102 protein-coding genes and 2 tRNA genes (2 of these 104 running past the window's edge) are annotated in these 115,343 nt (G+C 52.8%); 62 read left to right on the top strand and 42 right to left on the bottom strand.

What is annotated here, in order from left to right; all coding sequences use genetic code 11:
- The 6 genes from mreC to tldD all read left to right on the top strand — a co-directional run.
- A protein-coding gene (gene mreC / locus JWF83_RS02475; RefSeq protein ID WP_413648389.1) for a rod shape-determining protein MreC crosses the window boundary here: on the top strand, positions 1-186 show its final stretch. 897 nt of this gene lie to the left of the window's left edge; the window shows 186 of its 1,083 coding nt (coding positions 898-1,083); its start codon lies beyond the left edge, outside the window; it ends in the stop codon at positions 184-186.
- The gene (mreD, locus tag JWF83_RS02470) at positions 183-671 is read left to right on the top strand and encodes a rod shape-determining protein MreD (RefSeq protein ID WP_413648388.1); all 489 of its coding nucleotides are present in this window, start codon (positions 183-185) and stop codon (positions 669-671) included. Before mreC ends, mreD begins: the two co-directional genes overlap by 4 nt.
- A gap of 8 nt (positions 672-679) precedes the next feature.
- Complete coding sequence (locus JWF83_RS02465) at positions 680-1,261, top strand: Maf family protein (protein WP_413648386.1); 582 nt, start codon at positions 680-682, stop codon at positions 1,259-1,261.
- Between the two features lies 1 nt (position 1,262).
- Positions 1,263-2,732, top strand: a complete 1,470-nt coding sequence (rng, locus tag JWF83_RS02460; RefSeq protein ID WP_413648384.1) for a ribonuclease G — start codon at positions 1,263-1,265, stop codon at positions 2,730-2,732.
- Between the two features lie 97 nt (positions 2,733-2,829).
- On the top strand, positions 2,830-6,627 hold the full coding sequence (gene yhdP / locus JWF83_RS02455) for an AsmA2 domain-containing protein YhdP (RefSeq protein ID WP_413648382.1): 3,798 nt from the start codon (positions 2,830-2,832) through the stop codon (positions 6,625-6,627).
- Between the two features lie 97 nt (positions 6,628-6,724).
- Positions 6,725-8,170 carry a metalloprotease TldD gene (gene tldD, locus JWF83_RS02450; RefSeq protein ID WP_413648380.1) on the top strand — a complete coding sequence of 482 codons (1,446 nt, stop codon included), beginning with the start codon at positions 6,725-6,727 and terminating at the stop codon, positions 8,168-8,170.
- Positions 8,171-8,251: 81 nt separating this feature from the next.
- On the opposite strand, the gene aaeR is transcribed toward tldD, so the two are convergent.
- Positions 8,252-9,169, bottom strand: a complete 918-nt coding sequence (gene aaeR, locus JWF83_RS02445; RefSeq protein ID WP_413648379.1) for an HTH-type transcriptional activator AaeR — start codon at positions 9,167-9,169, stop codon at positions 8,252-8,254.
- A 277-nt stretch (positions 9,170-9,446) separates the two neighbouring features.
- Here aaeR and aaeX point away from each other — a divergent pair, with 277 nt between their 5' ends.
- The 5 genes from aaeX (at position 9,447) to JWF83_RS02420 (ending at position 14,479) form a co-directional block, all read left to right on the top strand.
- Positions 9,447-9,650 carry a p-hydroxybenzoic acid efflux pump operon protein AaeX gene (gene aaeX / locus JWF83_RS02440; RefSeq protein ID WP_413648377.1) on the top strand — a complete coding sequence of 68 codons (204 nt, stop codon included), beginning with the start codon at positions 9,447-9,449 and terminating at the stop codon, positions 9,648-9,650.
- A 7-nt stretch (positions 9,651-9,657) separates the two neighbouring features.
- Positions 9,658-10,590, top strand: coding sequence for a p-hydroxybenzoic acid efflux pump subunit AaeA (gene aaeA / locus JWF83_RS02435; RefSeq protein ID WP_413648376.1), 933 nt, complete (start codon positions 9,658-9,660; stop codon positions 10,588-10,590).
- A gap of 11 nt (positions 10,591-10,601) precedes the next feature.
- Positions 10,602-12,569: a p-hydroxybenzoic acid efflux pump subunit AaeB gene (aaeB, locus tag JWF83_RS02430; protein ID WP_413648374.1), complete on the top strand. Its 1,968-nt coding sequence runs from the start codon at positions 10,602-10,604 to the stop codon at positions 12,567-12,569.
- 136 nt (positions 12,570-12,705) lie between these two features.
- The gene (locus tag JWF83_RS02425; protein ID WP_413648372.1) at positions 12,706-14,160 is read left to right on the top strand and encodes an NAD-dependent succinate-semialdehyde dehydrogenase; all 1,455 of its coding nucleotides are present in this window, start codon (positions 12,706-12,708) and stop codon (positions 14,158-14,160) included.
- Between the two features lie 49 nt (positions 14,161-14,209).
- Positions 14,210-14,479: a hypothetical protein gene (locus JWF83_RS02420; RefSeq protein WP_413648370.1), complete on the top strand. Its 270-nt coding sequence runs from the start codon at positions 14,210-14,212 to the stop codon at positions 14,477-14,479.
- Between the two features lie 80 nt (positions 14,480-14,559).
- On the opposite strand, the gene yhcN (JWF83_RS02415) is transcribed toward JWF83_RS02420, so the two are convergent.
- From yhcN (JWF83_RS02415) to argR, 4 genes are all read right to left on the bottom strand, one after another.
- Entirely contained in the window at positions 14,560-14,823 is a 264-nt protein-coding gene (yhcN, locus tag JWF83_RS02415) for a peroxide/acid stress response protein YhcN (RefSeq protein ID WP_413648368.1), read from the bottom strand.
- Positions 14,824-14,926: 103 nt separating this feature from the next.
- Positions 14,927-15,196, bottom strand: coding sequence for a peroxide/acid stress response protein YhcN (gene yhcN / locus JWF83_RS02410; protein ID WP_413648367.1), 270 nt, complete (start codon positions 15,194-15,196; stop codon positions 14,927-14,929).
- A gap of 103 nt (positions 15,197-15,299) precedes the next feature.
- Entirely contained in the window at positions 15,300-15,563 is a 264-nt protein-coding gene (gene yhcN, locus JWF83_RS02405; RefSeq protein WP_413648366.1) for a peroxide/acid stress response protein YhcN, read from the bottom strand.
- A gap of 436 nt (positions 15,564-15,999) precedes the next feature.
- A complete protein-coding gene (gene argR, locus JWF83_RS02400) occupies positions 16,000-16,470 on the bottom strand; it encodes a transcriptional regulator ArgR (RefSeq protein WP_313855305.1) in 471 nt (156 codons plus the stop codon).
- Between the two features lie 448 nt (positions 16,471-16,918).
- Here argR and mdh point away from each other — a divergent pair, with 448 nt between their 5' ends.
- Positions 16,919-17,854 (top strand): malate dehydrogenase, encoded by a 936-nt coding sequence (gene mdh, locus JWF83_RS02395; protein WP_413648364.1) that lies wholly within the window; start codon positions 16,919-16,921, stop codon positions 17,852-17,854.
- 43 nt (positions 17,855-17,897) lie between these two features.
- Here mdh and degS read toward each other — a convergent pair whose 3' ends face one another.
- From degS to zapG, 3 genes are all read right to left on the bottom strand, one after another.
- Entirely contained in the window at positions 17,898-18,959 is a 1,062-nt protein-coding gene (gene degS / locus JWF83_RS02390) for an outer membrane-stress sensor serine endopeptidase DegS (protein ID WP_413648363.1), read from the bottom strand.
- Positions 18,960-19,053: 94 nt separating this feature from the next.
- Positions 19,054-20,421 carry a serine endoprotease DegQ gene (gene degQ, locus JWF83_RS02385; RefSeq protein ID WP_413648361.1) on the bottom strand — a complete coding sequence of 456 codons (1,368 nt, stop codon included), beginning with the start codon at positions 20,419-20,421 and terminating at the stop codon, positions 19,054-19,056.
- A gap of 130 nt (positions 20,422-20,551) precedes the next feature.
- Positions 20,552-20,953, bottom strand: a complete 402-nt coding sequence (zapG, locus tag JWF83_RS02380) for a Z-ring associated protein ZapG (protein ID WP_413648359.1) — start codon at positions 20,951-20,953, stop codon at positions 20,552-20,554.
- Positions 20,954-21,129: 176 nt separating this feature from the next.
- Between zapG and zapE the strand changes: the two genes are divergently transcribed.
- From zapE to sspB, 5 genes are all read left to right on the top strand, one after another.
- Entirely contained in the window at positions 21,130-22,260 is a 1,131-nt protein-coding gene (zapE, locus tag JWF83_RS02375) for a cell division protein ZapE (RefSeq protein WP_413648358.1), read from the top strand.
- A gap of 245 nt (positions 22,261-22,505) precedes the next feature.
- Complete coding sequence (gene rplM, locus JWF83_RS02370; RefSeq protein ID WP_413648356.1) at positions 22,506-22,934, top strand: 50S ribosomal protein L13; 429 nt, start codon at positions 22,506-22,508, stop codon at positions 22,932-22,934.
- A gap of 15 nt (positions 22,935-22,949) precedes the next feature.
- A complete protein-coding gene (gene rpsI / locus JWF83_RS02365; RefSeq protein ID WP_017801478.1) occupies positions 22,950-23,342 on the top strand; it encodes a 30S ribosomal protein S9 in 393 nt (130 codons plus the stop codon).
- Positions 23,343-23,661: 319 nt separating this feature from the next.
- A complete protein-coding gene (gene sspA / locus JWF83_RS02360; protein ID WP_413648355.1) occupies positions 23,662-24,303 on the top strand; it encodes a stringent starvation protein SspA in 642 nt (213 codons plus the stop codon).
- Between the two features lie 4 nt (positions 24,304-24,307).
- On the top strand, positions 24,308-24,799 hold the full coding sequence (sspB, locus tag JWF83_RS02355) for a ClpXP protease specificity-enhancing factor (RefSeq protein WP_413648353.1): 492 nt from the start codon (positions 24,308-24,310) through the stop codon (positions 24,797-24,799).
- Positions 24,800-24,964: 165 nt separating this feature from the next.
- On the opposite strand, the gene JWF83_RS02350 is transcribed toward sspB, so the two are convergent.
- From JWF83_RS02350 to JWF83_RS02340, 3 genes are all read right to left on the bottom strand, one after another.
- Positions 24,965-34,864 (bottom strand): hypothetical protein, encoded by a 9,900-nt coding sequence (locus tag JWF83_RS02350; RefSeq protein WP_413648352.1) that lies wholly within the window; start codon positions 34,862-34,864, stop codon positions 24,965-24,967.
- 358 nt (positions 34,865-35,222) lie between these two features.
- Positions 35,223-36,980 carry a sulfite reductase subunit alpha gene (locus JWF83_RS02345; protein WP_413648350.1) on the bottom strand — a complete coding sequence of 586 codons (1,758 nt, stop codon included), beginning with the start codon at positions 36,978-36,980 and terminating at the stop codon, positions 35,223-35,225.
- A 187-nt stretch (positions 36,981-37,167) separates the two neighbouring features.
- The gene (locus tag JWF83_RS02340; protein ID WP_413648348.1) at positions 37,168-42,699 is read right to left on the bottom strand and encodes a glutamate synthase-related protein; all 5,532 of its coding nucleotides are present in this window, start codon (positions 42,697-42,699) and stop codon (positions 37,168-37,170) included.
- Between the two features lie 906 nt (positions 42,700-43,605).
- On the opposite strand from JWF83_RS02340, the gene arcB reads away from it, so the two are divergent.
- The 3 genes from arcB to mtgA all read left to right on the top strand — a co-directional run bounded on the left by arcB (position 43,606) and on the right by mtgA (position 47,464).
- Positions 43,606-45,954 carry an aerobic respiration two-component sensor histidine kinase ArcB gene (arcB, locus tag JWF83_RS02335; RefSeq protein ID WP_413648347.1) on the top strand — a complete coding sequence of 783 codons (2,349 nt, stop codon included), beginning with the start codon at positions 43,606-43,608 and terminating at the stop codon, positions 45,952-45,954.
- A 401-nt stretch (positions 45,955-46,355) separates the two neighbouring features.
- Positions 46,356-46,742, top strand: coding sequence for a hypothetical protein (locus JWF83_RS02330; protein ID WP_413648345.1), 387 nt, complete (start codon positions 46,356-46,358; stop codon positions 46,740-46,742).
- Positions 46,739-47,464 carry a monofunctional biosynthetic peptidoglycan transglycosylase gene (gene mtgA, locus JWF83_RS02325; RefSeq protein WP_413648344.1) on the top strand — a complete coding sequence of 242 codons (726 nt, stop codon included), beginning with the start codon at positions 46,739-46,741 and terminating at the stop codon, positions 47,462-47,464. The genes JWF83_RS02330 and mtgA overlap by 4 nt, the downstream gene beginning before the upstream one ends.
- Before the next feature lie 280 nt (positions 47,465-47,744).
- On the opposite strand, the gene npr is transcribed toward mtgA, so the two are convergent.
- The 11 genes from npr to JWF83_RS02270 form a co-directional block, all read right to left on the bottom strand.
- On the bottom strand, positions 47,745-48,017 hold the full coding sequence (gene npr, locus JWF83_RS02320) for a PTS phosphocarrier protein NPr (RefSeq protein ID WP_413648342.1): 273 nt from the start codon (positions 48,015-48,017) through the stop codon (positions 47,745-47,747).
- Positions 48,014-48,868, bottom strand: coding sequence for an RNase adapter RapZ (rapZ, locus tag JWF83_RS02315; protein ID WP_413648341.1), 855 nt, complete (start codon positions 48,866-48,868; stop codon positions 48,014-48,016). Before rapZ ends, npr begins: the two co-directional genes overlap by 4 nt.
- 150 nt (positions 48,869-49,018) lie before the next feature.
- On the bottom strand, positions 49,019-49,510 hold the full coding sequence (gene ptsN, locus JWF83_RS02310) for a PTS IIA-like nitrogen regulatory protein PtsN (RefSeq protein ID WP_413648444.1): 492 nt from the start codon (positions 49,508-49,510) through the stop codon (positions 49,019-49,021).
- A gap of 208 nt (positions 49,511-49,718) precedes the next feature.
- Entirely contained in the window at positions 49,719-50,006 is a 288-nt protein-coding gene (gene hpf / locus JWF83_RS02305) for a ribosome hibernation promoting factor (RefSeq protein ID WP_413648339.1), read from the bottom strand.
- Between the two features lie 23 nt (positions 50,007-50,029).
- On the bottom strand, positions 50,030-51,463 hold the full coding sequence (gene rpoN, locus JWF83_RS02300; protein WP_413648337.1) for an RNA polymerase factor sigma-54: 1,434 nt from the start codon (positions 51,461-51,463) through the stop codon (positions 50,030-50,032).
- 48 nt (positions 51,464-51,511) lie between these two features.
- The gene (lptB, locus tag JWF83_RS02295; protein WP_413648335.1) at positions 51,512-52,237 is read right to left on the bottom strand and encodes an LPS export ABC transporter ATP-binding protein; all 726 of its coding nucleotides are present in this window, start codon (positions 52,235-52,237) and stop codon (positions 51,512-51,514) included.
- 6 nt (positions 52,238-52,243) lie between these two features.
- Positions 52,244-52,798, bottom strand: coding sequence for a lipopolysaccharide ABC transporter substrate-binding protein LptA (lptA, locus tag JWF83_RS02290; RefSeq protein WP_413648333.1), 555 nt, complete (start codon positions 52,796-52,798; stop codon positions 52,244-52,246).
- Complete coding sequence (gene lptC / locus JWF83_RS02285; RefSeq protein ID WP_413648332.1) at positions 52,764-53,342, bottom strand: LPS export ABC transporter periplasmic protein LptC; 579 nt, start codon at positions 53,340-53,342, stop codon at positions 52,764-52,766. Before lptC ends, lptA begins: the two co-directional genes overlap by 35 nt.
- Positions 53,339-53,905 (bottom strand): 3-deoxy-manno-octulosonate-8-phosphatase KdsC, encoded by a 567-nt coding sequence (gene kdsC / locus JWF83_RS02280; protein WP_413648331.1) that lies wholly within the window; start codon positions 53,903-53,905, stop codon positions 53,339-53,341. Before kdsC ends, lptC begins: the two co-directional genes overlap by 4 nt.
- A gap of 17 nt (positions 53,906-53,922) precedes the next feature.
- Complete coding sequence (kdsD, locus tag JWF83_RS02275) at positions 53,923-54,909, bottom strand: arabinose-5-phosphate isomerase KdsD (RefSeq protein WP_413648330.1); 987 nt, start codon at positions 54,907-54,909, stop codon at positions 53,923-53,925.
- An 18-nt stretch (positions 54,910-54,927) separates the two neighbouring features.
- Positions 54,928-55,905: a calcium/sodium antiporter gene (locus tag JWF83_RS02270; RefSeq protein ID WP_413648329.1), complete on the bottom strand. Its 978-nt coding sequence runs from the start codon at positions 55,903-55,905 to the stop codon at positions 54,928-54,930.
- Positions 55,906-56,176: 271 nt separating this feature from the next.
- On the opposite strand from JWF83_RS02270, the gene mlaF reads away from it, so the two are divergent.
- The 7 genes from mlaF to murA all read left to right on the top strand — a co-directional run bounded on the left by mlaF (position 56,177) and on the right by murA (position 60,997).
- The gene (mlaF, locus tag JWF83_RS02265) at positions 56,177-56,989 is read left to right on the top strand and encodes a phospholipid ABC transporter ATP-binding protein MlaF (RefSeq protein WP_413648328.1); all 813 of its coding nucleotides are present in this window, start codon (positions 56,177-56,179) and stop codon (positions 56,987-56,989) included.
- A gap of 7 nt (positions 56,990-56,996) precedes the next feature.
- Positions 56,997-57,779 (top strand): lipid asymmetry maintenance ABC transporter permease subunit MlaE, encoded by a 783-nt coding sequence (gene mlaE, locus JWF83_RS02260; protein WP_413648326.1) that lies wholly within the window; start codon positions 56,997-56,999, stop codon positions 57,777-57,779.
- 4 nt (positions 57,780-57,783) lie between these two features.
- The gene (mlaD, locus tag JWF83_RS02255) at positions 57,784-58,332 is read left to right on the top strand and encodes an outer membrane lipid asymmetry maintenance protein MlaD (protein WP_413648325.1); all 549 of its coding nucleotides are present in this window, start codon (positions 57,784-57,786) and stop codon (positions 58,330-58,332) included.
- A 13-nt stretch (positions 58,333-58,345) separates the two neighbouring features.
- A complete protein-coding gene (mlaC, locus tag JWF83_RS02250) occupies positions 58,346-58,981 on the top strand; it encodes a phospholipid-binding protein MlaC (RefSeq protein WP_413648324.1) in 636 nt (211 codons plus the stop codon).
- A complete protein-coding gene (mlaB, locus tag JWF83_RS02245) occupies positions 58,978-59,280 on the top strand; it encodes a lipid asymmetry maintenance protein MlaB (protein ID WP_413648323.1) in 303 nt (100 codons plus the stop codon). The genes mlaC and mlaB overlap by 4 nt, the downstream gene beginning before the upstream one ends.
- 128 nt (positions 59,281-59,408) lie before the next feature.
- Complete coding sequence (gene ibaG / locus JWF83_RS02240; RefSeq protein WP_017801452.1) at positions 59,409-59,663, top strand: BolA family iron metabolism protein IbaG; 255 nt, start codon at positions 59,409-59,411, stop codon at positions 59,661-59,663.
- Between the two features lie 74 nt (positions 59,664-59,737).
- Entirely contained in the window at positions 59,738-60,997 is a 1,260-nt protein-coding gene (gene murA, locus JWF83_RS02235) for a UDP-N-acetylglucosamine 1-carboxyvinyltransferase (protein ID WP_413648321.1), read from the top strand.
- Between the two features lie 56 nt (positions 60,998-61,053).
- Here murA and JWF83_RS02230 read toward each other — a convergent pair whose 3' ends face one another.
- The 3 genes from JWF83_RS02230 to ispB form a co-directional block, all read right to left on the bottom strand.
- On the bottom strand, positions 61,054-61,983 hold the full coding sequence (locus JWF83_RS02230) for an Rpn family recombination-promoting nuclease/putative transposase (protein WP_413648442.1): 930 nt from the start codon (positions 61,981-61,983) through the stop codon (positions 61,054-61,056).
- Between the two features lie 160 nt (positions 61,984-62,143).
- The gene (locus JWF83_RS02225; protein WP_413648319.1) at positions 62,144-62,413 is read right to left on the bottom strand and encodes a helix-turn-helix domain-containing protein; all 270 of its coding nucleotides are present in this window, start codon (positions 62,411-62,413) and stop codon (positions 62,144-62,146) included.
- 226 nt (positions 62,414-62,639) lie between these two features.
- The gene (gene ispB, locus JWF83_RS02220; protein ID WP_413648318.1) at positions 62,640-63,611 is read right to left on the bottom strand and encodes an octaprenyl diphosphate synthase; all 972 of its coding nucleotides are present in this window, start codon (positions 63,609-63,611) and stop codon (positions 62,640-62,642) included.
- A 385-nt stretch (positions 63,612-63,996) separates the two neighbouring features.
- On the opposite strand from ispB, the gene rplU reads away from it, so the two are divergent.
- From rplU to JWF83_RS02195, 5 genes are all read left to right on the top strand, one after another.
- A complete protein-coding gene (gene rplU / locus JWF83_RS02215) occupies positions 63,997-64,308 on the top strand; it encodes a 50S ribosomal protein L21 (RefSeq protein ID WP_413648316.1) in 312 nt (103 codons plus the stop codon).
- Between the two features lie 15 nt (positions 64,309-64,323).
- The gene (gene rpmA, locus JWF83_RS02210; protein ID WP_009092448.1) at positions 64,324-64,581 is read left to right on the top strand and encodes a 50S ribosomal protein L27; all 258 of its coding nucleotides are present in this window, start codon (positions 64,324-64,326) and stop codon (positions 64,579-64,581) included.
- Between the two features lie 115 nt (positions 64,582-64,696).
- A complete protein-coding gene (locus JWF83_RS02205; RefSeq protein ID WP_413648315.1) occupies positions 64,697-65,662 on the top strand; it encodes a DMT family transporter in 966 nt (321 codons plus the stop codon).
- A 16-nt stretch (positions 65,663-65,678) separates the two neighbouring features.
- Positions 65,679-66,857: an Obg family GTPase CgtA gene (cgtA, locus tag JWF83_RS02200; protein WP_413648314.1), complete on the top strand. Its 1,179-nt coding sequence runs from the start codon at positions 65,679-65,681 to the stop codon at positions 66,855-66,857.
- A 406-nt stretch (positions 66,858-67,263) separates the two neighbouring features.
- A complete protein-coding gene (locus tag JWF83_RS02195) occupies positions 67,264-69,525 on the top strand; it encodes a TonB-dependent siderophore receptor (RefSeq protein WP_413648313.1) in 2,262 nt (753 codons plus the stop codon).
- Between the two features lie 29 nt (positions 69,526-69,554).
- Here JWF83_RS02195 and pmrB read toward each other — a convergent pair whose 3' ends face one another.
- From pmrB to dacB, 3 genes are read right to left on the bottom strand one after another with little or no spacing between them, the layout of a single operon-like run.
- A complete protein-coding gene (gene pmrB / locus JWF83_RS02190) occupies positions 69,555-70,613 on the bottom strand; it encodes a two-component system sensor histidine kinase PmrB (RefSeq protein ID WP_413648311.1) in 1,059 nt (352 codons plus the stop codon).
- Complete coding sequence (gene pmrA, locus JWF83_RS02185; protein WP_413648310.1) at positions 70,610-71,272, bottom strand: two-component system response regulator PmrA; 663 nt, start codon at positions 71,270-71,272, stop codon at positions 70,610-70,612. The genes pmrB and pmrA overlap by 4 nt, the downstream gene beginning before the upstream one ends.
- Before the next feature lie 6 nt (positions 71,273-71,278).
- Complete coding sequence (gene dacB, locus JWF83_RS02180; protein ID WP_413648308.1) at positions 71,279-72,712, bottom strand: serine-type D-Ala-D-Ala carboxypeptidase; 1,434 nt, start codon at positions 72,710-72,712, stop codon at positions 71,279-71,281.
- A gap of 252 nt (positions 72,713-72,964) precedes the next feature.
- Between dacB and greA the strand changes: the two genes are divergently transcribed.
- Positions 72,965-73,441, top strand: coding sequence for a transcription elongation factor GreA (gene greA, locus JWF83_RS02175; RefSeq protein ID WP_413648307.1), 477 nt, complete (start codon positions 72,965-72,967; stop codon positions 73,439-73,441).
- 236 nt (positions 73,442-73,677) lie between these two features.
- Here the strand turns inward: greA and yhbY are convergent, their stop codons facing one another.
- Positions 73,678-73,971 carry a ribosome assembly RNA-binding protein YhbY gene (yhbY, locus tag JWF83_RS02170; RefSeq protein ID WP_413648306.1) on the bottom strand — a complete coding sequence of 98 codons (294 nt, stop codon included), beginning with the start codon at positions 73,969-73,971 and terminating at the stop codon, positions 73,678-73,680.
- Positions 73,972-74,098: 127 nt separating this feature from the next.
- Between yhbY and rlmE the strand changes: the two genes are divergently transcribed.
- The 17 genes from rlmE to JWF83_RS02085 all read left to right on the top strand — a co-directional run bounded on the left by rlmE (position 74,099) and on the right by JWF83_RS02085 (position 92,301).
- Complete coding sequence (gene rlmE, locus JWF83_RS02165) at positions 74,099-74,728, top strand: 23S rRNA (uridine(2552)-2'-O)-methyltransferase RlmE (protein ID WP_413648305.1); 630 nt, start codon at positions 74,099-74,101, stop codon at positions 74,726-74,728.
- 112 nt (positions 74,729-74,840) lie between these two features.
- On the top strand, positions 74,841-76,775 hold the full coding sequence (gene ftsH, locus JWF83_RS02160; RefSeq protein ID WP_413648303.1) for an ATP-dependent zinc metalloprotease FtsH: 1,935 nt from the start codon (positions 74,841-74,843) through the stop codon (positions 76,773-76,775).
- A gap of 153 nt (positions 76,776-76,928) precedes the next feature.
- Positions 76,929-77,762 carry a dihydropteroate synthase gene (gene folP / locus JWF83_RS02155; RefSeq protein WP_413648440.1) on the top strand — a complete coding sequence of 278 codons (834 nt, stop codon included), beginning with the start codon at positions 76,929-76,931 and terminating at the stop codon, positions 77,760-77,762.
- Between the two features lie 7 nt (positions 77,763-77,769).
- Entirely contained in the window at positions 77,770-79,104 is a 1,335-nt protein-coding gene (gene glmM / locus JWF83_RS02150) for a phosphoglucosamine mutase (RefSeq protein ID WP_413648302.1), read from the top strand.
- Between the two features lie 264 nt (positions 79,105-79,368).
- Positions 79,369-79,701, top strand: a complete 333-nt coding sequence (gene secG / locus JWF83_RS02145; protein ID WP_413648301.1) for a preprotein translocase subunit SecG — start codon at positions 79,369-79,371, stop codon at positions 79,699-79,701.
- 72 nt (positions 79,702-79,773) lie between these two features.
- A tRNA-Leu gene (locus JWF83_RS02140) sits at positions 79,774-79,860 on the top strand.
- 59 nt (positions 79,861-79,919) lie between these two features.
- A tRNA-Met gene (locus JWF83_RS02135) sits at positions 79,920-79,996 on the top strand.
- A gap of 212 nt (positions 79,997-80,208) precedes the next feature.
- A complete protein-coding gene (gene rimP, locus JWF83_RS02130; RefSeq protein WP_413648299.1) occupies positions 80,209-80,661 on the top strand; it encodes a ribosome maturation factor RimP in 453 nt (150 codons plus the stop codon).
- A gap of 24 nt (positions 80,662-80,685) precedes the next feature.
- Positions 80,686-82,173, top strand: coding sequence for a transcription termination factor NusA (nusA, locus tag JWF83_RS02125; RefSeq protein ID WP_413648298.1), 1,488 nt, complete (start codon positions 80,686-80,688; stop codon positions 82,171-82,173).
- Between the two features lie 17 nt (positions 82,174-82,190).
- Positions 82,191-84,866, top strand: coding sequence for a translation initiation factor IF-2 (gene infB / locus JWF83_RS02120; protein WP_413648297.1), 2,676 nt, complete (start codon positions 82,191-82,193; stop codon positions 84,864-84,866).
- Positions 84,867-84,934: 68 nt separating this feature from the next.
- Positions 84,935-85,336 (top strand): 30S ribosome-binding factor RbfA, encoded by a 402-nt coding sequence (rbfA, locus tag JWF83_RS02115; RefSeq protein WP_413648296.1) that lies wholly within the window; start codon positions 84,935-84,937, stop codon positions 85,334-85,336.
- Between the two features lie 4 nt (positions 85,337-85,340).
- Positions 85,341-86,285, top strand: coding sequence for a tRNA pseudouridine(55) synthase TruB (truB, locus tag JWF83_RS02110; protein WP_413648295.1), 945 nt, complete (start codon positions 85,341-85,343; stop codon positions 86,283-86,285).
- Positions 86,286-86,423: 138 nt separating this feature from the next.
- Complete coding sequence (gene rpsO / locus JWF83_RS02105) at positions 86,424-86,693, top strand: 30S ribosomal protein S15 (protein ID WP_413648294.1); 270 nt, start codon at positions 86,424-86,426, stop codon at positions 86,691-86,693.
- A gap of 316 nt (positions 86,694-87,009) precedes the next feature.
- Positions 87,010-89,139, top strand: a complete 2,130-nt coding sequence (pnp, locus tag JWF83_RS02100) for a polyribonucleotide nucleotidyltransferase (RefSeq protein ID WP_413648292.1) — start codon at positions 87,010-87,012, stop codon at positions 89,137-89,139.
- 123 nt (positions 89,140-89,262) lie between these two features.
- Positions 89,263-90,147 (top strand): lipoprotein NlpI, encoded by an 885-nt coding sequence (gene nlpI, locus JWF83_RS02095; RefSeq protein WP_413648290.1) that lies wholly within the window; start codon positions 89,263-89,265, stop codon positions 90,145-90,147.
- Between the two features lie 104 nt (positions 90,148-90,251).
- Positions 90,252-90,308 (top strand): protein YrbN, encoded by a 57-nt coding sequence (gene yrbN / locus JWF83_RS02090; protein ID WP_100229640.1) that lies wholly within the window; start codon positions 90,252-90,254, stop codon positions 90,306-90,308.
- Positions 90,309-90,324: 16 nt separating this feature from the next.
- Positions 90,325-92,301 (top strand): DEAD/DEAH family ATP-dependent RNA helicase, encoded by a 1,977-nt coding sequence (locus JWF83_RS02085; protein WP_413648288.1) that lies wholly within the window; start codon positions 90,325-90,327, stop codon positions 92,299-92,301.
- 80 nt (positions 92,302-92,381) lie between these two features.
- Here JWF83_RS02085 and JWF83_RS02080 read toward each other — a convergent pair whose 3' ends face one another.
- From JWF83_RS02080 to ubiU, 3 genes are all read right to left on the bottom strand, one after another.
- On the bottom strand, positions 92,382-93,392 hold the full coding sequence (locus JWF83_RS02080) for a luciferase-like monooxygenase (RefSeq protein ID WP_413648286.1): 1,011 nt from the start codon (positions 93,390-93,392) through the stop codon (positions 92,382-92,384).
- Positions 93,393-93,526: 134 nt separating this feature from the next.
- A complete protein-coding gene (locus JWF83_RS02075) occupies positions 93,527-94,405 on the bottom strand; it encodes a U32 family peptidase (RefSeq protein WP_413648284.1) in 879 nt (292 codons plus the stop codon).
- Between the two features lie 8 nt (positions 94,406-94,413).
- Complete coding sequence (gene ubiU / locus JWF83_RS02070; protein ID WP_413648283.1) at positions 94,414-95,409, bottom strand: ubiquinone anaerobic biosynthesis protein UbiU; 996 nt, start codon at positions 95,407-95,409, stop codon at positions 94,414-94,416.
- 205 nt (positions 95,410-95,614) lie between these two features.
- Here ubiU and ubiT point away from each other — a divergent pair, with 205 nt between their 5' ends.
- On the top strand, positions 95,615-96,139 hold the full coding sequence (gene ubiT / locus JWF83_RS02065) for a ubiquinone anaerobic biosynthesis accessory factor UbiT (RefSeq protein ID WP_413648282.1): 525 nt from the start codon (positions 95,615-95,617) through the stop codon (positions 96,137-96,139).
- The gene (locus JWF83_RS02060) at positions 96,133-96,639 is read left to right on the top strand and encodes a GNAT family N-acetyltransferase (protein ID WP_413648281.1); all 507 of its coding nucleotides are present in this window, start codon (positions 96,133-96,135) and stop codon (positions 96,637-96,639) included. The genes ubiT and JWF83_RS02060 overlap by 7 nt, the downstream gene beginning before the upstream one ends.
- Here the strand turns inward: JWF83_RS02060 and JWF83_RS02055 are convergent.
- On the bottom strand, positions 96,623-96,928 hold the full coding sequence (locus tag JWF83_RS02055) for a GIY-YIG nuclease family protein (protein ID WP_413648279.1): 306 nt from the start codon (positions 96,926-96,928) through the stop codon (positions 96,623-96,625). The two genes, JWF83_RS02060 and JWF83_RS02055, sit on opposite strands and share 17 nt — an antisense overlap.
- Before the next feature lie 77 nt (positions 96,929-97,005).
- Between JWF83_RS02055 and JWF83_RS02050 the strand changes: the two genes are divergently transcribed.
- The gene (locus JWF83_RS02050) at positions 97,006-97,440 is read left to right on the top strand and encodes a YhbP family protein (RefSeq protein WP_413648278.1); all 435 of its coding nucleotides are present in this window, start codon (positions 97,006-97,008) and stop codon (positions 97,438-97,440) included.
- Between the two features lie 33 nt (positions 97,441-97,473).
- Here the strand turns inward: JWF83_RS02050 and JWF83_RS02045 are convergent, their stop codons facing one another.
- Complete coding sequence (locus JWF83_RS02045; protein ID WP_413648276.1) at positions 97,474-97,992, bottom strand: type 1 glutamine amidotransferase domain-containing protein; 519 nt, start codon at positions 97,990-97,992, stop codon at positions 97,474-97,476.
- Positions 97,993-98,161: 169 nt separating this feature from the next.
- Here JWF83_RS02045 and JWF83_RS02040 point away from each other — a divergent pair, with 169 nt between their 5' ends.
- Complete coding sequence (locus tag JWF83_RS02040; RefSeq protein ID WP_413648274.1) at positions 98,162-98,791, top strand: NAD(P)H-binding protein; 630 nt, start codon at positions 98,162-98,164, stop codon at positions 98,789-98,791.
- Between the two features lie 16 nt (positions 98,792-98,807).
- Here the strand turns inward: JWF83_RS02040 and nrdG are convergent, their stop codons facing one another.
- The 3 genes from nrdG to JWF83_RS02025 form a co-directional block, all read right to left on the bottom strand.
- Positions 98,808-99,275 (bottom strand): anaerobic ribonucleoside-triphosphate reductase-activating protein, encoded by a 468-nt coding sequence (nrdG, locus tag JWF83_RS02035; protein WP_413648273.1) that lies wholly within the window; start codon positions 99,273-99,275, stop codon positions 98,808-98,810.
- Positions 99,276-99,291: 16 nt separating this feature from the next.
- Complete coding sequence (gene nrdD, locus JWF83_RS02030) at positions 99,292-101,433, bottom strand: anaerobic ribonucleoside-triphosphate reductase (protein ID WP_413648271.1); 2,142 nt, start codon at positions 101,431-101,433, stop codon at positions 99,292-99,294.
- Between the two features lie 252 nt (positions 101,434-101,685).
- A complete protein-coding gene (locus JWF83_RS02025; RefSeq protein ID WP_413648270.1) occupies positions 101,686-102,426 on the bottom strand; it encodes an SDR family oxidoreductase in 741 nt (246 codons plus the stop codon).
- A 112-nt stretch (positions 102,427-102,538) separates the two neighbouring features.
- Between JWF83_RS02025 and JWF83_RS02020 the strand changes: the two genes are divergently transcribed.
- The gene (locus JWF83_RS02020; protein WP_413648269.1) at positions 102,539-103,144 is read left to right on the top strand and encodes a TetR/AcrR family transcriptional regulator; all 606 of its coding nucleotides are present in this window, start codon (positions 102,539-102,541) and stop codon (positions 103,142-103,144) included.
- 21 nt (positions 103,145-103,165) lie between these two features.
- Here JWF83_RS02020 and treC read toward each other — a convergent pair whose 3' ends face one another.
- The gene (gene treC, locus JWF83_RS02015) at positions 103,166-104,839 is read right to left on the bottom strand and encodes an alpha,alpha-phosphotrehalase (protein ID WP_413648267.1); all 1,674 of its coding nucleotides are present in this window, start codon (positions 104,837-104,839) and stop codon (positions 103,166-103,168) included.
- A 453-nt stretch (positions 104,840-105,292) separates the two neighbouring features.
- On the opposite strand from treC, the gene JWF83_RS02010 reads away from it, so the two are divergent.
- Both JWF83_RS02010 and JWF83_RS02005 read left to right on the top strand, forming a co-directional pair.
- Positions 105,293-107,686, top strand: a complete 2,394-nt coding sequence (locus tag JWF83_RS02010; RefSeq protein WP_413648266.1) for a hypothetical protein — start codon at positions 105,293-105,295, stop codon at positions 107,684-107,686.
- Positions 107,687-107,914: 228 nt separating this feature from the next.
- Entirely contained in the window at positions 107,915-110,182 is a 2,268-nt protein-coding gene (locus JWF83_RS02005; protein WP_413648265.1) for a hypothetical protein, read from the top strand.
- Positions 110,183-110,238: 56 nt separating this feature from the next.
- Here JWF83_RS02005 and ridA read toward each other — a convergent pair whose 3' ends face one another.
- From ridA to pyrB, 3 genes are all read right to left on the bottom strand, one after another.
- The gene (gene ridA, locus JWF83_RS02000; protein ID WP_413648264.1) at positions 110,239-110,625 is read right to left on the bottom strand and encodes a 2-iminobutanoate/2-iminopropanoate deaminase; all 387 of its coding nucleotides are present in this window, start codon (positions 110,623-110,625) and stop codon (positions 110,239-110,241) included.
- Between the two features lie 79 nt (positions 110,626-110,704).
- Positions 110,705-111,169 (bottom strand): aspartate carbamoyltransferase regulatory subunit, encoded by a 465-nt coding sequence (pyrI, locus tag JWF83_RS01995; RefSeq protein ID WP_413648437.1) that lies wholly within the window; start codon positions 111,167-111,169, stop codon positions 110,705-110,707.
- A gap of 12 nt (positions 111,170-111,181) precedes the next feature.
- Positions 111,182-112,117: an aspartate carbamoyltransferase gene (gene pyrB, locus JWF83_RS01990; RefSeq protein WP_413648262.1), complete on the bottom strand. Its 936-nt coding sequence runs from the start codon at positions 112,115-112,117 to the stop codon at positions 111,182-111,184.
- Here pyrB and JWF83_RS01985 point away from each other — a divergent pair.
- Positions 112,116-112,346 carry a hypothetical protein gene (locus JWF83_RS01985; protein WP_413648261.1) on the top strand — a complete coding sequence of 77 codons (231 nt, stop codon included), beginning with the start codon at positions 112,116-112,118 and terminating at the stop codon, positions 112,344-112,346. The two genes, pyrB and JWF83_RS01985, sit on opposite strands and share 2 nt — an antisense overlap.
- 18 nt (positions 112,347-112,364) lie before the next feature.
- Here JWF83_RS01985 and argF read toward each other — a convergent pair whose 3' ends face one another.
- Positions 112,365-113,375, bottom strand: a complete 1,011-nt coding sequence (argF, locus tag JWF83_RS01980) for an ornithine carbamoyltransferase (protein ID WP_413648260.1) — start codon at positions 113,373-113,375, stop codon at positions 112,365-112,367.
- 164 nt (positions 113,376-113,539) lie between these two features.
- Between argF and rraB the strand changes: the two genes are divergently transcribed.
- From rraB to miaE, 4 genes are all read left to right on the top strand, one after another.
- Positions 113,540-113,962, top strand: coding sequence for a ribonuclease E inhibitor RraB (gene rraB, locus JWF83_RS01975; RefSeq protein ID WP_413648259.1), 423 nt, complete (start codon positions 113,540-113,542; stop codon positions 113,960-113,962).
- Between the two features lie 244 nt (positions 113,963-114,206).
- Positions 114,207-114,608 (top strand): DUF5675 family protein, encoded by a 402-nt coding sequence (locus tag JWF83_RS01970; RefSeq protein WP_413648258.1) that lies wholly within the window; start codon positions 114,207-114,209, stop codon positions 114,606-114,608.
- A gap of 204 nt (positions 114,609-114,812) precedes the next feature.
- Positions 114,813-115,208, top strand: coding sequence for a hypothetical protein (locus tag JWF83_RS01965; RefSeq protein ID WP_413648257.1), 396 nt, complete (start codon positions 114,813-114,815; stop codon positions 115,206-115,208).
- 46 nt (positions 115,209-115,254) lie between these two features.
- Positions 115,255-115,343, top strand: the start of a protein-coding gene (gene miaE / locus JWF83_RS01960) for a tRNA isopentenyl-2-thiomethyl-A-37 hydroxylase MiaE (protein WP_413648255.1). Its footprint extends 691 nt past the window's final position; only the first 89 of its 780 coding nucleotides appear in the window; it begins with the start codon at positions 115,255-115,257; its stop codon lies beyond the right edge, outside the window.

Below are 115,343 nucleotides of genomic sequence, written 5' to 3'. Positions count from 1 at the left end.
GTTCTGCCGCCTGCCGACGCAATGGGGCCGCCGGCTCCGGCAGCACAACCGGCTCCGGCAACGCCGCCGGCGGCCGCTAGCGGTAGTGCGACGCCGCCAGCCGCCAGACACACGCCTGCGAGCAGCCATCCGCCTGCCAGTAACCGTCGCCCGGCAAACGCCACAGGCCGTGGAGGCCAGCCTTGAGTAGCTATCGCAGCCATGGTCGCTGGGTTATCTGGCTCTCGTTTCTGGTGGCGCTGGTGCTGCAAATTATGCCATGGCCGGATCAATTCTATATGTTCCGGCCTTCATGGCTGCTGTTGATTCTGATTTACTGGGTACTGGCGTTGCCACATCGGGTAAATGTTGGCAGCGGTTTCCTGATGGGGGGGATTATGGACCTCATCTCCGGTTCTACCCTTGGGGTGCGTGCGCTGGCGCTCAGTATTGTCGCCTACCTGGTGGCCTTTAAATTCCAGCTTTTCCGTAACTTAGCATTGTGGCAGCAAGCATTAATGGTTATGGTGCTGTCACTGGCGATGGATGTGATTGTTTTCTGGGCCGAATTCCTGGTTATCAATGTGTCATTCCGACCGGAAATTTTCTGGAGCAGTGTAGTCGACGGGGTTTTATGGCCCTGGCTATTCTTATTGATGAGAAAGATCCGCCGTCAATTCGCTGTTCAATAAGGAAAACTATGCTATCCCTGTATCTTGCTTCCGGTTCACCACGCCGCCGTGAACTGCTGACGCAGCTTGGTCTGCGCTTTGAACCACTGTCGACGGAAGTCGAAGAACTGCGTCGCGCTGGCGAAAGCGCTGAACAGTATGTGTTGCGGCTGGCGCGTGATAAAGCGCTGGCAGGCGTCGCGGTTGCCGCGCGGAATTTACCGGTATTGGGCGCTGATACTATCGTAGTACTGAACGGCGAAGTTCTGGAAAAGCCAAAAGATCAACAGCATGCCAGCGAAATGCTGACTAAACTTTCCGGAGCCACCCATCAGGTGATGACCGCCGTCGCGCTGGCCGATCGGCAACAATTAGTTGATTGCCTGGTGACTACCGACGTCACGTTCCGCACTTTATCAGCCGATGATATTGCCGGCTATGTGGCCAGTGGCGAACCGATGGATAAAGCCGGGGCATATGGTATTCAGGGGTTTGGCGGCAACTTTGTCAGAAAAATTAACGGCAGTTATCACGCAGTTGTCGGACTCCCTCTGGTTGAGACAGCAGAACTGTTCAGCCACTTCCAGTCACTGCGTGAACTGAGAGGATAACATGACGGCTGAATTGCTGGTTAACGTCACACCATCAGAAACACGGGTTGCGTACATCGATGGTGGGATTCTGCAAGAGATTCATATTGAGCGCGAAGCGCGTCGCGGTATTGTAGGCAATATCTATAAAGGACGTGTCAGCCGGGTGTTGCCGGGTATGCAGGCGGCGTTTGTCGATATTGGTCTCGATAAAGCCGCCTTTTTGCATGCTTCAGACATTATGCCGCATACCGAATGCGTTGCCGGTGAAGAGCAGAAAAATTTCAGCGTGCGTGATATCTCCGAGCTGGTGCGTCAGGGGCAGGATCTGATGGTACAGGTGGTGAAAGATCCGCTGGGCACCAAGGGCGCGCGTTTAACCACCGATATCACGTTGCCGTCGCGTTACCTGGTGTTTATGCCCGGGGCCTCGCATGTTGGCGTATCGCAGCGTATTGAAAGCGAAGCAGAGCGCGATCGTCTGAAAGCGGTGGTTTCTGCCTACTGTGACGAGCTGGGCGGCTATATTATTCGCACCGCAGCGGAAGGTGTCGGTGAAGTGGAGCTGGCTTCCGATGCCGCCTTCCTTAAGCGTCTGTGGACCAAAGTCATTGAACGTAAAAAGCGTAATCAAACGCGCTGCCGCCTGTATGGCGAAGTGGCGTTGTCGCAACGCGTGCTGCGTGACTTTGCCGGTGAGGCGCTCGATCGGGTCCGTATCGACTCGCGTCTCACCTACGAGCATCTGGTCGAGTTCACCAGTGAATACATTCCGGAAATGACCGAGAAGCTGGAACTGTATACCGGCAAACAGCCGATCTTCGATCTCTATGATGTGGAAAACGAAATTCAGCGCTCGCTGGATCGTAAGGTGGAACTGAAGTCCGGTGGTTACCTGATTATCGATCAGACCGAGGCGATGACCACTGTTGATATTAATACCGGCGCGTTTGTCGGCCACCGCAATCTTGATGAAACCATCTTCAACACCAATATTGAAGCCACTCAGGCGATTGCCCGTCAGCTGCGGCTGCGTAATCTCGGCGGCATTATTATTATCGACTTTATCGATATGAGTAATGAAGAGCATCGCCGGCGTGTATTGCATTCGCTGGAAACCGCCCTGAGCAAAGATCGGGTGAAAACCGGTATTAACGGCTTCTCGCAACTGGGGCTGGTGGAGATGACGCGCAAACGTACCCGGGAAAGCATTGAGCATGTGCTCTGCCATGACTGTCCGGTATGTAAAGGGCGCGGGACGTTAAAAACCATCGAAACCGTCTGCTATGAGATTATGCGTGAGATTGTGCGCGTGCATCATGCCTATGATTCCGACCGCTTCCTCGTCTATGTGTCGCCGGCAGTAGGGGAGGCGTTGAAGAGTGAAGAGTCACATGCGCTGGCGGAAGTGGAGATTTTCGTCGGGAAGCAGGTTAAAGTTCAGGTTGAGCCGCTCTACACTCAGGAGCAGTTCGATGTGGTGATGATGTAAGATTTGCAGAGCGGGAGTCAGTAATGGCCCCTGGGATAGAGATCCAGGGGGGTAATTTATGCCGCCCGCATGGCAGGGTATACGCAAGGAGATATGAGTGAGGCAGTTGCCCAGGATCCTGTTATTAACAGGCGCAGCATTAATTGTCATCGTTGCGCTACTGGTCAGTGGCTTACGCTTAGCCATGCCTCACATGGACAGCTATCGCGCCGCTATCCTCGGCAAAATCTCCTCTGCCAGTGATTTATCGATTGCCGCCAGCAGTTTGCAGGGAAACTGGCAAAATTTTGGCCCGACACTGGAGATCAGAGATCTTAATGTCGGGTTAAAGGATGGCGGCAGACTGAAAATCGACCGTGTGACGCTGGCGCTGGATATCTGGCAGTCATTGCTGCACGCCCGCTGGCAGTTCCGCGATCTTACCTTCTGGCAGATGCATCTCACCACCAACTCCCCGCTGGTGGAGAGCGCGAACAACAGCACCAGCCTGAAAGCCGATCAGATCAGCGACCTGTTTTTACGTCAGTTTGACCACTTCGACCTGCGTGACAGCAGCATCAGCTTTCTTACCCCCTCCGGCCAGCGCGCCGAACTGGCGATCCCGAAACTGACCTGGCTGAATGAAAAAACGCGCCATCGTGCGGAAGGTGAGGTGAGCCTTTCCAGCTTTACCGGTCAGCACGGCGTGGTGCAGGTGCGTCTCGATCTGAATGACAACAACGGTTTGCTGAATAATGGTCGCGTCTGGATGCAGGCAGACGATGTGGATGTGAAGCCGTGGCTTGGACAGTGGATGCGCGATAATACCAGTCTGGATAGCGCCCGCTTTAGTCTCGCGGCCTGGCTAAGCCTGAAGCAGGGCGAAGTATATGCCGGCGATATCTGGCTGAAAAAGGGCGGCGCTGGCTGGCAGGGCGACCGGCGTGCGCATCGGCTGGATGTGGATAACGTCACGGCGCATGTGACGCGAGTGAACAGCGGCTGGTCGGTTAAAGTACCGCAAACCAATTTGAAAACCGATGATGAAGCCTGGCCGCAGGGGCAGTTCTCACTATTATGGCAGCCGGAAAATGGCATCCTGCCGGGGCCGGATCACAATGAAGAGTTGCGGGTCCGGGCGACAAAGCTCGACTTACAGCGTCTTGAACCACTGGTGTCGCTGTTTTCCCGCTTATCGCCGCAGCTGCAGGAAAACTGGCGCGCGATCCAACCACGTGGGCAAATTGATGCGCTGGCGATTGATGTGCCAATGAAACAACCGGAACAGGCGCGTTTCCTCGCTAAATGGCGCGATCTGAGCTGGCAGCAGTGGGAGTTACTGCCGGGGATGGAGCATTTTAGCGGTTCACTTTCCGGTAGTGTGGCGCATGGTCGTCTCGATTTGCGGCTGACGGATGCCAGCTTACCCTACGGCGCTATGTTCCGTGCTCCGCTGGAGATCAGGCGCGCAACCGGGGCGATTGACTGGCGCTACAGCGATCGGGGCTTTAGCTTAAGTGGTAAAGATCTCGATGTGCAGGCGCGCTCACTGTGGACCCACGGCGATTTTAACTACAGCCAGCCGGCTAACCAGCCGCCACGTCTTGATATTCTCGCCGGTATTAACCTGACTGACGCCGCTGACGCCTGGCGTTACTTTCCTGAGCCATTCATGGGTAAGTCTCTGACCGATTATCTGAGTGGCGCGATTAAAGGTGGTCAGGTGCAAAATGCAACGCTGACCTTTGCCGGTGACCCCAACAAATTTCCGTTTAAACATAACGATGGCATGTTTGAAGTGTGGGTACCGCTGCGCAATGCGCTGTACGAGTTTGAACCCGGCTGGCCGGCGCTGGAAAATCTGGCGATTGATCTCGACTTTCTTAATGATGGTTTGTGGATGAATGCGCCGCAGACCATGCTGGGTAAAGTACAGGGGAAAAACATCACGGCGGTGATCCCGGACTATCTGAAAGAGAAACTGATTATCGACGGCGATATTAGCGGCGCCGGACCAGAAATACGCAACTATTTTAAGCAGTCGCCGCTGAAGTCATCGCTGGGAGCCGCCCTTGATGAACTGCAGGTGGGCGGGGATGTAAGTGGTCGCTTACATCTTGATATTCCGCTGGATGGTCAGCAGGTGCGCGCCAGTGGCGAAGTGGCGCTGCATAACAATACGCTGCTGATAAAACCGCTGCAGAGTACTCTGACACAGCTCACCGGCCGTTTTCGCTATGATAATGGCAATCTGAAAAGCGAAAATATGAGCGCCAGCTGGTTTGGTCAGCCGCTTGGCGTCAACTTTAATACCGTTGAAGGTGAAAAAGATTATCAGATTGGCGTCAATCTGAAGGGTGACTGGCAGCCAGCACAGATCAAAGCGGTACCGAAACAGATTGCCAGTCAGCTGAAAGGCAGCGCGGCGTGGAACGGAAAGGTTGCGGTGACGCTGCCGCATCAGGGCGGGGCAAAGTATCAGGTTGATGTTGACGGCGATCTGAAAAGTGTGAGTAGTCACTTACCTTCTCCGCTGGATAAAACGGCGGGTAGTGCATTGCCGGTGAAAGTCAGTGCCAACGGCAACCTGCAGAGTTTTGAGCTCAGCGGCATACTGGGTGACCGGCACCGTTTTAACAGCCGCTGGCTATTGGGAGAGCGTCCGCGCGTTGATCGTGGCATCCTGGTAAACGACAGTAAGACCACGCCAAAGCTGCCGGATGTCTCCGGTATGGTGTTAAATTTGCCAGCGCTGGACGGCGAAGCCTGGCTGGGGTTGATGGCCGGCAGCAGTGAAGAGCAAGCCGGGCGCAGCTCCCTGCCGGGCAATATTATTCTGCGCACGCCATCTCTGACGCTGGCGGGCCAGCAGTGGCGCGATCTGGAAGCCACCATCAGTCAGACAACCGGCGGCGGCACGACAATTCAGGCGCAGGGGCGGGAAGTGAAAGGGAGTCTGACCATCCCGACCAATGCCAGCTGGCGGGCGCACTTCGATTATCTCTATTACAATCCACAATTTGCCAGCAGCGCCGGCAGTGGCAACACGTTATTACCGGATAATGGCACCACCCTTGATTTCAGTCGCTGGCCGGCACTGGATATCACCTGCGATGAGTGCTGGCTACGCGGGCAGAAATTTGGTCGCATGCAGGCCAATCTGACACCGGACCGCGATACTCTGACGCTGAAGAATGGTTTGATTGATAGCGGCAGCGCGCGTTTAACCATCGCTGGCGAATGGGTTAACCGTGCGGGCGAGCAGCGCACCTCGCTCAAGGGCCAGTTAAGCGGTAAGAAAATTGATGATGCGTCGAACTGGTTTGGTATTAACACGCCATTACGCGACGCACCTTTCAATATCGACTACGACCTGCACTGGCGCTCCGTACCGTGGCAGCCATCGGAAGAGACCCTGAGTGGCGTGCTGAAAAGCCATTTTGGTAAAGGGGAGATCGCTGATGTTAATACCGGTCGTACCGGTCAGCTGTTACGGTTGGTCAGCTTCGATGCGCTGTTGCGTAAACTGCGTCTCGACTTCAGCGATACCTTTGGCCAGGGCTTCTACTTTGATTCGATTAATGGCACTGCATGGATCGAAGATGGTGTAATGCACACCGATAATCTGCTGGTAGACGGGCTGGAAGCCGATATTGCGATGCAGGGCAAAATGGACCTGGTGAAGCGTAATATCGATATGGAAGCGGTAGTGGCGCCGGAAATCTCGGCGACCGTCGGGGTTGCTGCGGCCTTTGTCGTCAATCCGGTAATTGGCGCCGCGGTATTTGCTGCCAGCAAGGTGCTGGCGCCGCTGTGGAATAAAATTTCAGTGCTGCGCTATCACATTAGCGGGCCGATTGATAAGCCGGAAATTAACGAAGTACTGCGCAAACCGCGTGAAAACAGCGCAAAGTGAATTTGACGGGGCCGCGGATTTATCGCAGGCTTACTGTAGGGGCGGCTTTATGCCGCCCGCGTCGGAGATTTGCACCATATCAAATAAGTGAGAAACGATGAGTCTGAATCTGGTAAGTGAGCAGTTACTAACTGCTAACAATATTAATCATCAGGATCTATTTTCCCTTCTGGGGCAGCTTTCAGAACGTCGACTGGATTACGCCGATCTCTATTTCCAGGCCAGTTATCACGAATCATGGGTGCTGGAAGACCGCATCATCAAAGATGGTTCATACAATATCGATCAGGGTGTTGGTGTGCGCGCGGTGAGCGGGGAAAAAACCGGCTTTGCCTATGCTGACCAGATTACCCTGAATGCACTGACGCAAAGTGCCCATGCCGCGCGTAGCATCGTGCGTGAACAGGGTGACGGCAAAAGCAAAATCCCTGGGGCGGTGGATCACCGCCTGCTTTATCCGGCGTTGGATCCGTTACAGAGCCTGTCACGTGAAGAGAAGATCGCCCTGTTACACCGTGTGGATAGCGCGGCGCGCGCTGCTGATAAACGCGTGCAGGAAGTGACTGCCAGCCTGACGGGAGTGTATGAACTGGTATTGGTGGCAGCGACCGACGGTACGCTGGCGGCGGATGTGCGTCCTCTGGTGCGCCTGTCAGTCAGCGTGCAGGTGGAAGATGATGGCAAGCGCGAGCGCGGTTCCAGCGGCGGCGGCGGCCGTAGCGGCTACGAATTCTTCCTTGCCGACGAAAACGGCGAAGTACGTGCGGAAGCCTGGGCACGTGAAGCGGTGCGTATGGCGTTAATTAATCTTTCTGCGGTTGCGGCGCCTGCGGGTTCGATTCCGGTAGTGCTGGGCGCTGGCTGGCCGGGAGTGCTGCTGCATGAGGCCGTGGGCCATGGTCTGGAAGGCGACTTTAACCGTCGCGGGACTTCGGTATTCAGTGGCCATATGGGCCAACTGGTGGCTTCCGAACTTTGTACCGTGGTTGATGATGGCACCCTCGCCGGTCTGCGCGGTTCGCTGGCTATTGATGATGAAGGGGTGCCCGGCCAGTACAACGTGCTGATTGAAAACGGTATTCTGAAAGGCTATATGCAGGACAAGCTCAATGCCCGTCTGATGGGGGTTAAGCCAACCGGCAATGGTCGTCGTGAGTCCTATGCGCATCTGCCGATGCCACGCATGACCAACACCTATATGCTGGCGGGTAAATCCACACCGCAGGATATTATCGAAAGTGTGGAATATGGCCTGTATGCGCCAAACTTTGGTGGCGGTCAGGTGGATATCACTTCCGGTAAGTTTGTTTTCTCCACCTCAGAAGCCTATCTGATTGAAAACGGCAAAGTGACCAAACCGGTGAAAGGCGCCACGCTGATCGGTTCCGGTATTGAGGCGATGCAACAAATCTCGATGGTAGGCAATGACCTGGCGCTGGATAAAGGCGTCGGCGTCTGTGGCAAAGAGGGGCAAAGCTTGCCGGTGGGTGTCGGTCAGCCTACGCTGAAACTGGATAAGCTGACGGTTGGCGGTACCGCCTGATTTCATCCTGACGGTAATTTGCATTTTCCGGGCGGAGTAAACCCCGCCCTGACCATGCTTTCTATCCGCGTTAAGGGCTAATCAGCGTTTACGGTGCTCCTGATAGATATTGGCCACCTGTTTAAAATATTCCGTCAGATAATTAATGCACACCTGTACCTTCAGCGGCAGCTTGTCTTTCTGGGTATAAACCGCATACACCGGCCGGGGATCGGACTGATAGCGGCTGAACAGAATCTCCACCTGTCCGGCATTAATTTCATCAATCACCCACATCAGCGGTACATAAGCGATGCCGGTACTGGCTTTCAGCCAGCGTATCAGGGTCTGCGAATCATTAGTAACAAAACGTCCCTGCGGCGAAATGCGAATCGACGCCCCCTCCGGCGAGATCAGTTCAAAGTCATTATCAGGACGCACGCTATATTCCAGCCAGGAAAAATTGCCGATATCTCCCGGTTTCTCCGGCGCGCCATGTTGCGCCAGATAGCTTTTCGCCGCGCATACTACCATCGGCATTGAGCCGAGGCGTCGGGAGAACAGGCTGGAGTCCTGCAACGCGCCGACGCGGATCACCACGTCGAGACCATCGGCGATCAAATCAGGCGCCGGAATGCCGGTAACCAGATTAACCGTCAGGCCGGGATACTCGCGCAGCATCTCGGCGCTCATGGTGGCGAGAACATTTTGCGCCATGGTCGACGAACTGCCAATGCGCAGGGTGCCGATCGGAGTATTGTTAAAAGCATACAACTGTTCATGCACCTCCTGTGCTTCCGACAGCATGCGCCGACAGCCCTGGAAATAAATTTTCCCGGCTTCCGTCAGGCCGATACTCCGGGTACTGCGATTCAGCAGCTTTACCTGCAGCTCATCTTCCAGTTTGGCCACGATTTGACTGATAGCGGAAACACTCATCTGCAACTGACGCGCAGCCGCAGTAAACGAACCTAATTCAACCACTTTGGCAAAAACCGACATGCCTTTTAGTCTTTCCATTATTCACTCTGGCTTAAAAGTGATTTAGATCACAATTTGTAGAAAACATATAGTCATCAGCGTTACTATATGGCTGCCGGGTCACCGTCTGGTGCCTCACCCTTTGTCGAGATTACTTAATGGTAATCTATCATTAAGTAACGGTTCTGATTTTCGTCTGACACTTTACCTGTTGCCCGACCATCATCAATCGGTAACGCGCACGCCCCCAGAATCACGGGAGTCGCACCATTTTGGCTTTACGGGACTCCCGGCACTGTATGCAAAAGGATAAGAGATGAGTGTGCTTCCGGTTATTGTGGTGTTTGGACTGTCGTTTCCACCGATATTTTTTGAACTTCTCGTGGCGCTGATGTTGTTCTGGCTGGTGCGACGTGTGCTGATGCCCAGCGGCATTTATGATTTAGTCTGGCATCCGGCACTGTTTAATACGGCACTGTTTTGCTGTCTGTTCTACCTGGTATCACGTCTGTTCGTCTGAGGTTATAGTGAAAGCTCTAATAAGAAAAACCGCTCGTTATGCGATCACCATCGCTCTGGTTATCATCGCCATCGTTGTTATTTTCCGTGCATGGGTGTTCTATACCGAATCCCCATGGACACGTGACGCCAAATTTACGGCTGATGTGGTGGCTATCGCTCCCGATGTCAGCGGCCTGATCACCGAAGTGCGGGTGCAGGATAACCAGCTGGTGAAGCAGGGTGACGTGTTGTTCACCATTGATATGCCGCGTTTCCAGAAAGCATTAGATGAAGCGCAGGCCGATGTCGCTTACTACCAGTCGCTGGTGAGTGAGAAGCGCCGCGAAGCCGGTCGCCGTAATCAGCTTGGCGTGCAGGCCATGTCACGCGAATCGATCGATCAATCCAATAATGATCTGCAAACCAGCGAGCATCAATTAGCGAAAGCTCAGGCGACGCGCGATCTGGCACAGCTGGATCTCGATCGTACCGTGATCCGCGCGCCGGCTAACGGCTGGATCACCAACCTGAATGTGCACGGCGGTGAATTTATTACCCGCGGATCCACGGCAGTGGCGCTGGTGAAACAGGATAGTTTCTATCTGCTGGCTTATATGGAAGAGACCAAGTTGCCAGGCGTACGTCCGGGATATCGGGTGGAAATCACTCCGCTGGGTAGCAATATTGTGCTGCGTGGTACGGTCGATAGCGTTGCGGCGGGGGTTAACAACAGCAGCAGTACCGTCGACAGTAAAGGGATGGCAACCATCGATTCAAACCTTGAATGGGTACGGCTGGCGCAGCGTGTGCCGGTGAAAATTCGCCTTGATCAGCAGCCAGGCAATCTGTACCCCTCCGGGACCACGGCGACGATCGTCATCACCGGGACGGTTGACCGTACCCGCGATCAGCTGCCGCCGATGACCCGGTTTTTACAACGCTTACGTGAGTTCGGTTAAGCGGGGGCGCTATGCAAGGCTTAACCTTTGAACGGCTGCGCTTCCCGTTAAAACTCACCTGTGCGGTGGTGATGGCGCTGTTTATCGGCTTTCATTTTAATCTGGAAACGCCGCGCTGGGCGGTAATGACCGCCGGCATTGTTGCCGGGGGGACCGCCTTTGCCGCCGGTGGCGACCCTTTCTCCGGCGCGCTGCGTTATCGTGGCATGCTGCGTATTATCGGTACCTTTCTGGGCTGTCTTGCCGCGCTGGTGATTATGATCTGCACCATCCGCGCGCCGGTTGTGATGCTGCTGCTGTGCTGTTTATGGGCCGGAGCCTGTGTCTGGCTGTCGTCGCTGATTAAAGTGGAGAACTCCTACGCGCTGGGGCTTGCGGGTTATACCGCGCTGATTATTGTGGTGAGCGTTGATGCTAATGGTTCACTGCTGCTGGCCCCGCAGTTTGCGGTGGAGCGTTGCAGCGAAATTGTGATTGGTATTGTTTGCGCGGTGCTTGCCGATCTGCTGTTTTCACCGCGATCGGTGAAAAACGATATCGACCGCGAAATTGAAGCGCTGCTGGTGGATCATTACAAGCTGCTGCAATTGTGTATCGCCCATGGCGATAAAGAAGAGGTTGATAAATCCTGGAGCAATCTGGTGCGACGCACCAATGCCCTGAACGGTATGCGCAGCAACCTGATGATGGAGTCCTCCCGCTGGCAGAAGGTTAGCCGGCGTTTAAAAGCGTTGCAAACGCTGTCGTTGATGCTGATTACCCAGGCGGCGGAGACTTTCCTGATACAGAACAGCCGTCCGAATTACCTGCCGCCACAATATAAATTATTATTTGAAAAAGACGTGCATAGCGTCAACGACGTGCATAAACGAATGAAGCTGATGCGCCGGGTGATTGCTGCCAGCAGCAGTAAACAGACGCCGCTTACTGTCGCCAGCTGGGTCGGGGCCGCCACCCGTTACCTGTTGCTGCTGAAGGGAATTCATACTAACAGCCGTATTAGCAAAACCGAGGAGGAGATCCTCGGCGATGACGTGGTGATCAAAGCGAAATCTGCTGAAACCCACCATGCGTTGATTAACGGGATTCGTACTTTTGTGGCGACGGCGTTAGGCTCATTATTCTGGCTGTATACCGGCTGGACCTCGGGCAGCGGCTGTATGGTCATGCTGGCGGTGATCACCGCCCTGGCGATGCGTATGCCGAATCCGTTAATGATGGCGAAAGACTTTCTCTACGGTATGAGCGTGGCGGTACCGCTGGGCGCGCTGTACTTTTTGGTGATTATGCCCGCCACCCAGCAGAGTATGGTGCTGCTGTCGATTGCTATTGGTGGTCTGGCGTTTGTCGCCGGTATCTTTATCCAGCGCCGCCAAATCGGTACACTCGGCGCCTTTGTCGGTACCCTGAACATTCTGGTGCTGGATAATCCGATGACTTTTCAGTTCAAAGTGTTTCTCGACAGTGCGTTAGGTCAGGTGATTGGCTGTTTTATCGGGCTGATGGTGATCCTGCTGATTCGTGATACCTCAAAGGCGCGTATCGCCCGTACACTGCTGAATCGCTTTATGTATGCGGCGGTGTCGGCGATGACCACCAACCAGGCGCGGCGCAATGAGAACCATCTGCCGGCGCTGTATCAGCAGCTGTTTATGTTGCTGAATTTGTTCCCCGCCGATATTGATAAGTATCGTCTGGCGCTGACGCTGATTATTGGTCATCAGCGCTTACGTACCGCGGATATTCCGATTAATGCCGATCTCTCCGTGTTCCATAAGCAGTTACGCTATACCGCCGATCGGGTGATTGCCGCCCGCAGCGACGACAAACGGCGCTACTACTTTGAGCGTCTGCTGAGCGAGCTCGATCAATATCAGGAGAAGCTGCTGGTCTATAAGGCGCCGGTTAGCGTTACCGAGCCGGTAAAACGGCTGGCGGATGTCCTGAAAAAGTACCAGAACACCCTGATTTTAGTCTGAAACCATGTCGGTGCCAGCGGCACCGGCATTCCCTGTCCGGCATTTCTTCTCTCCTGTAACCACTCCGTCATCAAACCCCTGAGTTTTGCCAACTATACTGAGCTAAACAGGATGGCCAATTAATCAGGAGAAAATTATGTCTTATACAATCCTGCAAGATAATGACCTTTTCCAGACCGGCTGGCTGGCCGAAGGGAAATGGCACACGCTTAGCGACACTTTCGCGGTACTCAATCCCGCCACCGGTGAAACCATTGCGAACGTCGCCAGGGCGGGAAAAGCCGAAACGGAGCAGGCGATCGCCGCCGCCTGGCGAGCCTTCCCGGGCTGGCGGGCAAAGACCGCGAAACAGCGCGCCGAAATCCTTTATCGCTGGTATCAGCTAATCATTGACAATAAAAGCTGGCTCGGCCAGCTCATGACTGCCGAGCAGGGCAAACCGATTAAAGAGGCCGAAGGTGAAGTGGAATATGCGGCCAGCTTTATTCAGTGGTTTGCCGAGCAGGCGAAGCGCGTTAACGGCGAGATTATTCCGCCGGCGAAACCGGGTTCGCGTATTTATGCCACGCGCGAACCGATTGGGGTGGTGGCGGCGATCACGCCGTGGAACTTCCCGATGGCGATGCTGACGCGCAAACTGGGTCCGGCGCTGGCCGTCGGCTGTACCGGTATTATTAAACCGGCCAATAATACGCCACTCTCCGCTTTTGCTTTGCTGGCGCTGGCGAAAAAGGCCGGAGTGCCGGATGGCGTACTGAATGCCGTCGCGGGTGATACCCACGCTATTAGCGATGCGATTATGGCCAGTAAAGCGGTACGTAAAATCTCTTTCACCGGCTCGACGCAGGTCGGCAAACTATTGATGCGCAATGCCGCGGAGACCATGAAAAAGGTGTCGATGGAACTGGGAGGCAATGCGCCCTATATCGTATTTGACGATGCTGATATAGATGCCGCCGTAAAAGGGGCGATTGCCAATAAATTCCGCAACGCCGGACAGGTTTGCGTTAGCGTTAATCGCTTCTATATCCACAATAGCGTTTACGACCGTTTTGTTAACCAGCTGGCGGATGAAGTGAATCAGCTGAAAGTGGGCAACGGCGCGGATGAAGGGGTGGTTGTCGGACCGCTGATTGAGCCGGCGGCGCTGGAAAAAGTGGAAGAGCACGTCAGGGATGCGGTGGCGCAGGGGGGACGCATTGTCGCCGGTGGTGGGCGTCATCAACTGGGCGGCAATTTCTGGCAGCCAACGGTGATTGCTGAGGCGCACGAAGGGATGAAGCTGGCGAGAGAAGAGACCTTTGGTCCGGTGGCCGCCTGTTTCCGTTTTGATGATGAAGCGGAGGTAATCCGCCGCGCCAACGATACCGAGTTTGGGCTGGCTGCCTATTTCTATACGCAGAATTTACAGCGAGTGTTCCGCGTATCGGCTGCGCTGGAGAGCGGCATGGTGGGTATCAATGAGTGTGCGGTATCGACAGAGCTGGCGCCTTTTGGCGGTGTAAAAGAGTCAGGCCTGGGACGAGAAGGCTCGGTGCTGGGATTAGAAGAGTTCCTGGAGGTCAAAGCCCTGCACCTTGGTGGGCTGTAATCATCCGGGCGGTGACAACCGCCCGGTACTGTTTTGCGGAGCTGCCGACATGAAAAAAGAGAGCTTTGATTTTAACGAGATCGTCGATCAGGCCCATTTTTATCGTCAATTCAGTGAGCGTTTTGCGCTGGCCGATCGCCTGATCACCGATCTGGATACGCTGTGGGAGGTAGTCACGCTGTCTTTATTGCCGTTACCGGTTGAAATCGAATTTATTAATCTGGGATCGGGGCAGAAGCGGCGCTATGGTGCGCTGATCCTGTTATTTGACGAGGCTGAAGAGGAGCTTGAGGGGCAGCTCCGCTTCAACATTCGGTAGGGTTATTCGGCAAGCAGTGGCAAAAAGGGCCCCGGCGAGCGGGGCCAAAGGGTTCGTCAGATCAGCAGATCGACGAGGAATTACTTATAGAGCTCGGCGGTGGCGTGCCAGCTATCGCCGGTGCGTGCTTCAATCACGCGATATGCGCTGGCGCCTTGTGCATCCGCTTTTTGTGACAGTGCCTGACGGATATCCGTCGGCGCACCGGCTACACCACTCACGGTAATTGTCCCCGCAGACTGCAGATTGCCTGCCTGTTCAGCGCTGATCAGATCGGCAGCAGCAGCGCCGAAGGTCATCAGGGAAAGCAGGCTCAATGTTGCGATGGTTGTTTTAATTTTCATAGGTTCCTCTCCTCATTGTGCTCAACAACCTGCGGGTTCAACATCATGACCAGGTCGTCGATGTCACGGACGGGCGTGACTGTTTTACGCCCGTAACGGTGAATTATTTATAGATTTCAGCGGTCGCGTGATAGTTGCCGTTGCTGTAAGCCTCGATCACACGGTATGAGCTGGCGCCCTGTTCGTTAGCTTTCTGGGACAGCGCTTCACGAATGGTCATTGGCGAGCTATCCAGACCGCTGACGGAGATGGTACCGATAGAATGCAGATTTTCACTGGCAACCTGTTGATCGGTAACCAGGTTTGCAGCGCTGGCGCCGAAAGAAAGCACAGAAGCCAGACCTAAAGCAGCGATAGCGATAGTCGTTTTCATAATATTTACTCCAGAAATTTGTTGTTCAGGGCAACCGAAAGGGATGAAAAGCCATTTTTATGCTTGGGGTTGCCGTCGTCGTTAATAGCAAATCTTCGATAACTTATTTGTACAATTCAGCAGTGGCGTGCCAGTTGCCGTTTTCGTAAGCCTCAACCACGCGATAGGCTTTTGCACCCTGTTGATCAGCTTTCTGCACCAGCGCTTCATTCATATCTGTCGGTGCACCCGCGATGCCGCTCACGCTGATCATGCCGGCAGGCTGCATATTCTGTGCCTGTTCTGCGGTGATGGATTCAGCTGCAAAAGCGCCAAATGACAGAGCAGAGAGAATGCTAAGGGTTGCGATAGTAGTTTTAACGTTCATGTTTATTTCCTCGTCGTCTATTTTTATCTTTTTGTTTAGTGTGATTCACATCACGAAAAGAAGTATAGATCTAATCACTGTGGAAATTAATACTCTGCTAATAATATTTTGTTGGGATACTTTGCGGGGAAAGCGGTTTTTAATAACTCCTGGTTATAACAAAAGCTTATAGATTGAATCCGTCATGTTAATATCATGTAAAAACAGCAACATAAGTCACTTTAGCTATTCGTGCGTAACTTTGCAGTCGATCACGCTATGTCAGCAGTGGCGGCAGGGGAAAAGAGGGGGAATGGCTTGCTAACCCAGTGATTTATGCGGCTTTGCGCCATTTGCGGGTCACTAATAACAAAAAAGCCGACAGAGTCGGCTCTAAGTAAAGGTAATGCTACAACCAGGTAAGAGGCAGGTTACGCGGCGGTTTCACGCCCGCTATTTATAGTTCTTGTTCGAATAACATCAGAATCGCGTCATACAACTGTTTTACCGTAAAGGCACGGGCTGGCGTAATAAAGATGGTGTCGTCGCCAGCGATGGTGCCGAGAATGCCTTCGGCTTTACCCAGCGAGTCCAGCAGGCGGGCGATTAACTGTGCGGCGCCCGGGCTGGTATGGATCACTACCAGCGCATCGTTGTAGTCGATATCCAGCACCAGATTTTTCAGCGGGCTGGTGGTGGTCGGCACGCCCAGCTCGGCCGGCAGGCAGTAAACCATCTCCATTTTGGCATTGCGCGTACGTACGGCGCCAAACTTAGTCAGCATGCGTGAGACTTTGGACTGATTAATATTGTCGAAACCTTCATCCTGAAGCGCCAGAACAATTTCACCCTGAGAGCTGAATTTTTCTTCTTTCAGTAAGGCTTTAAACGCCTTAATCAGATCTTCTTGTTTTGATGGGTTACGCATAGGCTACCGATATAAAAGAGGGAATAACAGGATACCCGACTGCGGGTGGTACATTATTATGCATTTAAATGAATGGTTATGCAAATAGACTTTGCAGGGCCGGGCGGCTATTTCATGGCGGGAGCGCATTCTAACAAACTTTCCGGGTGATGAAAAATCAGCTGAAAACACTCGCCATACAGGTAAAGTAAACGGATTGTTATCAGATTGTTCTTGTTTTGATCGCGAGCATCGGTGTATTGTAATCGCAGAATAATGTGTCGGTATTTTGCTATGAGCTGGCGTCAAACCTGTACGTAATCCGATCGGATTAACTATTTTTTACCCGGTTGAGTGCGACAGTACGCAAAGTAATGACAACATTCTCGTCATTACCTCTCAGGTTGGCTATCCTTGTAGACAAATGGATTCCCGGCACTTTTCTGATCACTATAATAAGGAGTTTAGGATGAAAGTTGCAGTCCTCGGCGCAGCCGGCGGTATTGGTCAGGCTCTCGCGCTTCTGCTCAAAACCCAGCTTCCGGCAGGTTCAGAACTCTCTCTGTACGACATCGCTCCTGTAACACCAGGTGTTGCAGTTGATTTAAGTCATATCCCTACAGCAGTTAAAATAAAAGGTTTCTGCGGTGAAGATGCCACGCCAGCCCTGCAGGGTGCGGATGTGGTGCTTATTTCGGCAGGCGTGGCACGTAAACCGGGTATGGATCGCTCCGACCTGTTTAATGTTAACGCCGGCATCGTACGTAACCTGATTCAACAAGTGGCCAGCACCAGCCCGCAAGCACTGATTGGGGTAATTACCAATCCGGTGAACACCACCGTGGCGATTGCCGCCGAAGTGCTGAAAAAAGCCGGTGTTTACGACAAGAATAAACTTTTCGGTGTCACAACGCTGGATATCATGCGTGCTAACACCTTCGTGGCTGAGCTGAAAGGCAAACAGCCGGAAGATCTGGATGTACCGGTAGTGGGCGGACACTCGGGTGTGACCATTCTGCCATTGCTGTCTCAGATCCCCGGTGTGAGCTTTAGCGAGCAGGAAGCGGCGGAGATGACCAAACGTATCCAAAACGCGGGTACGGAAGTGGTGGAAGCGAAAGCGGGTGGCGGCTCGGCGACCCTGTCAATGGGTCAGGCGGCAGCACGCTTTGGTCTCTCTCTGGTACGCGCACTGAAGGGTGAAAGTAACGTAGTAGAGTGTGCATATGTTGAAGGGGATGGCGAACATACCCGTTTCTTCGCGCAACGACTGTTGCTGGGCAAAAACGGTATTCAGGAACGTTTGCCTGTCGGCACGCTAAGCGCATTCGAACAGCAGTCGCTGGAAAGTATGCTGGATACGCTGAAGAAAGATATTACACTGGGCGAAGAGTTCGTTAAGTAATTCGCGGCTGTCGTAAGGGCGGCATAAATGCCGCCCTTATGGTTTAATTCTGTTGCGGGTACTCGAGTATGGTCACCGGCATCGTCAGTTTCTGATCGTTCCGCATCACCTGCACCTGAATCACTGAACCTGGACGGATCTCGGCGACCTGATCCATGGTTTCCTGCGCGGAGACCGCGGGTTTGCCATTCACGCTGGTAATCACATCGTTAATCTCAATACCGGCCTTCGCTGCCGGGCCGCCAGGCGCCACTTCGCTAACCACAATCCCCTGAATACGATCAATACCCGCCCCCTGACCATGCAGCGGCGGCACTTCACGCCCGGTGATACCGATATAGCCACGGATCACCCGCCCGTCACGAATCAGCTTATCCATGATTTTGGTCGCCAGTGCGGTAGGAATGGCAAAGCCGATACCTTCCGGCGTTTCGCCATCATTGCTTTTATCGAAGGAAAGGGTATTGATGCCCATCAGCTCACCCAGCGAGTTGATTAGCGCGCCGCCAGAGTTGCCGTGGTTGATTGACGCATCGGTTTGCAGGAAGTTCTGGCGCCCGGAAGGACTCAGGCCAACACGTCCGGTGGCGCTGATAATCCCCTGCGTCACGGTTTGCCCAAGGTTATAGGGATTACCAATCGCCATTACAATATCGCCGACATGCGCCATGCGTTTCGGGTTGATGGTGATCACCGGCAGGTTGGAGGCGGTAATTTTCAGTACCGCCAGATCGGTCAGGCTGTCAGAGCCCACCAGCATCGCTTCAAAAAAACGGCCATCCTGCAAGGCGACGATAATCTGGTCGGCGTTATTGATGACATGCCGGTTGGTCAGAATATAACCTTTTGCGTTCATGATAACGCCGGAACCGAGGGTGGTCACGCCGCCATTTTGTGTGCCGCCCCCGGCGCCACGGTTGTAGACGTTCACCACGGCGGGCACAGCACGGCGTACGCCGCGGTTATAACTCACCGGCGTTTCATCGGCACTATCATCGTGCGCGTAAATCAGGCTACTGCTAATCCTCAGCGCTGGCATCGCCGCTAATAATATGCCCGCAACGATCAGGCCAAGGATCACCGAACGCAAAAGTTTAGGAAACATGGTGTTAAGTCAGGCCAGGAAAGAACGGAAGGCAGAATAACATGAGTTACGCGGACACACACGGGGTTGTGTCCGCGTCGTGATAACAATAACGTTAACGCAGCAGCAGATAGATGCTTTCACCGGCACGCACGACATTCAGAGCGATTAGCGGCGGTTTTGCTTCCAGTTGCTTACGCAGTTCGGCAAGGTTTGCTATCGGGGTGCGGTTGATACCGATAATCACATCATCTTTATGCAAACCAACCTGCTCGGCCGGTGTCGACTTGGCGACGGCATCGACCTTCACCCCTTTGGTGCCATCTTTCAGCTGACTGTCGCTGAGGGTCGCGCCTTGCAGTGCCGGTGACAGTAGCGCAGCGCTGGCGGTGCTTTGCGCGCTGTTTTCAAGCTTAACGGTAACCGCGAGCGGCTTACCATCACGCAACAGGCCAATTTTCACCTCTTTGCCCGGCGCCGTGGTGCCAATCTTGACACGCAGCTCGGCAAAACTACCGATCGGCTTATCATCAACGGAAACGATAATATCGCCGGCTTTAATCCCGGCGCTGGCAGCGGCGGATTTTGGCAGCACTTCGCTGACAAAGGCACCGCGCTGGGCATCAACATTAAAGGCTTTGGCCATCTCGGCGGTCATTTCGGTACCTTTGATACCCAACTGGCCACGCTTCACTTCACCAAATTCAATCAGCTGCTGCGCCAGGTTCATCGCCATATTGGACGGAATAGCAAAGCCGATACCAATATTGCCGCCGCTTGACGCCAGTATGGCGGTGTTAATCCCAATCAGCTCGCCATTCAGATTAACCAGCGCACCGCCTGAGTTACCCCGGTTGATGGCGGCATCGGTCTGAATAAAGTTTTCCAGCCCTTCGAGATTCAGACCGCTGCGACCGAGCGCTGAGATAATCCCGGAGGTGGCGGTTTGTCCGAGACCGAAAGGGTTGCCGATAGCCACGGCAAAATCACCTACTTTCAGCCGATCGGAGTCGGCGATTTTCACCTGGGTGAGATTTTTTGCGCCGCTAATCTGGATCAGGGCGATATCGGTCTGCTCATCATGACCAATCAGTTTGGCGTCATATTCATTGCCGTCACTCAGCTGCACGCTGATTTTATCGGCTCCGTTCACCACGTGATTGTTGGTGAGCACATAGCCTTTTTCCGCGTTGATAATCACCCCGGAGCCAAGACCTTCAAATGGCTGCGGCTGGCCCTCACCTGAGCCTTCCTGACCAAAGAAGCGTTTCAGTGGCTCGGGAATATCCTGAGTTTGCGTCTGAGTGCCTTCGACATGCACGCTGACCACCGCCGGCAACACTTTCTCCAGCATCGGCGCCAGGCTCGGCAGCGATTGTCCTGCGATTTGTGCCGGTAACGCCGCCATAGCCTGCGGTGCGACGGTGACATTCAGGCCAATACTCAAGGCTAATGCGCTAAACAGTAATGATTTTTTCTTCATCGTTACGACGCTCTCGCTGCAAAAATGGAAGGGGGAAACAGTATGGAGACTGAAAACTGTGACAGATGATTCAGAAAAGGGTTCGGTGTTTTCATGCTAAGAGGGGCGCAATCGCGCCCCGGGAAATTGATTAGTCGCGTCTGGCGCGTTCGCCACGCAACAAGCCGGAAGCGCCGTCGGAGTAATCACGCGGCATCTGAACCGGTACCTGATCGTTATCCGCTTCTGCTTCGGTTAACTGCCAGGCAAACGGGTTCTTATCACCCGGAAGATTTGGCAACAGGTCGTTAGAACCTTTCGCCATATGCTGATAAAGCTGACGATAATCGCGCGCCATATTGTCCAGCAACTCAGCGCTCTGGGCGAAATGATTCGTCAGTTCATCACGATAATCAGCCAGCTCGGCTTTCGTTTTTTCCAGTTCATACTGCATGCTACGCTGTTCACGCAATTTCTTATTACCAAAACGCATTGCCACCGCGCCGATAATGATACCAACCACCAAACCAATAAGCGCGTATTCCCAGGTCATATCATGACTCCCATGTTGTCTTCGTTGTTCCGTAGGGCCTTTCAACTAATAATAGCCACTATACCCGCTAATCTATTCGAAGTGGAATCCTGCGGCGGCATCGCTTAGTGTAGAACGGCCTTTTTTTCGTCAACCGACGATGAGACAGACTACTTTTCAGGGAATGTGATTGAACAATGCAAACAACTTCTCCTCTGGCGCTTTATCAGCAGGCGCTGCATAACGGCGAATACCAGGCCGATGATGTCCAGCGTGCCGCCATTACCCGTTTAGACGCTCTGCAGCAGGCTTTAATCGCCGCTCCGACAGTGGTGATGGAGCCGGGCAAAGGGCTGTTTGGCAAGCTGAGCAGACTCATGGGCAAGGATAAATCAGCCCGACTGGAACCGCTGCGCGGCTTGTATATGTGGGGAGGCGTCGGGCGCGGTAAGACCTGGTTGATGGATATGTTTTTTCGGGCAATTCCTGGCGATCGCAAGTTGCGGCTGCACTTTCACCGCTTTATGTTGCGCGTACATGAAGAGCTGACTCAGCTGCAGGGACAGGCAGATCCGCTGGAGATCATTGCCGATGGTTTTAAGGCGCAAACCGATATTCTCTGCTTTGATGAGTTTTTTGTCTCCGATATCACCGATGCGATGCTGCTCGGGACCCTAATGGAAGCGCTGTTCGCCAGGGGGATTTCGCTGGTGGCGACGTCGAATATTCCGCCAGACGATCTCTATCGTAATGGTTTGCAGCGCGCGCGCTTTTTACCGGCAATTGAATTGATTAAGCGCCATTGTGATATCATGAACGTGGATGCCGGTATTGATTACCGTCTGCGCACCCTGACATCCGCTCATTTGTGGATGCAACCGCTGAATGAACAGACCGATCGCGAGATGGATCGGATGTTTGTCGCGCTGGCAGGGCGGGCGCGCGACGCGGATAAACCGGTACTGGAGGTCAATCACCGCGCTCTGCCAACCTTAGGTATGGCCGAAGGCGTGGTGGCAATGGATTTTCACACCTTATGTGGCGAAGCCCGTAGCCAGCATGACTACATCGAACTGTCGCGTCGTTTCCACAGCGTGCTGCTGTTTAATGTGCCGGTGATGATTAACCGCACCGAAGATCAGGCACGTCGTTTTCTGGCGCTGGTGGACGAATTTTACGAGCGCCACGTCAAGTTGGTGGTGGCGGCAGAAACGTCGTTGTTTGAGATTTATCAGGGTGAACGGCTGAAGTTTGAGTATCAGCGCTGTTTGTCGCGTTTGCAGGAGATGCAGAGCGAAGAATACCTGCGGCTTGACCATTTGCCCTGATTGCCAGAAAAAACCTTATGGGGTCGACGATTTAATCGTAAAAAAGGGTCGCGCTTTGTGTGCGACTTCTCTATAATCTTGCGACCCCACGTTACAGCAAAGGTTTTTTTCCCAAAACTTTTGTGTTCCAGTAACTCTATCCGAAGGGGTGGGCTTGCTGGTCAAGATGGTCGTGTGAGCCTCAACCGTTTATTCAAGCGTTTGGGATTTCACCAACGTGTAACTTAATTTGGGTAAGCTTTCAGATGAAAACTTTTACAGCTAAACCAGAAACCGTAAAACGTGACTGGTACGTTGTTGACGCAACGGGCAAAACTTTAGGTCGCCTGGCGACTGAACTGGCTTCGCGTCTGCGCGGTAAGCACAAAGCGGAATATACTCCGCACGTTGATACTGGTGATTACATTATCGTTCTGAACGCTGAGAAAGTTGCTGTAACTGGCAACAAGCGTAGCGATAAGATTTATTACCATCACACTGGCCACATCGGTGGTATCAAGCAAGCGACCTTTGAAGAGATGATTGCTCGCCGTCCTGAGCGTGTGATTGAAATCGCGGTTAAAGGCATGTTGCCAAAGGGCCCGCTGGGTCGTGCTATGTACCGTAAACTGAAAGTTTACGCGGGCAACGAGCACAACCATGCGGCACAGCAACCGCAAGTTCTGGACATTTAATCGGGATTATAGGCAATGGCTGAGAATCAAAACTACGGCACTGGTCGCCGCAAAAGCTCTTCCGCTCGCGTCTTTATCAAGCCGGGTAGCGGTAACATCGTTATCAACCAGCGTTCTCTGGAACAGTACTTCGGTCGTGAAACTGCCCGCATGGTAGTTCGTCAGCCGCTGGAACTGGTCGACATGGTTGGTAAATTTGATCTGTACATCACCGTTAAAGGTGGTGGTATCTCTGGTCAGGCTGGTGCGATCCGTCACGGTATCACACGCGCTCTGATGGAGTACGACGAGTCACTGCGTGGCGAACTGCGTAAAGCAGGCTTCGTTACTCGCGATGCGCGTCAGGTTGAACGTAAGAAAGTCGGTCTGCGTAAAGCACGTCGTCGTCCACAGTTCTCCAAACGTTAATTCGCTCTGTTTACAGCGCAAATTATCGAAAACCCGGTGCCAGCACCGGGTTTTTTCTTGGCTGATGCCGGATAAACTGTCGAATCTCAACGCTCACTAGCATTTTCCCGCCAAATCTTCAACACTGCCCCCACAACCAGCCTAAAATCTGGTAAACTGTCTGTCACTTTGCGCCCGTAAGCCGGGTGGGTTACACGTGCTTATCCTGTCAGGATGCCGGGTCAGCGTAACTTATGGCTGCGAGCCGTTATATCAAGCAGGTTAGTCGCCTCGTGGTTGGCTATTCGCAGTAATTTTCTCGATAAACTTGGAGGTTTTCATGGCTGTCGCTGCCAACAAACGTTCGGTAATGACGCTGTTTTCTGGTCCGACTGACATCTTTAGCCATCAGGTACGTATCGTGCTGGCTGAGAAGGGTGTCAGTGTAGAGATCGAGCAGATTGAAACGGATAATCTGCCTCAGGATCTGATTGACCTCAACCCGTATCGCACCGTGCCAACGCTGGTGGACCGCGAGCTGACGCTGTATGAATCTCGTATCATCATGGAATACCTTGATGAGCGTTTTCCGCATCCGCCATTGATGCCGGTTTATCCGGTGGCGCGCGGCGAGAGCCGTCTGATGATGCATCGTGTGGAGCAGGACTGGTACAGCCTGATGCGTAAGGTCGAAAACGGCAATGCGCAGGAAGCTGAAGCCGCGCGTAAACAACTGCGCGAAGAGCTGCTGGCGATTGCGCCACTGTTCGCCCGCACGCCATTTTTTATGAGCGAAGAATTTAGCCTGGTTGACTGCTATCTGGCACCACTGCTATGGCGTTTGCCGCAGATGGGCATTGAACTGGCAGGCACGGGTTCGAAAGAGCTGAAAGGCTATATGACGCGCGTGTTTGAGCGTGATTCCTTCCTTGCTTCCCTGACGGAAGCGGAACGTGAAATGCGCCTGCAAACGCGGGGCTAATAGTATGGAAATGTCTCAACTAACCGCACGTCGCCCTTATCTGTTGCGAGCGTTTTACGAGTGGCTGCTGGATAACCAGCTGACGCCGCATTTAGTCGTAGACATCAATCTGCCTGGCGTAATGGTTCCGCTGGAATATGCCCGTGATGGACAGATCGTTCTGAATATCGCGCCGCGTGCCGTCGGTAACCTTGAGTTAGGCAATGATGAAGTGCGTTTTAATGCACGTTTTGGCGGCGTACCTCGTCAGGTGACGGTGCCGCTGAATGCGGTGCTGGCCATCTATGCCCGTGAGAATGGCGCAGGCACTATGTTTGAGCCTGAGCCAGCCTATGAGGGCGGTGAGCACAGCTTTATGGCTGAGCAGGATGAACCGGATACCGTGATGTCGGTGATTGATGGCGACCGTCCTGATGACGCTAGCGGTGATGGTAATAATCCTGATGATGATCCGCCGCCGCGCGGTGGTCGTCCGGCACTGCGCGTGGTTAAATAATATATTTACGGTCGCGTCATATGACGTATATAGCTGTAGCTGTAGGGGAGCCATTAATGGCTCCCTTTTTAATGGCTCCCTTTTTAATGGCTCCCTTTTTAATGGCTCCCTTTTTCCTTTTTAATGGCTCCCTTTTATTAATGGCGGCCGTTTTTTGGCAACGGGTTACACGCCAAGAAGCCAGATCGACGGTTGCTCGTCCCCCTCAGACTGTTGCTGCTCAGCGGTTTGCTGAAACAGAAACCAGGCCTTAGACAGGTCCTCGCTGGCGCGATCGGGATGTTGCACGACAAAATGGTCACACAGCAAACCAAACAGCATTTCCACATCGGTCATAATCAGCCGGGTAAACAGCACATTGCTGTTAAATAACTGGCGGAGAAACAGACCGTAGCGGCGCGGTTCAAGTGGCAGCGTAAGACTTTCCTGCAGAAAGTCAGCGGTATCCGGCAGGGCGAAGAACTCACGCTCTTCCTCGCCCCAGTCAGTGGTTGCGTCAGTGATGGCCAGCTGGATACGATCCTGTAAACGTGACCAGAAGGCGCTACCGGAAAACTCGCCCAGCGCCCACGGACTGGAGAGGCGTAGTCGGGTCCAGGCGACAAAATGGCGTGCATTGCCCGGCTGCGCATTGATGCCCGCCAGACGCGGTTCCGCATTATCAGCAGCAGCGGGGCCCGGCTTTATCAGTAATAAATCTTCGTGTTGCTCCATACTTATCCGCCACGCTGGCGCCACGCCTTCGGTTTGATTACCTGTCGGATCGCCTTTCCCGGCGGTCAGAATCAGGCGAATCGGCCAGTGATATTTCTGCGGCATAAACACCATATCCTGTGCCGAGGCTTTCGGCCGCAATACTATTATTTGCTCAGCGCGCTGCGGCGTGCGCCAGTAGTTTACCAGGCGCTGGCAGGTGTTTAGCCACTGTTGTGCAGCCTGCTGCATCTCTGGCGCCTGCCACAGAACATCAGGCAACGTCAGCAGGCGATCTAACGTCTTCTCCTGTAGCGGCAACTCTGTTGCCAGGGTGTGGAGTTGGTCCAGCGCCTGCTGCCAGCTCTGGTTTGCGCCAGGCGCCAGGCGGCTATCGCGCACCGATAGCCACGGTTGCTGAAACAGATCGGCGCTGGCATGCAGCTGCTGATTGTAATAACTGAAAAAATAATTTTGTGCGAAGTGCTGGCGTTGCAAATTCTGCACCGCATCGGTCGCGGAGGATGCATGCTGCGTTATACCCTTAATAAAGCCAATCGCCGTGGTGGCGCGCGTCATCAGTTCGATACTTTGCTTAATCCACACCTGCAGTTTTTCGGAGTGGTAATGCAGATAATTGTCGGCGGCGATCCCGGCCTGCATGGTGGTTAGCAGCTGTTTCTCCAGCGCAATTTTCCTCAGCGCCGCGTCGCATTCAGCAGGGTTGTACAGGTCGATATCGCGCCAGTCGAAGATCTCCCATAGCAGACCACCGATACTGAGATCGGTATTTTCCTGTTTTGCATTCTGTTTTACCTCGCGATAAAAATCCCGGCCAAATGAGCGTAAGCGGATAATGATATTAAATAGCTCGCTTACTGCTTCGCGGTTGTTGCCAAAGCGAAACGGAATATCGTCAATGGCGCTGCTGGCGGCTATTATCGCTGTCCACCGCGCATCCTGGGAGCTGGCCAGATCCGATTCAGCACGTTGCTGCTCCCCGGGCTGGAGTAATAACCAGTAATCAGCGCTGCGCTGTTCAGCGATAATACGGTCAATAGCGAGATTAAACTGCTGCGCGTTGGCTGCCATAATCGCATGGGGAAACTCGCTGGTGAAGGTGGGGGATGGCTGTAGTTTGCCGCCGTCATCGAGGATGCGGTAACTGATATGCCGGTAGTTATCTTCACTAAACATAAACACCAGGCTTCCGTCACTGCGTTGCAGGAGACGGGAAGCCGGCAGCATGGCGGGCTGGCCATCGCTGCCATTTCCCCACTGCAAATAGGCGGTGGGGGAAAAAATACCCTGCTGAATAAGCTGACTGGCGTTGCGCTCTGCAAGTAGCTGCCAGCCTTCATGCGGCGTAACTGTCCATTTACCTTCCTGTGCGACTTCAGGCGGATTGGTTTCCAGGGTAAAGGAGAGATCGGGTGAGGCTTTACCCTGCCGCGGGGAAAAATCGATACGAAACCCCGCGCCGGGTAACTCCGTCACCGTTACCGGGATCACGGCATCACTGATGCCCGGAGAAAAATAGCTTTGCTGTTGTTTGCCGCGCCCGTGGGTATATACCGCTGCTAATAAGGGATGACGGATGGCGCCGGCGGGCAACGGAAATGCCTCAGCCATAGCGCATTGCAGCTGCCATGCCAGCGGTATGGAATTATCAAAAAAGCGCTGTACCGTGATGGCGCCACGGCGCAATGCCTGAATATCCTGTTGCAGCCAGTCAAACAGCGTTAAGGATGGCCAGATCGGCGAAATGGTCTCGTCATCTGTCAGCAGGTATAAAGCTTCGCGATTTTCGATCAGACTGGCGTACAGCAGACGTTTGCCTTCTGCCTGCCAGCCGAGGTAGCAGAGGCGGCTCAGCGGATCCCACCAGAAACCGGCGAAACCCTTTTCCGGCAGACTGGCCAGCGGTGTTGTGCCGTATGTCGGCGTGGTTGATCTTAACAGGTTTACCAGCGCAGGCCAGTCGGTGCTGGCACCCATTACCTCGCTGATCGCCTGACTGAAGCGACTGGCTGGGGATGAGCCCGTGATATCGCTATTATTCTGCTGCAGCCACTGCGCTATATCCGCATGGGCGGCAATGGCGCTGAGATGTTCATTCTGTTCCGGGATAAAATGGTAATGGCTGGCATCGTCCTGGCCAAAGAAAAACAGATGCTGCGTTAGCCAGCTGTTTAATGTCTCTTTTAACTGGATAAATGCGCTTTCATCACCGCTGTGCGCCAGCGCGTTTACGCGGGTCTGTAACTCGCTATGCATCCAGTCAGACAGCACCGTTGCAGGTTCTGCTACCGGCTGGCTGTCGGTCTGCGAAACCGCCGGCAAGGTGATTTTCACCGGTTCCAGCAAGGTGCGATTGGTCGTCGTAAAACTAAAGCAGAGTTGCGCTAACGCCTCTTTTGTCGCCTGCAGCGGCTGTTGACGAAAGATCAGCGGTACAGATTGTGGGTTGCCAAGCGGCAGTAAAATGCCCTGCTGGTTAATGACGTTAAAGGCAAACCCGGCAACCTGTGCATAGGCGAGGGGGCTTTGCGCTGCCAGATGCCAGGTGGCTTGCAGCTTGCCGCTTTTCAGCGCCTGGTTAAGGCGGTGGATTTCATTGGCAGCCAGTTGATGCAGGGTGAGTTGCAGCAGTTTACGCTGGTTCTGCAGCGCAGCGGTTATCAGCGCACGCAATTGTAGCCACACATCTTCAGGCAGCGAAGAGAGTGTCAACCGATGGAGAAACAGCGCCAGACGCTGACTGGCTTCGAGGCAGCTAAAAATATGTTGTTGTGTTTCCGCCGCTTTTTTCACATTTGCGGCCATCGCCTTCAGGGCATCGTTCACCTGATGCCCCTCCGTCCCGGGCCTGGCGCCGCTGACCAGCGCCAGTTGGTGGATGGCGGTTTCCCGCAGTGACAACAGACCCGCGTCATGCTGAGCGGCCCAGGCGAGGCGCAGCAGCTCCTCTGGCGGGCTGTTTTCTGCCCGGAGCTGCCGGGAAATAATCGCTCCGAGGCTAAGTAGTTGTGATGAGTGGCTGGTTAACGGCGCAGTTGCCAGTAAGGCTTCCACATCAGCCAGATCGTTGGAGAAAGAGAGCAGATGGCGCAAAGTGGCGGTGATATAACGGCGTAGCGCATGTTGGGTTTCTTCAGCGTTACTCTTCAGCTGTGGCAGGTAACGACGGTAGATATCACTAATCAGTTTTTCGCTAAAACTGAGTTCTGACAACCTGGAGAGGCTGAGTTGCGGATCCGCGAGCTGGATTTGCAGATGATCGGCGATAAATTCGTATAAATTCGCGGTCGCCGCGGAAGTCATGTGCAGGAGATCGCTTAATAGCCGCAGTAGCGGGTAGCGATCCGCAACATCCAGCGGCGGCAGATAGCGACATAATACACAGAGCTGGTAATCGACAATATTACCCTGCGCATCAATCACGCTGTTAATCAGCTCGATGGCATCGCGCTGAGTGGCACTCTCTGGCAAAGGTCGTTTGTCTAACTCGTGCCCGCGTAAACGCTGATGAAAAGGGCGCGATGCGAAGCGGATAAAAGTATTGAGCACGTTAATCAGTTGTTTTTGGTACAGCGGCTGGTTATTAAAATGAATGTCGGGTTTCAGTGAGGTCTGTAGCTGTTTGGTCGCTAACACCACCGTTTCATTAAACCCCGCGGTGTCGAACGCAGAAAGCGGCCATGAGGGCCACAATGAGTGTAGCTGGCGCCGCGGGCGGTGATGGGGTTCTGACATAAAATCGTTGGTCAGAAAGGTAAACCAGTAGCCATTATCGGTGAGATACACCTGGCAGAAGAACAGCCGCGGATACAGGGCGCAGCTTGTTGTCAGCGCCTTGCTTACGTCATCAATAAACAGCGGATTGACCACACCATTACTGATGATTGCCAGCTTGCGGTCGGCGTGAATCTGCCGCTGCTGCCAGCTCTGGCTTAAAAATTCCGTCGCATGGTTAAGTACTGGCGTCAGCATTTCATAGTGCATTTCCGGAAACAGATAGGTCTGCAATGCCATCTGCCAGGCCTCCTGCGCACTCTTTTCACGCCATTTGTCCACCGGGAAGCCGGCCAGTGCTTTGGCGCTGTATTCAACCCGGGCGAATGCGTGATAAATCGCTGAAATATCCTGCTCCAGCTGGAGCCAGTTGCTGGTGAAGCTGGCGAGCGTGGGGGCGATGGCGTCCGGGTGCTGGTCAAGGTATTGCTCAAGCCGCTGCAGGAATGTCTCAATGTTAGGGCTGAACAGCGTGATATTAGCGTCGTTACTGGCGATACTCTGTTTGCAGTAGTGAAAAAAGTGCTTAATTACCGCCGCATGAAATTTCTTCTGCGTCGGGTTATGACTGGCGCCATAAATAGTGAATTTTTCCAGGTTATAAGACAAATCCTGCAGCATCAGATCCCACTTACGTTGCTGATCGCTTACCTTGCCGTTCATTGTTTGCCACAGCGCCGCCATATCTTCACTCATCAACAGATACTGAATCATAAACAGATAACTCAGTTCAACGCCCTGAACGTTGCTGGTCAGCAGCGCTTTAATGGTTTTTATCGTCTGGTCGATAAGCATTTTCTGGTCGCTGGTTATCTCCACCGGCGGATTGATATAAGGCCTGCTGAGAAAATCAGCATAATAACGATAGAGAGCCTCTTCGGTAATCTTGATATGTTTTCTTTTGTCGGTCTTATAATAATCCTCTTTCGCTAAAATCATATTGGTATAACTGCGTGCTGGTATAGTCAGAGAGATAAAACAAAACATGGCCATCTGGTTATAACGTTCGGGAATTATCCATCCGCCATTTTCTGCTGCGCCAATGATCGCGGCTGGATTTGGATCGCTGAGAGCAACGAAGAACAATTTCTGATAGAGCGTGGGATTTATACCACGCAGATCGAAAATATCGAGGAGGGTATTATCCGGCCGTGCAGACGATACCTCACAGGTCACATTTATCTCCCTGGGATGCGGGAGGATATATTTTTCATTCTCCACTGACTCCGCAGCCTGAGGGTTACTCCAGGGGACCTGTAATTCACTGACTTTATTTCTTGAATAAATATCTTTAGCAAACATTTTCGCAACATTAACCCCCCACGGGATATTGGCGGATAAAAATCCCTTGCGGGTACTTAATGACAGATAGGGAAAGGCAATATAAACGGGGATGGATAACAGACTTCCCATAATTCGCCGAATCTCGTGGTGTGATTCGATAATTTGATTATCAAGAAAATTCATGTTATCGGCTGACTGTCGGATTTTTTCACGAATCGGTTTTACATGACTGACAGGAGAGGATTGAATAATGGCTTCTTCAAGCTGTAAATTCAGTACGCTTAATTCATTTTTCCGCATCCAGCGCTGGATATAGATTGTTCGCAGGGATTGCAGCAATGAGGCGAGGTTTTTCTTGATGCCATAGGCCATATAAAAATCGGCAGCGCAGATGGTGGTCTGGAACGCCGGAATCAGCATTGAAGGTGGGGTGACATCCTGCTTGATAAAGAAAATATCGCGAAACAGTTCAAAACAATTGTAAAACGGGAACAGCTCTGCCAGCTGCATTAATATCCCCTTTTCTTTATCCTGTTCGACTTTAGTTGGGTTATGCGCCTTTGCTTTTAAATGAGTCAGCAGTTTTTTACGGTTGTCGGTTATCTCATTGATTAACGCATTCAGCGGAGTGGTATTCTGATCGCCAACACGCCTTTCATTGTAAGATATAATTATTTCCCGCGGGTTTCTGACCGCTTCGCATATCAGGCCACGGTAATAATCGAAGCGTTGAGAGATAAACTTACCGGTCTGATCCCAGCTGCTCAGTAGCGTGGTGTTAGGTTTTTCCGCCTGGATGCAGGGATCAAAAAAAGACTGCTCATCCAAAAACAGAAAAATTTCATTGAGCAGGCGATCTTGTGGGTTAAATATATCCGCCGTGTTATTCAGCGCCAGCCTTTTTATAGGTAGCTGGCGTTGCACGCGACTGGCTTCAATATGCAGAGCATAATAACGTTTCTCTTTTTTCTGACTGTTATAGCCAAAAAATATTTTACCCACCAGGTTATAGGGGCGTTCATTGTAAGAAACGCGCTCTGTAAATTGCGGGAGGAAATTTAAACAGGCAGGCTGTAGCAGATAACGTAATAATTTAAATCTTTTTACCGTAACGTCTATTGAGTATAGCCTGGTTTGGGTATTATTGAGGAAGACAGCCTCTTCTTCCGGCAGGATTTTAAACGCTGATTCCACAATCGAACGATAGGTTTCACAATGTTGCTCAATCATTTGCTGGTAGGATTGATCGAATTTTTGATACAACTCGGATAACGACAAATGTTCTTTCAGAGTGAATAATTTTCCGTCGCCAGGCACATAATCACGTAACGATTCAGGGATTTTTTCCGGCAGGTAATGATATAATACGCCAAAACCATCCTCAAAGTTACGTATAATATCGCGAAAACTTTTACATTTCTGTAAGGTGCGAATTTCCGCCTCAATACGACCCTGAGTTTGAATTCTTAATTTTATGGTGTGAAAATCTTGCACGACGTGGATGTCAATACCCGGGAATACCACTTTAATAATGTCATCAAACGAGATAACCGGCATAAATTCAAGTTTGGTGTCATTTTTCTGATATTCATACATTTTATTATTAATGTCTTTATAAGCATTCTCAAGGTATTCCCGGTCGGTAGTGGTATTATAACTGGGGTAACTTCTGATGCGGGCGATAACAAACGCATCAATTCTGCCGTCAATAACTGCGGTGGCATATTCATCATTCCTGACATAAAGGTTATCGGTGAACTGTTTACCAAGATAATTCCAGATATAATAAATTTCTTTGGAAATAAATTGTACCTCTCCCCGGCCATTGCGCTCAAGAAACAGCAAGTCAGGCGCTACCATGGAGATCAGGAAATCGGTGATTTTACTCATGTCTGAACGGCTAAAGACGCCCAGCGCCAGATACTCTTTGGCACAATGTACGCGTAATTCCTGCAGAATAAATTTGATGGCGCTGTTTTTTTTGGTGTTAATAAAGTGGATCCAGATGAAATTTATTTTTCGCCCCATGGAAAATACAATGCTATTGATATCAACTGGTTGATTTCTGCTGGCCGGGGTGAATATCACTGATAGCAGATATAATAAATACGCATTCATCTCGTTGCGTTCTGTACTTTTGAAAGTGGTGACATTTAACTTATTCAATAGCTGTTCCGCATGGGAAAGGTTGATATCACCATCTTTCTCAAGCAGATAATCAAATAATTCTGCCGCCAGCGTCACACCGGTTTTATCGGAATGCAGCAACTGTCTGATGTTATTGGTGACGCTGAGACAAATATTGCTGTCTGCATTGAGCGCATTGTTTTCGGTTTCAGTCGTGACGGCGGGGGGCGTTAAGCTGTTACGAATATAGCGCGCCCCGGCCAGCAAGGTGACGCCGCCGGCGACGGTGATGGGCAGGAATAAGCTGGTGCGGCCATGCCACCAGTTGTGCTGCGTGGCGGTTGCGGCCACCACCGCCGTGGCGCTGGAAACCAGTAGCGGGACGGTAGCCGCTTTCTCTGCCGCTGATGACGCCTCACCGATCGCTATCCCCCCTTCGTTAATACGGTTCAGCGGGGAAATCGTGACTTCATCCATGGTGGTCTGCTGGCGGGATAATATTTTCTGCCGGGTATCCTGATATCGCTGGTAATAATTCTCCGAAGCAGCACTCTCCGCCTGCTGCCTCTCTCTTTGCCACAGCAGTTCTCTTGGCATGGCACGAATCACGGCGCGGTCCAGCGCCTTATTTACTCTGAATTCGTCATCGGGTCTGCCGGGATGGGTGCGCTGGTACCAGGCTTTTGCCTGCTTCTGCTGCATTTCTGCGTCATATATCCGCTGAAACGCCTGACTCTGTTGCGATAATTGACAGATGCCCTGAATGATCCTGATGCCATGGCTAAAGATGTTGGCCGTCGGCATTTTCCCCTCCAGGCAGCCGCTGAAGCGCAACATGGTATACAGCGCGAGGATCAGTGTTATACCGGTGGTGACGACTTCAGTGACGCCGCTATCGCGGCACAACTGCACAGCTGGCTCAATTACCTCATGGTGAAGTGTTACCAGCCAGCCGGGCTGCGCGATATCTTCATACGCGCAGAGGGTCAGGCCGGTGTTCAGGAGTACCATAAGGGTGTCGGTAATCCCCTCGCTCAGGGAGACCTGATGCCGTTGCAACCAGATGATCAATAGCGCCGGCAGGCTGGTGAGTATCGCTGCGCCTGAGGTGGCGCCAGCGACCAGATTAATCAGGCGGTTAAGCAGTTCCCCCCCTCCGCTAATACCCGCCTGCCAGAGAATATCGCTTCCCTGGCGGCTGCATATCAGTACGGCGGCCAGCAGCTTGCTGAGATCGGGATGAATAACATTGAGTAAGTTAGAGGCGAGGGTGGCCCGGCTGAGCAGGCTAAGTTGATAATGGATGGCGTTTTTCACCTGTGTGGCGAGGGTATTGAGTGGCCATGATGCCTCCTGCACAGAAGCTGGCAACAGCCATGGCTGCTGGTCGCGGGCATCAAAGAAGCTATCCTCATCACTGGCGGTAGCCAATGCTTCCTGCGGCTGATGCTGTCGTTCCAGCTTTGCCATTAACGCTTCGGCCCACACGATTTGCGGCGATGCCGCCTCGTGGCATATCGTCTGTTTAATATTGTCACGCAGCCCCTGGCCGCCCTGTTGAATGCGCTGTTTGCTTATCCCGCCTGTGGTTTCCCAGCGGTCAAATCCGGCCTGTAAGGCGGTGGCGGCCGCATCGGTCAGACAGAAACCCTCTGCCGGGATAGCGACAAAGCGGTTATGCGCATCGGCACTGACAACTATCAGCTCCGGGTTTGCCGGGTCAGCACTAAAGCTGACGTTGCCTTCGCTGGCGTACCAGGCGTGATAGTGATGTTGCCCGACGCTGACTACCGCCAGCCGGCGGCCTGACCGCAGCAACTGCGGATAGTTTTCCCGATCCAGCGCCTTGCCGGTTGCGGAGTCAATAAGATACATCGCACGGTTTTGCTGGTTAGTGATAACCAGCACGGCGTCCGCCTGACGAAATAATCCGGAGAGGGCGATCAGATAGGGCATGATCTCAAAGCGGTCATCCGTCCAGGCATTTGCCCGATCGATATTATCGATTACCCACAACAAATGGGGAGGGGCGGCGGGGCACTGATGTAATGACCGTGAGACGTTAGTAATGGCTGTCACCGACAGCGGGCGGTAATCAGCCGGCTGCGGCTGGATCGGGGCAAGGCGGATGTCGGCAGTAGCGACAGTAGCGATGTTAGTTTCCATAAGTGCACTCACTCCGTGAGAAAAAATATCCCGGGAAAAAGTGTAGTGACGCCATCAATTCCTGCCAGCTGACGACGGCAGAGCAGGTGCTGGCCGCAGAGAGATTTGGCGAGATTTATATCGTCGGATTTAGCTTCAGTGCGGGGCGGGAGTGGCTAATACCGGGCAGGGATGATTGTCAGATAATTGAGTCGTTTTTACCGGCAGCGATAAAAAATGGCAGCTAAATAAAAGGCAGCCATTAATAAAAGGGAGCCATTAATAAAAGGGAGCCATTAATAAAAGGGAGCCATTAATAGAAGGGAGCCATTAATGGCTCCCCTACATGTGATGATGATGATGATAAATCAGGACAAGATCAGTAGACGTCGCGCAAATAGCGCTTCTCTTTCTTCAACTGGTCGACATACTCCGCCGCGCCTTCTTCTGACAGGCCGCCAAAGCGGGTAATTACCTGATACAACGCCCGGTCGACATCTTTGGCCATCCGGGATGCATCGCCGCATACATAGAAGTAAGCACCTTCCTGCAGCCAGGCATAAAGTTCAGCGCCCTGCTCCAGCATGCGGGTCTGCACATAGATCTTCTCTTCCTGATCGCGTGAAAACGCCAGGTCGAGGCGGGTGAGCAGACCAGTTTGTTGCCATGCCGTCAGCTCATCCTGATAGATGTAATCATGCTGCTGGTGCTGATCGCCAAAGAACAGCCAGTTCTTGCCTTTGGCATCGCATGCCTGACGCTCCTGCAAGAATGCGCGGAACGGAGCGATGCCGGTGCCCGGACCGACCATGATCAGCGGCGCATCGCTATTTGCCGGAACGCGGAACGCCTTATTGGGCGAAATAAAGATCGCCGGCTTTTCACCACGTCCAACACGTTCCGCAAGGTACGTTGAGCAGACGCCATTACGTGCGCGTCCGGCGCTGTGATAGCGTACGGAGGCAATGGTCAGATGCACCTGATTCGGATGTGCTTTCTGGCTGGAGGAGATTGAGTAGGCGCGGTGCTGTAATGGACGTAACAACGCAACAAACTCAGTTACGCTCAGTGAGCGGGTCAGCTCCAGCTGCAGCAGGTCAAGGGTGTCTTTGCCCCACAGCCAGATACCCATGGTATCTTTGTCGTCGTGCTGCAGGATATGACGCAATTCCTGGTTGGTGGTGTTCTGTCCGACCCATTCAATCAATTTACGTGATGGCTCTGAAATTTCAAACTGATAGGTCAGCAGGTCGCCTAAGCTTCTGTCGAAGCCAGGAACCGGCGTCTCATAGTCTGACTTCAGCTGCGTCAGCAGTAATTTGACCAGGGTTGGATCATTCACCGGGATCACGCCGAGTGCGTCACCCGCTTCGTATTTGAGCCCGCTATCGGTCAAATCAAATTCAAAATGACGAATATCCTTCGCCGAATCCTCAGCGGAAAGGCGCTTATTGGTGATTAACGCTGCCGCATACGGGTTCTGTTTGTTGCTGCCTGGGATCACCGGCGCTTCCGGCAGGTTATCCAGAGCGGCGCCGCTGCTACCGGCGCTGGCGGCAAACATCGGCATTGAACTCGCGATCCACTGATTGGATGGCTCTTCAAAGTCGATATCACAGTCAATACGATCGGTTACCCGGCTGGCGCCGAGCTGCTCAAGACGCATATCAAAGAATTTACCCGCCTGGCAGAACCCGTCATAGCCGGTGTCGCCAATCGCCAGTACGGCAAAGTGCATCTGCTCCAGACGCGGCGCGGTGCTGGCGGAAAGCGCCTGCCAGAATAGCTGGGCGTTATCCGGCATTTCGCCTTCACCATAGGTGGAGGTGACGATCAGGACATGACGCATGGTGGCGAACACTTCAATATCCACTTCGCCCAGACCCTGAACCACAGGCACCAGGCCTTTGGCACGTGCCGCTTTGGCGGCACTTTGTGCTAAGGCTTCAGCATTACCGGTTTGTGAACCAAACAGGATATGCAGCTGAGTGGTGGCAGCTGCCGCCGAACCGGCGGCAATCTGCTGCTTGTCTTCCAGTACCAGCAGGCGCGAATGTAGCCCGGCGAGGAAACCCGCCAGCCAATATTTCTGCTCACCATTAAATGGTGCATCTTCAGGAATATAAGGAATTTTCATGGGTTTTCTGTACTCAATCCCGTTTAAGCATGTTCAGTAAATATTCAATTATACCCGTCATACTTCAGGCGGCGGATGCGCTGGCGGCAAGCGCTTACCCCGGTCAGATAGCTATCTGTGCTGCCGGGGATCCGCAGTTTACCACCTTGCTGCCAGCCGAATTACTCCGGGTATTACAGGCTGGCAATCAGGAGAGTTTGCCGACCGCTGCCGCCAGTTCTGGCAGTGCGGCACGGGCAAACAGTTCCTCAAAGTCAGGCAGTCGTCCCAGAACCTGTCTGTTGCGTGCATCCTGATAAATTATCCAGCCATAAGTGGCCAGACTGTCCATTGAACGAATGTTACGTTGCGTCAGTGCTGCCTTGTAATCTGACATGCGTTTAGCGGCAATCAGGCAAGAAAGCTCTTCATCACTATAGTTTTCAATCGCAGCACGGGCATGACGCTGCAACTTACTGATTAACGAGAAATCTTCCGTCATCAACAGATTACGGACGGCTTTCTCCATCGCGGCATCTTCCACTGCCGTGCCTTTCGGCAGCCGTGAAAGCGCCAGCTGTTGCGCTGAACTGAGTACGGTATAGTTATTCAGCAACACGAACATTTCTGGTGTATCGGTTGCCCCATAAGCAGGTACCGCGCCATTGGCAATGGTATGCCCGTCACGCCAGGCATTTTTGAATTTCGTCACCTGATGGCTGGCCAGCGCAGTGGACAGCTCTTCCAGCAGATCCTTACGGGTTTTTGCTTTCAGGATTTCCGCGCTATCCTGGTAGAGCAGTAAGGAGCGCGGCATCACGTAGACAAAATTCTGGCACTCGGTTTCCCAGTGCTCCAGCAGCCAGGCTGCACGCACTGACCGGGTGGCTTCCAGATGCCAGTTAAGCATCGTCAGTACCGCCGCCTTGTGCACTCTTGCCATCTCATCATCTTCGGCAATTGAGCCAAACAGTACCGAGTCACCGGCGGCATGGCCCGCTAAGGCACCATACGGGTCGTACTGGTAGGCGAAACCGCCGCTCATACCATTACCAAATCCTTTACCGAAGGTACCCAGGTTAAGGATGGCGCCGTTAGTCATATATTCGCAGCAGAAATCACCGACCCCTTCGACCACCGCAGTGGCGCCGGAGTTACGTACCGCAAAGCGATCTCCCGCCTGGCCCTGCACAAACAGACGTCCGCCGGTGGCGCCAAACAGAGCAAAGTTACCAATCAGTACGTTACCGTCAGTATCCTGTGAACCACCGCCAGGCGATCTGACGACAATTTCGCCGCCGCATTGCCCTTTACCGACACCGTCATTACAGGTACCGCTGTGCTCCAGCCGCATCCCGTCATTGCAGAATACCCCGAACGACTGGCCAGCAGAGCCAGAGGTGGTAATATTGACTGTACCCGGAGCCAGATAACGGCGTCCACGATCATCACGCAGGGCCGCCGGAATCTTCTTCAGCTGCGCATCATCCAGCTGGTGATTGAGCATGCGCTCAATATCGATAGATAACTGGCCAGCGACGCTTTTGTTGCGGTTATTCAGCGTAATACCGTTGCCCAGATTGATTTCTGTGGCGCCTTCGGCAACCAGTTCCGCATTCAGCTGTTCTAACCAGCGGTCATCCAGCCCGAAATCTTTTTCCAGATAGACCGGATGGGCGATTTTCTGCTCCGGAACCACTGTCAGCATGGCGCGCAGATCGAGTCTGCCAACTTCACGCGGGTGCTCCATCAGGTGCAGTAAGTCAGAACGGCCACGCGCTTCACGCAGAGAACGCAGACCAAGTCTGGCCAGCATTTCGCGTACTTCATGTGCCACGTTGATAAAGTACTGCGCCAGCTGACGCGGGTCGCCATCAAATGCTTCTGCATTGGTGGTCAGACCGGCAGGGCATTTAACGTTACAGTTTTTCGCCATTACACACTTCAGCATCATCAATGCGGTGGTTCCGAACTCAAAACTGTCGCCGCCAAGCAGCGCCGATTTCATTACGTCGCTACCGGTTTGCTGTGCGCCGGAGCAACGTAAGATCACTTTCTCACGCAGGCCATTGGCACATAACGCCTGATGAACTTCGGCGATACCGATTTCCGCCACACGTCCGGTGTATTTCAGACTGGTTACCGAAGCCGCACCGGTACCACCGGTGTTACCGGCTACGTTAATCACATCTGCGCCGGCTTTCGCCACGCCGACGGCGATAGTGCCGATACCTTCTGATGACACCAGTTTTACAATAACGCGCACACGTGCCGCTTTGCAGTCATGGATCAGCTGCGCCAAATCTTCGATTGAATAGGTATCGTGGTGCGGAGGAGGGGAAACCAGCTCCACCCCAGGCGTACCGCCACGGGCCGCCGCGATTTCTACCGTTACTTTTGCCGACGGCAACTGACCGCCTTCACCTGGTTTTGCACCCTGGCCAATCTTGATCTCAAGCTCTTCCAGCATCGGGTCGGCGAGATAAGCCGCCCAGACGCCGAAGCGGCCGGAAGCCAGCTGCTTGATGCGCGATGCGCGGATAGTCCCGTGACGGGAGTAGTGTTCGCCACCTTCACCACAGTTACTCATACCGCCAACCATATTGGTGCCATGCGCCACCGCTTCGTGAGCCGGGGCTACCAGGGCGCCGTGACTCATGGCGCCCGAAGCAAAGGTGCGGGTGATTTCACTGGCTGGTTGCACTTCGCTTAACGGCAACGAAGGTGAGGTGGTGAAAATCAGTGACAGATAGTTAGCCGCTTTGCCGTGCGCGGTGAGCTGCAATGCGCCCGCCACGATTTCACAGCGCTCAATTTCACTGCTGAAGCGGTTTTTCAGGGCGGTAGCCAGTGCGGCCAGACGTTCGCTTTCCGGTTTCAGTCCGTCAATCGCGTCAGTCAGGCGCAGGGTGAATTGGCCGGCGCGCTCTTCGCTGGTTTCGCAAACCAGTCCGCGAATCGCAAAACCATTGTTAATTAACGCATAGCGTCCCAGTTTACGTGAGAACTCCGCGATGCTATCGACGTGGGTCAGGTCCGCCGGGAAGGCGAGAATATCACGCAGCGCCGCCGGACGACGTTTACGCTCTTCATGCATTAAGCTGGAGAACTGACGGTAATCCGGCGTAATGGTAAAGGCATCAATAACCTCGTTCGGAATACGTTCGAAGCTGCTGTCTTTAAATGATTTTGCTTTGATATTAAAGGCATTATCCAGCTTCGCCAGCGTTAGCAGACGAATAAACTGATCTTCTTCGCGCGGTTTATCGGCAAAGCGGATCGGTTGCTCGGTCATATCGATAAAGGTCCGCACCGCAATCGTACCGTACGAGTGACCGGCGCCTTCAGCACGTTCTTTAAACAGACCGAGCAGCGGAACTTCGGATTCGCCCTGAATCTTTAATGCGCTCTGATGCCAGTCCACCGCCATCTGGGCGATATTGGCAAAGCCTGCTCCGCCGACCGGTGTTCTGATATTCGGGAAATATTTGTGCAGCACCGGATCGGTGGTATCGAGGAAGTTCGGCTCAAAAAATTCGCCGCAACTGTAGCTCTCGACAGTACACAGGCCTACTTTGCCCATGGTTTTCATCAGTGCTTTTTCCGCCGCTTTGGCATAGCGTTTAAACGCCTTGTTGCCTTCCTCGCCTTCGCCATATTTCTCTTCGGCACGCATCTGCACACCCAGCGGGTAGATTGCGGAGGCGCCAAAGCCGAGAGCAGCGGCAATGTGGTGCGATGAAATACTCTGGCCGCTCTCAACCACCAGCGAGACGTCAAGACGCAGACCTTCCTGCACCAGGCGCTGGTTAATGGCGGAAACGACCAGCAGCATTGGCATTGCGGCACGGGTAGAGGAGACATGGCGATCGGTAATAACCGCGATTCCCCCTTGCTGACGGGCAAAGTCGACCACCTGCTGTGCCAGATCATCGATAGCGTTTTCCAGCGCTTGCGCATTGTTAGCACGGCTTTGCGCATCGCTGCCGATCACTGGCTGATAAAGCATTTCAAAACGTGCATAGGGGGCAACGTTCTGCTCGCGTAGCTGCAGCATATCCAGATGGGTCAGGATTGGGGTTGGCACAATAATCTGCCGTCCCTTACTCCGTCCCAGATGCGGTTTGGCCCCGAGGGCAACGCGCAGCGTCATGCCGTCAACTTCACGAATGGAGTCTAATGGCGGGTTAGTGACCTGGGCAAAGCGTTGTGAGAAGTAGTGCGCCATTCCCCCTTCATGATCGGATAATCCATTGATCGCGTTGCCATAGCCCATGGCTGAAATTTTTTCAGCACCGGTGTTTAGCATCGGATCCATCATGAATTTGAAGCTTTCCTGATTGAAGTAGTAAGCCACAAAACGCTGATAGGTCTTCAGATCGCCGCTATAACGCAGTGGCGAACCCTGTTCTTCCGCAGGAATGACCGGCAGATCTTTTAATGTAACGCGCGATTGCGCCAGCAGCGTCGGGTAATCCTGTTCAGCCGCCAGTTTCTCCAGCGCCTCGACGGTGGTGTAGCTGCGTTTGGCGCCGTGATCGTAATAGAGCATGCCGCCCGCTTCGATACGTCCGCGTCTTAATACACTCTCCGGCGGGAAGGCGATCTGACCGGCTTCTGACATGGCGCCGATATACTCCGCCGTTTCCACTGAGCGCAACGGGCGCAGGCCGAGACGGTCGAGACGTGCGCCGATAATTTCGCCATTCCCGAAGATCAGTGCCGCCGGGCCATCATTCTTCTCTTCATATAAGGAGAAGTATTCGAGCATCGCGCGAACATTCGGCGATAAGGAGTCATCATTTTCCCAGGCGGGTGGCATCATCGACACTACCGCGGTGATCAGATCCAGATCGTCTTCCATCAGACGGCTATGGATGCTCTGATCGAGGCGCGAACTGTCGGACTGGCCTTTGGGACGCACAATTTTCTTGCCACGCGCCAACGCCAGGGCCGCTTCAGCAATACGGTTTTTGCGGTCGGTATTCAGCTCGCCGTTATGCGCCATCAGACGGAACGGTTGCGCCATCGTGGTGTGCGGATCGGTGTTGGTAGAAAAACGGGTATGGAAAAACAGACCGCGCACCTGGTGATCCGGATCGGTCAGATCCTGGAAATAAGGGATCACTTCATTGGAGTTCAGGCGTGCTTTAAATACCTGCGTCCGCGAGGAGAGAGAAAGCGGATACAGCCCGCCAAATTCACTCTCGGTAAAGGCACGAGACTCGATATCAAGCAGTGCGCGGTAGATACGTTTTTCAAACTCGCTCTGATCGGCGATATCCTGCGGGGCAGTGAACACCCACTGGACAATCGGTAACTGGAATTGGACGGCTGCCGGACGCAGAATGCTGGCATCCAGTGGCATTTCACGTTTTAACAGGGTGGTAAGGCCGTAAGAAGCCAGGATGTCTTCTACCAGACGCTCTGCATTGGCGCGCAGTTCGATATCTTTCGGCACAAAGAAGTTGCCGACACCAAAGCGACCCGACTCCAGCGGCTGACCGGTAATTTTGCGGAAGAAGTGCAACGAGAGATCAACGTTGACCCCGGCTCCGTCGCCCACGCCTTCGGCTGACATGCCCCCGCGATGAGGTACGGTGCAAAGGGCGCTGTGCGCCATCTGCAGTATCTCATGGGTCTGCTCGCCGTCCTTACGGGTGAGGAAACCCACGCCACAGCTATCACTTTCATCTGCTGGATCATACAAGCCATAGGGATATGGGTTTGAATTGGACATCGAGGGCCTCCTTAATTACTGCTGTGACATTACCACGTTGTTTCAGGCACAGAGCGCAGCTGAGTAGACTCCCGGGCTCTGTATCATTTGTTTAACCGCTAACCAGCGGACGCCGTTACTCCGAGCATTTCACCTAAAGACATTATAAAAGTCAGTCAATGGGGCTGCTCTCTATTTCCGGGTCTCATAAGTAGAGATAACTTGCATCATGCGGGAGTCTTCTTGCTGCATAGATATGCCGAGACACTGGCCCGTTAGGAAAGCTTCCAGCGGATTTCCAACTTATCGGGAAAGCGTACAGAGGTCAAATACGGTTCTTACTTATGCTTTTTCAGGCTTTATTGCAGTTATCTACATGTAATATATCAATTTGTTGCCAAATTTTATCCGGATCGGGGGGCATATGGCTGCCAGTGAAATGTGAACTGACTCACTATAGTGCAGTGAGCAAATACCTGCACCATGCTGGTGCTGACTTCAATTATAGCATTATCTGCTGATAAACCCCGCAAAATCGCAGGATGAGACTGTTTTTAAACTGAACGGATATTTGAATCAAATAGCGGCTCATCATTAGTAAAATTAATCATGCTAAACATGATTAAAACATCGCTAAAGATGAATGGTTATTCGTTTTGATACGGGGAGGCCAGATGACAGAACAAGGTCATCACATTGAAAAGCAGTAGTTACGGACAATTGCCCATTTACCGAGGCGGCCCAACAGATTATGCGGTTGCAAAAATTAGTCAATACCTTTTCTGTGGTAAATGCGTTAAACCACGCCGGCTGCGGCTTTCGCACTATTCTGGTGCAAGTTTGCCATGGTATTCGCCGGTGCGGCGTCGCCGCGTTCAGGGTGAAAGTACGATATGATGATGCGTATCGACCAGGAAGGAAGCTGTTATGAAGCAAATTCGGTTATTAGCGCAGTATTACGTTGATTTGATGGTCAAACTGGGACTGGTACGCTTTTCGCTATTGCTGGCCTCAGCGCTGGTGGTACTGGCGATGGTGGTGCAGATGGCGGTGACCATGTTGCTGCGTGGCCACGTGGAAAGTATCGATATGGTGCGCTCAGTATTCTTTGGTCTGTTGATCACCCCCTGGGCGGTCTATTTCCTCTCGGTGGTGGTCGAGCAGCTGGAAGAGTCGCGACAGCGTCTGGCCCGGCTGGTGGATAAGCTGGAGGAGATGCGTCATCGCGATCTCGAACTCAATCAGCAGATGCAGGGCAATATCACCCAACTTAACCAGGAGATCGCCGACCGTATCAAAGCGGAGGAGGCGCGCCTGCAGGTGATGGCCAAGCTGAAGGAAGAGATGGCGCGGCGTGAACAGGCGCAAATCGAGCTGGAGCAACAGTCTTCATTTCTGCGCTCTTTCCTTGATGCTTCCCCGGATCTGGTGTTCTACCGCAATATCGATCAACAGTTTTCCGGCTGTAACCGCGCGATGGAGCTGCTTACCGGCAAAAGTGAAAAGCAGCTGATTGGCCTGACGCCGAAGGATGTTTATGACGACGAGGCGGCGACCAAGGTGCTGGAGACGGACGAGAAAGTGTTCCGCCATAACGTGTCGCTGACCTATGAACAGTGGCTGGAATATCCGGATGGTCGCAAAGCCTGTTTTGAAATTCGTAAAGTGCCCTATTACGACCGCGTGGGTAAACGTAGCGGACTGATGGGGTTCGGGCGCGATATTACCGAGCGTAAACGCTATCAGGACGCGTTAGAGAACGCCAGCAGGGAAAAGACTACATTTATCTCTACCATCAGCCACGAGCTGCGTACGCCGCTTAACGGCATTGTTGGTCTGAGCCGTATCCTGCTTGATACCGATCTGAATCCGGAACAGCTGAAGTATCTGAAAACCATTCATGTGTCGGCGATCACGCTCGGCAATATTTTTAATGATGTGATTGAGATGGATAAAATTGAGCGTCGCAAAGTGCAGCTTGATAATCAGCCGCTCGATTTTACCAGTTTTATCGCCGATCTTGAGAACCTCTCCGGGCTGCTGGTACAGCCGAAGGGGCTGAAGTTTATCCTGCGGCCGGAACAGCCGCTGCCGCATAAAATTATTGCGGACGGCACGCGTCTGCGGCAGATCCTGTGGAATTTAATTGGCAATGCGGTGAAGTTCACGCAGCAGGGCGAGATTGTGGTACGCGTCAAATACCAGCCGCAGGGCGAGCGGCTGCGCTTTGAAGTGCAGGACTCCGGTATGGGGATCCCGCAGGACGAGCAGGACAAAATCTTCGCCATGTATTACCAGGTAAAAGATCAGCACGGCGGTAAACCGGCGACCGGTACCGGTATCGGCCTGGCGGTGTCGCGCCGGCTGGCGCAGAACATGGGCGGCGATATTACCGTGCAGAGCGCGCCGGGGCAGGGGTCCTGTTTTACCGTTGAGATTAATGCGCCACAGATCGCCGAAGCGCCAGAGGACGATCGCTCTGAAGACGAAATGCCGCTTCCCGCGCTGCATGTGTTGCTGGTGGAAGATATTGAACTGAATGTGGTGGTCGCGCGTTCAGTGCTGGAGAAGCTGGGCAATAGTGTGGAAGTGGCAATGACCGGCGGCGCGGCGCTGGAGATGTTCGATCCCGACGAGTTTGATCTGGTCCTGCTGGATATCCAGCTGCCGGATATGACCGGGCTGGATGTCGCGCGTGCTATTCATCAGCGCTTTGCCAACCGGCGCCTGCCACCGCTGGTCGCGTTGACCGCCAATGTGCTGAAAGATAAACGTGAGTATCTTGATGCCGGAATGGATGATGTTCTCAGCAAGCCGCTGGCAGTACCAGCGCTTACTGCCATGATTAAGAAATACTGGGACTGGCAGGAAAGTGACGACAGCGACGAAAGTGAGGAGAACATAGCGGTGGATGAGAAAAAACTGGCATTACTCGATGTGCCAATGCTTGAGCAATATATCGAACTGGTAGGACCGTCATTAATTCATCAAAGCCTGGCGATGTTTGAACAGATGATGCCGGGTTACCTGGCGGTGCTCGACTCCAATATGATGGCGCGCGATCAGAAAGGCATAGCGGAAGAGGGGCATAAAATTAAGGGGGCAGCCGGATCGGTAGGGTTACAGCACCTGCAACTGCTGGCGAAACAGATTCAGAGCCCGGAATTACCGGCATGGTGGGACAACGTGCAGGAATGGATTGATGAGCTGAAACAGGAGTGGCGGCATGATGTGGCGGTGCTGCGCGAATGGGTTCAGGATGCCGAAAAAAAATGACCCCGACCGAGGCCGGGGTGCGCGAATACTGCGCCAACACCAGGGAAAATGGGACCTGCGCTATTCTCATTCGAATTTAGGCGTGCACAGGCTCGGTATTGGTTAAAACGCTCAGAGACACCTTAGCAAATCCAGCAAAAGTTGTTACAAGATTCATTAAAATGTGTGATGTGGAGCAGCGTTTCCACACAGAAAACATTAATTTGCCAACACAGTCAAGAAAGGAATCAATTTGCACGCTATGTTGGCGTAATTTTGATCGATTGTGGTGTTTTTTCCGGCCGTAAAATTGACGAGTCGATCCTGAGCCAGGTGGTGGCCGGGCGCGCCGGGATGGGGCAATTTACTTTGTTGAGTTAAGGTTATAACCTACTGTAATAAATCATATTATCGGTAAAAATATGGCGAAGTTGCGCAGCGTTTTAGAGGATTCATTGCCAATTATCACAGCAAACATTTTAGCAGCCGATCAAGCTGACTCCGTTCAGCTAAACAGACTCATCGTACCAGGGTGCTTTGAGGCGGACAAAAAGCTCAGTCGCTTCGCTGTAGCGGATAAAAAGTGCGATAATGTTGCAACTTTGCAAAAACTTACCGATGAAATTTATAAGCAGGGCAAACCAATTGGCTTTGTCTGGGGTATGGCGGCACTGATTTTTCGGCGCTGCGCGGTTCAGCCTGAGGTTATTCCTGGAACCGATTCTATGGGTGCTGAACCGATTGAAGCGGTGGGCGGTATACCGCATTTCTGCACGGTTAACGAGATGGCAGTGGATATGATTGCATGAGAATAAACAAAGGGAAGCTATTACAGCAGCTGAAATTCTGGTCTCTGCGTGTGGTATCCGGCGTGCTGGGCTTGTGGGTCGCCGGTATTGTACTGTTTGCCTTTCTGCCAGTACCTTTTTCGGCGGTGATGGTTGAACGTCAGCTCGGTGCGTGGCTGCAGGGTGATTTCGCTTATGTTGCTCACTCTGACTGGGTGGCGATGGATGATATTTCTCCGGCGATGCCGCTGGCGGTAATGGCCGCTGAGGATCAGAAGTTTCCGACCCACTGGGGGTTTGATATGGACGCGATTGCCTCGGCGCTGGATCATAACGAGCGTTCCGGGCGCATCCGTGGTGCTTCTACCCTGTCGCAGCAGACGGCGAAAAATATGTTTCTCTGGGATGGCCGCAGCTGGTTGCGCAAAGGTCTGGAAGCCGGGTTAACGCTGGGTATTGAGGTCGTATGGACCAAGCGGCGTGTGCTGACGGTTTATCTGAACATTGCGGAATTTGGTGAGGGGGTGTTTGGGGTGGAAGCCGCCGCGCAGCGCTATTTTCATAAACCTGCCAGCAAGCTGACGCAGTCAGAAGCGGCATTGCTGGCGGCAGTGCTGCCGAACCCGCTGCGTTTTAACGCCGCTGCGCCGTCAGGCTATGTGCGGCAGCGGCAGCAATGGATTATGCGCCAGATGCACCAGCTGGGCGGCGAAGAATTTTTACGCGAGCATAAACTGAATTGATATGGTCGGCGGCCCCGTAGGGGAGGCATTTATGCCTCCCGTCTCAATGATTTGCACCGGCCATCATGAAGGCATTTATGCCTCCCGTCTCAATGATTTGCACCGGCCATCATGAAGGCATTTATGCCTCCCGTCTCAATGATTTGCACCGGCCATCATGAAGGCATTTATGCCTCCCGTCTTAATGATTTGCACCGGCCATGATGGAGGCATTTATGCCTCCCGTCTCAATGATTTGCACCGGCCATCATGGAGGCATTTATGCCGCGCGGACGCAGGTTTAATCCTCGTCAAAACCAGCATTAAACAACTCGATAACCGCCATCAGGGCCTTCTCTTCATCGGGTCCGCTGGCTTCAATTTCAATATGCCCGCCTTTTGCTGAATCCAGCATCAGCAACGCTATCACGCTGCTGGCTTCCGCTTCGGTACCGGCTTCGTTACGCAGCAAAACCTCGGCGTCGAAACTTTGTACCAATTCAAACAACTTCATCGCCGGGCGCGCGTGCATGCCCAGCCGGTTTTGAATTTCCACAGTTTGCTTTACGGTCATGATTTACGTTTTTCCAGCGTGCGATGGCGAGACTGAACATTTTTACCACGTGAACGGAAATAATCTGCCAGCTGCTCCGCAATGTAGACTGAACGGTGTTTGCCACCGGTACAGCCAATTGCCACCGTCAGGTAGCTGCGGTTATTGGTTTCCAGCATCGGCAGCCAGAGCTCAAGGTAACTGCGGGTTTGATAGATAAAGTTATGCACTTCGGTATGGCGATCGAGAAACGCCGCTACCGGGCGATCTAGACCGGTCATTGGACGCAGTTTCGGATCCCAGTGCGGGTTCGGCAAAAAGCGTACGTCGAACACATAGTCGGCATCAATCGGAATACCGTGTTTAAAGCCGAAGGATTCGAACACCATGGTCAGCTCACGTTCGCGTTTACCCAGCAGTCGCGTGCGCAGCATCTCAGCCAGTTCGTGCACTGACATCTCTGAGGTGTCGATAATCAGATCGGCACGCGAGCGTAACGGCTCCAGCAGATCGCTCTCTTCATCAATGGCGCTCTCCAGCGACAAATTTTTACTGGAGAGCGGGTGAAGACGTCGCGTATCGCTGTAACGCCGGATCAGGGTGTTACGATCGGCATCAAGAAACAGTAGCTGCGGCGAAAAGCTGTCAGGGAGACTGTTCAGCGCCTTCTCAAAAACCTCAGGCGATTCCGGCATGTTACGTACATCGATGCTGACCGCCGCAGATATGTTGCGATCGGCCAGTGAGTTCGCTAATTCAGGCAGTAACACTACCGGCAGGTTATCGACACAGTAAAAACCCATGTCCTCCAGTGCGCGCAGTGCAACCGATTTGCCTGAACCAGAACGACCGCTGACGATCATCAGCACCATTAAATATTCTCCCGATTAGAACGACCGAACAGCCGTGCAAAAATCTTATACCTTTCATCTTTCAAGTCGCAGGTGTCTTGCACTCCAGTGACCTATTGCTCTCAGTCGCTGGGAGATTCACTCGCTTACCGCCTTCCTGCAACCCGAAATCTATTGGCCAGAGTGGTTCTCTTCCTGACTCTCAGTAATGATCTGGTACAGCTCTTCATCGCTTTGCGCACTGCGCAAGCGGCGACAAACGGTTTTATCCGCCAGACGTTTCGCCACCAGTGATAGCGTATGCAAATGCGTTTTACACTGATCGGCCGGCACAAGCAGGGCGAACAGCAGATCCACAGGCTGATTATCAATGGCATCAAAAGCAATAGGCTGATCAAGGCGGATAAACACGCCCACCGCGCGCAGGGTATCCTCTTCCAGTTTACCGTGCGGTATAGCGATACCGTTACCGATGCCGGTACTCCCCATACGTTCGCGAGTCAGAATCGCTTCAAAGATGGTCTGGTGCGGAAGGTTCAGCTGTTTGGCTGCCAACTCGCTGATAATTTCCAGCGCCCGCTTTTTGCTCTGGCAGTGTACGCCGCTGCGGGTGCAGTCAACGCTCAGAACAGAGCTTAATTCCAGTGTTATATCATTGTTCATCATAGTTTCACTTACGTGTTCACTTATGCTGGCTCATCATCTTACTTTACTCGTCATCCGTCGGGAAAAGCAGCTATTTATTGCCGGCAATCTGTGCTGTTGGCCTGGCGCCGGGAGTAAGGCAGCGGGACGTTTCCCCTGCCATATCAAATGGGGCGAATCAATTCGCCCCGGGCCTTTGTCCAGTTACCGATCGAGCAAAGGTGAATTAGTGTTGTTTTAACTTGTCTTTATGTTTGGTCAGCTGCCGGGAGAGTTTATCAATTAACCCGTCAATTGCCGCGTACATATCCACCGCTTCCGAGGTTGCGTGCAACTCTCCTCCATTCACATGCAGCGTTGCATCAGCCACCTGGGTGACCTTTTCAACTTTCAGAACAATATAGACCTGATTTATTCGATCAAAATATTGTTCCAGTTTGGCAAATTTGCTATTCACGAAATCGCGTAACGGTTCAGTGATCTCAACATGTTGCCCTGTGATATTTAGCTGCATAGTGTCTTCCTTCTCAGTTCAGATCAAACCAATTGCTTGCGCTGGTTTGAAGGCGGGATGGATAAAGACTCTCGGTACTTTGCCACAGTGCGTCGCGCCACCATGATGCCCTGTTCAGATAGCATGGTAGTTAACTTGCTGTCGCTTAGCGGTTTAGCGGGATTCTCCGCCGAGATAAGTTTCTTCACCAGGGCGCGGATCGCGGTGGAAGAGGCTTCGCCTCCGCCCTCGGTATTCACATGGCTGGAGAAGAAATACTTCAGTTCAAAAATGCCACGCGGACTGTGAAGGTACTTCTGGGTGGTCACGCGCGAGATTGTTGATTCATGCATATCGACGGCGGAGGCAATATCTGCCAGCACCATCGGACGCATAAATTCTTCGCCCTGTTCGAAAAAGGCCTGTTGTTGTTCCACAATGCAGCGCGTCACCTTCAGTAAGGTGTCATTGCGGCTTTCCAGGCTCTTAATCAGCCATTTGGCTTCTTGCAGGTTGCTGCGGATAAATTGGGTATCGCTGTCGTTGCGGGTGCCGCCACCGAGTGAGGCGTAATGCTGGTTGATTTTCAGGCGTGGCACGCTGTCCGCATTCAGTTCGACTACCCAGCGAACGCCGATTTTACGCACCAGCACGTCCGGGATAACATATTCCGGCTCGCTGGTATTGATCGACTGGCCTGGACGCGGATCGAGTGACTGGATCAGCATCATCGCGCCTTTCAGTACCTCTTCCTTCAGCCGGGTGACGCGCATCAGGCTGCGGAAATCATGATTGGCCAGCAGATCGAGATGCTCACTAACGATTAAACGCGCTTCTTTCAGCAACGGCGCATCAGCAGGGTATTGGGACAGCTGAACCAGCAGACAATCGCGCAGATCGCGGGCGCCAACGCCGATCGGATCAAAGCGCTGGATACGTTTCAGCACCGCTTCCACTTCATCCATCGCCAGATCTTCATCACCAATGCTGTCGCGGATCTCTTCGAGGCTGGCGGTAAGGTAGCCGGTGTCGTCAATCGCATCGACGATTGAGGTGGCGATAGCCCGATCGGTATCGGTAAAGGGGGTCAGTTCAACCTGCCACATCAGATAGTCCTGCAGTGTCTGAGTGGTCTCGCCCTGATAAACCGGCAGTTCTTCGTCATGATAATCGGTACCGGTACCTGAGGGGGTACCTGCGGTATAAATCTCATCCCAGGTTGCATCAAGCGGTAGCTCTTCCGGCATATCCTTCTGTTCAAGCGCTTCGCGGGTATCAAGAGCTTCACTCTCCTGATATTCGCGCGCGTCAATCTCTTCATGGATGTCGGTTTGCTCAAGCAATGGGTTGCTTTCCAGCGCCAGCTGTATTTCCTGCTGGAGTTCAAGCGTAGAAAGTTGCAGCAAACGAATGGCCTGCTGCAATTGCGGCGTCATCGCTAGCTGTTGGCTAAGCCTGAGTTGCAAACCTTGCTTCATATTCAGGATACAAATTCCTAAGAAAACATGCGTGAAACAAACACCATATCAGAGTCTGAACTCTTCACCCAAATAGACGCGCTTAACTTGTTCATCAGCCAGTACTTCTTCAGGGGTCCCATGGGCAATCAGATGCCCCTGACTGACAATATACGCCCGCTCACACACCGCCAGCGTTTCGCGGACGTTGTGGTCGGTAATCAAAACACCCAGCCCGCTGTCACGCAGATGCTCGATAATTTTTTTTATATCAATTACCGAGATCGGGTCGACGCCGGCGAAGGGCTCATCCAGCAGGATAAATTTCGGATTGGCGGCCAGCGCACGTGCGATTTCCACACGGCGACGTTCACCACCGGAGAGCGACTGACCCATGTTGTCGCGCAGATGTTCGATATGAAACTCTTCCATCAGCTCTTTCGCACGGTCTTCGCGTTGCTCGCTGGTTAAGTCTTCACGAATCTGTAGTACTGCCATCAGGTTATCGTAGACGCTGAGACGCCGGAAAATGGAGGCTTCCTGCGGCAAATAGCCGATGCCACGGCGCGCACGGGCGTGCAGCGGCAGAATGCTGATATCTTCATCGTCGATGACAATGCGGCCTGCATCGCGCGGCACAATGCCCACCACCATGTAAAAGGTGGTGGTTTTACCGGCGCCGTTTGGCCCCAGCAAACCCACGATTTCGCCAGACTTAACTTGCAGACTGACATCTTCCACCACACGACGGCCTTTATAGGCCTTCGCCAGGTTTTCAGCGATTAATGTTGCCATAACGAATTAGTTACTCTTTTTTTGACCGTTAGACGGCGTGCCTTTGTCCTGCAGCTGCGAAGGTACCAGTACGGTAGTCACGCGTTTGCCACTGTTGCCATAGGCCTGCATCTTCTGCTCTTTCACCAAATAAGTGATGCGATCGCCCTTCACATTGCTATCAAGTTGTTCAAGGTAAGCATTACCGGTGAGCTCAACCAGATCTTTCGCCAGTTCATAGTGCATTTTCTGCGCATGGCCCTGTACCGGTTTACCGTTGTCTTGCATCTGGTAAAAAGTCGCCGGTTCGCCCCAGGCGTCAACGATAGTCTTGCTGCTATCGCCGCCCGGGCGTGTGACCACCACTTTATCCGCAGTAATTTTAATGGTGCCCTGGGTGACGATAACTTTGCCGGTAAAGGTTGCCACGTTGCCCTGCATATCAAGAGCCTGATTTTCCGAATCAATATTGACCGGCTTATCTGAATCGCCAGTCAGAGCAAAGGCGGGAAGGCTGGCGGCGAACAGTGCGCCGATAAGCAGTAACTTAAGACTGTGGTTGTGATGCATTTTGAATTTCATAAGAGGTTTTGACCTTTTCAAGCAACTCGGCAGTTTTCGTCCGCAAATTTCCACGCATCTTCATACCGGTAGAGTTAAAGCTGCGGCCATAAAGGGTGACCTGGTCTTCCGATGTGACATCCTGAGTGACCAGGTTTACCTGAGCATTATCGGTTTTAATTCGCTCAAGTTGAGAGTCCTGGGTAAGACTATTCACTTCGACATGACCATACAGATAGAGTTTACGGTCCTTCGTCAGTTTGGCTTTATCTGAGCGCACTGACCATGTTGGCACTTTGTTTTCGTCGTAGGTGGTCATAATGGGATTATCAAACCAGCTGACTTCATCCGCGGCAAAGTAGGTCACCTTATCCGATACCAGCTTATAATTCAGGCCGCCCAGCGGGTTGTAGACCACGGTACTGGAATTGGCACTGGTATAGGTCGGTTCCTGATTGTTACTGGCAACCTGCTCCTGATCGTCATTGCCCGTCAGATTCCAGCCGACCAGCACAATGGCAATCAGAGCCAGTAACAGCGTGATCCAACGCCTGGTTTTACTCATACAGATTGCCCTTTGGCGTCATCAAACTTATCCTGGGCGATCAAAATCAGATCGCAAATTTCGCGCACCGCTCCACGACCGCCAGCGATGCGGGTAACATAATCAGCGCGCGGCAACAGTATCGGATGTGCATCCGCGACGGCCACGCTTAATCCCACCCTCGCCATCACTGGCCAGTCGATCAAATCATCACCGATATAGGCAACCTGCTCCGGGTTTAGCGACAGTTTATCCAGAAGTTCGCTGAAGGCCAAAAGCTTATCCGACTGTCCCTGGTAAAGATGCGTAATGCCTAAAGTCTTACAGCGATCTTCCATCAGTTTGGCTTTGCGGCCGGTTATAATAGCGACTTCTACCGACGAGGTCAGCAAACAGCGAATACCATAGCCATCGCGTACGTTAAAAGCTTTCAGCTCTTCACCATTATTGCCCATATAGATCACGCCATCGGACATTACGCCATCCACATCACATATCAACAGGCGGATCTGTTTGGCTCGCGCCATCACCTCATGGCTGACTGCACCGTAGCAGGTATCGACGACTGCCTCTGTCTGGCTCATTGTTACTGGTTTCCTTTTCAGACTACGCCGGCGCGCAGCATGTCATGCATATGTACCACACCCAGCAATTGGTCGCCATCGGCAACCATCACTGCGGTAATGTGTTTGGTTTGCATCAAATTTAACGCATCGACCGCCAGCATATTAGGTCGCACGCGAATGCCGCCATGGGTCATGACGCTGGCAATCGAGGCATGCTGGAAGTCGATACCCATATCAAACACCCGACGCAAGTCGCCATCGGTGAAGATCCCTTCGATCTTCATCAGGTCGTTGACTATCACCGTCATACCGAGATTCTTGCGGGTGATCTCCAGCAACGCATCGCGCAGCGATGCCTCTTTACTGACATGAGGGATTTCATCGCCACCGTGCATAATATCCGCGACGCGCAGCAATAGTTTACGGCCCAGCGCGCCGCCAGGGTGGGAGAGCGCGAAATCCTCCGCCGTAAAGCCACGCGCTTTCAGCAGCGCGACCGCCAGGGCATCGCCCATGACTAACGCCGCAGTGGTGCTGGAGGTCGGCGCCAGTCCCAGCGGACAGGCTTCCTGCGGCACTTTGACGCATAAATGGATATCCGCCGCACGCCCCATGGCACTCTCCGGGCGGCTGGTAAGGCAAATTAGCGGCACATGCTGACGTTTCAGCACCGGGATCAGCGCGAGGATTTCAGCCGACTCACCGGAATTGGACAGGGCAATAACGATATCATTCGGGGTTACCATGCCGAGATCGCCGTGGCTGGCTTCGGCCGGATGGACGAAAAATGCCGGAGTACCGGTGCTGGCAAAGGTGGCTGCCATTTTTCTACCAATATGGCCTGATTTCCCCATGCCCATGACGATTACTTTGCCATGGCAATAGAACATCATTTCACAGGCACGGCTAAAATCGGCGTTGATATACTGGTCGAGCTCTTCAAGACCCTGACGTTCTATCTGCAGAACCTCTTTTCCTGCCTGCTGGAAGTCGAATCCGGGTTCAAGGTTGATATGCGACATTATGTTCAGTCCTTTCAATCAGATTGAGCTGTTCGGTAGCAGATAAAGTGTCGCTACCCAGCCAATGAAACCACACAGTAACAGCATGCCGGCAGCCCGCCCGATACGGCGACTACGCTGCAGACAAATAAGTGTAAACAGTGCGCTGACGCCAAGCATCACCCAGTAGTCACGCGCAAAGGCGTTGACATCAATGGTGCCCGGATGCGCCAGCGCCGGGATCCCCAGCACGATGGCTAAATTATAAATGTTCGAGCCAATCAGATTGCCGATGGCGATATCATCTTCGCCTTTTAGCGCGCCAGCGATCACCGTTGCCAGTTCCGGCAGGCTGGTGCCGACCGAAATAATGGTTAAACCAATCACCAACTCGCTGACGCCGAGATAGTCAGCAATCACCGTGGCATTGTCGATAACCATACGCGTCGACATCGGCAAAATAATCAGCGCGACTGCCAGCCAGAGAAAAGCCACGGTGTTGCCGGCATCATCGCGCGGCAGTTCCGCCAGTTGCTCGCGGGTAAGGGTATCGTTATTGTCACGTTCGGCGCGACGCGCAATTTTAATAATAAATGCCAGATAAACCGCCGCGATGGCGATCAGCGCCACGCCATCAATGCGGCTCAGGTGGTCATCAAACAGCATAAAACCACAGAGTAAGGTCACCAGTAGCATCAGCGGCAGTTCGCGCCGCACCAGGTTCGAGTGTACCGTTAACGGGTGGAGCAGCGCCGCGCCACCGAGGATCAACAGGATATTAGTGATATTGGAACCCATTGCGGTTCCCACGGCGATATCCATCTGGCCATGGCTGGCGGCAGAGAAGGAGACAATCATTTCCGGCAGCGAGGTGCCGATGCCAACCACGGTCATACCAATGATTAACGGCGGAACGCCTAACGAACGACATAAAATAGCGGCACTAAACACCAGACGATCTGCACCATAGACCAGTAAAACTAAACCGATAACTAATAGTGCCGTAGCTAAAAGCATGAAGAGTCCTTTGATCGGGTATAATCGTCGGCTTGCCTGATTCGACGTTAAGGCGTGAAACACAGAGAATGGCAGTGATTTTGACGGCCTGGGAGCAAAAAGTAAAATAAGGCTGTGCCCGATAATGCTGGCAGCAGCGATTGCGTATACCGCCGATGGCAGTTATTGCGACACTTTAGCGGTAAGTTTCTGTAAAAATGGCCGCCGCCGCCTGCAATACGCTACCATCGGCGGTAAATTAATATGCCTGAAAACTTGGGAAGGGTTAACGATGAGCCAGACGGCAACGAATTTGGTGGATGTGCGCGGAGTCAGTTTTTCGCGCGGTAACCGACCGATATTCGACAACATCTCGCTGACGGTGCCAAAAGGAAAAGTGACCGCGATTATGGGTCCTTCAGGCATTGGTAAAACCACACTGCTGCGTCTGATTGGCGGTCAGCTACAACCGGATGCCGGTGAAATCTGGTTTAATGGCGTGAATATTCCAACACTTTCACGTTCCCATCTGTATGAAACGCGTAAAAAAATGAGCATGTTGTTCCAGTCCGGCGCACTGTTTACCGATCTAACGGTCTATGAAAATGTCGCCTGGCCGTTGCGTGAACATACTCACCTGCCGAAAGCGCTGCTGCACAGTACGGTGATGATGAAACTGGAAGCGGTAGGCCTGCGCGGCGCCGCCTGGTTGAAACCCTCAGAGCTCTCTGGCGGTATGGCGCGTCGCGCCGCACTGGCGCGCGCCATTGCGCTCGAACCTGAACTGATTATGTTTGATGAGCCGTTTGTCGGTCAGGACCCGATCACTATGGGAGTGCTGGTGAAATTGATTGATGAACTCAACCATTCACTGGGGGTGACCTGCATCGTGGTTTCACATGATGTGCCAGAGGTATTGAGCATTGCGGATTACGCCTATATTGTTGCGGGACAAAAAGTTATCGCCCAGGGGACGCCGGGCGATCTGAACGAAAATGAGGATGCGCGAGTGCGCCAGTTTATTGATGGCATTGCTGACGGACCGGTGCCATTTCGTTTTCCCGCAGGGGATTACCTTACCGATTTAATCGGTTCAGGGAGCTAACTAACTGATGTTACTACGTGCGCTGGCATCATTCGGGCGACAGGGCATTAATACTTTTGCTTCTTTTGGTCGTGCCGGACTGATGCTGTTCCATGCCCTCGCAGGCAAACCTGAGTTTCGTAAACATGCGCCGCTGCTGATTAAACAGCTATACAGCGTTGGCGTGCTTTCATTGTTGATTATTATGGTATCCGGCCTGTTTATCGGCATGGTACTGGGGTTACAGGGCTATCTGGTTTTGACGACCTATAGCGCGGAAAACAGCCTTGGCATGCTGGTGGCGTTATCGCTGCTGCGTGAACTGGGGCCGGTGGTTACCGCGTTGCTGTTTGCCGGTCGTGCCGGCTCGGCACTTACTGCAGAAATCGGCCTGATGAAAGCCACTGAGCAACTTTCCAGTATGGAGATGATGGCGGTCGATCCCCTGCGGCGGGTGATTTCACCGCGCTTCTGGGCTGGCTTTATCAGCATGCCATTGCTGGCGCTGATTTTTACCGCCATCGGCATTTGGGGCGGTTCACTGGTGGGCGTTAACTGGAAGGGGATCGACAGTGGCTTCTTCTGGTCGGCGATGCAGAGCGCGGTCGATTTCCGCACAGATATCATCAACTGTGTGATTAAAAGCGCCGTATTTGCCCTTGCGGTGATGTGGATCGCGCTGTTTAACGGTTATGACGCTATTCCTACCTCGGAAGGGATCAGTCGGGCGACAACGCGCACAGTCGTGCATTCATCACTGGCGGTGCTCGGTATAGATTTTGTGCTGACGGCACTGATGTTTGGGAAATGATTCAATGCAAAGCAAGAAAAGTGAAATTTGGGTAGGCGTGTTTATGCTGCTGGCGTTGGCCGCCATTGTGTTTCTCTGTCTGCGCGTTGCAGATGTGCAATCACTGGGAGCGCAGCCAACCTGGCGACTGTATGCCACCTTTGACAATATCGGTGGCCTGAAAAAAAATTCGCCGGTAAAAATTGGCGGTGTGGTGGTTGGCCGTGTCAGTGATATCAGTCTCGACCCCAAAACCTATTTGCCGCGCGTAAGTCTTGATATTGAAGATCAATACAATGATATTCCTGATACCAGTTCACTGGCGATTCGCACCTCAGGGCTGCTCGGCGAGCAGTTTTTAGCCCTGAATATCGGTTTTGACGATGCGGAAATGGGTACCGCGACGCTGAAAGATGGCGATACGCTGCAGGATACCAAATCCGCCATGGTGCTTGAGGATCTGATCGGACAGTTCCTGTATAAGAGCAGCGACAGCGCTGATAAAAATAAGCAACAGCAGAAAGCCCCGGCTGCGGGTTCCGCACCAGCTGCTGCAGTACCTGAACAACCATAAGAGGTCATAGTGCATGTTTAAACGTTTATTAATGGTGGCAATGCTGGCAATTGTGCCGCTGGCGGCTACCGCAGCCGATCAAACCAACCCTTACAAACTGATGGATGAAGCGGCGACAAAAACCTTCACCCGTCTGAAAAATGAACAACAAAAAATTAAGCAGGACCCTGATTACCTGCGCCAAATTGTGCGCGAAGAGTTGCTGCCCTATGTGCAGATTAAATATGCCGGCGCGCTGGTTTTAGGTCGTTACTATAAAGATGCGACGCCCGCTCAGCGCGACGCCTATTTTAATGCCTTTGGCGCCTACCTTGAACAGGCTTATGGTCAGGCACTGGCAATGTATAACGGCCAGACCTACCAGATTGCGCCTGAACAGCCACTGGGCGACGCCAGTATTCTGGCCATTCGCGTCACTATTGTTGACCCTAACGGTCGCCCGCCGGTACGTCTTGATTTCCAGTGGCGTAAAAATACCCGCACCGGTGACTGGCAGGCGTATGACATGATCGCTGAAGGTGTCAGCATGATCACCACCAAACAGAATGAGTGGAGTGATACGCTGCGCCAGAAAGGGATTGATGGTCTGACTGAGCAGCTGAAATCCTATGCGGTGCAGCGAATTACGCTGGATCAGCAGAAAAAATGACCGAACTACTGAGCTGGCAGGTTGAAGCCTCAACCTTGCGCTTACAAGGCGAGCTGGATCGGGAGACGCTGCTGGCGTTATGGCAGCAGCGTGAAACCCTGAGCAGCGCCATCGATACCATTGATGTGTCGGCGCTGGATCGGGTCGATTCTGCCGGGCTGGCATTGCTGGTCCATCTGCGACAGATCCTGCAACAACAGGGGAAAACGCCGCTTTTTACTGGGGTTACCGATAAATTGCTGTCGTTAATTACCCTGTATAATTTGCAGCAAATCATTGTTTCCCCTGCTGAGTCTTAGGGATAAGCACTTTTACTGACCAGGCCTCTGAGACATCAGGGGCTTTTTGCTTGTTTAAGATAAATGCCGTTTCCTCTACTATGTCACACTGTTTACTGTCCACTTATTATCAAGCGAATTAGAGCCTCATGGAAAATAGTGAAATTCAGTCTGTGCTAATGAGCGCGTTACCGTTAGAAGAAGTTCATGTCACGGGTGATGGCAGCCATTTTCAGGTGGTTGCTGTTGGTGAGATGTTTGCGGAACTAAGCCGTGTAAAAAAGCAGCAGGCAGTGTATGCGCCACTGATGGAATATATTGCCGATAATCGCATTCATGCGGTGTCGATAAAAACCTACACGCCTGCAGAGTGGGCGCGCGACCGTAAGTTAAACGGTTTTTAAGCTGTACCGGCGTGGCTTGCACGTGAAAGCCGGCGGACAGCCGTTTAAGTTTCTGACAACAGAGAGCAGTTGCAATGGATAAATTTCGTGTACAGGGTCCAACCCGGCTGAGTGGTGAAGTGACAATCTCCGGAGCTAAAAACGCCGCGTTGCCGATCCTGTTCGCCGCTCTGCTGGCGGAGGAGCCGGTAGAGATTCAGAATGTCCCGAAACTGAAGGACATTGATACCACTATGAAGCTGCTCAGCCAGCTTGGTGTAAAAACCGAACGTAATGGCTCGGTACATATCGATGCCAGCGACGTTAATATCTTCTGTGCACCTTACGACCTGGTGAAAACCATGCGTGCATCCATTTGGGCGCTGGGCCCGCTGGTGGCGCGTTTTGGTCAGGGGCAGGTTTCCCTGCCGGGTGGCTGTGCCATCGGTGCTCGTCCGGTCGATCTGCATATCTCTGGCCTGGAGCAGTTGGGCGCGGAAATTAAACTGGAAGAGGGCTATGTTAAAGCTTCCGTTGATGGCCGCCTGAAAGGCGCACATATCGTGATGGATAAAGTCAGCGTTGGCGCGACGGTCACCATTATGAGTGCTGCCACCCTGGCTACCGGTACCACTATTATTGAGAATGCTGCGCGTGAGCCGGAAATTGTCGATACGGCTAATTTCCTCAATACCCTTGGGGCGAAAATCAGCGGCGCGGGTAGCGATCGTATTACTATCGAAGGCGTCGAGCGTTTAGGTGGCGGTGTATATCGGGTGCTGCCCGATCGCATCGAAACCGGCACCTTCCTGGTGGCCGCGGCTATTTCGCGCGGTAAAGTGCTGTGTCGCAATACCCGACCGGAAACGCTGGACGCGGTGCTGGCCAAACTGCGTGAAGCGGGGGCGGAAATTGAGACCGGCGCCGACTGGATCAGCCTGGATATGCATGGCAAGCGTCCGAAAGCGGTAACGCTGCGCACTGCGCCACATCCTGGTTTCCCGACCGATATGCAGGCACAGTTCACCCTGCTGAACCTGGTTGCTGAGGGTACCGGCGTAATTACCGAGACCATCTTCGAAAACCGCTTTATGCATGTGCCGGAGCTGATTCGTATGGGCGCGCATGCCGAAATCGAGAGCAATACCGTGATTTGCTACGGTACCGAGACACTGTCCGGCGCACAGGTAATGGCAACTGACTTACGCGCTTCGGCAAGCCTGGTGCTGGCGGGTTGTATTGCGGAAGGCACCACGATTGTGGATCGTATTTACCATATCGATCGTGGCTATGAGCATATCGAAGATAAGCTGATGGCGCTGGGTGCCAATATTCAACGCATTAGCGGCGAATAAATCTCAGCTGGATTGCCCATATACTATGGGCAATCCGGTTTTAGTTTGCCATTGAGTTAGTGACGGAGTTGTTGTAGCTCATCGGGTGTCAGGCCCGTGGTTTTCATCACCAACGATGCTTCCAGCCCGTTTGCGAGCAGCGCCAGGGCAATTCTCAGTTTCTCCTGCTGTTTACCCAGCTCCATTCCTTCCTGATGTCCTTCCTGCCGTCCTTCATAGCGCAGTGCTTCTGCAATCGTCATCAGTTCCTCCTTATGTTGCGGTGAATGTTGTGCCAGCTTCCGTATAAAGGCTACCGCCTCTTCTGCCTCTGCCACCTGTAGCAGGTAGGTAATGGATAGCATTATTTGCTCTTTGGTATTGTAACCACTCTGTAGCAGCGTGGCCAGTTGCTCAAAAAAGCCGGCGATATCATGCTGGCGACGGCAGTGTTTCTGCATAAACTCAAGTAACGCTACCCGCCTGTGAGCCATAATTTCGTTATCAGGGATCACCGTAACGTCAACCAGGGGAAAGTTTTCGTTAAAAAGCTCCCTGGCCTGTTGCGGATTATCAAATAACTGTAGCCAGTTCATCGGATATGGATATGGGCTGTGCTGGCCGTGATAGAACAGGATTGGGATAACCAGCGGTATCCTGTTGTGGCCTTGATCAAGATGCCGCTGCATCGCTGCCAGGCTATAGCGCATCAGCCGCAAGGCCATATGCTTATCCGGAGAACTCTGGTGTTCAATCAGACAGTAGATATAGCCATCGCCACTATCCGTCCTCAGTGAGTAGAGTACATCTGAGTAAAGCGCCCGCAGATCCTTTTCAATAAAACTGCCTGATGCCAGCTGTAGGGTATCCAGCTGGCAATACTGCAGCAGTTTTGCGGGTAGATGGATCTGCAGAAAGTCCCTGGCGGTGTCTGCCTGGGTGAGAAATTGTTTAAATAGCGCATCATGTGGGGTAGGTGTCATTTCCATTTTTTCGCGACCTGTCATCCAGTCTGACATCCCCGCACTTTCACCTGAAACCAGCCCACGCCCGGCGGGTTAAAATCACGGCAGGCGCAAAAAGCGACTGCCGTGAACCGGGGTATGGATCAACTGTGGTGCGGGTTACGAATAAAATCATCAGCCTGGCTGGCTGATTCAGAGTGATTTATTGATCGTTATTGCGCATCAGCTTTTTACGATCGATCAGCTCTTGCGTATCCTGATCATAATAGCGACTGGGCCAGATAACCGCCGGGTGGATGGTAATGGCCTCGGCAATCAGCCATTCTCCTTTTGGCCAGGGGCGGGTTAGCGCGTTGGCTAATGTTGAAGAACTTAGCCCAGCCTGACGAGAAACTGCGGCAAGCGAAGTTCCACGTTTGCGTAATGCGGCAATAATATCCGCCGGGTGCCAGTCTTTATTCCTTGTTGGCATAAACAATCCTCCATTTATAAAGTCCATTTATTAAACTCAGTACCACGCTGAATGAGGTAACTGGCTATTTTATAGCAATTTATTTCCATAAATTTCCAGTAAGTTTTCAGTCAAAGCGGAGAATTGTGGTTTAGTACGCAGAGGGAATGAAATTGAATGCAATAACTGGGGGGGGGGGGCGCCGGTGGGGGGAGCACGGGGATCGCGTTTGCTCTCCCCGGGCAGCTCAGAACTCGCGTTGTACCGACATATGAGCCAGCGCTTCCAGCGCACTGCGCCATGGCGACTCGGGCAACGCTTTCAGGGCGGAGATCGCTTTATCCGCTTCCTGTTCCGCACGGTCGCGTGTCCATTTCAGCGAACCGCACTGACGCATTGTTTCCAGAACAGGTTCCAGTAAATGACGACCATTCCCCTCTTCAATCGCCTGGCGAATCATCGCGGCCTGCGCAGCATTACCGTGTTGCATCGCATGCAGTAGCGGCAGGGTCGGTTTGCCTTCACTCAGATCGTCACCGACATTTTTACCCAGCGTTTGACCATCTGCACTGTAATCGAGTAGATCGTCAATCAGCTGAAAAGCGGTGCCGATATAGCGGCCATAGTCCTGCAGGGCTTTCTCCTGTTCGCTGCTGGCATCTGCGAGGATCGCCGACGATTGCGCCGCTGCCTCGAATAAGCGCGCCGTTTTGCTGTAGATCACCCGCATATAGCTCTCTTCGGTGATATCGGGATCATTACAGTTCATTAGCTGCAGGACTTCACCTTCCGCAATGACGTTAACGGCTTCTGACATCAGTGCCAGCACGCGCAGCGAGCCGAGGCTGGTCATCATCTGGAAAGCGCGCGTATAGATAAAATCGCCCACCAGAACGCTGGCAGCATTGCCAAAGGCCGCATTGGCGGTAGCTTTACCACGGCGCATATCGGATTCATCCACCACATCGTCATGTAACAGCGTCGCGGTGTGGATAAACTCGATCAACGCCGCCACGGTGACGTGCTGCTTGCCCGTATAGTTGATGGCACGTGCGGCGAGCACCGCGATCATCGGACGAATACGTTTTCCCCCTCCGCTGATGATGTAATATCCCAACTGATTGATGAGAGAAACATCTGAATTCAGTTGCTCGAGGATTGTCTCGTTGACGGCCGCCATATCCTGCGCGGTTAATTCATTTATCTGTTCTAAGTTCATCAGTCTGTTCAGCTATCGCTCTGTTCACTGCTATACCCGTCATATTTCAAACTGCAGGTGCGCTGGCTGCACTCGCTCACTCCAGCCACAGAGTTGTTATCTGTGCTCCCGGGGATGTGCGGGCGGGCCGTTTTCCTGCCTTTCGAATTATTTAGGGTCATGATAAGCGCCTTATGCGTGCTCGCGGCAAGTAATGTATTACAGATTGTACTTGAAAAACGAGGCGGATAAACGCCCACAATCACGCTGCGTTTTTTTTCTGCAATCCTTTGCATTGGACTCTTGTCAACCGCCGGGAATTTGCGTAGAATTCGCGCCCTATTGTGAATATTTATAGCGCCGCCTGAATATTAAAAGAAGGCAAGCGCGGAAAGCGGAGTTTTATATGTACGCGGTTTTCCAAAGTGGTGGTAAACAACACCGAGTAAGCGAAGGTCAGACCGTTCGCCTGGAAAAGCTGGACATCGCAACCGGCGAAACCATTGAGTTCGATCAGGTTCTGATGATTGCAAACGGCGAAGACGTTCAGATCGGCGCACCATTAGTTTCTGGCGGCCTGATTAAAGCAGAAATCGTTGCTCACGGACGTGGCGAGAAAATTAAGATTGTTAAGTTTCGTCGTCGTAAGCACTACCGTAAGCAGCAAGGCCACCGTCAGTGGTTCACTGATGTGAAAATCACTGGCATCAGCGCCTAAGAGGAGATCTGACAAATGGCACACAAAAAGGCTGGCGGCTCCACTCGTAACGGTCGCGATTCCAATGCAAAACGCCTCGGCGTTAAGCGTTTCGGTGGCGAATCAGTTCTGGCTGGTAGCATCATCGTTCGTCAGCGTGGCACTAAATTCCACGCAGGCAGCAACGTAGGTTGCGGTCGTGACCATACCCTGTTTGCAACTGCAGACGGCAAGGTCAAATTCGAAGTTAAAGGCCCGAACAACCGTAAATATATCAGCATCGTTGCTGAGTAAGGTTTTCGCGTCATAAGCCGGACTGTATCAGACGGCTTTAACTGACGAAGATAAGCCCCGCATATGTTGCGGGGCTTTTTACATTCTGGTCTTTACTGACGGCAGGATGGCCGGCATGAAACAGCAGGCAGGAACAGGCATTGTACTGGCGCTGGTCACCGCCATGTGTTGGGGCTCGTTGCCCATCGCGATGAAGCAGGTGCTGGTGGTTATGGATCCCTTTACCATCGTGTTTTACCGCTTTTTACTGGCGGGGATGGGACTGCTGGTGATTCTGAGCCTAAAACGTCGACTACCACCGGTACATATTTGTCTGCGCCCGCGCTGGGCATTATTGCTGTTGATTGCCACCGGCGGTTTGCTGGGTAACTTTGTTCTGTTCAGCTCCTCGCTGAAGTTTCTCAGCCCGACGGCGTCGCAGGTGATTGCGCAACTGGCACCGGCAGGGATGATGATAGCCAGCGTCTTGATCCTGAAAGAGAAGATGCATAAGAGCCAGATTATTGGTGCAGTCACCTTAATCTGTGGTCTGGTGATGTTTTTTAATACCAGCCTGATCGAAATTTTTACCCGTCTGTCGGATTATACGCTGGGCGTAATATTTGGCGTCGGTGCGGCGGCAGTCTGGATCATCTATGGGGTGACGCAAAAAGTTCTGCTGCATCGTCTTGCCTCACAGCAAATCCTGTTTTTGCTGTACACTTTATGTGCTGTAGCATTGTTGCCATTGGCGCAGCCGGCTAAAGTGCTGCAGCTCAATGGCTGGCAGCTTACCTGCCTGTTGTTTTGCGGCCTGAATACTCTGGTCGGCTATGGCACGCTGGCGGAAGCTTATGCGCGCTGGCAGGCGGCGCAGGTCAGCGCTTTGATCACGTTGACCCCTTTGTTTACGCTGCTGTTTTCAGAATTATTATCGCTGGCCTGGCCCGACTTTTTTGCGACGCCGATACTGAACCTGCTGGGTTATATCGGCGCGGTGGTTGTGGTGGCTGGCGCCATGTTTTCCGCAATTGGTCATCGCTTGTGGCCTCGGCGGAACAAACCCGTCCCGGTGCCACCGCTCCGGTCAACGGGCGAATGATTTACGGAGAAGTAAAATGAAGTTTGTAGATGAAGCGACGATTCTGGCGGTCGCAGGTGACGGCGGTAATGGCTGCGTAAGCTTCCGTCGTGAAAAATATATCCCGAACGGCGGTCCCGATGGTGGCGACGGCGGGGATGGCGGTGACGTTTATATGGTCGCCGATGAAAACCTCAATACGTTAATCGATTATCGTTTTGAGAAATCTTTCCGTGCTGAACGTGGCCAGAATGGTCAGAGCCGTGACTGTACCGGCAAACGCGGTAAAGATATTGTGATCAAGGTGCCGGTTGGTACCCGTATTATCGATCAGGGAACCGGTGAAACCATCGGGGATATGACGCGCCATGAGCAAAAGCTGATGGTGGCGAAAGGCGGCTGGCATGGACTGGGCAATACCCGCTTTAAGTCTTCCGTTAACCGTTCGCCGCGTCAGAAAACCATGGGTACCGCTGGTGAGCAGCGTGATCTGCAGTTAGAACTGATGCTGCTGGCTGACGTCGGCATGCTCGGCCTGCCTAACGCCGGTAAATCGACCTTTATCCGCGCGGTTTCTGCTGCTAAGCCGAAAGTGGCCGACTATCCGTTTACCACGCTGGTGCCAAGCCTCGGCGTGGTGCGTATGGACAGCGAGCAGAGCTTTGTGATCGCGGATATTCCCGGCCTGATTGAAGGTGCGGCGGAAGGTGCGGGTCTGGGTATTCGCTTCCTGAAACACCTTGAGCGTTGTCGTGTACTGTTACACCTTATCGATTTGGCGCCGATTGATGAATCCGATCCGGTAGAAAATGCCCGCATCATTGTTGGCGAGCTGGAGAAATATAGCGATAAGCTGTTCCAGAAGCCACGCTGGCTGGTGTTTAACAAAGTTGACCTGCTGGACGAGGCTGAAGCCGCAACCCGCGCCAAAGCGATTGCGGAAGCGCTGGGCTGGGAAGATAAGTACTATCTGATCTCGGCAGCAAACCGTGCTGGTGTGAATGCGCTGTGCTGGGATGTGATGTCATTTATCATTGCCCATCCGAAAGAAGCAGCGGAAGAAGAGAAAAAACCCGAAAAAGTCGAATTTATGTGGGACGACTATCATCGCGAGCAACTGGCTGAAGCTGAAGCTGCCGTTGAAGACGATGATGACTGGGATGACGACTGGGATGAAGATGACGACGAAGGCGTCGAAATCATCTATCAGCGTTAATACCTCAGGGGCACATTTATGTGCCCCTGTTTGTTGTTTTCTGTCTCACTCTATAGCTGTCCTCCCCCTCGCTGCCCGACCAGCGCCCAACCTGATATCCCTGCTTACTCCGCTGATAACACCCTGAAACTGTCGCTTTCGCGGCGCTAAATTGTTTAGTTATGTAATCAATAATGACATTGATAATTATTTGTATTTGCAATACGGTGTTGCCGCTCACTGTTAACTGGTAACAATGAGTGTCATGGCCGGCCCCGCTGCGTGTGCTGAACTGGCGCGTACGGTTTTGCCTGTTTTCACGTTATGGCAGGGGGTTTGTCGTTCTTTCAGATGCACTACACATCAGTATTGTTGGTGAGGTCACATCGTTATCACATCCACGGTGTGGATTTTCCAGGATAATAAAATGAAGAAACTTTCGCGTTTATCTTTAGCAATTTTGATTGAACTCGGTATTGTCACCACGGCGCTTTCGTCTGCAGTACTGGCAGCAGAGGGCAACACCGCTGCCGTCACGCCGGCAGAAAGCGCTGATGCCAATGATGGCACTATGGTGGTCACCGCCGCGGAGCAAACGCTCCAGGCGCCGGGTGTTTCTACCATCACTGCCGATGAAATCAAGAAAAAACCGCCGGCGCGCGATGTCTCAGAAATTATTCGTACCATGCCGGGCGTCAACCTGACCGGTAACTCCACCAGTGGCCAGCGCGGTAATAATCGTCAGATCGATATCCGTGGTATGGGCCCGGAAAATACCCTGATGCTAATCGATGGCCGGCCGGTAACCAGCCGTAATTCGGTTCGTCTTGGCTGGCGTGGTGAACGTGACACCCGCGGAGACAGCAACTGGGTACCGCCAGAAATGATCGACCATATCGAAGTGATCCGTGGCCCGGCCGCGGCGCGTTACGGCAACGGTGCTGCCGGCGGCGTGGTCAATATCATTACCAAAAAAGAGAGTAATCAGTGGCATGGTTCATGGGACACCTACTTTAATGTGCCGCAGCACAGCGCAGAGGGTGCCACCAAACGTACTAACTTTAGCCTTACCGGTCCGCTGGGTGATGATGTTAGCTTCCGCATGTATGGTGGTTTAAGCAAAACCCAGGCCGATGCTCAGTATATTAACGAAGGACATCAGTCCCTGCGTACCGGCACCTATGCTGATACGGTACCGGCAGGGCGCGAAGGTTCGGTAAATAAAGATATTAACGGTTTGCTGCGCTGGGCCTTTGCGCCAATGCAGGCGCTGGAGTTCGAAGCGGGTTACAGCCGTCAGGGCAACCTGTATGCCGGCGATACGCAAAATACCAACACCAGTACCCTGGTGCAGGATCATTATGGCGATGAAACTAACCGTATGTATCGTCAGAACTTTGCCATCACCTGGACCGGCGCCTGGGATAATGGTGTCAGTACCAAAAACTTCGCTCAGTATGAAAATACCCGTAACTCACGAATGAATGAAGGGCTGGCGGGCGGTACCGAAGGTATCTTCGCCAATGATAATTTCTCCGATATTCAGCTGGATGATGTACTGCTGCACAGTGAGGTGAGCCTTCCTTTCGAATTGCTGGTGAATCAGACCGCCACCATCGGCACTGAATGGAATCAGCAGCGAATGAAGGATAACGCGTCGAATACTCAGGCGCTGTCCGGCGGAGATATTGACGGCATCAGCAGCAGCAACCGTAGCCCTTACTCTTCCGCCGAGATTTTCTCCCTGTTTGCGGAAGACAATATGGAGGTGACTGACAGCACCATGTTAGTGCCGGGGCTGCGTTTTGATCACCATAGCATCGTGGGCGATAACTGGAGCCCGTCGCTGAATCTGACGCAAGGCTTAACTGACGATTTCACGCTGAAAATGGGCATTGCCCGTGCTTATAAAGCGCCGAGTCTGTATCAGACCAACCCGAACTATGTGCTGTACAGCCGTGGTCAGGGTTGTGCCGCCAGTACCGGCGCCTGCTATTTGATGGGTAATGACGATCTGAAAGCAGAAACCAGCATTAACAAAGAGATCGGCCTTGAGTATAAGCATGAAGGCTATCAGGCTGGCATTACCTGGTTCCGTAACGATTACCGTAATAAGATTGAAGCAGGCTATCTGCCTTCCGGTACTTCGGATACGGGGGCGGCAGATGTGTATAAATGGGAGAACGTACCTAAAGCGGTGGTTGAAGGGCTGGAAGGGACCGTTAATATCCCGGTTAGCGAGAGCATCAGCTGGAATAACAACCTGACGTATATGTTGCAGAGTAAAAACAAGACCACCGGCGATCGTCTGTCGATTATTCCTGAATATACGCTGAACTCTACGCTGGCATGGCAGGCGATGCAGGATCTGTCGCTGCAAACCACCCTGACCTGGTATGGCCGTCAGACGCCGAAGAAGTACAACTATAAAGGGGAAGCGGTAACCGGAACTGAGCTGAGTGAAGTCAGTCCCTATTCCGTGATTGGCCTGAGCGGTACTTATGATGTCAATAAATACGCCAGCGTCACTCTCGGTATCGATAACCTGTTCGACAAGCGCCATTTCCGTGAGGGCAATGCGCAAACTACCGGCAGCTCGACCACCAATGCTTATATGTATGGCGCCGGCGCCAATACTTATAACGAGTCGGGGCGTACTTTCTATATGAGTCTTAACACTCACTTCTGATCGGCAACGGGGAAAGGTCACTTTCCCCGTTAATTACGGGTATTCGGTAACCAGCAGTTGGCTGAGAGCCCGCTGCGATCGCGGCGATTTTTCAGCTCCAGCCTGCCCCGATGAATTTGTACGATACGTACGACGATATTTAATCCCAGACCACTGCCGCCGTAGCGCTGATCCATGCGCAGAAAGGCTTTGGTGAGATCCTGCGCCGCGTTTTCATCGATCCCTGGTCCTTCATCCTGCACCGTCAGTTCCACTCCCTCGCCCTGAGCCGCCAGCAGCACGCTGATATGGCTGCCAACCGGACTGTAGCGCGAGGCGTTTTCCAGCAGATTACGCAGCATTAAACGAATCAGAACCGCATCACCCTCTACCGTCAGGGAGGTTTCCGCTGGCCATGCAAGGGTTTGCTCGCGCTGTTCCATCAGCTCATTCATCTCCTGCTGTAGCGGATCGATAATATCCTGGCTGAGATTGACGGTTTGATAGTGACCACTGGCTAACGCCTGACCTGCGCGTGACAACATCAGCAACTGTTCAATCACATGCATCAGCTGATCGATGCGTGCCACCAGCATTCCGGATTGCTTAACCCCAGCCTGTTGCAACAACTCCAGATGCAGCCGCAACCCGGCCAGCGGCGTGCGCAACTCATGGGAGGCATCAGCGGTAAACCGCCGCTCCTGTTGCAGCGTATGTTCAAGACGTCCCAGTAACTGGTTTAGCGAACTGGTCACCGCGACAATTTCGTCCATGTCGGAATAGAGCGGCAGAGGCGTAAGATTATAGGCAGTGCGTTCGGCAAGATTTTTCTGTAATAAATTCAGCGGGCGAATAATCCAGCTGATGGCCCAGAAAGAGAGCAGCAGCGTAAAGCAGACCATCACCAGCGAAGGCAATAGCAGCGAAGCGATGGCTTCGCGAATTTCGTTTTCTACATTATCGTTACGGGCATTGGCCGTCAGGGTTTCATTTACCAGAAAGCTGATTTGCTCACGGCTTTCATGCCACAGCCAGATGGCGCTCATTAACTGGCAGGTCAGCAATATTAACGCCAGCATAATCAGTAAGCGCCGACGCATACTATTCATGGGCGTTCTTCCAGCCGGTAACCTACGCCGCGCACGGTTTTGATCCGGTCTTTCCCCAGCTTACGGCGCAGATTATGTATATGCACCTCCAGGGTATTTGAACCGGTATCATCCTGCCAGCTGTACAGGTCCTGCTGCAACGTTTCACGGTGTACGGTTTCACCAATACGCATTAACAGGCGGGTCAGCAGCGCGAACTCTTTGGGGGTGATCTCAACCGCTATCTGCTCGACAAACACCTGCTGCGACGAGAGGTTTAGCGCCAGATCGCCATGCAGCAACTGATTATCGCTGCGCCCCTGATAGCGACGGATCAGCGCGCGTACCCGTGCTTTCAGCTCGACCAGCGCAAACGGCTTAATCAGATAGTCGTCGGCACCAGCATCCAGCCCGTTGACGCGATCTTCCAGCGTATCGCGAGCGGTCAGGATCAGCACCGGCAGATCGATTTTCTCGCGACGCCACTGACGCAGCAGATCGGTACCATCACGATCCGGCAGGCCTAAGTCGAGCACTACCAGGCTGTATTGCCCGCTGTGCAGCAATGCATCACCCTCTGCCGCTGTGGCTGCGCAATCCACTGCATGGCCTTCGCCCCTCATGGCCAGGGCGAGACCTTCTTGTAATAGCACGGCATCTTCAATAATCAGTACTTTCATGAGCACTCAGTTATTTTGGTAAACATCTCTGTATAAACGGCTCTCAAAGCGCACCAGTGGGATGCGGCGCTGGCGCTGATCCTGCGGTGGAACCGCATAGCCTGAGAGGAACTGTACAAAGGCAACCCGCTGACCACTGGCTGTAGTCAGGAACCCTGCCAGATTATAGACGCCCTGCAGCGAACCGGTTTTGGCGGAGAGCTTGCCATCGACTCCCGCTTCATGTAAACCACCGCGATAACGCAAGGTTCCGTCGTACCCTGACAGCGGCAACATAGATATAATATTAAGTTGTTGATCGTTTTGTGCAATATATTGTAGTACCTGCATCATGGTGGCAGGTGAAATTAAATCATGACGTGACAGGCCGGAACCATCCACCTGAACGCTGTTGCCGAGATCAATATTGGCTTTCTGGCGTAAGATCTGGCGTACTGCATCCTGCCCCGCGCGCCAGGTGCCGGGCACGCTAAAGCGCTCGTGACCAATGGTACGAAATACCGTATCGGCAATCATATTGTCAGATTTTTTTAGCATGGTTTTCAGCAGATCGCGTAGCGGCGCGGATTGGGTTTGCGCCAGCACCGTTCCCGGCGCATTCTGCCGTTTTTCCCGCACCAGATGGCCAGAGTAATCAATGCCGGCATCCTGTAGCTCATCTTTCAGAATCGCCCCGGCATAGCTGGCGCCGTCCTGCACCGCGAACGCCAGCGGCAACGGATCGCTGCGCTGCGTCATACAGCCGGTAAGAGTAAAACGATTTAATTCGCCCGGCACCACGTCCAGTTCACAGTACTGTGCTTCCGGTGAGCCTTTTGCCAGGGTGCGCACATCGCTGAACATATTTACCGGATAATATGATGCTACACGGATAAATGCGTTATCACCCGCGTGCGGCGAACTGTACAGCGACACTGAAAAGCAGTTGCGGTCGACAATGGCCGCCGCTGGCGGGGCGCTGAAACACTGGGTCATATCATTCCATGGCCAGCCCGGGGCCTGGTCATGGCTGGCAAAGACCGAGGTATCAATTACCAGATTACCCTGAATATGCTGTACGCCCTGTTTTTTCAACACCGCGACCATATTGCGCAGATCCTGGCGCGTCAGCGTCGGGTCGCCGCCAAAGCGCGCGACCAGATCGCCACGCAGAGTGCCATCCGCCAGCGAGCCTTTACTCTCCAGGCTGGTGTGGAAACGGTACTCCGGCCCCAGTTGCAGCAGGGCCGCCAGGGCAGTGACCACTTTCATGGTGCTGGCCGGTAAAGCCATCTGTTGACCGTGATAATCAATGACTGGCGTGGTCGCGCCTATTTTCTGTACCAACAGCGCCAGGTTTGCTCCATCCGGCAGATATTGGCGGTATTCTTCAACGGGCGCAGCGTTTGCGTGCAGCATAAACGCGAAGGTTAATCCGGTAACAAGTCGTGAAAATCGCATAATCTCGCGGTAACTGACAGTAAACGAGCCGTCATACTACGGTGCATTGAGGTGCAAAGTAAACGATGACCCATAAGGAACTCTGGGTTAAAATACGTATCAAAATGCAAAACCGATCCTGACCCTGGGGATATTCTCCGGGTCAGGTTTCTTTTGTTTGCAATTCAGCAGTAAGCGCCGCAGAACGCGGTATCTGCAGTCACCCCGTCAGGATGACGACACTTTGAACAGGACAGATTACGAGGTATTGAGATGAACCAAATTCCGATGACGTTAAGGGGCGCAGAGAAATTGCGCGAAGAGCTCGAGGAGCTGAAAACCGTTAAACGCCCCAGAATTATTGCCTCAATCGCTGAAGCACGTGAGCATGGTGATTTGAAAGAGAATGCTGAATACCATGCTGCGCGTGAAGAGCAGGGCTTCTGTGAAGGCCGCATTCAGGAAATTGAAGCTAAACTTTCTAATGCGCAGGTGATCGACGTCACTAAAATGAACGCCAATGGTCGCGTTATCTTTGGTTCCACGGTTAGCGTATTAAACGTGGACAGTGATGAAGAGTTTACTTACCGCATTGTGGGTGATGATGAGGCGGATTTTAAACAGAACCTCATTTCCGTTAATTCGCCGATGGCACGTGGCCTGATCGGTAAAGAAGTGGACGATGTGGTGGTGATTAAGACCCCTGGCGGTGATGTCGAGTACGAAATTCTGAATATTCAGTACATCTGACCGCGTGCAGGCAACGATCTCAGCCGCTGGCCGTCCCGGTTCAGTTTGTTCCGCCGGCCATGCCGCTGAACAAATTATCCGCATTTGTCGACTGATGAGGGTGATTTGGGGCGATCGATTGTAAAGATAGGAAAAAGGCCGCAGTGCGGCCTTTTATCTGATGCAGGAGCATGGCACTTTTGCCATTAATGAGCCTTGAGCACAGGTTTGAATCCTGAAGCGCGTCGTTCAGGCCATTAACGCGGTATGGAAATCTTGCGTTCCTTTGATGGGCGATACAGCACCAGCGTTTTGCCGATTACCTGCACGTTACATGCACCCGTCTCGCGTACAATAGCCTCAACAACGAGGTTTTTGGTTTCACGGTCTTCCGTCGCGACTTTCACCTTGATTAGCTCATGGTGTTCGAGTGCTTGTTCGATCTCGGCCAGCACACCTTCGGTCAGGCCATTGTTACCCAGCATAACGACGGGCTTTAACGGATGGGCCAGGCCTTTCAGGTGCTGTTTTTGTTTGGTACTCAGATTCATCGTATTTTTTACTTACATTGGGATTGAAAACGGTACATTCTACCGCCATCTCGAGTGTATCACCAAACAGCAGAACCGTTTTAGGCGGTTTATTTATCGCTTATGATGAAGAATAGTTGGAAATTGTATGACTGGTAAAAAGCGTTCGGCCAGTTCCAGCCGCTGGCTGCAGGAACACTTTAGCGATAAATATGTGCTTCAGGCGCAGAAAAAAGGGTTGCGCTCGCGTGCCTGGTTTAAACTTGATGAAATACAGCAGAGTGACAAGCTGTTTAAACCGGGAATGACCGTCGTCGATCTTGGCGCGGCACCGGGTGGTTGGTCGCAATATGTGGTAACGCAGATTGGGACAAAAGGTCGTATTATCGCTTGTGATATTTTACCGATGGATCCTATCGTCGGTGTCGATTTCCTTCAGGGCGATTTTCGTGAAGAATTAGTGCTTAAGGCGCTGCTGGAACGCGTTGGTGAAGAAAAAGTTCAGGTTGTGATGTCAGATATGGCGCCCAACATGAGCGGTACACCTGCCGTTGATATTCCCCGGTCGATGTATTTAGTTGAACTGGCGCTGGAGATGTGTCGTGATGTTCTGGCACCTGGCGGCAGTTTTTTAGTGAAAGTATTTCAGGGAGATGGCTTTGATGAATACCTCCGGGAAATTCGCTCCCTGTTTACGAAAGTAAAAATTCGTAAGCCGGACGCTTCGCGCCTACGATCGCGTGAAGTGTACATTGTAGCGACAGGGCGCAAACTATAGCCAGAATAATTGGAATCGTGATAACAAACTACGATTCCAGGTTTGAAGGATATATAGTACCCTACGCTGTCTGTTAACACAGTTGTAATATGAGGTTAATCCCTTGAGTGACATGGCGAAAAACCTGATTCTCTGGTTGGTCATCGCAGTCGTGCTGATGTCTGTATTCCAGAGCTTTGGGCCCAGCGAGTCGAATGGCCGTAGGGTTGATTACTCAACCTTCCTGTCGGAAGTGAACCAGGATCAGGTCCGCGAGGCACGTATTAACGGGCGTGAAATCAACGTAACCAAAAAAGACAGTAATCGATACACGACCTACATCCCTGTCAACGATCCCAAGTTGCTCGATAACCTGTTGACCAAAAATGTAAAAGTTGTCGGTGAGCCGCCAGAAGAACCAAGCCTGCTGGCTTCGATCTTTATTTCATGGTTCCCGATGCTGTTGTTGATCGGTGTCTGGATCTTCTTTATGCGCCAGATGCAAGGCGGCGGCGGTAAGGGCGCGATGTCCTTCGGCAAAAGCAAAGCCCGCATGCTGACTGAAGATCAGATCAAAACCACCTTTGCCGACGTCGCAGGTTGTGACGAAGCGAAAGAGGAAGTCGCCGAGCTGGTGGAATACCTGCGCGAGCCGAGTCGCTTCCAGAAACTGGGTGGTAAAATTCCCAAAGGCGTGCTGATGGTGGGGCCGCCGGGTACCGGTAAAACTCTGCTGGCGAAAGCCATTGCCGGCGAAGCGAAAGTCCCATTCTTCACTATTTCCGGTTCTGACTTCGTGGAAATGTTCGTCGGTGTGGGTGCATCCCGCGTCCGTGATATGTTCGAACAAGCGAAGAAAGCCGCGCCTTGTATCATCTTTATCGATGAAATCGACGCCGTGGGCCGTCAACGTGGCGCCGGGTTAGGCGGTGGTCACGACGAACGTGAACAGACGCTGAACCAGATGCTGGTGGAGATGGATGGCTTCGAAGGTAATGAAGGCATTATCGTTATCGCCGCAACTAACCGTCCTGACGTGCTTGACCCGGCGTTACTGCGTCCGGGCCGTTTCGACCGTCAGGTGGTGGTAGGGTTACCGGATGTTCGTGGTCGTGAACAGATTCTGAAAGTCCATATGCGTCGTGTGCCACTGGCGACCGATGTTGATGCGTCAGTGATTGCGCGTGGTACCCCCGGCTTCTCCGGCGCCGATTTGGCTAACCTGGTCAACGAAGCGGCATTGTTTGCCGCGCGCGGCAATCGCCGTGTGGTATCGATGGTTGAGTTTGAAAAAGCCAAAGATAAAATCATGATGGGTGCGGAACGTCGCTCCATGGTGATGACGGAATCGCAGAAAGAGTCGACGGCGTATCATGAAGCAGGCCACGCGATTATTGGTCGTCTGGTGCCGGAACATGATCCGGTGCACAAAGTGACGATTATTCCGCGCGGACGGGCACTGGGTGTGACTTTCTTCCTGCCGGAAGGCGACGCGATTAGCGCCAGCCGGCAGAAACTGGAAAGTCAGATCTCCACATTGTACGGTGGCCGTCTGGCTGAAGAGATTATCTACGGCGTGGAACATGTTTCTACCGGGGCTTCTAACGACATTAAAGTCGCTACCAGCATCGCACGTAACATGGTTACACAGTGGGGCTTCTCGGAAAAATTGGGTCCGTTGCTGTATGCTGAAGAAGAGGGCGAAGTATTCCTTGGTCGTTCGGTAGCAAAAGCCAAGCATATGTCTGATGAGACTGCGCGCATTATCGACCAGGAAGTAAAATCTCTGGTTGAGCAGAACTATCAGCGCGCCCGTCGCCTTCTGAATGAAAATATGGACATTCTTCACGCGATGAAAGACGCGCTGATGAAGTATGAAACCATTGATGCGCCACAGATTGACGATTTGATGGCTCGTCGTGAGGTGCGTCCGCCAGCAGGCTGGGAAGAGGCAACGAACACCAACAATTCAGACAGTAACGGTACGCCGAAAGCGCCGCGTCCGGTCGATGAACCTCGTACGCCAAACCCAGGCAACACCATGTCTGAGCAGTTAGGCGACAAATAATTCGGATTTGTTGAATTGACTGACCTACCTGCAAAACCCCGGCGCTGACCGGGGTTTTTCTTTTTTTATCCAGGCGACATTAATGCCGGAAACCTTGTAGGGGAGTCACTTATGGCTCCCTCAGCTGCCAAAGATTGCCAGAGGAAAAGCAAAATGAAGCTACACGCCAGAAACTCGGTTTTGGATCTCTCATATCCGCAAGTGATGGGCATTTTGAATGTCACCCCAGACTCCTTTTCCGATGGTGGTCAACATAATTCACTGATTCAGGCGCTGACCCATGCCAATGAAATGATCAATGCCGGCGCCACCATCATTGATGTCGGCGGCGAGTCGACCCGGCCAGGGGCGGCGGAAGTGAGCGTGGAAGAGGAGCTGGAGCGGGTGATTCCGGTAGTCGAAGCTATCGCTCAGCGTTTTGAAGTGTGGATCTCGGTGGATACCTCCAAAGCGGAGGTGATCCGTGAGTCCGCGCGCGTGGGTGCTCATATCATTAATGATATTCGCTCGCTGCAGGAGCCTGGCGCGCTGGAGGCGGCGGCGCAAACCGGTCTGCCGGTTTGTCTGATGCATATGCAGGGCGATCCGCAGTCGATGCAGCAGGCGCCGCACTATGACAACCTGCTGGCGGAAGTGGATGCGTTTTTTGTGCAGCAGATCGCACGTTGCACCGCGGCAGGGATTAAAAAACAGCAGTTGCTGCTCGACCCGGGCTTTGGTTTCGGTAAGAATCTCTCTCACAATTATCAGCTGCTGGCACACCTGGCCGATCTGCATCACTTCGGTCTGCCGCTTTTAGTCGGTATGTCCCGTAAATCAATGGTAGGACAGCTACTGAATGTCGGGCCGACGCAGCGGTTAACCGGCAGTATTGCCTGTGCGGTGATTGCCGCGATGCAGGGCGCGCAAATTGTGCGCGTACATGATGTTAAAGAAACCGTCGAAGCGATGCGGGTTGTCGAAGCGACACGATCAGCGAAGGAATAGTAACGCTATGAGTAATCGTAAGTATTTTGGTACCGATGGGATCCGCGGCAAAGTGGGTGAGACACCGATTACCCCTGATTTTGTGCTGAAACTTGGCTGGGCGGCTGGCAAGGTGCTGGCGAGCCATGGCTCGAAGAAAATTATCATCGGTAAAGATACGCGCATTTCTGGTTACATGCTGGAGTCGGCGCTGGAAGCTGGCCTGGCCGCTGCGGGACTTTCCGCTGCCTTTACCGGGCCGATGCCGACCCCGGCGGTAGCTTATCTGACGCGTACCTTTCGCGCTGAAGCCGGGATTGTGATCTCCGCATCGCACAACCCTTTCGACGACAATGGCATTAAGTTCTTTTCGATTGATGGCACCAAATTGCCTGATGAAGTGGAAGAGGCGATTGAAGCCGAGATGGAAAAGCCTATCACCTGCGTTGACTCCGCAGAGCTGGGGCGCGCCAGCCGCATTGTGGATGCTGCCGGCCGTTATATTGAATTCTGTAAAGGGACCTTTCCCAGCGAGCTAAGCCTCAACGGACTGAAAATTGTGGTGGACTGTGCCAATGGCGCAACGTATCACATTGCCCCCAACGTGCTGCGTGAGCTGGGTGCGACGGTGATTGCGGTTGGCTGTCAGCCGGACGGCATGAATATTAATAAAGAGTGCGGCGCTACCGATGTACGCATGCTGCAGGCGCGGGTGCTGGCGGAGCAGGCCGATATCGGTCTGGCCTACGACGGTGACGGCGATCGCATTATGATGGTTGACCATCTTGGCAATAAAGTCGATGGCGATCAGATCCTGTATATTATTGCCCGGGAAGGTCTGCGCCAGGGTCAGCTGCGCGGTGGCGTGGTGGGTACGCTGATGAGCAATATCGGCCTTGAGCTGGCGCTGAAGCAGTTGGGTATTCCGTTTGTCCGCGCGAAAGTGGGTGACCGCTATGTGCTGGAGAAGCTGCAGGAAAAAGGCTGGCGCATCGGTGCGGAAAACTCCGGCCATGTGATCCTGCTGGACAAAACCACCACTGGCGACGGTATTGTCGCCGGTTTGCAGGTGCTTACCGCGATGGTTCGTAACCATATGACCCTGCACGACCTGTGCAGTGGTATGAAGTTGCTGCCCCAGATTCTGGTTAACGTCCGTTTCAGCGGTGACAACGATCCGCTGGAAGATGCCACGGTAAAAGAGATCACTGCCGGTGTAGAGCAAGAATTACGCGGGCGTGGTCGGGTGTTATTACGTAAGTCCGGCACCGAACCGCTGATCCGCGTGATGGTGGAAGGCGAAGATGAAGCGCAGGTTACCGCGCTGGCGCATCGCATTGCGGATGCGGTAAAGGCGGTTTAATTTGGCGGGCGGCAGACCTGAATGCCGCCTCTGTAACCGGTTAGTGGTTACTCCGCTGGGGAAGCTGTTTACCGATATTTGGTTGTTTAATCGCGCTTTTGCCGTTTTTTTCCGCAATCAGTTGCGGGCATTGAAATTGCGCTTGCGTGTACAGGGTCCTTTGGTTAGTATTCACACCCGCTTCTGGTGGGTAATGACGACAACATCCATTTGACTGGTTTGAAGCTTTTAATGTGCGGTAACCGCGCAAGGAACAGGTTGATTATGTACGAAGCTCTTCTGGTAATTTTCCTTATTGTGTCAATCGGCCTGGTAGGTCTGATCATGCTGCAACAAGGTAAAGGCGCTGATATGGGAGCCTCCTTCGGTGCAGGCGCTTCCGGCACACTGTTTGGTTCAAGCGGTTCAGGCAACTTTATGACCCGTATGACTGCAGTGCTGGCAACCCTGTTCTTCATTATCAGCCTGGTTCTGGGTAACCTGAACAGCAACAAAACAGTAAAAGGCAGCGAGTGGGAAAATCTCACGCAGCCAGCCCAGTCTGAACAGACTGCGCCAGCGAAACCGGCAACGCCGAATAGCGACATCCCGCGTTAAGCAGTCAGGTCGTTAATATTTCGATGCGACAGAAATAAAACAGTCGCCGTCTTAAAAAGTCGTTAAAATAGTGCCGAGGTGGTGGAATTGGTAGACACGCTACCTTGAGGTGGTAGTGCCCGATTGGGCTTACGGGTTCAAGTCCCGTCCTCGGTACCAAATCTCAGTATTACTTGCATTTAATGCATGTTCGGCGTAATATTCGCCACGTTTTCGGACGCGGGGTGGAGCAGCCTGGTAGCTCGTCGGGCTCATAACCCGAAGGTCGTCGGTTCAAATCCGGCCCCCGCAACCACTTTCCCTTAGAGTTCTTTTTCAAATATACTGTATGCATCTTAGGGCGCATTTCAGTGAGTTTTGAAAAAAATTCTTTTGGATTGTGTGCCGAGCCGCACTTGCGGCGTACAGGGTCCAGTCGCATTAAGCCCCGAATTTTCGGGGTTTTTTGTTATCAGGCTATCGTAACACTGGGCTATTAAGCCCTTTTTTTATGTCTTGGGGGTGGCCTTGTCCACATTAGAGCAAAAATTAACAGAGCTGATTTCGGCACCGGTAGAAGCGCTTGGCTACGAACTGGTAGGCATTGAGTTTGTGCGTGGTCGCACTTCCACGCTGCGCATCTATATTGATAGTGAAAACGGTATCAATGTTGATGATTGTGCTGATGTTAGCCATCAGGTGAGCGCAGTAATGGATGTCGAAGATCCCATCACCGTGGCCTATAACCTTGAAGTTTCCTCACCGGGCCTTGAACGCCCCCTGTTTACCGCAGCACACTACACGCAATTCATTGGCGAAGACGTCAGTCTGGTATTGCGTATGGCCGTACAAAACCGCCGCAAATGGCAGGGCATCATTAAATCTGTTGAAGGTGAAATGATCACTGTTACCGTTGAGGGTAGCGATGAAGTGTTCGCTCTGAGTAATATTCAGAAAGCGAACCTGGTCCCCCACTTTTAAACGTCCGGATTGAGGCTAACCAGGATGAACAAAGAAATCTTAGCTGTTGTAGAGGCAGTTTCTAACGAAAAATCCCTCCCGCGCGAGAAGATTTTCGAAGCGCTGGAGAGCGCGCTTGCCACTGCGACCAAGAAAAAATACGAACAAGAGATCGATGTTCGCGTTAGCATCGATCGTAAAAGCGGCGACTTTGATACCTTCCGCCGCTGGGTGATTGTGGACGAAGTGACACAACCAACCCGTGAAATCACGCTGGAAGCAGCGCGCTATGAAGATGAATCCTTTAATCTCGGCGGTTATGTTGAAGATCAGATTGAATCTGTCACCTTTGACCGCATCACCACCCAGACCGCGAAGCAAGTTATCGTACAGAAAGTACGCGAAGCTGAGCGCGCGATGGTGGTTGATCAGTTCCGTGAGCATGAAGGCGAAATCATCACTGGCGTGGTGAAAAAAGTGAACCGCGACAACATCACCTTAGATCTCGGCAGCAATGCGGAAGCCGTCATCGTGCGTGAAGATATGTTGCCACGTGAAAACTTCCGCCCAGGTGACCGTATTCGCGGCGTGCTGTACGCTGTGCGTCCGGAAGCTCGCGGGGCGCAGCTGTTTGTCAGCCGCGCTAAACCGGAAATGCTGATTGAACTGTTCCGCATTGAAGTACCGGAAATCGGCGAAGAGCTGATTGAAATTAAAGCGGCCGCCCGCGATCCTGGCTCTCGTGCCAAGATTGCAGTGAAAACCAACGACAAGCGTATCGACCCGGTTGGTGCTTGCGTCGGTATGCGCGGTGCGCGAGTTCAGGCGGTATCCAGCGAATTAGGCGGTGAGCGTATTGATATTGTGCTGTGGGACGATAACCCGGCGCAGTTCGTGATCAATGCGATGGCCCCTGCTGATGTCGCTTCTATCGTGGTGGATGAAGATAATCACACCATGGATATCGCTGTTGAAGCCGGAAACCTGGCTCAGGCGATCGGCCGTAACGGCCAAAACGTGCGTCTGGCATCTCAGCTAAGTGGCTGGGAACTAAACGTGATGACGGTCGACGACCTGCAGGCCAAGCACCAGGCTGAAGCACATGCAGCCATTGACGTCTTTACCAGACATCTCGACATCGACGAAGAATTTGCCACGGTTCTGGTTGAAGAAGGCTTCTCCTCGCTGGAAGAGCTGGCCTATGTGCCGATCAACGAACTGCTGCAAATCGACGGCCTTGATGAAGATATGGTAGAAGCGCTGCGCGACCGTGCGAAAAATGCGTTGACCACTCTGGCACTGGCAAAAGAAGAGAGCCTTGGCGATACCAAACCTGCAGATGACTTACTGAATCTGGAAGGCCTGGAGCGCACCATGGCATTCAAACTGGCGGCAAAAGGTGTTTGCACGCTGGAAGATCTTGCTGAGCAGGGTGTTGACGATCTGTCAGATATTGAAGGCCTCAGCGATGAGCGGGCCGGTGAGCTGATTATGGCTGCGCGCAATATCTGCTGGTTCGGTGACGACGCGTAATAACAGGAAGGAACAGCATGACAGATGTAACCGTAAAATCGCTGGCCGCAGAGATTCAGACTTCGGTGGAACGCCTGGTACAGCAATTTGCTGACGCAGGGATCCGCAAGTCTGAAACTGACTCTGTGACCCAGCAAGAAAAGCAAACCTTACTGACGCACCTGAATCGTGAGCACGGCAGCGTGTCAAGTAAGCTGACTTTACAGCGCAAGACGCGCAGCACCTTGAATATTCCTGGCACCGGGGGTAAAAGTAAATCGGTGCAAATCGAAGTCCGCAAAAAGCGCACCTATGTGAAAGGCGAAACTGACGCTGAACAAGCGGAAGCAGAAGCGCAGGCGCAGCGTGAAGCGGAAGAACAGGCTCGTCGTGAAGCGGAAGAAAAAGCTAAACGTGAAGCAGCAGATAAAGCAAAACGTGAAGCCGAAGAACAAGCCAAACGTGAGGCCGCCGACAAAGCAAGGCGCGAAGCAGCGGAAAAAGATAAAGTGAGCAATCAACATACCGACGAAGTTACCCGGGCCAATCAGTCAGATAAAGCCCGTCGCGAAGCCGAAGCTGCAGAGCTGAAGCGCAAAGCCGAAGAAGAAGCGCGCCGCAAGATTGAAGAAGAAGCTAAGCGCGTAGCTGAAGAGGCCCGTAAAATGGCAGAAGAGAAAGGCAGTAGCTGGACCGAAGTGTCCGACGAACCTGAAGATACTTCTGATTACCACGTCACTACTTCTCAGCATGCACGTCAGGCTGAAGACGAGAACGATCGTAAAGTAGAAGGCGAGCGTCGCAGCCGTCCGGTGAAAGCGGCACGTCAGAAAAAAGGCAACAAGCATTCAGAATCAAAAGCCGATCGCGAGGAAGCGCGCGCTGCGGTTCGTGGTGGTAAAGGCAAGCGTAAACCAAGCACCCTGCAGCAGGGCTTTAACAAGCCAGCGCAGGCGGTTAACCGTGATGTGATTATCGGTGAAACCGTGACCGTTGCCGAACTGGCCAATAAGATGGCGGTGAAAGGCTCCCAGGTCATCAAAGCGATGATGAAAATGGGCGCAATGGCAACGATCAACCAGGTCATCGACCAGGAAACTGCCCAGATGGTAGCGGAAGAGATGGGTCACAAAGTGACGCTGCGCCGCGAAAACGAGCTGGAAGAAGCGGTAATGAGCGATCGTGACACTGATGCTGCATTAGAATCACGCGCGCCAGTCGTTACCATCATGGGTCACGTTGACCATGGTAAAACCTCGCTGCTGGACTATATTCGCTCCACTAAAATCGCCTCTGGCGAAGCGGGCGGCATTACTCAGCACATCGGCGCCTACCACGTAGAAACCGATAACGGCATGGTGACCTTCCTCGATACCCCAGGCCACGCCGCGTTTACCGCGATGCGTGCCCGTGGTGCTCAGGCTACCGATATCGTTATCCTGGTGGTTGCAGCGGACGACGGCGTGATGCCACAGACCATCGAAGCCATTCAGCACGCGAAAGCGGCGAAAGTGCCAGTTGTGGTTGCGGTAAACAAAGTTGATAAACCAGAAGCCGATCCGGATCGGGTTAAAAACGAACTGACCCAGTACGGTATCATTCCGGAAGAGTGGGGCGGCGAGAACATGTTCGTTAACGTCTCCGCGAAAGCCGGTACCGGTATTGATGACCTGCTGAATGCTATCCTGCTGCAGGCTGAAGTTCTCGAACTGAGCGCAGTACGCCAGGGTATGGCAAGCGGCGTGGTCATCGAGTCCTTCCTTGATAAAGGTCGTGGCCCGGTCGCTACCGTTCTGGTTCGTGAAGGTACGCTGAACAAAGGCGACATCGTGCTGTGCGGCTTCGAGTATGGCCGTGTGCGTGCGATGCGTGACGAATTAGGTCGCGAAGTGCTGGAAGCGGGTCCGTCGATCCCGGTGGAAATCCTTGGTCTGTCCGGCGTGCCGGCAGCGGGTGATGAAGCCACTGTGGTTCGTGACGAGAAAAAAGCGCGTGAAGTTGCGCTGTATCGTCAGGGCAAATTCCGCGAAGTTAAACTGGCTCGTCAGCAGAAATCTAAGCTGGAAAACATGTTCGCCAATATGACCGAAGGCGAAGTGTCCGAACTGAACATCGTGCTGAAAGCCGACGTACAGGGTTCTGTCGAAGCGATTTGCGATTCACTGCAGAAACTCTCCACCGACGAAGTGAAGGTGAAGATTGTTGGCTCTGGTGTAGGTGGGATCACCGAAACCGACGCCACGCTGGCTGCAGCGTCTAACGCTATTCTGCTGGGCTTCAACGTCCGTGCCGATGCCTCTGCGCGCCGCGTAATTGATTCAGAAAGCCTGGATCTGCGTTACTACTCCGTCATCTATAATCTGATTGACGAAGTTAAGCAGGCGATGAGCGGTATGCTGGCTCCTGAGTACAAGCAGCAGATTCTCGGTCTGGCTGAAGTGCGTGACGTGTTCAAATCACCGAAATTCGGCGCCATCGCTGGTTGTATGGTGACTGAAGGTAACGTGAAACGTCACAACCCAATCCGTGTCCTGCGCGACAACGTGGTTATCTATGAAGGTGAGCTGGAATCTCTGCGCCGCTTCAAAGATGACGTCAACGAAGTGCGTAACGGTATGGAATGTGGTATCGGCGTGAAGAACTATAACGATGTGCGTCCTGGCGATATGATCGAAGTATTCGAAATTATCGAAATCCAGCGTACCATCGACTGATAGTCCTGACTGACGAGACTATTTTTGGGAGGCCGTTGTGCCTCCCGAATTATTTAGGAGTTAATATAATGGCGAAAGAATTTGGTCGCCCACAGCGTGTCTCTCAGGAGTTACAGAAAGAGATCGCGATTATTCTACAACGTGAGATTAAAGATCCGCGTCTGGGCATGATGGTTACCGTGTCCGGCGTGGATGTTTCGCGCGACCTGGCCTATGCCAAAGTGTTTGTCACCTTCCTGAATGACAAAGACGAAGCGGCGATTAAAGCTGGCCTGCGTGCGCTGGGCGATGCTTCTGGCTATATTCGCACCCTGCTGGGTAAAGCGATGCGTCTGCGTATCGTGCCTGAGCTGACCTTCTTCTACGATAACTCGTTAGTTGAAGGTATGCGTATGTCTAACCTTGTCACTAACGTTGTAAGAAATGACGTCGATCGTCGTTCTGCCACGGAAGAAGACAAGGAGGAATAGACTTATGAGTCGTCCTCGTCGTCGCGGTCGCGATATTCACGGCGTATTACTGCTCGATAAGCCGCAGGGCCTGTCATCAAATGATGCACTGCAGAAAGTAAAGCGTTTGTATAACGCCAACCGGGCAGGGCATACCGGCGCACTGGATCCACTGGCGACCGGCATGTTGCCGATTTGCCTCGGTGAAGCCACCAAGTTTTCGCAATATCTGCTGGATTCCGATAAGCGCTATCGCGTCATTGCCCGCCTGGGCCAGCGCACCGATACCTCCGACGCCGATGGCGCGGTGATCAGTGAACGTCCGCTGGATTTTACCCGGCAGATGCTGGATGAAGCGCTGGAGAGTTTCCGTGGCGAAACCCAGCAGGTACCGTCAATGTACTCGGCGCTGAAGCATCAGGGACGCCCGTTGTATGAATATGCGCGTCAGGGCATTGAAGTACCGCGTGCCGCGCGTAGCATTGTGGTGTATGAGCTGCAGTTTATTCGCCAGCAGGGTGACGAGCTTGAGCTGGAAATCCACTGCTCGAAAGGCACCTATATTCGTACCATTATCGATGATCTCGGTGAAAAGCTAGGCTGTGGCGCGCATGTGATTATGCTGCGTCGTCTGCAGGTGGCGACCTACCCGCTGAGTAAGATGGTGACGCTTGAGCAGCTGAACAGCCTGCTTGAGCAGGCGAATGCCGAAGGCTGCGCACCGGCGGATAAGCTTGATCCGTTGCTGATGCCGATGGATAGCCCGGCGGCAGCGTTCCCTGAAGTGAACTTACTTACCGTGGTTGCCGCTTACTTTAAGCAGGGACAGCCGGTACAGGCTTCCGGCGTGCCGGCCGCAGGCTTAGTGCGGGTGACCGAAGGTGATGCGCGTAAGTTTATTGGCATGGCGGAAATTGATGACGATGGTCGCGTTGCGCCGCGTCGTCTGGTCGTAGAATATTCTGATTGAGTCATTTGCCATCGCAGATAGCTAAGAGTAGAATAGCGCGGCTTTATACCCCAGGTACTGGTTACCGCGGGTATAACATTGGGTCGCTGAATTAGAGATCGGCACCTGTACATTTATCTTAAAATCCGGAGTTGTATTATGTCTCTAAATGTTGAAACTAAAGCACAAATCGTTGCTGATTTCGGTCGCGGCGCTAACGACAGTGGTTCTACTGAAGTTCAGGTTGCTCTGCTGACCGCACAGATTAACCATCTGCAGGGTCACTTCTCTGAGCACAAAAAAGACCACCACAGCCGTCGCGGTCTGCTGCGTATGGTTTCCCAGCGTCGTAAGCTGCTGGATTACCTGAAGCGTAAAGACGTTGCACGTTACACCAGCCTGATCGAACGTCTGGGTCTGCGTCGCTAAGTCTGAGAATCTGTTCTGAAACGTCCGTCGGCGTTAAACTGACGAAAGCACGGCTTGATGAACAGATTCGTGCGAGTTTCGCTAAAAGGGGGCCTTTATGGCCCCTTTTTTCAGGCAATCGGCAGCATTCTGGACCAAACTAATGTATTGTTGCTGAGTGTGATCTTCAGTTGCAGAGGTTCGCGCGGCTAATGAGAGGCTTTTATCCAACGGGGCGTGGATTGAAGGTTGTCATTAGTCGCGAGGATGCAAATGAGGATTGAAAATCCACGGCAGAGCACGATGAAAGTGCCTGCTTAGAGTAAAGGACATTATTTTGCTGAACCCGATCGTACGTAAATTCCAATATGGTCAGCATACCGTTACCCTTGAAACCGGTATGATGGCGCGCCAGGCAACGGCTGCCGTAATGGTAAGCATGGACGACACCGCCGTGTTCGTCACCGTTGTTGGTCAGAAAAAAACCAAACCAGGTCAGGATTTCTTCCCGCTGACGGTTAACTATCAGGAGCGTACTTACGCTGCTGGTCGTATCCCGGGTAGCTTCTTCCGTCGTGAAGGCCGTCCAAGCGAAGGCGAAACCCTGATTGCGCGTCTGATTGACCGCCCGGTTCGTCCGTTGTTCCCTGAAGGCTTCATCAATGAAGTTCAGGTTATTGCCACCGTAGTTTCCGTTAACCCGCAGGTTAACCCGGATATCGTGGCAATGATCGGCGCTTCTGCGGCACTGAGCCTGTCTGGCCTGCCGTTTAATGGCCCAATCGGCGCCGCGCGCGTCGGTTATATTAACGACCAGTACGTACTGAACCCAACCAGTGACGAAATCAAACAGAGCAAACTGGATCTGGTGGTTGCCGGTACCCATGGCGCAGTACTGATGGTTGAATCTGAAGCTGACGTTCTGAGCGAAGATCAGATGCTGGGCGCAGTGGTGTTCGGCCACGAGCAGCAGCAGGTGGTGATCGAGAACATCAACTCACTGGTTGCTGAAGCAGGCAAACCACGCTGGGACTGGCAGCCAGAAGCGGTTAACGAGGCGCTGAACGCCCGTATCGCGGCACTGGCTGAATCCCGTCTGAGCGATGCTTACCGCATCACTGATAAGCAAGAACGCTACGAAAAAGTCGGCGAGATCAAATCTGAAACCACAGCTGCGCTGCTGGCGGAAGACGACACGCTGGACGATGGCGAAATCAGCGACATCCTGCATGCCATCGAGAAAAATGTGGTGCGTAGCCGTGTTCTGAACGGTGAGCCGCGTATTGATGGTCGCGAAAAAGACATGATCCGTGGCCTGGATGTGCGTACTGGCGTGCTGCCACGTACGCATGGTTCCGCACTGTTCACCCGTGGCGAGACTCAGGCGCTGGTTACCGCAACGCTGGGCACCGCCCGTGATGCGCAGAACCTGGATGAGCTGATGGGTGAACGTACCGACAGCTTCCTGTTCCACTATAACTTCCCTCCGTACTCCGTCGGCGAGACCGGTATGGTCGGTTCACCGAAACGTCGTGAAATTGGTCACGGTCGTCTGGCGAAACGCGGCGTGCTGGCGATGATGCCAAAACCAGAAGATTTCCCGTACACCGTACGCGTGGTGTCTGAAATCACCGAATCTAACGGTTCTTCATCAATGGCTTCGGTCTGTGGCGCTTCTCTGGCGCTGATGGACGCAGGCGTGCCAATCAAAGCCGCTGTCGCCGGTATTGCGATGGGTCTGGTGAAAGAAGGCGAGAAATTCGTTGTTCTGTCTGACATCCTCGGTGATGAAGATCACCTCGGCGATATGGACTTTAAAGTTGCCGGTAGCCGTGAAGGTATCACCGCGCTGCAGATGGATATCAAAATTGAAGGCATCACCCGCGAAATCATGCAGGTTGCGCTGAATCAGGCCAAAGGTGCGCGTCTGCACATTCTCGGCGTGATGGAGCAGGCTATCAGCATTCCGCGTGGCGATATCTCTCAGTTTGCTCCACGTATTCACACCATCAAGATCAGCCCGGACAAGATCAAAGATGTGATCGGTAAAGGCGGCTCGGTAATCCGTGCGCTGACCGAAGAAACCGGCACCACCATCGAAATTGAAGATGATGGCACCGTGAAGATCGCAGCTACCGACGGTGAAAAAGCGAAATTTGCTATCCGTCGTATCGAAGAGATTACTGCTGAGATCGAAGTTGGCCGTATCTACAACGGTAAAGTGACCCGTATCGTCGACTTTGGCGCCTTTGTGGCCATCGGTGGCGGTAAAGAAGGTCTGGTACATATTTCTCAGATCGCTGATAAGCGCGTTGAGAAAGTGACCGATTACCTGCAGATGGGTCAGGAAGTTCCGGTTAAAGTACTGGAAGTAGATCGTCAGGGTCGCGTGCGTCTGAGCATCAAAGAAGCGACAGAGCAGCAGCCTGAAGAAGTAGCCACAGTTAACCCTGAAGCTGCTGAGTAACGATCGACCACTGAGCTCTCCATGTTGACATGGAGGGCTGTTTCATCGCGAGGTCGGGACACCTTGTGCACGACAGGCGGATGACAGGATGTTCATCCCAATGTTTGTTTTCGGGAGTGGGAAATGAAGCCTTTTTTGCGCTGGTGTTTCGTTGCGACAGCTATCTCGCTGGCAGGATGCAGCAACTCTGATTGGCGTAAGAACGACGTTCTGGCGGTTCCGCTGCAGCCCACATTGCAACAGGAAGTCATCCTGGCGCGCATGGAACAAATACTTGCCAGTCGTGCATTAACCGATGATGAACGCGCACAGCTGTTATATGAGCGCGGAGTGTTGTATGATAGTTTAGGTTTGAGAGCATTAGCGCGAAATGATTTTTCACAAGCGTTAGCGATCAGACCAGATATGCCTGAAGTATTCAATTACTTAGGCATATATTTAACGCAGGCGGGCAACTTTGATGCCGCCTATGAAGCGTTTGATTCTGTACTTGAGCTTGATCCAACTTACAACTATGCGCATTTAAATCGTGGCATCGCCCTCTATTACGGTGGTCGATACCCGCTGGCGCAAGATGATCTGCTGGCGTTTTATCAAGACGATCCTAACGATCCTTTTCGTAGCTTGTGGCTCTATCTCGTTGAACGTGAGATGGATGCGGACAAAGCGAAAGTAGCGCTAAAACAGCGTTACGATAAATCGAAAAAGGAGCAATGGGGATGGAATATTGTCGAGTTCTACCTTGGCGACATCAGTGAGAAAACACTGATGGAAAGTCTCAAGGCGGACGCAACGGATAACACCTCGCTCGCTGAACATCTCAGTGAAACCAACTTCTATTTAGGTAAGTACTACCTAAGTCTGGGGGAGAAGGACAACGCAGAAGCGTTGTTCAAACTGGCGGTCGCTAACAACGTCAATAACTACGTTGAGCACCGATACGCATTGTTGGAGCTGGCGCTACTCGGCCAGACACAAGACGATTTATCAGAATCTGACCAGCAATAGCTGACGAACTTTCTTTGCCTGAATTTCTGAAATGTCATCATCTTCGCCGATGAGGGCTTTTTTGTTCGTCGAAACCACTAATTTGAGCCGGTTCACACTTTTTGATGAAAATGACTGAAAATTTTCACGACGAGTTATGTAGACTGGCCGCCGCAATTTAAGAGGCTTGTGTACTACATGACTAAGATCGAAACCACTACTGAGATCGAAACTACTTTTGCTGACCTGGGCCTGAATGCTGCCCTGCTCGAATCCCTGAACGGTATGGGCTACGTAAAACCATCACCTATCCAGTTAGAGTGTATTCCACAACTGCTGGCTGGCCGTGACGTACTGGGTATGGCCCAGACTGGTAGTGGCAAAACAGCGGCATTCTCTCTGCCCCTGCTGCATAACGTTGATAGCTCCCTGAAAGCACCACAAATTCTGGTGCTGGCACCAACTCGCGAGTTGGCGGTTCAGGTTGCTGAAGCTATGACTGAATTCTCTAAACATATGCATGGCCTGAACGTGGTAGCTCTGTATGGCGGCCAGCGTTATGACGTTCAGCTGCGCGCTCTGCGTGCGGGCCCACAGATTGTTGTCGGTACTCCGGGTCGTCTGTTAGACCACCTGAAACGCGGCACGCTTAACCTGTCCAGCCTGCGTGGCCTGGTACTGGACGAAGCAGATGAAATGCTGCGTATGGGCTTCATCGAAGACGTTGAAACCATCATGGCGCAGATCCCGGCAGGTCATCAGACCGCGCTGTTCTCTGCCACCATGCCAGAAGCGATTCGTCGCATTACCAAACGTTTTATGAAGGATCCGCAGGAAGTGCGTATCCAGTCCAGCGTTACCACTCGCCCGGACATCAGCCAGAGCTACTGGACAGCATTCGGTCGTAAGACTGACGCGCTGGTACGTTTCCTGGAAGCAGAAGACTTTGATGCGGCGATTATCTTCGTTCGTACCAAAAATGCGACGCTGGAAGTGGCTGAAGCGCTGGAGCGCAGCGGTTATAACAGTGCCGCACTGAACGGTGATATGAACCAGGCACTGCGTGAGCAGACTCTGGAACGTCTGAAAGATGGCCGTCTTGATATCCTGATCGCGACCGATGTTGCGGCGCGTGGTCTGGACGTTGAGCGTATCAGCCTGGTGGTAAACTACGATATCCCTATGGATTCCGAGTCTTACGTTCACCGTATCGGCCGTACCGGTCGTGCGGGTCGTGCTGGCCGTGCGCTGCTGTTCGTTGAGAACCGTGAGCGTCGTCTGCTGCGCAACATTGAACGCACCATGAAGCTGACCATTCCTGAAGTTGATCTGCCAAACGCAGAACTGCTGAGCGAACGTCGCCTGGCTAAATTTGCGGCGAAAGTTCAGGTTCAGCTGGAAAGCAGCGATCTGGATCAGTACCGCGCACTGCTGGCTAAAATGCAGCCGGAAGAAGAGATGGATATGGAAACTCTGGCCGCAGCTCTGCTGAAAATGGCTCAGGGCGAACGTCCACTGATTCTGCCACCAGATGCTCCACAGCGTCCACGTCGCGAATTCCGTGACCGTGACGATCGTCGTGATGACCGTCGTCCTGAACGCGGTGATCGTGCTCCACGTGAAGCGCGTGGCGAACCACGCGGCGAAAGCCGTGACGGTGCTCCACGTCGCGAACGTCGTGAAGTTGGCGATATGGAACTGTATCGTATTGAAGTTGGCCGTGACGATGGTGTTGAAGTGCGTCATATCGTTGGTGCGATTGCTAACGAAGGCGATATCAGCAGCCGTTACATCGGTAACATCAAGCTGTTTGGTACTCACTCAACTATCGAACTGCCGAAAGGTATGCCAGGTGACATTCTGCAGCACTTCACCCGCACGCGTATTCTGAACAAACCAATGAATATGCAGTTGCTGGGCGATGCAGTACCACGTAGCGCCGACCGTCCTGAACGTACTGGCGGCGGCGAACGTCGTCCGGGTGGACGTGGTGGCTTCGGTGCTGGCGCTGGCGCTGGCCGTGAAGGTGGTCGTGACGGCGGCGCTCCGCGTCGTTTCAGCGAGCGTCGTGAAGGTGGCAACACTGGCGCACGTAGCGGCTTTAGCCGTGACGGCGGCAACCGTGGTCCACGTCAGGATGGCGGCAGCGCACCAACTCGTCGTCGTGATGCATAATCGCTAACGGCAATAAAAAACCAGCCTTCGGGCTGGTTTTTTTTCGTCTGTCGGCGGCCATCAATGGCACCCTCCGCAGATTACAGCGTTTGTGCCGCCTGCATTGCCAGCGCGAATGAATGCAGCCGCGCCTGCGTATCAAAGATCTGGCCGTTAACCATAATCTCATCCGCCTGGGTTTCGCGTATCAACGAAGCCAGACCGCTGCGGACTTTTTCGCTATCTCCCACCACCGACATACTCAACGCCTGTTGCACGCCATACTGCTCCGACGGGGACCACAGATTATCCATATTTTCGACCGGCGCCGGTAACGGACCCGGTTTACCGCGGCGCAGATTAATAAATTGCTGCTGCATTGAGGTAAACAGGAAGCGGGCATCGCGTTCGCTATCCGCAGCCACCACATTCACGCATACCATGGCATACGGCTTATCAAGACGCGCCGAAGGCTGGAAGTTTTGCCGATAGAGTTGCAGCGCCTGGAACAACATATCCGGAGCAAAGTGCGAAGCAAAGGCAAAAGGCAGCCCCATCTGTGCGGCCAGCTGTGCGCTATACAGGCTGGAGCCGAGCAGCCAGACCGGTATCTTCAGGCCGAGACCCGGCACCGGCTGTACCGGCGGATGCTCACCTTCAGCGGCATCGAACCAGTTTACCAGCTCAGCGACATCCGTCGGGAAACTGTCGGCCTGCGCGCCGGAGAGATGACGACGCAACGCCATCATGGTGCGCTGGTCAGAACCCGGAGCACGCCCCAGACCGAGATCGATACGACCCGGGTAGAGCGATTCCAGGGTGCCAAACTGCTCGGCAATCACCAGTGGCGCGTGATTTGGCAGCATCACGCCGCCCGAACCGAGGCGCAGCGTGGTGGTGCCGGCGGCCAGATAACCAATCAGCACCGCCGTCGCGGCACTGGCGATACCGGTCATATTGTGGTGTTCGGCCAGCCAGTAACGATGAAACCCGAGCTTTTCAGCCTGCTGCGCCAGCGCCAGCGATGAATGAAAAGCCTCACGTGCCGTCGAGCCTTGTGGAATCGGCGCTAAATCGAGCACCGATAAAGGAACAGATTTTTTTTCAGACATGGGAGCTCGCTTTTGTCTCTGCGTGACGAACGGGTTCGCCTGCTATTAATAAATATCAGTATTACTGATGAGTAATGGTATTAAAACTGTATTTATTTTTACCGGCTTTACACCCTGTGCCATCACGCGGGCGCTTACTCCTGTAATACCAGTCCCGCCAGATTGCGCCAGTAACCATTACAGTCATTGCGCTGTGCCATCATGAGCGGCTCGGTGCCGCGCTGGTTGGCGCGAAAACGATCGATTAATGCCGGTGTTTCATTATTTTCCGGCGACAATCGCAGGATATCCACCATCCCCTGCATCGAAATCTGATCGTTCGCCAGGTTGTAGCAGTAACCACTCATGGTCTGAATGCCGTTAAGCACAAATACCTGCTGGTTTTCCTGCGATAACACGCGCCGGCCCTGAGGATAGTTGATACAGCAGGTCTCGCACTCATCTTTGGCACGATTTTCAGAACGTGCGGTAAAGCAGCGTGCAGAGAGCGCCAGTGGCAGATGGCCGTACCCGAGGACTTCTACCTCAAACTGCTGTCGAATCCCCAGGCTTTCGCACTGAGTGAGAATATTCGCCAGCCAGTCGCGTGACAGCTCTGGCGGCATGCACCAGCGCATCATCCCTTGTTTCAGCAGCAGGCGCAGGGTGACGGCGTTGTAACAGTTTAACGCGAGGCCGGCAATAAAGGGTAAATTTTGCTCAGCAGCAATATTCACCGTGCCAAGGTCATTGGCTTCCACCAGAAATTCGCCGTTATCGACATAGCGTTTTATCTCGCTCAGTTCGGAGGGCGACTGCACCAGCGCCAGCGTACTGAACACTACCTGCTTGCCGCTATCGCGCAGCATATGGGCAATATTCAGCCAGTCGTTAAATTTTGTGGCGCGGCGTTTACTGCACACCGCCTCCCCGAGATAGACAATATCCGCACTGCTCTCGGCGGCGGCCTGATAAAAAGCGCTCAGCTGTTCGGTTGGCCAGTACCACAGCACTGGCCCTAATGCATATTTCATTACCATTCCTACTGCCATTTACGGTGATAAGCGCCCAGCGTGGTCTGCGTGCCTTCCGACAGTGCCCCCAGTGCTTCCATCCAGTTCTGCTCAACCTGAAAATTGTCTGGCGACGCCTTACAGCGATCGATCGCCTGGCGCCAGATACGCGTCACCTCGGCAACATAAGCCGGGCTGCGCTGACGTCCCTCGATCTTGACCGAGGCGACATTGGCCTGCAGCAGTTCCGGCAACAGTGCCAGCGTATTCAGACTGGTAGGCTCTTCCAGCGCGTGATAGCGCATCTCATCCACTTTGTAGCGGCCTTTACACAAGGTCGGGTAGCCGGCGTTCTCATCAGCGGCGTAGCGATCAATCAGTACCTCATTTAAACGCGACTCCAGTCCGTTGGCGGTCTGTTGCCAGCGGACAAAGCGCGCCGGCGAGCAGGCGCCAACGGTATTGGGCGATTCACCGGTCAGCCATGAAGAGAGATAACAGCGTCCCTCAGCCATAATACACAGGCTGCCAAAGGCAAAGACCTCCAGCGGAACCGGGGTAACGCGCGACAGCTGGCGCACCTGATGCATCGACAGCACGCGCGGCAGTACCACGCGGGAAACAGCAAAATGGCGCTGGTAAAACTTTACCGCCTCCAGATTAGTGGCTGACGCCTGTACCGAGACGTGGCGCTCAATATGCGGGTAGCGTTCAGTGGCATACTCCAGCATCGCCAGATCGGCGAGGATCAGCGCGTCGGCGCCAAGATCTGCCGCCATATCGACCGCCCGTTGCCAGCGCTGATAAGCGTCGGGATGGGCAAAGGTATTGATCGCCACATGCAGTTTGCGTCGCCGCTGATGCACAAAACGCGCCGCTTCCTGTAAGCGTTTCTCGGTGAAGTTAAGACCGGCAAAATGGCGGGCGTTGGTGTCATCTTTCAGGCCGATATACACTGCGTCCGCACCGTTCTCTATGGCCGCTTTTAGCGCGGGTAAATTACCCGCCGGGCAAAGAAGTTCCATGATTTCTCTCTGGAATGAGCAATAACAATGGACGAGTTTAGACGTGCCGGGTACGACAAATTTTGATTTAAGGCAGCGAATGGCGTATTGATTGTGCAACGGTGGTTTAAAAACATCAAAGTTCGCACTATTTCTTGATCCTGCCACCTGACGCATTAAATGGATGTGGCAAAATAGCCGAAATTATTCGTAAGGAGAGTTAAAAGTGTTGAATCAGCTTCGCGCGCAATGCGTCCAAAAAGGCCCGCAGCTTTTGCGCTTTCCGCTACAACTTACCCCTTTCGCGATAAAAAAACGGTTATTGCAACAGCTACTGAACTGGCAATTTCATCATGCATTGGCCGAAGGTGAGTTAAACTTTCTGCAAGGGCGCTGGTTAGGTGTGGAAATCCGCGATCTCGATCTGCGCTGGTCGACCAGCGTGGTCGACGGGCAGCTGGAAATCAGCGACCATCAGCAGCCAGATGTCTGGTTCCGTGGTGATGCGAATGATCTGCTGCTGGTCGCAGCACGCATGCGGGATCCCGATACGCTGTTTTTCCAGCGTCGGCTGGTGATTGAAGGCGATACCGAGCTGGGACTTGAGGTAAAGAATTTAATGGACTCGATTGATCTGGAAATGATGCCAAAGCCGCTGCGTATCGGACTGATACATCTGGCCCAATTTGTTGAGACTGGACTGAATAAGGACGCGAATTCGACGGTGAATCGCGCAGGTGCATCATGTTAATTCGGACAGAAATCGGCGTGGATGCTGCGGGCATCGACAGCCTGCTGCGCCGCTGCTTTGCCACTGCGGCCGAAGCTGAGCTGGTGCAGCAACTACGCGAAGACGGCTTGCTGACGCTGGGTGTGGTGGCCACCGATGATGAAGGGCAGGTATTAGGCTATGCGGCATTTAGCCCGGTGGAGCTGCAGGGCGAAGATAAGCAGTGGGTTGGCCTGGCGCCGCTGGCTGTTGATGAGAGCGTACGCCATCAGGGGATCGGCAGGCAGCTGATCTATGAAGGGCTGGATACCTTAAATGAATTTAGCTACGCCGCGGTGGTGGTACTGGGCGATCCGCTGTTCTATAGCCGTTTCGGCTTTGAACCGGCAGCACGCCACCAGTTGCATTGTAAATGGCCCGGCAGTGAGGCGGCATTTCAGGTGTATAAACTGGCGGATGACGCGTTTGTCGGGGTGGAAGGGCAGATTGAGTTTGCGGCGCCCTTTAATCGTTTTGATTAGCCAGCCAGTCGCTCAGTGATTCAGGCTGGCTGGCAACCAGTCTGACTTTGTCCTGCCTTTTTAACTGCTTGACCTGATACTCCAGCTTTGACGCGCTGGAGCGGTCGCCAGCATCGCAATGAAACATCAGCGCCAGTGGCCCCTTGCCGCGCAGCGCTTTCGCCCCTTTACCTGCCTGATGCTGACGCAAGCGGCGCGCCACATCATTGGTGATGCCGGTATAGAGCACGCCGCTGGCGGTACGCAGAATATAGAGCTGCCAGACGTCTGGCAGGCGATCGCTACTCATGGTTAATCTCACTGACAATAATCTGTTAGCATTGTACCTGCAAAACCACCACTTTCCCCTGTCGCCACGGAGTCATTTTGTCTGAATCTGAATCGCTTACCACTATCAGCCGTTATCTGAAAAAGCAGCATGTGTTGTCGCTATGCTGTGGTACGGCGCAGGATTTATGGTGCGCCAACTGCTTTTACGTGTTCGATGATACGCAGAAGGTGTTCTGGATTATGACCGAAACGGAGACCCGGCACGGGGCGCTGATGCAGATGCAGCCGCAGGTGGCAGGTACGGTGAATGGTCAGCCCAAAAGCGTATTGCTGATTAAAGGGGTGCAGTATCGCGGCCGGATCGTGGCGTTAAGCGGGGAAGCGCAGGCGCAGGCCCGGGCTGCTTACTGCCAGCGTTTTCCGATCGCGCGGGCGGTGTCGGCACCGCTGTGGGAAATTCGCCTTGATGAGCTGAAAATGACCGATAATGCGCTGGGCTTTGGTAAAAAGTTACTCTGGCAACGCGCTTAGGCTGAGTGGCCGGGCGCACCCGGCCATACGCATTCAGAGATTTAAAATGCGCAGTGATTCCCGATTAAACGCCGGTAAATCCTCCGGCGTCCGGCTGGTGACCAGTTTGTCATTATCGACCACCACTTCCTTGTCATAGAAGTCGGCGCCGGCATTTTTCAGATCGACGGCAATGGCTTTTACCGCCGTCATCTTACGGCCACGAACGCCATTAGCGCTGATTAACAGCTGTGGTCCGTGGCAGATGGCAAACACCGGTTTGCCGCTGGCGACAAACTCTTTGGTGAAGGCGACAAAGCGGTCATCGCTGCGCAGTGTGTCAGGTGAGTGACCGCCCGGCAGCAGCAGGGCATCGAACTCTGCCGGATGGACATGATCAATATCTTTATCAATTTTTACGCTAGCCTTTCCCTGCTTCCCCGTCACGGTTTTACCGGCGGTCATTTCGATGGTCACCACCTCATGACCGGCTTTGGTCCACGCATCGACGGGTGAGGTAAATTCAGAGTCTTCAAATTCATCGGTGATCAGCACCGCAATCTTCTTGCTCATCTTTTCCTCCTGTTTGTGTTGTATTGCAGGTTAAGTCTGGACGAGTATGCTGAAATCGCCATGATAAATAATGGCAAAACTATAATGGTGTTTTTTAACAGCAAGTTAGCGTAGTCCGGAGCGGTAACAAATCATCTCCGGGCCTGGACTGAGAAAAAGGAGAGTCATCATGAGCAGAGTACTTTTGACCGGAGCAACAGGCTTAGTCGGCAGCCATTTGCTGGGTTTGCTGATCGCCGATGCGCGCGTCAGCGAAATCATATTGCCGACGCGCCGCGCCCTGCCGCCGATGGATAAAGTGGTTAATCGGGTGGCAGAGGATTTAACTGAGGTGTTGCGTTCGCTGGACACGGCGATAGAGGTGGTTTTTTGCTGTCTCGGCACCACGCGTAAGCAGGCTGGCAGTAAAGAAGCGTTTATTCATGTTGACTCGACGCTGGTGGTTGACAGTGCGCTGGCCGGTCAGCGGCTGGGTGCGCAACATCTGCTGGTGGTTAGCGCCCATGGCGCCAATGCCCACTCGCCGTTTTTTTATAACCGGGTAAAAGGAGAGATGGAAAACGCCCTGCGAGATCAGAACTGGCCGCGACTGACGCTGCTCAGACCATCACTGCTATTGGGGGATCGTCCACAGCAACGCGGCGCCGAATCGCTGCTGGCGCCGCTGTTTAAAATGTTGCCGGGCAACTGGCGGGCGGTGGAAGCCCGCGATGTGGCCCGGGTGATGCTGCGCGAAGCTTTTACGCCATCCGCCAGCGGCACCAGGATTATCGAGTCCGCTGAACTGCATCTGCCTTAATGCCCTGCAAGCTGACTTATCGCGGAAGATAGTGAATCACCTGATTGCTGCTGCCACGCCACGGCAGCATCGGGTCATACAGCGCCTGAATAAACTTGCCGTCAATTAACACATCGATCTCCGCCACCACCTGCTGCTGCGCAGGCGTGAGTTGGTCGAGGGTATAACCGGTCCACACCCAGATGTCTTTGCCGGGGCACTGGCGGCGCACCCGTTTCACCAGCCGCAGGACATCCGCCACATTGGCCGGATGTAGCGGGTCACCACCGGATAGCGATAACCCCTGACGTGGAATACGCCGATCGTTAAGATCATTAATCAGCTTCTCTTCCATCTCAATGGTAAAGGGCACGCCGGAATTCAGCCGCCAGGTGCTTTTGTTATAGCACCCCACGCACTGATGCTCGCAGCCAGCGACAAATAACGTACAGCGGGTGCCGGGGCCGTTCACAATATCAACCGGATAGTACTGATGAATATTCATGGTGTCTGCGTCTGCCTTACTGATCCAGTGCGCCTGTCGCCATATGTTTCACCCGTCGTTTCACCTCTTCCTGTTTACCGGCGTTAAACGGACGTGCGTCCGGGCTGCCGAGATAGCCGCACACCCGACGCGTCACTGATACCCGGCTGGCATCATGATTGCCGCATTTCGGGCAGGTAAAGCCTTTACTGGTACAGTCAAATTCACCGGTGAAACCGCAGTCATAGCACTCATCGATTGGCGTATTGGTGCCGTAATAAGGCACGCGGTGATAGCTGTAATCCCAGACATCTTCCAGCGCTTTCAGGTTGTGCTGGATATTGGGGTATTCGCCGTAACAGATAAAACCGCCATTGGCTAAAGGTGGGTAATCTGCTTCAAAGTCGATTTTATCGTACGGATTGACCTTCTTCTCGACGTCGAGGTGGAAACTATTGGTGTAGTAGCCTTTGTCGGTGACACCGGGAACCACGCCGAATTGCGCGGCATCAAGGCGGCAGAAGCGGTCACACAGATTTTCACTTGGCGTACTGTACAGGCTGAAGCCATAGCCGGTTTCGGCCTTCCACTGTTCCACGGCGTCGCGCATACGGGCGACAATCGCCACCGCTTTTTGCCGTAACGTCGCATCGTCATACAGATGGGTTTGTCCGCCGCTCAGGGCATTGATCGTCTCATGGATACCGATATAACCCAGCGAGATCGAAGCGCGACCATGTTTAAAAATATCGGCAACATTGTCGTCGGCTTTCAGGCGCACGCCGCAGGCCCCTTCCATATACAGAATTGGGGCGACACGCGCTTTGACCCCTTCCAGCCGGGCAATACGCGTCATCAGGGCGCGCTTCGCCAGCAGTAAACGCTCATCAAGCAGGCTCCAGAAACGCGCTTCATCGCCCCGGGCTTCCAGCGCGATGCGTGGCAGGTTCAGGCTGATAACGCCAATATTGTTGCGGCCTTCATGCACCAGTTCTCCATTCTCTTCCCAGACGCCGAGGAAACTGCGGCATCCCATCGGGGTTTTAAATGAACCAGTAACCTTAACTACCTGATCATAGTTAAGAATATCGGGATACATGCGCTTGCTGGCGCACTCGAGCGCCAGTTTTTTGATATCGTAATTTATATCGCCGGCCCGGTAATTAATGCCATCGCGGATGGCAAAAACCAGTTTCGGGAAAACGGCGGTTTTATGGTTTTTACCCAGACCGGCAATGCGATTCTGTAAAATAGACTGCTGGATCAGCCGTGCCGCCCAGCTGGTGCCCAGCCCGAAACCAAAGGTGACAAATGGCGTCTGTCCGTTAGCGGTATGCAGAGTATTGACTTCATATTCCAGTGACTGGAAGGCGTCATAGCACTCTTTTTCGGTACGGCTGTGGGCATAGCCCTCAGCGTCGGGGATCTGCCACTGCTGCGCCACCGCCTGGTGTTTGGCAAAGCTGGCCTCGACAAAGGGGGCAAGGACTTCATCAATGCGGTTGATAGTGGTGCCGCCATAAATATGGCTGGCGACCTGGGCAATAATCTGTGCGGTCACTGCCGTCGCGGTAGAGATTGATTTCGGCGGTTCAATTTCGGCATTCCCCATTTTAAACCCATTGTTTAGCATGCCTTTTAAGTCAATCAGCATGCAGTTAAACATCGGGAAGAATGGGGAGTAGTCGAGGTCGTGATAGTGAATTTCGCCGCGTTCATGAGCGCTGACCACATCACGCGGTAAAATATGCTGTTGCGCATAATGCTTGGCTACAATACCTGCCAGCAGATCGCGCTGGGTAGGGATCACTTTGCTGTCTTTATTGGCGTTTTCATTCAGCAGCGCCGGATTGCTTTGCTCTACCAGACCACGAATCGCCTGGTTTAACTTGCCGCGCATTTCGCGCGCGACATCGCGATCATGGCGATATTCAATATAGGTACGTGCCAGCTGCGGATAACGTCCGGCCATTAGCAGGTCTTCCACCGCGCCCTGAATCTCGTGGATATCGACACTGCTTCTGCCCTGCATTTTCAGGCTTACCTGGCGAGCTACGGTCGCGCAATAGTCGTCGTCTTCAATCTGTGCTGCGTGCGCCGCACCGCAGATCGCGGCGCAGATGCGTTGCTCATCATAGGTCACCTGACAGCCATCTCGTTTGATTACTACTGTTGCCACCGTTGCTCTCCTTGTTGAGAATATCTATATGTAGATAAGGATAGGCATAGTAAACGCTATATATGGTATTGGATCGAAATTAACTGCACTTTTATTGATGCAAAGCAAAGATTGCAGGGTACGGTGGAAAAGTTGGACAGATGTCAATTATGCGGAAAAATTGGCCAGGATAAATCTGATCGAAGCGGCGCGGGGGTAGGTCAGTAAATGGAAACCACCGCCGTAGCATGCGCTGCGGCGGTGTCTGTCTCATCAGGCATTAATGCCGCCATCGACATTAATGCCAGTACCGGTAATCTGCTGCGCTGCCGGGCTGGCAAGGAAGGTGACGGCGGCGGCGACATCTTCGGCCTTGCCGTAATGACCCAGCGCGATAAACTGACGCTGAGCTTCGGCTCCTTCGCCATCGGCCGGATTCATATCGCTGTCGGTAGGTCCGGGATGCACCAGATTAACGGTAATGCCGCGTGGGCCAAGATCGCGCGCCAGACCGCGCGTCAGCGCCAGCAGTGCGGATTTGGTCATTGCATACACGCTAATGCCCGTCATCGGTACCCGTTCGGCGAGACAACTGCCGATATTGATAATGCGCGCGCCTGCCGCCAGATGGGGCAATGCGGCCTGGGTAGCGACAATCAGGCCGCGAATATTAACGTTAATCATCGCGTCGATATCGTCCTGTGCCATCTCTTCCAGCAGGCCGCCACGGGCGATACCGGCATTATTGACCAGAATATCGAGGCCGCCGAGGGTCGTCACGGTTTTATTGACCGCACTGCGCACCTCGTCAGCAGAGGCGCTGTTGGCCTGAATAGCCGCTGCTTTACGCCCCAGCGCTTCAATTGCCGCTACCACTTCCGCCGCTTTATCGGCGGATTTTTCGTAAGTAATAACCACATCCGCCCCCGCTGCCGCCAGCGACAGCGCCATTGCTTTGCCTAAGCCACGACTGGCTCCGGTCACCAGTGCGCGTTTACCTGAGAGTATGTTCATGGTGTTATCCTGATTTATGTGTTGATCGATACATAATTACCATAAGGGCAGTTGCCGCCAGCCGTCAACCAGTTTATTATATCGATCGATACAAAAACAAAAGGAGAGGGTGATGGCACAACGTGGACGCCCCAGAAGTTTTGACCGACAGTCAGCACTGACTGCGGCGATGAAGATTTTCTGGCAAAAAGGTTATACCGCGACATCGATGGCCGATCTGTATCAGGCAATGGGGATTAACTCTCCCAGCCTGTATGCCGCGTTTGGCAGCAAAGAGGAGCTTTACGAGGAAGTCCTGACATACTATCAGCAGAGCATTGCGCCGCTAATCTGGGGGCCGCTGGAGAGCGCCGGCAGCGCGCGCGAAGCGGTGCGGCAGTGGCTGCACTGTTCGGCAACCACCTTAACCAGCGGCGAGTTTCCGCCTGGTTGTATGGTCACCTTATCGATGGTAGCCAGCGAAGGTTACGAGCGTTTGGGTGAGATAGTTATGCGATCACGTCAGGCCGGCGTCAGCAAACTCCGGGCGCGGCTGGATCAGGCGGTAGCCGCTGGCGAGCTGGCGAGCACTATCGATACCGCGGCGCTGTCACGGCTGTATGTTGGCATTCAGCAGGGGATGTCGATTCAGGCGCGCGACGGCGCCGGCACCGGGGCGCTGCTGGCGATGGCGGAGATGGCGATGGGGTTATGGCCGGATATAAAGCGGGCGGCATAAATACCGCCCGGGCGCTGCGTATTAGTATCGTCCGGTGCCCTGCTGATACCACCAGACCGCCTCATACGGCCGTAGCATCATCTCGCCAGGTTCCTCGCGTGGTGATGGGTAATTGCTTATCAGCACCTCCCAGCTGCCGTCAAACGCATCGGGATGCCAGGACTGCGCTTCACGGCTCAGGTTTACCGCCACAATCAGCGTTTCACCCTGATACTGTCGACGATAGCACCATAAATAAGGGTGTTCCGCCAGCAGATCCTGGTAATCACCCCAGGTGAGAATCTCATGACTTTTGCGCAACTGAATCAGCTGTTTATAGGTGTAGAACACTGACTGTTGATCGGCAATCGCCGCCTCAGCGTTAACCGTTGCGACATTATCGCTCATACCAATCCACGGCGTGCCCTCGGTAAAGCCGCCGTTGGCGCTGGCATCCCACTGCATCGGGGTTCGGCCATTATCGCGTGACTTGCTGGCAAGGATCTCCAGCAGGTTATCGTTATCCCGCCCCTGAGCACGCAGTTCGGCATACATATTGTGGCTTTCAATATCACGGTAATCGATGATGCGGGTAAAGTGCGGGTTAGTCATCCCCAGCTCTTCCCCCTGAAAAATATAAGGGGTGCCCTGCATACCGTGTAATGCCATCGCCAGCAGCTTCGCCGACTGGACGCGATATTCGCCTTCGTCGCCCCAGCGTGACACCACGCGTGGCTGATCGTGGTTACACCAGAACAGCGCATTCCAGGCGATATTGTGCATTCCCTGCTGCCAGTGGGTAAAAATGGCTTTTAATGCCACCAGATCCAGCGGCGTCAGGGTCCATTTTTGCCCCTGATAGAAATCGACCTCGACGTGGTCGAAGCTGAACACCATCGACAGCTCTTCCCCTTCCAGTGAGCCATAGCGCTGGCAGTGCTCCAGGGTGGCGGAGGACATTTCCCCTACCGTCATCAGTTCGCGCGGGCGAAATACGTCGCGGCTCATCTCCTGCATATATTCGTGAATACGCGGCCCGTCGGTATACAGCCGCAGGCCATCGCCGCCAATGTCGTCAGGGAAATCCTGATGTTTGGATACCAGATTCACCACATCCAGCCGCAGCCCGTCGATACCACGATCGGCCCAGAAATTAACAATCTGCTTCAGTTCGGCGCGAACATTGTCATTTTCCCAGTTCAGATCGGCCTGCTCGGGCGCCCACAGGTGCATATAGTACTGCGCGCTCTCCGCATGCCAGCGCCAGGCGTGGCCGCCAAACTTCGAGCGCCAGTTATTGGGCGGCCCCCCGGATTCAGTGGCATCGCGCCAGATATAATAAGAGCGATACGGGCTTTCACGATCCAGCGCTTCGTGAAACCAGTGGTGCTGGGTCGATGAGTGGTTAAATACCATATCGAGAATGACCCGCAGACCACGCTTATGCGCCTGCTCAACCAGATTGTCGAAATCGGTCAGGGTGCCAAACGATGGATCGATGGCGGTGTAGTTCGCCACGTCGTAACCGTTATCGACCTGCGGGGAAATATAGAAGGGGGTCAGCCAGATAGCATCCACTCCCAGTAATTTCAGGTAGTCGAGCCGCTGAATCACCCCCGCCAGATCGCCTGTTCCGCTACCGGTCGTATCCTGAAAGCTCTTGGGATAGATTTGATAGATGACGCCGTTCTGCCACCATGGTGGAATTTTATTCATTGCTCAATCCTGATTATCCGGGTGAAAAGGTCCACCCATTTTTATAGACAGTTTCTTGGTTTTCTTTGCGTCCTTTAAGATTAGCTACTTACTGGCGCTTCGAAACCGTCATTACACTGGATCAGTCTGAAAATCGGGCAGCAGCCGGAGTGAAAACCGCAGAACCAGCCATTAGACAATGAGATAGCGTTATTCAGGCGCGGAAAAAAGTTAACTCAGTCCGTTGATAAGGTTGTTGCAAAAATTTAATGGCGGCCCGAAGGACACTTTTTTTGCCAGCCGCGGCCTCTCCCGATGCGGGAACGGTTAACTGTTTTTAAATAAACGCCAAAGCCAGCGCCGTGGATTGCTGTGCAGGTAATGGCTGATTACAGTGGGCCTGCCGCCGACCGCTGTCTCAGGAACCGGCTCGCTTTAGCATTATATTCCCGCATCTGTCACAAGGAGAGGAAGATGCCAGACCCCATCCCAACCAGCGGATCACAGTTAGTGCCCTGGACCGGCCAGCCGCCGGTCGCCAGCAGCGCTTCTGCTTTACCGCTTACCCGTTATGTAAGCAATACTCCGGTCCGGCCATTACCGCCAGCAACGCTACCATCATTATCATTGTATCGTGCATTATTTGGCCATCAACGGGTGCCTGTTCCCTCGCTGCTCTTGCCGATACGCCCGCAAAACGTAACCAATCTTGCTCAGCCTGATTTTCCTGCTGTCGCTGCGCCCCCGGTTGCTGAAATATCATACTTGCCGCCTGAGCAACTGCCGGTCCGGCCCTTATCCCCCACCTCGGGTGGAACCGTAGCCGCTGACTGTACTGCCAGGGTGGGGAACAAAACGGCCAGACTCAATACCCGCTTACCCGGGGTGCTGCAAAATATGCTAAACAGTACGCCGGATGTCATGGAGCAGATATTTCACAACACGGTTGAATTGCATCAAACAACGCTACGGAATGCGATCGGTAAAACAGAGTACCAGCCGGCGGAGCTCCGCAGGATAAAACAGGCGCTGAAACATTTTGTGGTCAGGGAAAATCCAGCCCGACTCCAGGCGATTAAAAGTACCGTCGCCGGTAATCAGCCGCTGTCTGCTGCTGATAAAAATAAAGTGCTGCAACGCTTGCAGCAGATGGCAACGAGGGCGCAGGAGCTGTTGTCGCCAGCAAAACCACTTTCAGACGCTGAAATTGTCATACTGGCATCTTACCTGAATGATGACCTTATCGGGATGCTGGTTAAATCAGGACTCACTGAGGCGCAATTACGCTATTTTATCAGTCAGAAAGCGGTTGCTGATAATATGATTAGGTTAGATTTATTGCTTGTCGGTAGCAAAGGTCTTGATAATAAGCTTCACTCTTTGGCAGAAAAGATAACTGTGCCGGCGGATATTAAATATAACGCGGAAAGAATTATCGACGAATTTGAACGGGAGATGTATCGTATTAATCGTTATATTGATTTCGATTATTATTTACGTATTGCCGATGAAAGTGATACTTTCACCCATCTGCTTGAGGAGAATTATCCTGCAGAGAATCTCGATTATCTTACCGAACCAGGCAGCTTTGAAGATCACCCGAACCCCGGCGTGTCAAAAGGTGAAGTGATTAAGAACCGGCTCATCAGACTACTTGAGATTAATTTCCTGCGCAGTTATCCGCTATTCACCCTGTTTCAACAAATCAGCTGGCATAGCCCGATCATCATGGAAAGATCGGTGCTTAATCAGGAACAGCTGAACTTATCCAACAGTAGTGATGACATCAGAAAGCTTAACCGGCTGATTATGTCGCAGTATGGCGAGCGGGCCAGGTACTTGCTGTCAAAGATGGCGATTGCGCCCTTTATCTTTGGCGATAGCCGCCAGCCGCCAGCGATCAATCTTAGCGGGGTGCCTTATGGCGGTCGTGGATTACCCTTTGCCGTCATTGATGACTTGATAAGTAATCCGGACTTTTCCGCGGAGCGGTTGAAATATATTGACGAGTTCATTAACGAATATTTTAGTAAGATCAGCCAAACGGGAAAAGCCGATCTCTCATGGATGGAACCACTCACTGATGCCACCCTGCGCCGCTTTTTTTCTCCACGCTCAGATTTAATCAACCCATTGCTTGCACCACATGCGTTGTGCTTTGGCAGGGCACTGAACAGAATCGGTAAAATCCTGATCAGAGATGATTACGATTATCAGCATCTGCCACAATTTTTGGCATGGGTCAGGGAGCAGTTCCCCTGTTCAGCGAGTGATAATGATCTGGCATACTTATTATTTTACCATCCCCCGGACGGGGAGTTATCTCTAATGAGTATTGCCGCGAAAATTTACCTTTCTGAAATTTACCCGCAGAAGTCCCCTTATCCGCAGCAAAGAATATCCGAAGATTTGCGTCAGGTGATAAATAAACTTATCACCCCGGCAGCGCTCAGAGATATGCAACTGCTGGATAAGGCGCGACAGGAAATTAATGAACTATTTACCCGGGAAACGGTTTTATCCTTTATTGCGAAGCATTTTGCTATACGTATTATTCAGGAGGATGGGCTGGATCAATTTCAGCGCTATTATGATATCTCGGGTGCGGATTATACCAGCCAGCCGGCTGAACAGGCGGCGGCGCTGATTTTGCGTCCTGGCAGCTTAATACCGGTAGATGCCGACGGCAGCCTGCAGGAAACCATTGAGCTGGAATCTGGCGATAATCATACTTTACTGCGGGAAGTGCTCCGCTATACCCGTTATCGTGCCGGGCTCCATCCAGACGGTGAACAGCCTGACCAGGCGCTGCTAACCCTTGAGCGACAACTGACCGAAACGGCAGCGCTGCGGCAGAAATATCCGTAAGTGGCAGTGCCTTGCGCCGCGGAAAACGGCGGAAGGGCGACCATAAGTAACGCACCGCGCGCTCTCCCGATGCGCGAGGGGGGAACTGTTTTTAAATAAACGCCAAAGTCATCGTCGTGGATTGCTGTGCAGGTAATGGCTGATTACAGTGGACCTGCCGCAGACCGGTGTCTCAGGAACCGGCTCGCTTTACCATTGTATTCCCGCATCTGTCACAAGGAGAGGAAGATGCCAGCCCCCATTCCAACCAGCGGATCACAGTTAGTGCCCTGGACCGGCCAGCCGTCGGTCACCAGCAGCGACGGATTATTGCCGGTTACTTCTGTAGCCAATACCCCCCTCACGCCTGCGCAGATCAGTGTGTTCAGAGGGCTACCGTCAGGTCGGCTATTTCCCCGGGGAACAGCGCCGGTTTCCTCTTTATTGTCGCCGCTGCGGCTTATCGCCGCCCACGACCAACAGATCCTGAACCCCGACGAAAAAAGTGCTATCAGTTGCTGGCTGAAAACGATGCCGGATGTGGTGGAAAAAATATTTCGCCAAACGGTCGGGTTACATGAAAATACGCTGCGGGAAGCTATGGGTAAAACCGGGCTCAGTGCGGATGATAAAGTCAATATAACCCAGGCGTTGAAACAATTTATCGTCACGCCAAACCCTGACCGGCTAAGGGGGATAAAAAACATCGTTCTCGCTCATCAAACGTTGTCTGCTGCTGATAAAAATAAATTGCAGCAGCAGCTGCAGCAGATAGCCAGGTGGACGCAGGATAACCTTACACCGCGGCAGAAACTGCCCGATATTGATTTATTAGCGCTGGCATCCGTACTAAATGATGACGTTATCGCGATGCTGGTTAAATCAGGCTGCACAGAGGCACAGTTACGCAATTTTATCAGCGACAGCACTGCCGTTAAGCATATCATTGATTGCGATTTACTGATGGTGGGGAGCGAAACTATTGGTGCAAAACTTCAGTCTCTGGCAGAGGATAATCATGAGCTGGCCGCTCGCCGATGTGAAATAGAAAGGATTATCGCTGAATTTGAATCCGCGATGTATTCTATTGCCGGTTATCTTGATTATGGCTATGTGATGCGCCTTGATGACGAACAGGATGTTTTTACGCATACTCTGGCGCACAATTATCCTGCGGAGAATTTAGATTACCTTGCCGATCCGGCCAGTTTTGACCATCACCCGAACGCCGCAGTATCCAAAGATGAAGTGCTTAAAAACCGGCTAATCAGAATGCTGGAGATAAATTTTCTGCGCAGTTACCCGCTGATAAAACTGTTTCAACAAATCTACCGGCATAGCCCGCTCATTATGGAAAGGTCGATACTTAACGCTGAGCAGCTGAACTTATTCAACAACAGGGATGACATCAGGAAACTCGGCTGGCAGATTATGTCGCAGTATGCTGAACGGGCCAGAATGTTGCTGGCAAATATGGATATCGTGCCCTTTATCTTTGGCGATACCCTCCAGCCGCCGCCGGTAAATACGACAGAGGTATGTGGTTATCGTGGATTGCCTTTTCATGTTATTGACCACTGGCTCAGCAATGAGAAAATTTCCGCGCAGCGCCTGAGGTATATTATGCAGTATTGCAATGAACGTCTTGGCGAGATCAGCGAAACGGGGGAAATCGATCTTGCATGGATGGAGCCATTCACCGATGCCACCCTGGAACGTTTTTTTTGCACCGGGACAGACTTAACGCATTATCTGTATGACGGCGAGGGGTTTTTCTTTGGCAGGGCGCTAAAGAAAATCGGCCAGATGATCATCAGACCCGATTATGACCATAAGCATCTGCCAGAGTTTTTGGCGTGGGTCAGAGAGAAGCTTGGCTGTTCAGCGAGTGATAATGATCTGGCATACTTATTATTTTTCAATCAACCCAATAGTCAGGATTTGGTGACAGGATGGTTACATAACCCTGCGGTGAATGCACTCTCCCTGAGAAGTATTGCCTCGAAAATTCACCTTGCTGAAATTTACCCGCAGAAGTCCCCTTATCCGCAGCACAGAATATCCGATGATTTGCAACGCGTAATAAAAAAACTTATCACACCTGCGGCACTGAATAATATCCAGCGTGTCGACAGGATACGCGATAGCGTTAATAATTTATTGCCGCGGGAAAGGGTGTTATCTTTTATCGCGCAGCACTTTGCTATACGCGTGATTCAGGAAGATGGGCTGGATGAATTTCAGCGCTATTATGATCTCTCGGGTGAAGAATATACCAGCCTGCCGGCTGAACAGGCGGCGGCGCTGGTTGTGCGTCCCGGCAGGTTAACACCGGTGAATGCCGACGGCAGCCTGCGCGAAACCATCGGGCTGGAATCGGGTGATAATCATACGTTGCTGCGGGAAGTGCTCCGCTATATCCGTTATCGTGACGGGTTCCATCCAGACGGTGAACAGCTTGACCAGGCGTTGTTTGCCCTTGAGCAACAACTACCCGGCATTGCCGGGATCCAGTAGAAACATCCGTAAGAGAGTGATCCTTCCTCCGCGGCAAAACGGAGGAAGGGCGACCATCAGCGACGTACGGCGATCGCTTCAATCTCGATCTTCACATCTTTTGGCAAACGCGCCACTTCCACGCAGGAGCGTGCCGGGAAACTGGCTTTATGCTCGGTGAAAAAGGCTTCGTAGGTGGCATTAACCGTAGCGAAATCATTGAGATCTTTGACAAACACCGTGGTTTTCACAATATCGCCCACCTGCAGACCCGCTGCTTCGACGATGGCCTTCACATTTTCCAGCGACTGACGCGCCTGCGCTGACACCTCGTCCGCCACCGCGCCGGTTTTTGGATCAACCGGGATCTGGCCTGAAGTGATAATCATACTGCCAAGATCCACACCCTGAACATAAGGTCCGATAGCGGCAGGTGCATTTTCCGTACTGATTTCGCGGGACATACCTTCTCCGGTTTGTAGGGGCGGCATTAATGCCGCCCGTGCTGATAACAGGCACCCATTATAAGTTTGTGCCTGACGATTACCAGTTTGCCAGCACTACATGATGGGCAAACTCTTTCTCACAATACTTGCACTTCAGATGCACGTCATCATGACGTTTTTTAACTGCAAAGCTGGACGTCACTGGCTCGCTACGACTGATACAGTTACTGTTCGGGCAGGTGAGTACGCGCTCAATACGGTCTGGCAGCGTTGGTGAGATCTTGCCGACGACTTCATACTCATCAATACGGTTAACCGTGGCATGTGGCGCGTAAACCGCCAGCTGATTGATCTGATCGTCGGTGAGAAAGGTGTTTTCGATCTTAATCAGATCTTTACGTCCCAGTTCACCGGAAGGCAGATTCAGGCCGATGGTAATACGCTGATCGGTTTCCGTCAGGCGAAACAGGGTCAACAATTTAAAGCCAATCTGCGCCGGAATATGGTCGATCACCGTACCGCGTTTAATCGCTTCAACCTGCAGTTTGTTATCATGTGTCATCATTGTTTCCCCTTACAGAGCCAGTTCGCTATTCAGTACCAGCGCCAGCAACGCCTGACGTGCGTAGATGCCGTTACCCGCCTGCTGGAAATACCAGGCATGCGGCGTGGCGTCGACATCGGTGGTGATTTCATCAATACGTGGCAGCGGATGCAGGACTTTCATATTATCGCGTGCGCCGGCCAGATCGCTGGCGCGCAGAACAAATTGCGCCTTCACATTGGCGTATTCCGATGGGTCCAGACGCTCTTTCTGGACGCGGGTCATATACAGAATATCAACCTGCGGCACCACCTCTTCAAAGGTGTCATGACGGCTCCAGACCACACCTTTTTCATCCAGCATATCGGTGATGTAGGATGGCATCGCCAGCGCATCCGGGGCGATAAAGAAGAAGCGGTTACCGTCGAATTTCGCCAGCGCCTGCGCCAGCGAGTGTACGGTGCGGCCATATTTCAGGTCACCGACCATCGCCACATTCAGTTTGCTGAGACGGCTTTGCGTTTCCTGAATGGTAAACAGATCCAGCAGGGTCTGCGTCGGATGCTGGTTGGCGCCATCACCGGCATTCAGGATCGGCACGCCGCCGGAGAATTCGGTTGCCAGACGCGCTGCGCCTTCCTGCGGGTGGCGCATCACAATGGCGTCGACATAGGTGCCAATCACCGAAATGGTATCGGCAAGGGTCTCACCTTTTTTGCCGAGCGAGGTGTTGCTGCCATCGGCAAAGCCGACCACGGAAGCGCCCAGACGGTGCATCGCCGTTTCGAACGACAGACGGGTGCGCGTCGATGCCTCAAAGAAGCAGCTGGCAATCACATTATGCTTCAGCAGTTCCGGCTGCGGATTGGCTTTCAGGCTGGCTGCGGTGCTCAGCACCAGCTCCAGTTCTTCACGATCCAGATCGTTAATTGAAATTATATGTTTGTGATACAGCGGATTGGCCATGTTTCACTCTCCTCTACGCGTGCCGAACGACGGACAAAAAAAAGCCCCTGCAATGAGGGGCTTTTTTAACATCGGATATGCAACGGAAGGAAAAGGGGGCATCGTCTGCAAGCAGACGTTGTTGAGCGATAATGTCAAAGGTGCTCAGATGCATACTTCCTCCCGGCAAATTGTCGGGCATTATACTGAATCAGGATTTCGCGGCAAGCGAAAATCATCAGCGAAGTAAACGTTTGCTTCGCCGGTTTCAGGGCAGTTGCGCCAGGGTTGCCACCATTACGGCTTTAATGGTGTGCAGACGATTTTCTGCCTGATCAAAAACGATACTGTGGGCGGACTCAAATACCTCGTCGGTCACTTCCATGCCGCCGTGCAGGCCATACTGTTCGGCCATTTGCTGGCCCAGCGTGGTTTGATCATCATGAAACGCCGGCAGGCAGTGCAGGAATTTCACCTGTGGATTACCGGTTTGTTGCAGCATCGCCATATTAACCTGATACTTACGCAGCAGGGCGATACGCTCCTGCCATGTCTCTTTCGGTTCCCCCATCGATACCCACACATCGGTATAGATAAAGTCTGCCCCGGTAACGCCTTCCGCGATATCTTCCGTCAGGGTAATTTTACCGCCGGTTTTTTCTGCCGCCTGGCGACATTCCGCCACCAGCGCCTCTTCCGGCCAGCAGCCTTTTGGCGCCACCAGACGCAGATCCAGCCCCACCAGCGCTGCAGCTTCCAGCATGCTGTTACCCATATTATTACGCGCATCGCCAACATAGACGAAAGTCATCTCGCGCAGCGATTTCTGCGGCAGATGTTCCTGCATCGTTAGCAGGTCGGCCAGTAACTGGGTGGGATGAAATTCATTGGTCAGGCCGTTCCACACCGGCACGCCGGCGTATTGCGCCAGGGTTTGCACAATTTCCTGACCGTGACCACGATATTGAATACCGTGATACATCCGGCCGAGCACGCGCGCGGTATCTTTAATCGACTCTTTATGACCGATCTGACTACCGCTTGGGCCGATCCAGGTGACATTGGCACCCTGATCGAATGCGGCAACTTCGAAAGAGCATCGCGTCCGGGTCGAGTCTTTTTCGAAGATGAGCGCGATGTTCTTCCCTTTAAGGTGCTGAACTTCCTCACCATTTTTCTTATCGGTTTTCAGGGTGGCAGCCAGTGCCAGCAGGGCGTTAATTTCAGCCGGGGTAAAATCGAGCAGCCTGAGGAAATGGCGTTGATAAAACTGACTCATACAGCACTCCGTGTGTCGCCTTGAATGAATTAAAATTCAATTTAACCGTATGAATATGCATTTTCAACCCCAGGCAAAAGAAACTTTCTGTTTTGTGTAGTGGCGCGAACGGCGCTGTGGGAAAATAATCTAACTTACCGTCGCCTATTTTGAGGAACAGAATCATGGCCTACGAACAATTGCTGGAAGAGCAACGCGAAGAAACGCGTCTGATCATCGAAGAACTGCTGGAAGATGGCAGCGATCCTGATGCGCTTTATGCTATTGAACATCATCTCTCTTGTAACAATTTCGATTCACTGGAAAAAGTGGCTGTGGATGCATTCAAACTCGGCTACGAGGTGAGTGAACCGGAAGAACTGGAACTGGAAGATGGCACCACCGTCATGTGCTGCGACATTATCAGTGAAGGCGCGCTCAATGCTGAACTGATTGACGCCCAGGTAGAACAGCTGGTTAAGCTGGCGGCGCAATACAATGTCGATTACGACGGCTGGGGCACTTACTTCGAAGATCCTGATGCGCAGGATGATGATGAAGATGAAGATGGCGAAGTGGATGAGGAAGATACCGGCGTTCGTCATTGATTTTTTAGATAGTGGTCAGGGACGGTGAAATCACCGTCCCTGCGACATTTGGGGGTGAAAGGTAGCTAAATTCACAAAAACTGTGGGGCATAATATCGAAAAATAAACAGAAGGCGTTTAACATTGGCTGTCTGAAAATGTCTGTTTTAAACAAGGATGATTAAAATGGTATTTACGCTTTTTATCAAAAGATTTTGGCAAACAGAAAACTCAATTATTAGTGAGTTTCGTATATCCGGAACCGATGTTAAAGGTTATTTTCTGGAAAGACCTGGTATATAGACTGAAATGGCATGCAAGCCCAAAGTTTGCCAGGCATAGCCCCACACCACAGATGTTTAATGCAGAGGTTCCCTCTGATCGCTGGATTCTTATTCATCCGGGGAACAGTCCGCAAGATACTGATGGTTGTTGGTTGCCAGGAAAAGTAAAACTGGGTGACAGAGTGAACGCGAGCGGCCCGCTATATAATGAAATTAAAGCTATCCTTAATCAGAAGGGTATCCATAACTTCAAAGTTGTAATAAGTTCATGTTATGTTAATTTCAGATCAATAAATCTGGGGCATCATGAGAAAACGATTAATTTTATCTCTGCTGATGATGTTGTCCACGCCATCCCTGATGGCAACGGTGATTCTGACTGAGGGTGTCCTGCAGGCCTACTGGCAAGCCGACTGGAATGATAACGGCACAGTGAACACCCCGATATTGGGATTCAGATATTTTCCTGACGAAAAGTCATCTTACTATGGGAAGGTCATATATATTTCTTTTCCAGTTAACAGGGAGAAGGAAATATCTTTTCTAAAAAAGAGTGATATGCTAATCAGAAAGGAGATGCATCGGTAGTGAAACTTCAAAAGTCCAGTGATTGCGGCTCTTATTACTACTTCGCAGAACTTTCTTCTTTTACGCCGGATGTTTTATACAGTAAAAATGATGCGCTGCCAGAAGAGGCGGTTTATCGTTGCTCCAATAATTACCCTTACCTGACAAAATATTATCTTAAAGAAGGTCTGGGTATCGGTCATTTCAAAGCTGCTTCCAACGTGAATTCTGATGTTCACTCTTCTTTTGATAAGCATGATGATATAGTAAAAATAAAAACCATCAATAGTGAATGGTTATACGCAGCCGTGTATGATGAGAATAAAAAGGACAAGTTAGCAGAAAAAAGAGGATATGTCAGGTTGACAGATATCACACCTTTTTATGAGTTAGAAAATTATGTTTGCAGATGGTAGTTATGTTATTTTAAACATGTTACCCATTTTGACAATCAATATCACAATGAACTATTCCGAACTGCTTACCCCCATTCACGGCTTTCTGCATTGCCGTACGCCGCAGGCGTGGATTGATGAGGCGCGCAAGCCGGA

This window comes from Pantoea sp. B65 (assembly GCF_047308185.1).
Taxonomy (GTDB): domain Bacteria; phylum Pseudomonadota; class Gammaproteobacteria; order Enterobacterales; family Enterobacteriaceae; genus Erwinia.
This window is presented reverse-complemented; position numbering and strand designations above follow the sequence as displayed.

Bases quoted from the DNA above. Each gene is read 5' to 3' on its own strand.
- rpmA (WP_009092448.1), top strand. From the start codon at position 64,324: ATGGCACACAAAAAGGCTGGCGGCTCCACTCGTAACGGTCGCGATTCC.
- nlpI (WP_413648290.1), top strand. From the start codon at position 89,263: ATGAAGCCTTTTTTGCGCTGGTGTTTCGTTGCGACAGCTATCTCGCTG.
- ispB (WP_413648318.1), bottom strand. From the start codon at position 63,611: ATGAACTTAGAACAGATAAATGAATTAACCGCGCAGGATATGGCGGCC.
- ptsN (WP_413648444.1), bottom strand. From the start codon at position 49,510: ATGAACAATGATATAACACTGGAATTAAGCTCTGTTCTGAGCGTTGAC.
- mlaD (WP_413648325.1), top strand. From the start codon at position 57,784: ATGCAAAGCAAGAAAAGTGAAATTTGGGTAGGCGTGTTTATGCTGCTG.
- ridA (WP_413648264.1), bottom strand. From the start codon at position 110,625: ATGTCCCGCGAAATCAGTACGGAAAATGCACCTGCCGCTATCGGACCT.
- JWF83_RS02060 (WP_413648281.1), top strand. From the start codon at position 96,133: ATGTTAATTCGGACAGAAATCGGCGTGGATGCTGCGGGCATCGACAGC.
- infB (WP_413648297.1), top strand. From the start codon at position 82,191: ATGACAGATGTAACCGTAAAATCGCTGGCCGCAGAGATTCAGACTTCG.
- rapZ (WP_413648341.1), bottom strand. From the start codon at position 48,868: ATGGTGCTGATGATCGTCAGCGGTCGTTCTGGTTCAGGCAAATCGGTT.
- hpf (WP_413648339.1), bottom strand. From the start codon at position 50,006: ATGCAGCTAAATATCACAGGGCAACATGTTGAGATCACTGAACCGTTA.
- JWF83_RS02005 (WP_413648265.1), top strand. From the start codon at position 107,915: ATGCCAGCCCCCATTCCAACCAGCGGATCACAGTTAGTGCCCTGGACC.
- JWF83_RS02085 (WP_413648288.1), top strand. From the start codon at position 90,325: ATGACTAAGATCGAAACCACTACTGAGATCGAAACTACTTTTGCTGAC.
- JWF83_RS02055 (WP_413648279.1), bottom strand. From the start codon at position 96,928: ATGAGTAGCGATCGCCTGCCAGACGTCTGGCAGCTCTATATTCTGCGT.
- sspB (WP_413648353.1), top strand. From the start codon at position 24,308: ATGGAAATGTCTCAACTAACCGCACGTCGCCCTTATCTGTTGCGAGCG.
- nusA (WP_413648298.1), top strand. From the start codon at position 80,686: ATGAACAAAGAAATCTTAGCTGTTGTAGAGGCAGTTTCTAACGAAAAA.
- mlaE (WP_413648326.1), top strand. From the start codon at position 56,997: ATGTTACTACGTGCGCTGGCATCATTCGGGCGACAGGGCATTAATACT.
- rng (WP_413648384.1), top strand. From the start codon at position 1,263: ATGACGGCTGAATTGCTGGTTAACGTCACACCATCAGAAACACGGGTT.
- argR (WP_313855305.1), bottom strand. From the start codon at position 16,470: ATGCGTAACCCATCAAAACAAGAAGATCTGATTAAGGCGTTTAAAGCC.
- aaeX (WP_413648377.1), top strand. From the start codon at position 9,447: ATGAGTGTGCTTCCGGTTATTGTGGTGTTTGGACTGTCGTTTCCACCG.
- JWF83_RS02340 (WP_413648348.1), bottom strand. From the start codon at position 42,699: ATGTCCAATTCAAACCCATATCCCTATGGCTTGTATGATCCAGCAGAT.
- JWF83_RS02270 (WP_413648329.1), bottom strand. From the start codon at position 55,905: ATGCTTTTAGCTACGGCACTATTAGTTATCGGTTTAGTTTTACTGGTC.
- rraB (WP_413648259.1), top strand. From the start codon at position 113,540: ATGGCCTACGAACAATTGCTGGAAGAGCAACGCGAAGAAACGCGTCTG.
- yhcN (WP_413648366.1), bottom strand. From the start codon at position 15,563: ATGAACGTTAAAACTACTATCGCAACCCTTAGCATTCTCTCTGCTCTG.
- JWF83_RS02465 (WP_413648386.1), top strand. From the start codon at position 680: ATGCTATCCCTGTATCTTGCTTCCGGTTCACCACGCCGCCGTGAACTG.
- JWF83_RS02045 (WP_413648276.1), bottom strand. From the start codon at position 97,992: ATGAGCAAGAAGATTGCGGTGCTGATCACCGATGAATTTGAAGACTCT.
- lptC (WP_413648332.1), bottom strand. From the start codon at position 53,342: ATGAGTAAAACCAGGCGTTGGATCACGCTGTTACTGGCTCTGATTGCC.
- rpsO (WP_413648294.1), top strand. From the start codon at position 86,424: ATGTCTCTAAATGTTGAAACTAAAGCACAAATCGTTGCTGATTTCGGT.
- mlaB (WP_413648323.1), top strand. From the start codon at position 58,978: ATGACCGAACTACTGAGCTGGCAGGTTGAAGCCTCAACCTTGCGCTTA.
- sspA (WP_413648355.1), top strand. From the start codon at position 23,662: ATGGCTGTCGCTGCCAACAAACGTTCGGTAATGACGCTGTTTTCTGGT.
- degS (WP_413648363.1), bottom strand. From the start codon at position 18,959: ATGTTTCCTAAACTTTTGCGTTCGGTGATCCTTGGCCTGATCGTTGCG.
- JWF83_RS02195 (WP_413648313.1), top strand. From the start codon at position 67,264: ATGAAGAAACTTTCGCGTTTATCTTTAGCAATTTTGATTGAACTCGGT.
- JWF83_RS02230 (WP_413648442.1), bottom strand. From the start codon at position 61,983: ATGACAGGTCGCGAAAAAATGGAAATGACACCTACCCCACATGATGCG.
- JWF83_RS02425 (WP_413648372.1), top strand. From the start codon at position 12,706: ATGTCTTATACAATCCTGCAAGATAATGACCTTTTCCAGACCGGCTGG.
- truB (WP_413648295.1), top strand. From the start codon at position 85,341: ATGAGTCGTCCTCGTCGTCGCGGTCGCGATATTCACGGCGTATTACTG.
- kdsD (WP_413648330.1), bottom strand. From the start codon at position 54,909: ATGTCGCATATCAACCTTGAACCCGGATTCGACTTCCAGCAGGCAGGA.
- nrdG (WP_413648273.1), bottom strand. From the start codon at position 99,275: ATGAATATTCATCAGTACTATCCGGTTGATATTGTGAACGGCCCCGGC.
- JWF83_RS02010 (WP_413648266.1), top strand. From the start codon at position 105,293: ATGCCAGACCCCATCCCAACCAGCGGATCACAGTTAGTGCCCTGGACC.
- dacB (WP_413648308.1), bottom strand. From the start codon at position 72,712: ATGCGATTTTCACGACTTGTTACCGGATTAACCTTCGCGTTTATGCTG.
- pyrB (WP_413648262.1), bottom strand. From the start codon at position 112,117: ATGGCCAATCCGCTGTATCACAAACATATAATTTCAATTAACGATCTG.
- mlaC (WP_413648324.1), top strand. From the start codon at position 58,346: ATGTTTAAACGTTTATTAATGGTGGCAATGCTGGCAATTGTGCCGCTG.
- kdsC (WP_413648331.1), bottom strand. From the start codon at position 53,905: ATGAGCCAGACAGAGGCAGTCGTCGATACCTGCTACGGTGCAGTCAGC.
- lptB (WP_413648335.1), bottom strand. From the start codon at position 52,237: ATGGCAACATTAATCGCTGAAAACCTGGCGAAGGCCTATAAAGGCCGT.
- pmrB (WP_413648311.1), bottom strand. From the start codon at position 70,613: ATGAATAGTATGCGTCGGCGCTTACTGATTATGCTGGCGTTAATATTG.
- rplU (WP_413648316.1), top strand. From the start codon at position 63,997: ATGTACGCGGTTTTCCAAAGTGGTGGTAAACAACACCGAGTAAGCGAA.
- secG (WP_413648301.1), top strand. From the start codon at position 79,369: ATGTACGAAGCTCTTCTGGTAATTTTCCTTATTGTGTCAATCGGCCTG.
- aaeR (WP_413648379.1), bottom strand. From the start codon at position 9,169: ATGGAAAGACTAAAAGGCATGTCGGTTTTTGCCAAAGTGGTTGAATTA.
- rplM (WP_413648356.1), top strand. From the start codon at position 22,506: ATGAAAACTTTTACAGCTAAACCAGAAACCGTAAAACGTGACTGGTAC.
- pyrI (WP_413648437.1), bottom strand. From the start codon at position 111,169: ATGACACATGATAACAAACTGCAGGTTGAAGCGATTAAACGCGGTACG.
- JWF83_RS02345 (WP_413648350.1), bottom strand. From the start codon at position 36,980: ATGAAAATTCCTTATATTCCTGAAGATGCACCATTTAATGGTGAGCAG.
- ubiU (WP_413648283.1), bottom strand. From the start codon at position 95,409: ATGGAACTTCTTTGCCCGGCGGGTAATTTACCCGCGCTAAAAGCGGCC.
- rpoN (WP_413648337.1), bottom strand. From the start codon at position 51,463: ATGAAGCAAGGTTTGCAACTCAGGCTTAGCCAACAGCTAGCGATGACG.
- yhcN (WP_413648368.1), bottom strand. From the start codon at position 14,823: ATGAAAATTAAAACAACCATCGCAACATTGAGCCTGCTTTCCCTGATG.
- tldD (WP_413648380.1), top strand. From the start codon at position 6,725: ATGAGTCTGAATCTGGTAAGTGAGCAGTTACTAACTGCTAACAATATT.
- rlmE (WP_413648305.1), top strand. From the start codon at position 74,099: ATGACTGGTAAAAAGCGTTCGGCCAGTTCCAGCCGCTGGCTGCAGGAA.
- JWF83_RS02350 (WP_413648352.1), bottom strand. From the start codon at position 34,864: ATGGAAACTAACATCGCTACTGTCGCTACTGCCGACATCCGCCTTGCC.
- arcB (WP_413648347.1), top strand. From the start codon at position 43,606: ATGAAGCAAATTCGGTTATTAGCGCAGTATTACGTTGATTTGATGGTC.
- aaeB (WP_413648374.1), top strand. From the start codon at position 10,602: ATGCAAGGCTTAACCTTTGAACGGCTGCGCTTCCCGTTAAAACTCACC.
- JWF83_RS02205 (WP_413648315.1), top strand. From the start codon at position 64,697: ATGAAACAGCAGGCAGGAACAGGCATTGTACTGGCGCTGGTCACCGCC.
- JWF83_RS02040 (WP_413648274.1), top strand. From the start codon at position 98,162: ATGAGCAGAGTACTTTTGACCGGAGCAACAGGCTTAGTCGGCAGCCAT.
- JWF83_RS02225 (WP_413648319.1), bottom strand. From the start codon at position 62,413: ATGCCAACAAGGAATAAAGACTGGCACCCGGCGGATATTATTGCCGCA.
- JWF83_RS02080 (WP_413648286.1), bottom strand. From the start codon at position 93,392: ATGTCTGAAAAAAAATCTGTTCCTTTATCGGTGCTCGATTTAGCGCCG.
- mtgA (WP_413648344.1), top strand. From the start codon at position 46,739: ATGAGAATAAACAAAGGGAAGCTATTACAGCAGCTGAAATTCTGGTCT.
- murA (WP_413648321.1), top strand. From the start codon at position 59,738: ATGGATAAATTTCGTGTACAGGGTCCAACCCGGCTGAGTGGTGAAGTG.
- npr (WP_413648342.1), bottom strand. From the start codon at position 48,017: ATGACCGTAAAGCAAACTGTGGAAATTCAAAACCGGCTGGGCATGCAC.
- JWF83_RS02025 (WP_413648270.1), bottom strand. From the start codon at position 102,426: ATGAACATACTCTCAGGTAAACGCGCACTGGTGACCGGAGCCAGTCGT.
- ibaG (WP_017801452.1), top strand. From the start codon at position 59,409: ATGGAAAATAGTGAAATTCAGTCTGTGCTAATGAGCGCGTTACCGTTA.
- rbfA (WP_413648296.1), top strand. From the start codon at position 84,935: ATGGCGAAAGAATTTGGTCGCCCACAGCGTGTCTCTCAGGAGTTACAG.
- ftsH (WP_413648303.1), top strand. From the start codon at position 74,841: ATGGCGAAAAACCTGATTCTCTGGTTGGTCATCGCAGTCGTGCTGATG.
- lptA (WP_413648333.1), bottom strand. From the start codon at position 52,798: ATGAAATTCAAAATGCATCACAACCACAGTCTTAAGTTACTGCTTATC.
- JWF83_RS02420 (WP_413648370.1), top strand. From the start codon at position 14,210: ATGAAAAAAGAGAGCTTTGATTTTAACGAGATCGTCGATCAGGCCCAT.
- JWF83_RS01985 (WP_413648261.1), top strand. From the start codon at position 112,116: ATGTTTCACTCTCCTCTACGCGTGCCGAACGACGGACAAAAAAAAGCC.
- folP (WP_413648440.1), top strand. From the start codon at position 76,929: ATGAAGCTACACGCCAGAAACTCGGTTTTGGATCTCTCATATCCGCAA.
- zapG (WP_413648359.1), bottom strand. From the start codon at position 20,953: ATGACCTGGGAATACGCGCTTATTGGTTTGGTGGTTGGTATCATTATC.
- degQ (WP_413648361.1), bottom strand. From the start codon at position 20,421: ATGAAGAAAAAATCATTACTGTTTAGCGCATTAGCCTTGAGTATTGGC.
- glmM (WP_413648302.1), top strand. From the start codon at position 77,770: ATGAGTAATCGTAAGTATTTTGGTACCGATGGGATCCGCGGCAAAGTG.
- argF (WP_413648260.1), bottom strand. From the start codon at position 113,375: ATGAGTCAGTTTTATCAACGCCATTTCCTCAGGCTGCTCGATTTTACC.
- rpsI (WP_017801478.1), top strand. From the start codon at position 22,950: ATGGCTGAGAATCAAAACTACGGCACTGGTCGCCGCAAAAGCTCTTCC.
- cgtA (WP_413648314.1), top strand. From the start codon at position 65,679: ATGAAGTTTGTAGATGAAGCGACGATTCTGGCGGTCGCAGGTGACGGC.
- mdh (WP_413648364.1), top strand. From the start codon at position 16,919: ATGAAAGTTGCAGTCCTCGGCGCAGCCGGCGGTATTGGTCAGGCTCTC.
- yhcN (WP_413648367.1), bottom strand. From the start codon at position 15,196: ATGAAAACGACTATCGCTATCGCTGCTTTAGGTCTGGCTTCTGTGCTT.
- JWF83_RS02020 (WP_413648269.1), top strand. From the start codon at position 102,539: ATGGCACAACGTGGACGCCCCAGAAGTTTTGACCGACAGTCAGCACTG.
- pmrA (WP_413648310.1), bottom strand. From the start codon at position 71,272: ATGAAAGTACTGATTATTGAAGATGCCGTGCTATTACAAGAAGGTCTC.
- mlaF (WP_413648328.1), top strand. From the start codon at position 56,177: ATGAGCCAGACGGCAACGAATTTGGTGGATGTGCGCGGAGTCAGTTTT.
- JWF83_RS01970 (WP_413648258.1), top strand. From the start codon at position 114,207: ATGTTAAAGGTTATTTTCTGGAAAGACCTGGTATATAGACTGAAATGG.
- yhbY (WP_413648306.1), bottom strand. From the start codon at position 73,971: ATGAATCTGAGTACCAAACAAAAACAGCACCTGAAAGGCCTGGCCCAT.
- greA (WP_413648307.1), top strand. From the start codon at position 72,965: ATGAACCAAATTCCGATGACGTTAAGGGGCGCAGAGAAATTGCGCGAA.
- treC (WP_413648267.1), bottom strand. From the start codon at position 104,839: ATGAATAAAATTCCACCATGGTGGCAGAACGGCGTCATCTATCAAATC.
- zapE (WP_413648358.1), top strand. From the start codon at position 21,130: ATGCAAACAACTTCTCCTCTGGCGCTTTATCAGCAGGCGCTGCATAAC.
- JWF83_RS02075 (WP_413648284.1), bottom strand. From the start codon at position 94,405: ATGAAATATGCATTAGGGCCAGTGCTGTGGTACTGGCCAACCGAACAG.
- JWF83_RS02330 (WP_413648345.1), top strand. From the start codon at position 46,356: ATGGCGAAGTTGCGCAGCGTTTTAGAGGATTCATTGCCAATTATCACA.